The sequence below is a fragment of the Leeia aquatica genome (genome assembly GCF_012641365.1).
GTDB classification, from domain to species: Bacteria; Pseudomonadota; Gammaproteobacteria; order Burkholderiales; family Leeiaceae; genus Leeia; species Leeia aquatica.
On record NZ_JABAIM010000001.1, the window covers coordinates 345006 to 455954 of the forward strand.

The 110949-nt window shown below is 60.6% G+C and carries 118 protein-coding genes, 2 tRNA genes and 1 riboswitch (2 of these 121 running past the window's edge); of the genes, 55 read left to right on the forward strand and 65 right to left on the reverse strand.

What is annotated here, in order from left to right:
• From HF682_RS01495 to HF682_RS01505, 3 genes are all read right to left on the reverse strand, one after another.
• Positions 1 to 663 carry the 5' portion of an AAA family ATPase gene (locus HF682_RS01495; protein WP_168875489.1) on the reverse strand. It extends 147 nt beyond the left edge of the window, so only the first 663 of its 810 coding nucleotides appear in the window; the start codon lies at positions 661 to 663; its stop codon lies off the left edge, out of view.
• Positions 664 to 669: 6 nt separating this feature from the next.
• Positions 670 to 1008 (reverse strand): ferredoxin FdxA, encoded by a 339-nt coding sequence (gene fdxA, locus HF682_RS01500; protein WP_168875490.1) that lies wholly within the window; start codon positions 1006 to 1008, stop codon positions 670 to 672.
• Positions 1009 to 1140: 132 nt separating this feature from the next.
• Positions 1141 to 2550, reverse strand: a complete 1410-nt coding sequence (locus HF682_RS01505) for a coniferyl aldehyde dehydrogenase (RefSeq protein WP_168875491.1) — start codon at positions 2548 to 2550, stop codon at positions 1141 to 1143.
• Between the two features lie 273 nt (positions 2551 to 2823).
• Here HF682_RS01505 and HF682_RS01510 point away from each other — a divergent pair, with 273 nt between their 5' ends.
• Positions 2824 to 3906 (forward strand): TRAP transporter substrate-binding protein, encoded by a 1083-nt coding sequence (locus HF682_RS01510; protein ID WP_168875492.1) that lies wholly within the window; start codon positions 2824 to 2826, stop codon positions 3904 to 3906.
• A gap of 65 nt (positions 3907 to 3971) precedes the next feature.
• Here HF682_RS01510 and HF682_RS01515 read toward each other — a convergent pair whose 3' ends face one another.
• The 6 genes from HF682_RS01515 to ribH form a co-directional block, all read right to left on the reverse strand.
• Positions 3972 to 5165 (reverse strand): GGDEF domain-containing protein, encoded by a 1194-nt coding sequence (locus tag HF682_RS01515; protein ID WP_168875493.1) that lies wholly within the window; start codon positions 5163 to 5165, stop codon positions 3972 to 3974.
• Positions 5166 to 5244: 79 nt separating this feature from the next.
• A complete protein-coding gene (zapE, locus tag HF682_RS01520) occupies positions 5245 to 6357 on the reverse strand; it encodes a cell division protein ZapE (protein ID WP_168875494.1) in 1113 nt (370 codons plus the stop codon).
• Between the two features lie 11 nt (positions 6358 to 6368).
• Entirely contained in the window at positions 6369 to 6893 is a 525-nt protein-coding gene (locus HF682_RS01525) for a phosphatidylglycerophosphatase A family protein (protein WP_240947033.1), read from the reverse strand.
• The gene (thiL, locus tag HF682_RS01530) at positions 6886 to 7839 is read right to left on the reverse strand and encodes a thiamine-phosphate kinase (RefSeq protein ID WP_168875495.1); all 954 of its coding nucleotides are present in this window, start codon (positions 7837 to 7839) and stop codon (positions 6886 to 6888) included. Before thiL ends, HF682_RS01525 begins: the two co-directional genes overlap by 8 nt.
• Positions 7840 to 7873: 34 nt before the next feature.
• Complete coding sequence (gene nusB / locus HF682_RS01535) at positions 7874 to 8344, reverse strand: transcription antitermination factor NusB (protein ID WP_168875496.1); 471 nt, start codon at positions 8342 to 8344, stop codon at positions 7874 to 7876.
• An 80-nt stretch (positions 8345 to 8424) separates the two neighbouring features.
• Positions 8425 to 8895, reverse strand: coding sequence for a 6,7-dimethyl-8-ribityllumazine synthase (ribH, locus tag HF682_RS01540; RefSeq protein ID WP_168875497.1), 471 nt, complete (start codon positions 8893 to 8895; stop codon positions 8425 to 8427).
• 128 nt (positions 8896 to 9023) lie between these two features.
• Here ribH and HF682_RS01545 point away from each other — a divergent pair, with 128 nt between their 5' ends.
• The 4 genes from HF682_RS01545 (at position 9024) to HF682_RS01560 (ending at position 12287) form a co-directional block, all read left to right on the forward strand.
• The gene (locus HF682_RS01545; RefSeq protein ID WP_168876864.1) at positions 9024 to 9818 is read left to right on the forward strand and encodes a thymidylate synthase; all 795 of its coding nucleotides are present in this window, start codon (positions 9024 to 9026) and stop codon (positions 9816 to 9818) included.
• Positions 9819 to 9916: 98 nt separating this feature from the next.
• A complete protein-coding gene (locus HF682_RS01550) occupies positions 9917 to 10129 on the forward strand; it encodes a bacterioferritin-associated ferredoxin (protein WP_168875498.1) in 213 nt (70 codons plus the stop codon).
• Between the two features lie 105 nt (positions 10130 to 10234).
• The gene (gene bfr, locus HF682_RS01555; RefSeq protein WP_168875499.1) at positions 10235 to 10699 is read left to right on the forward strand and encodes a bacterioferritin; all 465 of its coding nucleotides are present in this window, start codon (positions 10235 to 10237) and stop codon (positions 10697 to 10699) included.
• A gap of 103 nt (positions 10700 to 10802) precedes the next feature.
• Positions 10803 to 12287: a multicopper oxidase family protein gene (locus HF682_RS01560; protein WP_168875500.1), complete on the forward strand. Its 1485-nt coding sequence runs from the start codon at positions 10803 to 10805 to the stop codon at positions 12285 to 12287.
• A gap of 48 nt (positions 12288 to 12335) precedes the next feature.
• Here HF682_RS01560 and HF682_RS01565 read toward each other — a convergent pair whose 3' ends face one another.
• From HF682_RS01565 to HF682_RS01630, 14 genes are all read right to left on the reverse strand, one after another.
• Positions 12336 to 13277 carry a choline ABC transporter substrate-binding protein gene (locus HF682_RS01565; RefSeq protein ID WP_168875501.1) on the reverse strand — a complete coding sequence of 314 codons (942 nt, stop codon included), beginning with the start codon at positions 13275 to 13277 and terminating at the stop codon, positions 12336 to 12338.
• 242 nt (positions 13278 to 13519) lie between these two features.
• The gene (gene choX / locus HF682_RS01570) at positions 13520 to 14479 is read right to left on the reverse strand and encodes a choline ABC transporter substrate-binding protein (protein ID WP_168875502.1); all 960 of its coding nucleotides are present in this window, start codon (positions 14477 to 14479) and stop codon (positions 13520 to 13522) included.
• Positions 14480 to 14545: 66 nt separating this feature from the next.
• A complete protein-coding gene (locus HF682_RS01575) occupies positions 14546 to 15526 on the reverse strand; it encodes a GlxA family transcriptional regulator (RefSeq protein WP_168875503.1) in 981 nt (326 codons plus the stop codon).
• Between the two features lie 85 nt (positions 15527 to 15611).
• On the reverse strand, positions 15612 to 16493 hold the full coding sequence (locus HF682_RS01580; RefSeq protein WP_168875504.1) for an ABC transporter permease: 882 nt from the start codon (positions 16491 to 16493) through the stop codon (positions 15612 to 15614).
• Positions 16486 to 17664, reverse strand: a complete 1179-nt coding sequence (locus tag HF682_RS01585; RefSeq protein WP_168875505.1) for a quaternary amine ABC transporter ATP-binding protein — start codon at positions 17662 to 17664, stop codon at positions 16486 to 16488. Before HF682_RS01585 ends, HF682_RS01580 begins: the two co-directional genes overlap by 8 nt.
• A gap of 262 nt (positions 17665 to 17926) precedes the next feature.
• Complete coding sequence (locus HF682_RS01590) at positions 17927 to 19018, reverse strand: FAD-binding oxidoreductase (RefSeq protein ID WP_168875506.1); 1092 nt, start codon at positions 19016 to 19018, stop codon at positions 17927 to 17929.
• Between the two features lie 13 nt (positions 19019 to 19031).
• The gene (locus tag HF682_RS01595) at positions 19032 to 20297 is read right to left on the reverse strand and encodes an aromatic ring-hydroxylating oxygenase subunit alpha (protein WP_168875507.1); all 1266 of its coding nucleotides are present in this window, start codon (positions 20295 to 20297) and stop codon (positions 19032 to 19034) included.
• Between the two features lie 30 nt (positions 20298 to 20327).
• A complete protein-coding gene (locus HF682_RS01600) occupies positions 20328 to 21092 on the reverse strand; it encodes an electron transfer flavoprotein subunit beta (protein WP_168875508.1) in 765 nt (254 codons plus the stop codon).
• Entirely contained in the window at positions 21089 to 22201 is a 1113-nt protein-coding gene (locus HF682_RS01605; RefSeq protein WP_168875509.1) for an electron transfer flavoprotein subunit alpha/FixB family protein, read from the reverse strand. Before HF682_RS01605 ends, HF682_RS01600 begins: the two co-directional genes overlap by 4 nt.
• Positions 22202 to 22211: 10 nt before the next feature.
• A complete protein-coding gene (locus HF682_RS01610) occupies positions 22212 to 24092 on the reverse strand; it encodes a (Fe-S)-binding protein (protein ID WP_168875510.1) in 1881 nt (626 codons plus the stop codon).
• A 1-nt stretch (position 24093) separates the two neighbouring features.
• Entirely contained in the window at positions 24094 to 26154 is a 2061-nt protein-coding gene (locus HF682_RS01615) for an NADH:flavin oxidoreductase (protein WP_168875511.1), read from the reverse strand.
• A gap of 12 nt (positions 26155 to 26166) precedes the next feature.
• On the reverse strand, positions 26167 to 26700 hold the full coding sequence (locus HF682_RS01620; protein WP_168875512.1) for a 4-vinyl reductase: 534 nt from the start codon (positions 26698 to 26700) through the stop codon (positions 26167 to 26169).
• 176 nt (positions 26701 to 26876) lie between these two features.
• Complete coding sequence (locus tag HF682_RS01625; RefSeq protein ID WP_168875513.1) at positions 26877 to 27431, reverse strand: TetR/AcrR family transcriptional regulator; 555 nt, start codon at positions 27429 to 27431, stop codon at positions 26877 to 26879.
• An 11-nt stretch (positions 27432 to 27442) separates the two neighbouring features.
• The gene (locus tag HF682_RS01630) at positions 27443 to 28180 is read right to left on the reverse strand and encodes an alpha/beta fold hydrolase (RefSeq protein WP_168875514.1); all 738 of its coding nucleotides are present in this window, start codon (positions 28178 to 28180) and stop codon (positions 27443 to 27445) included.
• Between the two features lie 94 nt (positions 28181 to 28274).
• Between HF682_RS01630 and HF682_RS01635 the strand changes: the two genes are divergently transcribed.
• The 9 genes from HF682_RS01635 (at position 28275) to msrA (ending at position 36251) form a co-directional block, all read left to right on the forward strand.
• Complete coding sequence (locus HF682_RS01635; protein WP_168875515.1) at positions 28275 to 28685, forward strand: hypothetical protein; 411 nt, start codon at positions 28275 to 28277, stop codon at positions 28683 to 28685.
• Positions 28682 to 29158 carry a hypothetical protein gene (locus HF682_RS01640; protein ID WP_168875516.1) on the forward strand — a complete coding sequence of 159 codons (477 nt, stop codon included), beginning with the start codon at positions 28682 to 28684 and terminating at the stop codon, positions 29156 to 29158. The genes HF682_RS01635 and HF682_RS01640 overlap by 4 nt, the downstream gene beginning before the upstream one ends.
• Positions 29155 to 29577 carry a hypothetical protein gene (locus HF682_RS01645; RefSeq protein ID WP_168875517.1) on the forward strand — a complete coding sequence of 141 codons (423 nt, stop codon included), beginning with the start codon at positions 29155 to 29157 and terminating at the stop codon, positions 29575 to 29577. The genes HF682_RS01640 and HF682_RS01645 overlap by 4 nt, the downstream gene beginning before the upstream one ends.
• Positions 29578 to 29648: 71 nt before the next feature.
• Positions 29649 to 30245: a TetR/AcrR family transcriptional regulator gene (locus HF682_RS01650; protein ID WP_168875518.1), complete on the forward strand. Its 597-nt coding sequence runs from the start codon at positions 29649 to 29651 to the stop codon at positions 30243 to 30245.
• Entirely contained in the window at positions 30239 to 32782 is a 2544-nt protein-coding gene (locus HF682_RS01655; protein WP_168875519.1) for a PEP/pyruvate-binding domain-containing protein, read from the forward strand. Before HF682_RS01650 ends, HF682_RS01655 begins: the two co-directional genes overlap by 7 nt.
• A gap of 400 nt (positions 32783 to 33182) precedes the next feature.
• Entirely contained in the window at positions 33183 to 33752 is a 570-nt protein-coding gene (locus HF682_RS01660; protein ID WP_168875520.1) for an aminodeoxychorismate/anthranilate synthase component II, read from the forward strand.
• A gap of 38 nt (positions 33753 to 33790) precedes the next feature.
• Complete coding sequence (gene trpD / locus HF682_RS01665) at positions 33791 to 34819, forward strand: anthranilate phosphoribosyltransferase (RefSeq protein WP_168876865.1); 1029 nt, start codon at positions 33791 to 33793, stop codon at positions 34817 to 34819.
• Between the two features lie 44 nt (positions 34820 to 34863).
• Positions 34864 to 35664, forward strand: a complete 801-nt coding sequence (gene trpC, locus HF682_RS01670) for an indole-3-glycerol phosphate synthase TrpC (protein ID WP_168875521.1) — start codon at positions 34864 to 34866, stop codon at positions 35662 to 35664.
• 53 nt (positions 35665 to 35717) lie between these two features.
• The gene (gene msrA / locus HF682_RS01675; protein ID WP_205881862.1) at positions 35718 to 36251 is read left to right on the forward strand and encodes a peptide-methionine (S)-S-oxide reductase MsrA; all 534 of its coding nucleotides are present in this window, start codon (positions 35718 to 35720) and stop codon (positions 36249 to 36251) included.
• Here msrA and HF682_RS01680 read toward each other — a convergent pair.
• The 3 genes from HF682_RS01680 to HF682_RS01690 are packed head-to-tail and all read right to left on the reverse strand — an operon-like array spanning position 36248 to position 39778.
• Complete coding sequence (locus HF682_RS01680) at positions 36248 to 37201, reverse strand: ABC transporter ATP-binding protein (RefSeq protein WP_168875522.1); 954 nt, start codon at positions 37199 to 37201, stop codon at positions 36248 to 36250. The two genes, msrA and HF682_RS01680, sit on opposite strands and share 4 nt — an antisense overlap.
• A complete protein-coding gene (locus HF682_RS01685; protein WP_168875523.1) occupies positions 37194 to 38738 on the reverse strand; it encodes an ABC transporter permease in 1545 nt (514 codons plus the stop codon). Before HF682_RS01685 ends, HF682_RS01680 begins: the two co-directional genes overlap by 8 nt.
• A 17-nt stretch (positions 38739 to 38755) precedes the next feature.
• The gene (locus HF682_RS01690) at positions 38756 to 39778 is read right to left on the reverse strand and encodes a thiamine ABC transporter substrate-binding protein (protein WP_168875524.1); all 1023 of its coding nucleotides are present in this window, start codon (positions 39776 to 39778) and stop codon (positions 38756 to 38758) included.
• A gap of 28 nt (positions 39779 to 39806) precedes the next feature.
• Positions 39807 to 39900: riboswitch (TPP riboswitch) on the reverse strand.
• 141 nt (positions 39901 to 40041) lie between these two features.
• Here HF682_RS01690 and bufA2 point away from each other — a divergent pair.
• Positions 40042 to 40302: a BufA2 family periplasmic bufferin-type metallophore gene (gene bufA2 / locus HF682_RS01695; RefSeq protein ID WP_168875525.1), complete on the forward strand. Its 261-nt coding sequence runs from the start codon at positions 40042 to 40044 to the stop codon at positions 40300 to 40302.
• 285 nt (positions 40303 to 40587) lie between these two features.
• Here bufA2 and HF682_RS01700 read toward each other — a convergent pair whose 3' ends face one another.
• On the reverse strand, positions 40588 to 41796 hold the full coding sequence (locus HF682_RS01700) for an RtcB family protein (protein ID WP_168875526.1): 1209 nt from the start codon (positions 41794 to 41796) through the stop codon (positions 40588 to 40590).
• Here HF682_RS01700 and HF682_RS01705 point away from each other — a divergent pair.
• From HF682_RS01705 to HF682_RS01720, 4 genes are all read left to right on the forward strand, one after another.
• The gene (locus HF682_RS01705; RefSeq protein WP_168875527.1) at positions 41795 to 42109 is read left to right on the forward strand and encodes a hypothetical protein; all 315 of its coding nucleotides are present in this window, start codon (positions 41795 to 41797) and stop codon (positions 42107 to 42109) included. The genes HF682_RS01700 and HF682_RS01705 overlap by 2 nt on opposite strands.
• A gap of 147 nt (positions 42110 to 42256) precedes the next feature.
• The gene (gene nadA, locus HF682_RS01710; RefSeq protein ID WP_168875528.1) at positions 42257 to 43177 is read left to right on the forward strand and encodes a quinolinate synthase NadA; all 921 of its coding nucleotides are present in this window, start codon (positions 42257 to 42259) and stop codon (positions 43175 to 43177) included.
• Between the two features lie 11 nt (positions 43178 to 43188).
• Positions 43189 to 44244: a bifunctional nicotinamide-nucleotide adenylyltransferase/Nudix hydroxylase gene (locus HF682_RS01715; protein WP_168875529.1), complete on the forward strand. Its 1056-nt coding sequence runs from the start codon at positions 43189 to 43191 to the stop codon at positions 44242 to 44244.
• Positions 44245 to 44451: 207 nt separating this feature from the next.
• Complete coding sequence (locus HF682_RS01720) at positions 44452 to 45207, forward strand: substrate-binding periplasmic protein (protein WP_168875530.1); 756 nt, start codon at positions 44452 to 44454, stop codon at positions 45205 to 45207.
• 35 nt (positions 45208 to 45242) lie between these two features.
• Here the strand turns inward: HF682_RS01720 and HF682_RS01725 are convergent.
• Positions 45243 to 45318: transfer RNA gene (locus HF682_RS01725), tRNA-Glu, on the reverse strand.
• Positions 45319 to 45567: 249 nt separating this feature from the next.
• Here HF682_RS01725 and HF682_RS01730 point away from each other — a divergent pair.
• Positions 45568 to 46092, forward strand: a complete 525-nt coding sequence (locus HF682_RS01730) for a GNAT family N-acetyltransferase (RefSeq protein WP_205881864.1) — start codon at positions 45568 to 45570, stop codon at positions 46090 to 46092.
• A 31-nt stretch (positions 46093 to 46123) separates the two neighbouring features.
• On the opposite strand, the gene mltB is transcribed toward HF682_RS01730, so the two are convergent.
• Together mltB and HF682_RS01740 are read right to left on the reverse strand one after the other, a co-directional pair.
• Positions 46124 to 47107, reverse strand: a complete 984-nt coding sequence (gene mltB / locus HF682_RS01735) for a lytic murein transglycosylase B (protein WP_168875531.1) — start codon at positions 47105 to 47107, stop codon at positions 46124 to 46126.
• A gap of 53 nt (positions 47108 to 47160) precedes the next feature.
• Positions 47161 to 47739, reverse strand: a complete 579-nt coding sequence (locus HF682_RS01740) for a helix-turn-helix domain-containing protein (protein WP_308418685.1) — start codon at positions 47737 to 47739, stop codon at positions 47161 to 47163.
• A 167-nt stretch (positions 47740 to 47906) separates the two neighbouring features.
• Between HF682_RS01740 and HF682_RS01745 the strand changes: the two genes are divergently transcribed.
• The 3 genes from HF682_RS01745 to HF682_RS01755 all read left to right on the forward strand — a co-directional run bounded on the left by HF682_RS01745 (position 47907) and on the right by HF682_RS01755 (position 51217).
• Complete coding sequence (locus HF682_RS01745) at positions 47907 to 49106, forward strand: glycine C-acetyltransferase (RefSeq protein ID WP_168875532.1); 1200 nt, start codon at positions 47907 to 47909, stop codon at positions 49104 to 49106.
• An 11-nt stretch (positions 49107 to 49117) separates the two neighbouring features.
• Positions 49118 to 50146, forward strand: coding sequence for an L-threonine 3-dehydrogenase (gene tdh, locus HF682_RS01750; protein WP_168875533.1), 1029 nt, complete (start codon positions 49118 to 49120; stop codon positions 50144 to 50146).
• Positions 50147 to 50467: 321 nt separating this feature from the next.
• Positions 50468 to 51217, forward strand: a complete 750-nt coding sequence (locus tag HF682_RS01755) for a helix-turn-helix transcriptional regulator (RefSeq protein ID WP_168875534.1) — start codon at positions 50468 to 50470, stop codon at positions 51215 to 51217.
• Here HF682_RS01755 and HF682_RS01760 read toward each other — a convergent pair.
• Together HF682_RS01760 and HF682_RS01765 are read right to left on the reverse strand one after the other, a co-directional pair.
• Positions 51129 to 51791 carry an acyl-homoserine-lactone synthase gene (locus HF682_RS01760; RefSeq protein ID WP_168875535.1) on the reverse strand — a complete coding sequence of 221 codons (663 nt, stop codon included), beginning with the start codon at positions 51789 to 51791 and terminating at the stop codon, positions 51129 to 51131. The genes HF682_RS01755 and HF682_RS01760 overlap by 89 nt on opposite strands.
• 168 nt (positions 51792 to 51959) lie before the next feature.
• Positions 51960 to 52631: a putative metalloprotease CJM1_0395 family protein gene (locus HF682_RS01765; RefSeq protein WP_168875536.1), complete on the reverse strand. Its 672-nt coding sequence runs from the start codon at positions 52629 to 52631 to the stop codon at positions 51960 to 51962.
• A gap of 134 nt (positions 52632 to 52765) precedes the next feature.
• On the opposite strand from HF682_RS01765, the gene HF682_RS01770 reads away from it, so the two are divergent.
• From HF682_RS01770 to HF682_RS01780, 3 genes are all read left to right on the forward strand, one after another.
• Complete coding sequence (locus HF682_RS01770) at positions 52766 to 53857, forward strand: PLP-dependent cysteine synthase family protein (RefSeq protein ID WP_168875537.1); 1092 nt, start codon at positions 52766 to 52768, stop codon at positions 53855 to 53857.
• 146 nt (positions 53858 to 54003) lie between these two features.
• Positions 54004 to 54213 (forward strand): YgaP family membrane protein, encoded by a 210-nt coding sequence (locus tag HF682_RS01775; protein ID WP_168875538.1) that lies wholly within the window; start codon positions 54004 to 54006, stop codon positions 54211 to 54213.
• A 3-nt stretch (positions 54214 to 54216) separates the two neighbouring features.
• Complete coding sequence (locus tag HF682_RS01780; protein ID WP_168875539.1) at positions 54217 to 54759, forward strand: RNA polymerase sigma factor; 543 nt, start codon at positions 54217 to 54219, stop codon at positions 54757 to 54759.
• Between the two features lie 31 nt (positions 54760 to 54790).
• Here HF682_RS01780 and HF682_RS01785 read toward each other — a convergent pair whose 3' ends face one another.
• Genes HF682_RS01785 through HF682_RS01805 form a run of 5 tightly spaced genes read right to left on the reverse strand, consistent with a single transcriptional unit; the run spans position 54791 to position 58016 of the window.
• Positions 54791 to 55618, reverse strand: a complete 828-nt coding sequence (locus tag HF682_RS01785) for an SDR family oxidoreductase (protein ID WP_168875540.1) — start codon at positions 55616 to 55618, stop codon at positions 54791 to 54793.
• 34 nt (positions 55619 to 55652) lie between these two features.
• A complete protein-coding gene (locus HF682_RS01790; protein ID WP_168875541.1) occupies positions 55653 to 56225 on the reverse strand; it encodes a TetR/AcrR family transcriptional regulator in 573 nt (190 codons plus the stop codon).
• 59 nt (positions 56226 to 56284) lie between these two features.
• Positions 56285 to 56653, reverse strand: coding sequence for a M15 family metallopeptidase domain-containing protein (locus HF682_RS01795; RefSeq protein WP_168875542.1), 369 nt, complete (start codon positions 56651 to 56653; stop codon positions 56285 to 56287).
• A gap of 44 nt (positions 56654 to 56697) precedes the next feature.
• Positions 56698 to 57708 carry a cation diffusion facilitator family transporter gene (locus HF682_RS01800; RefSeq protein ID WP_168875543.1) on the reverse strand — a complete coding sequence of 337 codons (1011 nt, stop codon included), beginning with the start codon at positions 57706 to 57708 and terminating at the stop codon, positions 56698 to 56700.
• Positions 57705 to 58016, reverse strand: coding sequence for an ArsR/SmtB family transcription factor (locus HF682_RS01805; protein ID WP_168875544.1), 312 nt, complete (start codon positions 58014 to 58016; stop codon positions 57705 to 57707). Before HF682_RS01805 ends, HF682_RS01800 begins: the two co-directional genes overlap by 4 nt.
• Positions 58017 to 58149: 133 nt before the next feature.
• Between HF682_RS01805 and HF682_RS01810 the strand changes: the two genes are divergently transcribed.
• Positions 58150 to 58608, forward strand: coding sequence for a hypothetical protein (locus HF682_RS01810; RefSeq protein WP_168875545.1), 459 nt, complete (start codon positions 58150 to 58152; stop codon positions 58606 to 58608).
• 2 nt (positions 58609 to 58610) lie between these two features.
• Here the strand turns inward: HF682_RS01810 and HF682_RS01815 are convergent, their stop codons facing one another.
• Positions 58611 to 59549: a LysR family transcriptional regulator gene (locus HF682_RS01815; protein WP_168875546.1), complete on the reverse strand. Its 939-nt coding sequence runs from the start codon at positions 59547 to 59549 to the stop codon at positions 58611 to 58613.
• Positions 59550 to 59714: 165 nt separating this feature from the next.
• Here HF682_RS01815 and HF682_RS01820 point away from each other — a divergent pair, with 165 nt between their 5' ends.
• The 5 genes from HF682_RS01820 to HF682_RS01840 all read left to right on the forward strand — a co-directional run bounded on the left by HF682_RS01820 (position 59715) and on the right by HF682_RS01840 (position 63643).
• Positions 59715 to 60002, forward strand: a complete 288-nt coding sequence (locus HF682_RS01820; RefSeq protein ID WP_168875547.1) for a putative quinol monooxygenase — start codon at positions 59715 to 59717, stop codon at positions 60000 to 60002.
• 24 nt (positions 60003 to 60026) lie between these two features.
• Entirely contained in the window at positions 60027 to 61043 is a 1017-nt protein-coding gene (locus tag HF682_RS01825; protein WP_168875548.1) for a zinc-binding alcohol dehydrogenase family protein, read from the forward strand.
• Between the two features lie 26 nt (positions 61044 to 61069).
• A complete protein-coding gene (locus tag HF682_RS01830) occupies positions 61070 to 61606 on the forward strand; it encodes a YbhB/YbcL family Raf kinase inhibitor-like protein (protein WP_168875549.1) in 537 nt (178 codons plus the stop codon).
• 215 nt (positions 61607 to 61821) lie between these two features.
• Positions 61822 to 62307, forward strand: a complete 486-nt coding sequence (locus tag HF682_RS01835) for a YajQ family cyclic di-GMP-binding protein (protein ID WP_168875550.1) — start codon at positions 61822 to 61824, stop codon at positions 62305 to 62307.
• A gap of 4 nt (positions 62308 to 62311) precedes the next feature.
• Entirely contained in the window at positions 62312 to 63643 is a 1332-nt protein-coding gene (locus HF682_RS01840; protein ID WP_168875551.1) for a sigma-54-dependent transcriptional regulator, read from the forward strand.
• 30 nt (positions 63644 to 63673) lie between these two features.
• On the opposite strand, the gene prmB is transcribed toward HF682_RS01840, so the two are convergent.
• From prmB to HF682_RS01865, 5 genes are all read right to left on the reverse strand, one after another.
• Complete coding sequence (prmB, locus tag HF682_RS01845; protein WP_205881968.1) at positions 63674 to 64579, reverse strand: 50S ribosomal protein L3 N(5)-glutamine methyltransferase; 906 nt, start codon at positions 64577 to 64579, stop codon at positions 63674 to 63676.
• Between the two features lie 32 nt (positions 64580 to 64611).
• Positions 64612 to 65271: a MarC family protein gene (locus HF682_RS01850; RefSeq protein WP_168875553.1), complete on the reverse strand. Its 660-nt coding sequence runs from the start codon at positions 65269 to 65271 to the stop codon at positions 64612 to 64614.
• Positions 65272 to 65279: 8 nt separating this feature from the next.
• Complete coding sequence (gene dapE / locus HF682_RS01855) at positions 65280 to 66407, reverse strand: succinyl-diaminopimelate desuccinylase (RefSeq protein ID WP_168875554.1); 1128 nt, start codon at positions 66405 to 66407, stop codon at positions 65280 to 65282.
• 31 nt (positions 66408 to 66438) lie between these two features.
• A complete protein-coding gene (locus HF682_RS01860) occupies positions 66439 to 66783 on the reverse strand; it encodes an ArsC family reductase (protein WP_168875555.1) in 345 nt (114 codons plus the stop codon).
• Between the two features lie 102 nt (positions 66784 to 66885).
• Positions 66886 to 68061, reverse strand: a complete 1176-nt coding sequence (locus tag HF682_RS01865) for a PilT/PilU family type 4a pilus ATPase (RefSeq protein WP_168875556.1) — start codon at positions 68059 to 68061, stop codon at positions 66886 to 66888.
• 165 nt (positions 68062 to 68226) lie between these two features.
• Here HF682_RS01865 and HF682_RS01870 point away from each other — a divergent pair, with 165 nt between their 5' ends.
• From HF682_RS01870 to HF682_RS01915, 10 genes are read left to right on the forward strand one after another with little or no spacing between them, the layout of a single operon-like run.
• A complete protein-coding gene (locus HF682_RS01870) occupies positions 68227 to 68796 on the forward strand; it encodes a GNAT family N-acetyltransferase (RefSeq protein ID WP_168875557.1) in 570 nt (189 codons plus the stop codon).
• Between the two features lie 56 nt (positions 68797 to 68852).
• Positions 68853 to 69416 (forward strand): cob(I)yrinic acid a,c-diamide adenosyltransferase, encoded by a 564-nt coding sequence (locus HF682_RS01875; RefSeq protein ID WP_168875558.1) that lies wholly within the window; start codon positions 68853 to 68855, stop codon positions 69414 to 69416.
• Positions 69416 to 70282 (forward strand): 3',5'-nucleoside bisphosphate phosphatase, encoded by an 867-nt coding sequence (locus HF682_RS01880; RefSeq protein WP_168875559.1) that lies wholly within the window; start codon positions 69416 to 69418, stop codon positions 70280 to 70282. The genes HF682_RS01875 and HF682_RS01880 overlap by 1 nt, the downstream gene beginning before the upstream one ends.
• Before the next feature lie 18 nt (positions 70283 to 70300).
• The gene (locus HF682_RS01885; RefSeq protein WP_168875560.1) at positions 70301 to 70930 is read left to right on the forward strand and encodes an L-threonylcarbamoyladenylate synthase; all 630 of its coding nucleotides are present in this window, start codon (positions 70301 to 70303) and stop codon (positions 70928 to 70930) included.
• Positions 70931 to 70934: 4 nt separating this feature from the next.
• Positions 70935 to 71564 (forward strand): site-2 protease family protein, encoded by a 630-nt coding sequence (locus HF682_RS01890; protein ID WP_168875561.1) that lies wholly within the window; start codon positions 70935 to 70937, stop codon positions 71562 to 71564.
• A gap of 43 nt (positions 71565 to 71607) precedes the next feature.
• Positions 71608 to 72810: a tryptophan--tRNA ligase gene (locus tag HF682_RS01895; RefSeq protein ID WP_168875562.1), complete on the forward strand. Its 1203-nt coding sequence runs from the start codon at positions 71608 to 71610 to the stop codon at positions 72808 to 72810.
• Between the two features lie 9 nt (positions 72811 to 72819).
• A complete protein-coding gene (locus tag HF682_RS01900) occupies positions 72820 to 73620 on the forward strand; it encodes a segregation and condensation protein A (protein WP_168875563.1) in 801 nt (266 codons plus the stop codon).
• A gap of 10 nt (positions 73621 to 73630) precedes the next feature.
• Entirely contained in the window at positions 73631 to 74182 is a 552-nt protein-coding gene (scpB, locus tag HF682_RS01905) for an SMC-Scp complex subunit ScpB (RefSeq protein WP_168875564.1), read from the forward strand.
• Positions 74175 to 75389, forward strand: coding sequence for a 23S rRNA pseudouridine(2605) synthase RluB (gene rluB, locus HF682_RS01910; RefSeq protein ID WP_168875565.1), 1215 nt, complete (start codon positions 74175 to 74177; stop codon positions 75387 to 75389). The genes scpB and rluB overlap by 8 nt, the downstream gene beginning before the upstream one ends.
• 4 nt (positions 75390 to 75393) lie before the next feature.
• Positions 75394 to 76548 carry a sensor histidine kinase gene (locus HF682_RS01915; RefSeq protein WP_168875566.1) on the forward strand — a complete coding sequence of 385 codons (1155 nt, stop codon included), beginning with the start codon at positions 75394 to 75396 and terminating at the stop codon, positions 76546 to 76548.
• Between the two features lie 21 nt (positions 76549 to 76569).
• Here the strand turns inward: HF682_RS01915 and HF682_RS01920 are convergent, their stop codons facing one another.
• The 5 genes from HF682_RS01920 to HF682_RS01940 form a co-directional block, all read right to left on the reverse strand.
• Positions 76570 to 77190 carry a LysE family translocator gene (locus HF682_RS01920; protein WP_168875567.1) on the reverse strand — a complete coding sequence of 207 codons (621 nt, stop codon included), beginning with the start codon at positions 77188 to 77190 and terminating at the stop codon, positions 76570 to 76572.
• Positions 77191 to 77271: 81 nt separating this feature from the next.
• Positions 77272 to 77574: an antibiotic biosynthesis monooxygenase family protein gene (locus HF682_RS01925; protein WP_168875568.1), complete on the reverse strand. Its 303-nt coding sequence runs from the start codon at positions 77572 to 77574 to the stop codon at positions 77272 to 77274.
• A 12-nt stretch (positions 77575 to 77586) separates the two neighbouring features.
• The gene (locus HF682_RS01930) at positions 77587 to 78387 is read right to left on the reverse strand and encodes an AraC family transcriptional regulator (RefSeq protein ID WP_168875569.1); all 801 of its coding nucleotides are present in this window, start codon (positions 78385 to 78387) and stop codon (positions 77587 to 77589) included.
• A gap of 5 nt (positions 78388 to 78392) precedes the next feature.
• Positions 78393 to 78764, reverse strand: coding sequence for a DUF4087 domain-containing protein (locus tag HF682_RS01935; protein WP_168875570.1), 372 nt, complete (start codon positions 78762 to 78764; stop codon positions 78393 to 78395).
• Between the two features lie 47 nt (positions 78765 to 78811).
• Complete coding sequence (locus HF682_RS01940; protein WP_168875571.1) at positions 78812 to 80896, reverse strand: molybdopterin-containing oxidoreductase family protein; 2085 nt, start codon at positions 80894 to 80896, stop codon at positions 78812 to 78814.
• Between the two features lie 132 nt (positions 80897 to 81028).
• Here HF682_RS01940 and HF682_RS01945 point away from each other — a divergent pair, with 132 nt between their 5' ends.
• Positions 81029 to 81430 carry a hypothetical protein gene (locus HF682_RS01945; RefSeq protein WP_168875572.1) on the forward strand — a complete coding sequence of 134 codons (402 nt, stop codon included), beginning with the start codon at positions 81029 to 81031 and terminating at the stop codon, positions 81428 to 81430.
• A gap of 9 nt (positions 81431 to 81439) precedes the next feature.
• Here HF682_RS01945 and HF682_RS01950 read toward each other — a convergent pair whose 3' ends face one another.
• From HF682_RS01950 to pdxR, 3 genes are read right to left on the reverse strand one after another with little or no spacing between them, the layout of a single operon-like run.
• Complete coding sequence (locus HF682_RS01950) at positions 81440 to 81781, reverse strand: nuclear transport factor 2 family protein (RefSeq protein WP_168875573.1); 342 nt, start codon at positions 81779 to 81781, stop codon at positions 81440 to 81442.
• Positions 81778 to 82929: a bifunctional 3,4-dihydroxy-2-butanone-4-phosphate synthase/GTP cyclohydrolase II gene (gene ribBA, locus HF682_RS01955; protein ID WP_168876869.1), complete on the reverse strand. Its 1152-nt coding sequence runs from the start codon at positions 82927 to 82929 to the stop codon at positions 81778 to 81780. The genes HF682_RS01950 and ribBA overlap by 4 nt, the downstream gene beginning before the upstream one ends.
• Before the next feature lie 42 nt (positions 82930 to 82971).
• Positions 82972 to 84420, reverse strand: a complete 1449-nt coding sequence (gene pdxR, locus HF682_RS01960) for a MocR-like pyridoxine biosynthesis transcription factor PdxR (RefSeq protein WP_168875574.1) — start codon at positions 84418 to 84420, stop codon at positions 82972 to 82974.
• A gap of 96 nt (positions 84421 to 84516) precedes the next feature.
• Here pdxR and HF682_RS01965 point away from each other — a divergent pair, with 96 nt between their 5' ends.
• Both HF682_RS01965 and serS read left to right on the forward strand, forming a co-directional pair.
• Complete coding sequence (locus tag HF682_RS01965; protein ID WP_168875575.1) at positions 84517 to 85179, forward strand: pyridoxamine 5'-phosphate oxidase family protein; 663 nt, start codon at positions 84517 to 84519, stop codon at positions 85177 to 85179.
• Between the two features lie 122 nt (positions 85180 to 85301).
• Positions 85302 to 86588 (forward strand): serine--tRNA ligase, encoded by a 1287-nt coding sequence (gene serS, locus HF682_RS01970; protein ID WP_168875576.1) that lies wholly within the window; start codon positions 85302 to 85304, stop codon positions 86586 to 86588.
• Positions 86589 to 86635: 47 nt separating this feature from the next.
• Here the strand turns inward: serS and mltF are convergent, their stop codons facing one another.
• On the reverse strand, positions 86636 to 87958 hold the full coding sequence (gene mltF / locus HF682_RS01975; protein ID WP_308418686.1) for a membrane-bound lytic murein transglycosylase MltF: 1323 nt from the start codon (positions 87956 to 87958) through the stop codon (positions 86636 to 86638).
• 139 nt (positions 87959 to 88097) lie between these two features.
• Between mltF and HF682_RS01980 the strand changes: the two genes are divergently transcribed.
• The 5 genes from HF682_RS01980 to HF682_RS02000 all read left to right on the forward strand — a co-directional run bounded on the left by HF682_RS01980 (position 88098) and on the right by HF682_RS02000 (position 91941).
• Positions 88098 to 88188: transfer RNA gene (locus HF682_RS01980), tRNA-Ser, on the forward strand.
• Between the two features lie 223 nt (positions 88189 to 88411).
• Positions 88412 to 88852, forward strand: a complete 441-nt coding sequence (locus tag HF682_RS01985) for a VOC family protein (protein ID WP_168875578.1) — start codon at positions 88412 to 88414, stop codon at positions 88850 to 88852.
• Positions 88853 to 89014: 162 nt separating this feature from the next.
• The gene (fabI, locus tag HF682_RS01990; protein WP_205881865.1) at positions 89015 to 89776 is read left to right on the forward strand and encodes an enoyl-ACP reductase FabI; all 762 of its coding nucleotides are present in this window, start codon (positions 89015 to 89017) and stop codon (positions 89774 to 89776) included.
• Positions 89777 to 89779: 3 nt separating this feature from the next.
• Entirely contained in the window at positions 89780 to 90784 is a 1005-nt protein-coding gene (locus HF682_RS01995; RefSeq protein ID WP_168875579.1) for a bifunctional enoyl-CoA hydratase/phosphate acetyltransferase, read from the forward strand.
• Positions 90784 to 91941: an acetate/propionate family kinase gene (locus tag HF682_RS02000; RefSeq protein ID WP_168875580.1), complete on the forward strand. Its 1158-nt coding sequence runs from the start codon at positions 90784 to 90786 to the stop codon at positions 91939 to 91941. Before HF682_RS01995 ends, HF682_RS02000 begins: the two co-directional genes overlap by 1 nt.
• Positions 91942 to 91968: 27 nt before the next feature.
• Here HF682_RS02000 and fumC read toward each other — a convergent pair whose 3' ends face one another.
• On the reverse strand, positions 91969 to 93360 hold the full coding sequence (gene fumC, locus HF682_RS02005) for a class II fumarate hydratase (RefSeq protein ID WP_168875581.1): 1392 nt from the start codon (positions 93358 to 93360) through the stop codon (positions 91969 to 91971).
• A gap of 110 nt (positions 93361 to 93470) precedes the next feature.
• Here fumC and HF682_RS02010 point away from each other — a divergent pair, with 110 nt between their 5' ends.
• Together HF682_RS02010 and HF682_RS02015 are read left to right on the forward strand one after the other, a co-directional pair.
• Positions 93471 to 94988: a fumarate hydratase gene (locus HF682_RS02010; RefSeq protein WP_168875582.1), complete on the forward strand. Its 1518-nt coding sequence runs from the start codon at positions 93471 to 93473 to the stop codon at positions 94986 to 94988.
• A 110-nt stretch (positions 94989 to 95098) separates the two neighbouring features.
• Positions 95099 to 95494 carry a response regulator gene (locus HF682_RS02015; RefSeq protein ID WP_168875583.1) on the forward strand — a complete coding sequence of 132 codons (396 nt, stop codon included), beginning with the start codon at positions 95099 to 95101 and terminating at the stop codon, positions 95492 to 95494.
• Here HF682_RS02015 and HF682_RS02020 read toward each other — a convergent pair whose 3' ends face one another.
• The 5 genes from HF682_RS02020 to HF682_RS02040 form a co-directional block, all read right to left on the reverse strand.
• Positions 95495 to 95848 (reverse strand): EscU/YscU/HrcU family type III secretion system export apparatus switch protein, encoded by a 354-nt coding sequence (locus HF682_RS02020; RefSeq protein WP_168875584.1) that lies wholly within the window; start codon positions 95846 to 95848, stop codon positions 95495 to 95497.
• A complete protein-coding gene (gene fliK, locus HF682_RS02025; protein WP_168875585.1) occupies positions 95838 to 96884 on the reverse strand; it encodes a flagellar hook-length control protein FliK in 1047 nt (348 codons plus the stop codon). Before fliK ends, HF682_RS02020 begins: the two co-directional genes overlap by 11 nt.
• Positions 96885 to 96904: 20 nt before the next feature.
• The gene (locus HF682_RS02030; protein WP_168875586.1) at positions 96905 to 97237 is read right to left on the reverse strand and encodes a DUF2802 domain-containing protein; all 333 of its coding nucleotides are present in this window, start codon (positions 97235 to 97237) and stop codon (positions 96905 to 96907) included.
• Between the two features lie 100 nt (positions 97238 to 97337).
• The gene (locus tag HF682_RS02035; protein WP_205881866.1) at positions 97338 to 97616 is read right to left on the reverse strand and encodes a Dabb family protein; all 279 of its coding nucleotides are present in this window, start codon (positions 97614 to 97616) and stop codon (positions 97338 to 97340) included.
• A gap of 25 nt (positions 97617 to 97641) precedes the next feature.
• On the reverse strand, positions 97642 to 98652 hold the full coding sequence (locus HF682_RS02040) for a proline racemase family protein (RefSeq protein WP_168875588.1): 1011 nt from the start codon (positions 98650 to 98652) through the stop codon (positions 97642 to 97644).
• Between the two features lie 128 nt (positions 98653 to 98780).
• Between HF682_RS02040 and lhpI the strand changes: the two genes are divergently transcribed.
• On the forward strand, positions 98781 to 99734 hold the full coding sequence (lhpI, locus tag HF682_RS02045) for a bifunctional Delta(1)-pyrroline-2-carboxylate/Delta(1)-piperideine-2-carboxylate reductase (protein ID WP_168875589.1): 954 nt from the start codon (positions 98781 to 98783) through the stop codon (positions 99732 to 99734).
• A gap of 163 nt (positions 99735 to 99897) precedes the next feature.
• Here lhpI and HF682_RS02050 read toward each other — a convergent pair whose 3' ends face one another.
• From HF682_RS02050 to HF682_RS02070, 5 genes are all read right to left on the reverse strand, one after another.
• Complete coding sequence (locus tag HF682_RS02050; RefSeq protein ID WP_168875590.1) at positions 99898 to 101898, reverse strand: acetyl/propionyl/methylcrotonyl-CoA carboxylase subunit alpha; 2001 nt, start codon at positions 101896 to 101898, stop codon at positions 99898 to 99900.
• Positions 101899 to 101925: 27 nt separating this feature from the next.
• On the reverse strand, positions 101926 to 102717 hold the full coding sequence (locus HF682_RS02055; RefSeq protein ID WP_168875591.1) for an enoyl-CoA hydratase/isomerase family protein: 792 nt from the start codon (positions 102715 to 102717) through the stop codon (positions 101926 to 101928).
• A gap of 20 nt (positions 102718 to 102737) precedes the next feature.
• Positions 102738 to 104345 (reverse strand): carboxyl transferase domain-containing protein, encoded by a 1608-nt coding sequence (locus tag HF682_RS02060; RefSeq protein ID WP_168875592.1) that lies wholly within the window; start codon positions 104343 to 104345, stop codon positions 102738 to 102740.
• A 108-nt stretch (positions 104346 to 104453) separates the two neighbouring features.
• Positions 104454 to 105611, reverse strand: coding sequence for an isovaleryl-CoA dehydrogenase (locus HF682_RS02065; RefSeq protein WP_168875593.1), 1158 nt, complete (start codon positions 105609 to 105611; stop codon positions 104454 to 104456).
• A gap of 36 nt (positions 105612 to 105647) precedes the next feature.
• Positions 105648 to 106055 (reverse strand): MerR family transcriptional regulator, encoded by a 408-nt coding sequence (locus HF682_RS02070; RefSeq protein ID WP_168875594.1) that lies wholly within the window; start codon positions 106053 to 106055, stop codon positions 105648 to 105650.
• A gap of 192 nt (positions 106056 to 106247) precedes the next feature.
• Between HF682_RS02070 and HF682_RS02075 the strand changes: the two genes are divergently transcribed.
• Positions 106248 to 106901 carry a TetR/AcrR family transcriptional regulator gene (locus tag HF682_RS02075; protein WP_168875595.1) on the forward strand — a complete coding sequence of 218 codons (654 nt, stop codon included), beginning with the start codon at positions 106248 to 106250 and terminating at the stop codon, positions 106899 to 106901.
• Between the two features lie 18 nt (positions 106902 to 106919).
• Here the strand turns inward: HF682_RS02075 and HF682_RS02080 are convergent, their stop codons facing one another.
• Together HF682_RS02080 and rlmB are read right to left on the reverse strand one after the other, a co-directional pair.
• Complete coding sequence (locus tag HF682_RS02080; RefSeq protein ID WP_168875596.1) at positions 106920 to 108788, reverse strand: LysM peptidoglycan-binding domain-containing protein; 1869 nt, start codon at positions 108786 to 108788, stop codon at positions 106920 to 106922.
• Positions 108789 to 108870: 82 nt separating this feature from the next.
• On the reverse strand, positions 108871 to 109626 hold the full coding sequence (gene rlmB / locus HF682_RS02085) for a 23S rRNA (guanosine(2251)-2'-O)-methyltransferase RlmB (RefSeq protein WP_168875597.1): 756 nt from the start codon (positions 109624 to 109626) through the stop codon (positions 108871 to 108873).
• 133 nt (positions 109627 to 109759) lie between these two features.
• Between rlmB and HF682_RS02090 the strand changes: the two genes are divergently transcribed.
• On the forward strand, positions 109760 to 110949 hold the start of the coding sequence (locus HF682_RS02090) for a sensor domain-containing protein (RefSeq protein ID WP_168875598.1). It continues 1567 nt past the right edge of the window; the window shows 1190 of its 2757 coding nt (coding positions 1-1190); its start codon is at positions 109760 to 109762; its stop codon lies off the right edge, out of view.

The window sequence follows — 110949 nt, forward strand, 5'->3', positions numbered from 1 at the left end:
CCGCTGATGATCCTGCTGATAGGCAATATCGGTTTCCAGCAACAGGTAGCAGTCGGCTTTCTCTTGCTGCGCCAAAGCCAGCATGTCGGCCGGTGCGGGACCATGGTAGTGCTCGTACCACATGACAGACGCCAGTGCGTCGGTATCCAGGAACAGCGGCCGCCCCGCTGCCAGCTTGGCCAGTGCCCGGTTGCTGGCCGCTTGTAGCCAGGCCATCCGCTTGGCATCCGCTGCACTGCACTGATTGTCATAGGCATCAAACCAGGTGCGTACCGCCTCGACGCCCGCTACGCCCCCCACGGCATCTGCCAGCGCGCGTGTGAGTGTGGATTTGCCAGTGCAGTCCGCACCAAACAGCACCACCGTCGGTGCCTTGCCCTGCCAGGGCGGCAACCCGGTCGGACCATGATCCAGCGGCAAGAATGGCAGGCGACCAGCCCGCGCACGATCCTGCCAATGGGCAGACAGCCATGCTTCACAGTTTTCTGCGCGGCCCTGATGTACACGATCCGGCCACGCGCCCTGCCCCATCTGCGCATCCGGAAGCATGACCTCATGGGCCAGCTGCCGTGCTACCTCCAGCTGATAGCGATGCTCGGGCCGCTCCAGCGCAAAACAGCCCGCCAGGGCAACCCGCCGATACAGCCTGAGCGCATTCGCCACGGTGGATCAACTGTCGTTACGGTCCAGATACTGCAGCTTGTCTTTGACATTGGCCCAGTCAGCATGGTCTGGCAGCGGATCCTTCTTCTCAATGATCGGGATCCAGTTGGGGTGCTTGGACAGCTCGGCATTCAGCTCGATATATGCTTCCTGGCCGGGTGGCACGTCATCCTCGGCATAGATGGCTTCCACCGGACATTCCGCCACACACAAGGTACAGTCGATGCACTCTTCCGGGTCGATCACCAGAAAATTCGGTCCTTCCCGGAAACAGTCCACCGGACAGACGTCTACACAGTCGGTGTACTTGCAACGGACACAGGCTTCGGTCACTACGTAGGTCATGGCTTCCTCAGATCAACAAACCGCCACTTGGCGCTATGAGCCAATTTTAACAGAGGCCCCGCCCCCACGCCCTGCCGTTTGCTTATGAGAAAAAACCGCCACGCTATATAGCAAGCATGATCAAGTCGCCTGTCAGGCGCGCAACATCCACCGCATGATGCGTGCAAAGCGTGGACCATACGGCGGTTTCATCAGCGCCAGGCCATTCCACCGGCGCTGGGTGTAAACCGGCTTGAGCTTGCTGAAGGTCAGGAAACCTTCATGACCGTGATAATGCCCCATGCCGGAAGGCCCCACACCACCAAAGGGCAGGTCATGCTGGCCGACATGGAGCATGGTGTCATTGAATGTCACGCCCCCGGAACAGGTTTCGACGAGGATGCGCTGCCGGTCTGCAGCGCGATTGCCCAGGAAATACAGGGCCAGCGGTCGTGGCCGGGCGTTCACGAAGGCAATGGCCTCACTCAGATCATCGTAGGGGATCACCGGCAGGATGGGACCAAAAATTTCTTCCTGCATCACCCGCATCTCGTCCGTGACCCCCAGCAGCACGGTCGGTACCAGTTGCCCTGGCGTCAGGCCGTCTTCGTCATGCAAAGGCACGGCACGCGCGCCTTTGGCGAGCGCATCGTCCAGATAGCCTTGCAAACGCTGGTGATGGGCAGCGTTGATGATATGGCTGTAATCCGTATTGCTTGCCAGCACCGGGTACAGGCTGCGCACCGCTTGCTCGGCGGCCTGAGGGAAGCTCGCCAGCCACTTGCGGGGCAGCAGCAGATAGTCCGGTGCCACACAGGTCTGCCCTGCGTTGGCGCACTTGCCAAACATCAACTGCCGGGCCACCGTTTCAACATCGAGATCGTCGCCCGCGATGACCGGTGACTTTCCACCCAGCTCCAGCGTTACGGGCGTGAGGTTGGCGGCGGCCGCCGCCATCACCTTGCGGCCAACGGCGGTCGAGCCGGTAAACAGCAGGTGGTCAAACGGCAGCGATGCAAACGCTGCAGCCAGTCCGGCATCGCCCTCCACCACCCGGACCTGGTCTTCAGGAAAACAATCGGCCAGCACCGTCCGCAGACAGGCATTAAAGGCAGGGGTGAATTCGGAGAGCTTGAGCATCACCCGGTTGCCCGCCGCCAGTGCCGCAGTCAAGGGCCCCACCGAAAGAAACAAGGGGTAATTCCACGGCACGATGATGCCTACCAGCCCCAAAGGCTGTTTATAGACATGGTTGCTGCCCGGCAGGTGCCATAGTCCGGTTGAGCGACGCTCTGGTTGCATCCAGCGCTTGAGGTGTTTCATGGTGTGGCGAATGCCATCCAGCGTGGGGAACAGCTCCAGCAGCTGGGTTTCATGGGGCGAACGCCCGCCAAAATCCTGTGAAATCGCATACTGCAGCCCTTGCTGATGTGCCAGCAAGGCTGCTTCCAGTCGCTTCAGTCCCTGCCGCCGCGCCATCAAATCCGGGGTGGGCTGGCTACGGCTCAATGCGTGCATGTGCTGGAATGGTGCGTGTACATCCAGCAATGGTGCTCCTGACATGCTGTCCACTCTACCTCCTGCACGATGCGGTTGTCCGTTAGACTGCCCTGCGCATACTGCGCAAAATCATTGTTGCGCCTTTATGACTGCCAGTCAATTATTTAGTGAATGTCCATTCTCGGCAGAAACTGGGGAAATCCCCAATGCACGACTGTCCTTTGGATCGGCATACAATGCCGCACCAGACCCTACAATGAGCACGCTGCCGCATAGGCTATGCCTTTACTGGTATCCATCGCACCTGATACAACAAAATTCATCGAGGAGAGCACTGTGGAAAGACGGTCATTTCTGAAGAAAGCAGGCGTTGGCGTTGCAGCAGCGGGCGTTGGCAGCGCCGCAGTTGCAGCAGACGGCCCCAGCATCAAATGGCGGCTGGCTTCCAGCTTCCCCAAGGGACTGGATACCATCTACGGCGGCGCAGAAACCCTGGCTGCCCGTGTCAAGCAATTGACCGGTGGCAAGTTTGAGATCCGCTGTTTTGCCAGCGGCGAGATTGCACCCGGCAATCAGGTGCTGGATGTGGTGCAGCAAGGCACCGTCGAGTGCGGCCATACCTGCAGCTATTACTATCTGGGCAAGAACAAGGCGTTTGCTTTTGATACGGCCATCCCCTTCGGCTTGACCGCGCGCCAGCAAAATGCCTGGATGTACTTTGGCAATGGCCTCTCCTTGATGCGCGAACTGTTCAAGGAATACAACATCATCAACTTCCCGGGCGGCAATACCGGGGTGCAGATGGGCGGCTGGTTCCGCAGTGAGCTGAAAGGGCTGGACAGCCTCAAAGGCCTGAAGATGCGTATTCCGGGCCTGGGTGGCGAGATCATGGGACGACTGGGCGCCGTACCTCAGGCCATTCCGGGGAGCGATATTTACCCGGCGCTGGAGAAAGGCACCATTGATGCCGCCGAATGGGTGGGGCCTTATGATGATGAAAAGCTGGGCTTCTACAAGGTCGCCAAGAACTACTACTACCCGGGCTGGTGGGAGCCGGGCCCGCAGGTGTCGTTCTATGTGAACATCAACGAATGGAACAAACTGCCCAAGGATTATCAGGCAGCCTTTGAAGCAGCCGCTGCAGAGGCCAATGTGTTGATGATGGCAGAATACGATGCCAAAAACCCGCAAGCCTTGGTGCGCCTGATCCAGAACGACGTCAAGGTGCGAGCCTACCCGCACGACATTCTGTCCGCCGCCCAGAAGGAAGCCTTCCAGCTGTATGAGGAAGAAGCCGCCAAAAATCCGAAGTTCAAGAAAATCTACGATGACTGGAAGAAATTCCGCACCCTGCAGCACGGCTGGTTCCGCCTGGCTGAAGGGACGATGGAAGATGTCATGTACAGCAGCAAGAAGTAAGCGGTCACAACCCACAAAAAACCCCGCCAGCGCGGGGTTTTTTGTGGGTCAGCAGGCGAAGGGCTTTACGACTCTCCCAGCTGCTCCCGCAGGGAATCCATCGACCAGTCCAGCTGGAAGTAGGCACTGCCGAGCTCCAGCAGCGGCAGCAGCTCCTTCATCAGCGCCGGCAGAACCACCAGCACCTCGGTGTGGCGGCCATCCCGGATCAATTCCAGCGCCTGCTCCACGTTGTACTGCGCCGGCATGTCCAGCACATCCATGCTGCTGTCTTCCAGGACAGCAGAGGCCGTCGGCGCAGGCATGTTCTCCGGAATGGCCTGCCCTTCGATCCAGTTCCCGCCCTGATCCTGTGCCATGCCCAGCCGGGCTGAGGCCAGCGCCAGCAGGCCTTCAAAATCATGCTCCACCGCCTGGGAACTGCACGCCAGGCCAATGCTGCACGACAGCTTGATCACATCACCCCGGTAGGTGATTTTGGCACCGGCAGTGGCCTGGCAAACCCGCTCAGCGGCAATGATGGCCTGATTCAGGCTGGTGTTTGGCAGTGCAATGGCAAAGTACTGGTCTTCACAGCGTGCCACCACATCCTCGCCACGGAGTTTGGCGGAGAGCATCTTGCCAAACATCTGCAGGATCTTGTTGCAGACCACATCCGGGTAGCGCTGGGTCAACTCGTCAAAACGATCCAGCCCGATGGCCAGCACCGCCACGGGCTCGTCATGCCGACGGGCATAGGCCATGAACTTCTGCCCTTGGCGGATCACATAGTTCTGGGTAAACAGGCCGGTCACCGGATCCGTGGTCGCTGCAAACTCGATGGTTTGCTGGGCCGTGCGCAGCTGTTTCTCGGCTTCGATACGGGACAGGTTCCCCTTGATCCGCGCTAGCAACTCCACCTGATCGGTAGACTTGGTGATGAAGTCATTCGCCCCCAGATCCGCCGCATGTTGCTTGGCGGCATCATCCTCATCACCGGAGATGATGATGATCGGCAAGCTGCGCAAGGCTGGCAGGTCACACGCCCGGATCCGCTGCAGCAAACCGTGACCATCCAGCTTGGGCATGGACACATCGCTGATCATCAGGCGGATGGAGGCATCCTGCTGCAGGCGGGTCCAGGCGGCTTCGCCATCCGCCTCTTCAACCAGATCATAGTGCCCTGTCAGATGCTTGCGCAGCGAAGCGCGCACCATCCGTGAATCGTCCACGATCAGGATGCGTGGCAACTCCGAGGCCAGATTGTCTTCATTCAGCATGAGTAAGGCACCCGTTCCGGTTTAGTACAATGTAATTTTCATTATAGTCCCCCCGCAAAGCCAGCCACAAGGCATCCGCTTACGCCAGATGCTGCAAAGCCAGATATTCGCTGCTTTGCATCTCCTGCAGACGGCTGACAGTACGGACAAACTCGTTGGCAAAACGCCCTTCAGGATAGAGTTGCTCAGCAGGTACCGCCGCCGACATGAACAGCTTTACCCGTTGGTCATAACAGATATCCACCAGCCAGGTAAACCGCCGCGCCGCATTATGCATGTTCTCGCCCATTTGCGGCACACCGGACAGCAGCACGGTATGATAACTGCGCGCCAATTGCAGGTAATCGACCTGTGAGCGATCGGTCTGGCAAAGGGCCGCAAAGTCAAACCACACGACGCCGGGCGCTGCACGTCGGGCCGTCACGGTACGCCCTTCAATGCTCAGCGCCGGTTTGTCATCACGCCCGGTGGCCACATCGTCAAACACCCGGCCCAGCTCGGCATCTGCCGATTCACCCGCCGGGGTCAGGTAGGTGGCAACGCGGGTCAGGCTGCGCATCCGGTAATCCCGGCCACTGTCCACATTGAGGATATCCAGCTGCTGTTTCAGCAGTGCGATGGTGGGCAGGAAATTCTCCCGCTGCAAGCCATTTGGATACAGGCCATCGGGTGGGTAGTTGGAGGTCATCACAAACACCAGCCCGCGCTCGAACAGCGCCTCCAGCAAACGCCCCAACAGCATGGCATCCGCAATATCCGAGACATGGAACTCGTCAAAGCAGATCACCCGGTACTTGCGGGCGATCCGGTCTGCCACCTGCAACAGTACGTCGTCGCTGCCGCGCAGTTCACGCAGCTCAGCATGCAGGTCGAACATGAAGTGATGAAAATGAATGCGTTGCTTGCGCTTGTAGGGCAGGCAGCTGAAGAACGCATCCATCAGGAAACTCTTGCCCCGCCCCACCCCGCCCCACAGATATACACCGCGTGGCACCGCGGGGTCAGGCAGCAGCATGGCCAAGGGCCGGTGCCGTTTTTTCTTGAACACCAGCAAAGCCTGATACAGCTGCTCCAGCCGGTCGATGGCTGCAGCCTGGGCATCATCCGCCTGAAAACCCCGCATCTGCAAGGCTTGCTGGTACCACTCGCGGGGCGACTGATAGGGAGAAGGGGTAAAGGCGTGCTGAGACATACCGGATTTCGTCAGTGGGGCAACAAGGGAAGCAAACGAGGCCAAAGCAGGATATGCACAACCCAGGCAAACAGCATGGCCAGCAGGTCATCCAGCATCACGCCAAAGCCGTTCTTCATGCGCGCGTCCAGCCAGCGGATCGGCCATGGCTTGCTGATGTCAAACAGGCGAAACAGCAGCAAGGCCAGTAGCTGGCTCCACAGGGCAGCGGGCGTCAATGCAAACAGCAGCCAGCAGGCCACCATCTCGTCCCATACGATGGCGCCGTGATCCACTACCCCCAGTGCTTTGCCGGTACGGGCGCAGCAAAACACGCCCAGCACAAACAGCGGCAAGCAGGCCCAGACAATCTGCATGGGCGTCAGCCAGTGTGCCATCAGCAGGTATAAGGGCCAGGACGCCAATGACCCCCAGGTACCCGGCGCAGGTCGCATCAGGCCACTACCCAAGCCCAGGGAGAGAAAATGAGCGGGATGGGATAGCAGCAAGCGCCAGTCCGGTACGCGGCGCAGGGAGGGCTGGACGGACTCAGGCAAAATGGTCAAATCCTTGCAGCTCCCAGTCTACCGGTTGGCCGCCCTCCTGCCATTGCACACCGTTACCGGCCTGCATGTGACCGATCCGGGTCAACGGCAAACCCAGCTGACGGGACAACGCCGACAACGCCTCCCGGTGCTGCGGGGCGGCTGTAAAGCACAACTCATAGTCATCGCCACCCGCCAGCACGCACTGCCAGTACAGCGGGTGGGGGGACAAGACCTGCACCACCTCGGATACCGGCACCGTCGTCACCTCCACCACCGCCTGCAGGCCCGAGCAATGAGCCAGATGGCGCAAGTCACCCGCCAGCCCGTCCGAGACGTCCAGCGCGGCACTGGCCAGCCCGCGCAAAGCGGTACCGAGCGCCAGCCGGGGTTGCGGCTGCTCCAGCCGGAGGCAAAGCATGCTGGCTTCAACCGGGGTCAACCGCACTTTGCCCAGCAGCGATTGCAAGGCAAACGCGGCGTCGCCCAGCGTGCCACTCACCCACAGGTCATCCCCCGCTTGCGCACCATCACGCCGCAGGGCCTGCCCCGGTGGCACCTCTCCCATGATCTGAATGGACAGGTTGAGCGGCCCGCAGGTGGTATCCCCGCCAATGAGGCTGACCGCATGCTGCTCTGCCAGTGCGCGAAACCCTTGGGAGAAGCCACCTAACCAGCCTTCATCCACCTCAGGCAAAGCCAACGACAGCATGGCCCAGCGCGGGGTCGCACCCATGGCGGCCATATCCGACAGATTGACTGCCAGCGCCTTGTGGCCCAAGCGAACCGGGTCAGTATCCGCAAAGAAATGACGCCCCGCCACCAGCATGTCAGCCGACACCACCAGTTGCTGGCCCGGCGAGGGCTGCAGCAAGGCTGCATCATCGCCAACACCCAGCACCGCATTGTGGGCGGGCCAGGTGAAATAACGCCGGATCAGGTCAAACTCACCGCTCATGGCTGGGGGTGCCCACGGTAGGGGTCTCGTCGTATCAGGCGGGGTCGGTCTTGCGCGGCGCGCGGCCAGCGGCAACTTCCGGCGCGCGCAGTTCTGCGGCCAGCTTGTCCAGCACACCGTTGACATATTTGTGACCATCGGTACCGCCAAACGTCTTGGCCAGTTCAATGGCTTCGTTGATCACCACCCGGTAGGGAATTTCTGCCTGATGGCAAAACTCATAGGTTGCCAGCAGCAATACCGCCTTTTCAACCGGGCTGATGTCTTCGTAGGGACGATCCAGATAGCGGGTCACCTGCTGTTGCAGGGTTTCCACCTGATCAATCACCCCGCTCAGCAGGGATTTGAACAGCGGAATGTCGCAACGGTTGAACTCGTCGGTTTCATCGCGCAGGTTCAGCTCGATGTGCATGGCATCGTGCTGGGTCATTTGCCATTGGTAGAGGCCCTGCACCACCAGCTCGCGACTGCGGCGGCGTGCACTTTTCTTTTGGGGTTGGCTCATGGTATCCGCTTTCTTGCCAGCACCCACGGCTGTGGGTGCCACCACCCGCCCGGACGAGCGGGTTCAGGTTATCAGAAGGCTCAGGCGAGTCGCTTGAGCAGGTTCGCCATTTCCACCGCAACGCGAGCGGCATCGCTGCCCTTCTCGGCCATGCGGACTTCGGCTTGTTCATCGGTTTCCGTGGTCAGGATGGCATTGGCCACCGGAATATCGTAGTCCAGCGCCACGCGTGTCACGCCCTGGCCCGACTCGTTGGCCACCAGCTCGAAATGATAGGTTTCACCCCGAATGACCGCACCAAGCGCGATCAGGGCATCAAAGCGAGCGCTTTGTGCCATGCGCTGCAAGACGAGTGGCACTTCCAGCGCGCCCGGTACCGTCGCCAGGGTAATGTGTTCACTGGCCACACCCAGGCGGGTCAGCTCATGGGTACATGCCGACAACAGGCCTTCGCAGACCTCGGTGTTGAAACGGCTCATGACGATGCCGATGCGCAAACCCGCGCCATTCAGCTGCGGCTCCAGTTCCTGGATGGCTGCATTGCGTGCCATGACCATTGCCTCATTTCGTGACGATAATTGGGCATTATACCATGAACCCCACCTCACTCGGCGGCGTCTGGCAGTTTCACCCGCAGGCTGAGGTATACTGGGCAGCTGTTATAGATGAGGGTGACTTCATGCAGACTTACCATGACCTGCTTCGTCATGTCCTGGCCCACGGCCACCGCAAGACCGACCGCACCGGTACCGGCACCTTGTCGGTATTCGGTCACCAGAGTCGCTATGATCTGGCCGCAGGTTTCCCGCTGCTGACCACCAAGAAAGTGCACCTGAAGTCCATCATTCATGAGCTGCTCTGGTTCCTGCAAGGCAGCACCAATGTGCGCTACCTGCAAGAGAACGGCGTCTCCATCTGGGATGAATGGGCGCGTGAAGATGGCGAGCTGGGGCCGGTATATGGCTATCAATGGCGAAGCTGGCCCACCCCGGATGGCCAGCATATTGATCAGATCAGCCAGTTGCTGCAGCAACTGCGCAGCAACCCGGATTCACGCCGCATGATCGTATCCGCCTGGAATGTGGGCCAGATTGATCAGATGGCACTGCCGCCCTGCCATGCCTTCTTCCAGTTCTACGTAGCAGAGGGCCGCCTTTCCTGCCAGCTCTATCAGCGCAGTGCCGATCTGTTCCTGGGGGTGCCTTTCAATATTGCCTCTTACGCCTTGCTGACCCTGATGGTGGCACAGGTGTGCGGGCTGCAAGCCGGTGAGTTCATCCATACCCTGGGCGACGCCCATATTTACCTGAACCACCTGTCGCAGGTGGAGGAACAGCTGGCACGCAGTCCAAAGGCTTTACCGGTGATGCGGCTCAATCCGGAGGTCAACGACCTGTTCGCCTTCCGCTTTGAGGACTTCACGCTCGAGAACTACGACCCGTGGCCCGCCATCAAGGCCCCGGTCGCGGTATAAGCCATCATCCCGCCTGACTGGCGGGATTTTTTCGCTTGCAGTATTAACGAGATTTGTTATCATTACGTCATTGATTCTCAATCAGGCCAGCAATCGCCATGTACGTTTGCATTTGCAAAGCGGTTACCGATCGTCAGATCAGCCAGGCTGTCGCTGACGGTGTCAGCAGCATGCGGGAGCTGCGCATGACATTGGGCGTAGCGTCTTGCTGTGGAAAATGCGCACCTGATGCGCGCGCCTTGCTGCTGGAAGGTCTGGCACGCCGTAAAGAAAGTGAACGACAGGTCATCTGGCTGACGACTGCTGCCTGACGCCTCCTCCCCGCGACCTTGCTTTCAGCAAAGCAAGCGTCTATCCTTTTGCTGATACCTTCCTCAAGGCGTAATCACGCCGTTCAGACAGCAAAGGACACCATCATGAAGGGCGATGCCAAAGTCATCCAGTTTCTCAATCAGGCGCTGAAAAATGAGCTGACCGCCATCAATCAGTATTTCCTGCATGCCCGCATGTGTCGCAACTGGGGCCTGAAAAAACTGGATGAGCACGAGTATCACGAGTCTATCGACGAAATGAAGCACGCCGACAAACTGATCGAGCGCATCCTGTTTCTCGAAGGCCTGCCCAATCTGCAGGAGCTGGGCAAGCTCTATATTGGTGAAAACGTGCCTGAGCTGCTGCAGTGTGACCTCAAGCTGGAGCTGGATGCCATTCCGACGCTGAAGGAAGGCATCGCCTACTGTGAAACGGTGAAAGACTACGTCACCCGGGAATTGTTCGAAGACATCCTCGAAAGCGAAGAAGAGCATGTCGACTGGATCGAAACCCAACTGGAACTGATCAATCAGGTTGGTCTGCCCAACTACCTGCAGTCCCAGATGTAAAAGCCTTGCCGTAGCGGACTGCGGCAAGGGAACCTTTGCACGGCTGGATACCCTAACAGGGTATTCAGCCGTTTTCAATTGCAGATCACGTCATGGGGGGTACATGGATCGTCGTCAATTCCTGCTCGGGGCCAGCGCCAGTTGGGCCACACTGGCCTATGCTGAGGAAATGGCCATTGCTCATCATGGCCGCCCCATGGTTGGCGATGTTGCGCAGTTTGTCGCCCCCGACCTCCCGCTTCCAGCCGGCCAACCATTACAGTCCTTGCCGCGTCTGCCACTGACTACCGCACCGGATGGCACGCTGCAAGGCCAATTGATCGCTGCCCCTCACACCCGGCAGTTACTAGCCGGAAAGGACACCCTCTTCTGGGCTTACAATGGTCAGCTACCGGGGCCATTGATTGACGTTGCCGCAGGCAGCACCCTAGATCTGCACTTTGAAAACCGCTTGCCGCAGCCCAGCACCATTCACTGGCATGGCCTGCCGGTACCAGCCGATCAGGATGGCTTGCCACAGGATGCTGTTGCTCCCGGTGGTCAGCGTCGTTATCGCTTTACCTTGCCCGCCGATTTCAGCGGCACATGCTGGTACCACCCCCATCCGCATCATCATACCGCCGAGCAGGTGTTTCGCGGCCTGGCTGGCGCCTTCATCATACGCCAACCCAACGACCCACTGGCCCACCTGCCAGAGCATCACTTGTTGATCAGCGACCTGCGGCTGGATGCGGATGCCCGTATCCCGGCCAATACCGCTGCTGACTGGCTGGATGGCCGCGAGGGCCAGTTCGTTCTGGTCAATGGTCAGTTGCGCCCCCAGCTCCATGTTGCACCCGGCAGCCTGCTTCGACTGCGCATCTGGAATGCCACCAGTGCCCGTCAGCTCCGTCTGGCCTTGCCCGGAGCGAGCTGGTATCAAGTCGGCACCGACGGCGGCCTGATTGAGCGCCCGCAGTCGTTGCAGCAGCTACATCTGGCCCCGGCAGAGCGGGCCGAGGTGGTCGTTCGCCTTCCCGCCACCCCCAGTTCTCCTTATACTCTGCAAGCGCTGCCGTATGCCCGCGGCAAGATGGTCGGCCGTGAACAGACCCAATCCTTGCCGCTGATGCAGCTGGTTCCACATGGCCAGGCAGTTGTTACGCCCGCACTGCCCGAGCTGCTACGCCAGATCTCCCCCCTGCCCGCACCGGTACGGGAACAGCGCGTATTGATGGCAGAAAAGGCCGCAGATGGCCCTGTTCCGGTCCAGTTTCTGATCAATGGGCGCAGCCATGACCCCGAGCGCATAGACCTCTACAGCGTGCAGGGTGAAACCGAGCAGTGGGAAATCATCAATGGCAGTGACATGGACCACCCCTTCCATATCCACGGCGCACAGTTTCAGCTGGTTTCCAGAATCCGTGATGGTGAGGAAACGCCGGAGCCCTGGCTGGCTTGGCGCGATACCGTTAACCTGACCCACGCAGAACGGGTCAAGCTACGCATTCGTCAGGACTTGCCTGGCCTGCGCATGTTCCACTGCCACATTCTGGAGCATGAAACCCTGGGCATGATGGGCAACCTGATGGTCAAAGCCGCCGGGTAAATGAAAAACAGGCTGCCCAGGCAGCCTGTTTTTCCGGAAAACGCCGCTTTACAGACCCAGCGACTTTTTCACCGCAGGCAAGCCTTCCTTGCCATCCAGTGTGGTCACACCGGCCAGCCACTTGTCCAGTACCGACGGGTTCTTGCGCAACCATTCCTTGGCGGCTGCATTTGGCTTGGTTTTGTTCATGATGGAACCCATCACCATGTTTTCCATCGGCAGCGTGAACTGCAGGTTGCTCAGCAGCTTGCCGACATTCGGGCAGCGGGTACTGTAATCGTTGGCAGTCACCGTGTAGACCTTGGCTTCGCCCAGGTTAGGGCCAAAATACTTGTCGCCGCCGGTCAGGTAGGTCATCTTGAACTTGACGTTCATCGGATGCGGTTCCCAACCCAGGAACACAACCCACTTGTTCTGCGCCACCGCGCGCTCCACTTCAGCCAGCATGCCGGCCTCACTGGATTCAACGACCTTGAAATCCTTCATGCCGAACTCGTTGGCCTTGATCATGTCCATGACCAGCTTGTTGCCATCGTTGCCCGGCTCAATACCGTAAATCTTGCCACCCAGTTTGTCCTTGAATTTGCCGATATCGGCAAAACTCTTCAGACCACCCGCGGCTACATAGCTGGGCACGGCCAGCGTGTACTTGGCCCCCACCAGATTCGGTGCAGGCAGAACCACCAGCTGCTTACCCTTGATGAACGGCTCGATCATCGGGGTCTGGCTTGGATTCCAGTAGCCCAGGTACACATCGAGTTGCTTGTGCTGCAAACCCGCAAACGTCACCGGCACAGAAGAAATGGTAGTAGAGGTTTTGTAGCCCAGGCCTTCCAGCACCGTCGAGGCCAGCCCGGTCGTCGCGGCAATGTCGGTCCAGCCCACATCGGCAAACCGGACTTTCTCACAGCTCGCAGGATCGGCGGCCATGACCATGGGACTACATGCTGCAAGACTGAGAACCACAAACATCTGACGTGCTTTGCTCATCTTCCACTCTCCTGTGAGGTGCTTAACCTGAATTCAGCAAGATATTGTTGTCGTGCATGGCGTTCCACCCAACCGTCTGGAGACGGCGCAGGCTGGATCAGTACAACCGCACCGAACTGCGGTCGGTTACGGCCATCTGCGAGGGATAGCGTGACATGCCGGTGCACCTTGACTTGTATCAAGGCGACCGTGATTTGCCCACAGTCGCCGATGCAGCTACACCGGCGCCCGGCCTGCGGGGACTACTGCCCCAGCGAGGCCGTGACCGCAGCCAGCCCGTCCTTGCCGTCCAGGGTGGTCACACCATTGAGCCAGGTTTTCAGCACATCCGGATTTTTGGCCAGCCAGGCCTTGGCCGCAGCATCAGGCTTGACCTTGTCCATCAAGGCCCCCATGACTTCGTTTTCCATCTTCAGGCTAAATTGCAGGTTATTCAGCAGCTTGGCCACATTGCTGCAGCGCTGCATGTAGTCGGGAGCCACCACAGTGTAGACCTTGGCCTCGCCAAAGTTGGGGCCGAATACCTTGTCACCACCCGACAGATAAGTGAGCTTGTAGTTGACGTTCATCGGGTGGGGTTCCCATGCCAGGAACACGATCCAGCGCTTCTGGCCGACGGCACGCTGCACTTCAGACAACATGCCCTTCTCCCCCCATTCCACCAGCAGGAAATCCTTGAGGTTGAAAGTATTCTTGTCGATCATGTCCCTGATCAGGCGGTTACCGTCATTACCCGGCTCAATGCCATAAATGTTGTAACCCAGCTTTTCCTTGAACTTGACCAGATCGGCAAAGGCTTTCAGGCCGCCTTCTGCAGCATAGCTCGGCACCGCCAGGGTGTACTTGGCACCCGTCAGGTTAGGCGTTGGCAAGACCTTGACATCCCCGCTCTTCACAAAGGGTGCGATATCCGCATCCATGCTGGGCTTCCAGTAGCCCAGAAAGAAGTCATACTTCTTGCTCTTGAGGCCATTGAACGTGGCTTGCACCGTTCCGACCACCGGCAGCACCTTGTATCCCAGCCCGCGAAGTACCGTTGTCGTCAATGCGGTCGTCGCTGTGATGTCCGTCCAGTCCACCTCGGCAATACGCACCGAGGCGCATTGCTCCGACTCAGCCGCGCCAGCGGGCAAAGTGACCAACACACTGGCTGCAGACAGCAAGCTCAGACCAAGGGGTTTTGCACGTAAAGCAAACTGCATCGACACTCTCCAGTTCAATTGGAACAACGATGGCAGCCAGCCTGAATCACCGGCATGACAAACAGATTACATCACAGAATGGTGGGTTTCTGGCTGCCTTTCCTTGCTGGGCGGATAGCCGAACACCCCCCGGTAAGACTTGCTGAAATGCGAAGAGGACTGGAAGCCACAGGCGACCGTCACCTCCATCACCGACATACTGGTTTGCAGTAACAGCTCACGCGCCCGCCGCAAGCGTAAATCGAGGTAATACTGTGCCGGGGTGGTACCCAGGTAGCGTTTGAACAAACGTTCCAGATGTCGTAATGACAAACCCAGGTCCTCCGCCAGCTTTTCCAGCGAGACCGGATTCTCGATATTGTTTTCCATGGCAATGGCGGCTTCGAGCAGGGACTCGTGACCCGACCCAATACGCGCCACCAGCGGAATATGCTGCAGGTCCTTCTCATCGCGAATGCGCTCGACAATGAATTGCTCGGACACATCCGCCGCCAGACTCTTGCCGCCTTTCTGGCGAATGATGTTCAGCATGAGATCGAGCGGCGCAGTGCCGCCACTACAGGTAAAGCGGTCACGGTCCATCACAAACAGCTCACTGCTGAAATGAATGGCCGGGAACTCCTCGCGAATGGCAGACAGGTTCTCCCAGTGGATGGAGCAGCGATAACCGTTCAGCACCCCCGCCTTGGCCAGCGCAAAGGTACCCGTGCACAAGGCACCCAACGGCACCCCAGCTTGCGCATAACGGCGCAGCGTGCTGATCACCCGCTCGTCCACCACCTCACGGATGCCGGTACCACCACAGACAAACAACACATCAGGCTGCGGTACCTCTTCCGGCTTACAGGTAGGGGCCAGGGTCAAACCATTGCTGGCGGCCACCGGCGCATCGTGACAGCTGATCACCGACCAGCGGTACAACTTCTTGCGGCTCAGGTAATTGGCCATCCGCAAGGGCTCCACCGCATTGGTGAACGCGATCATGGAAAAATTCGGCAACACCAGAAACCCGATATGGGCAATGTTGGCGATCTGTTGCGGTGACATGGCTTACTCCTTGTTGCGCGGTACGCGGAAACGACGGAGGGGCATCGTGCGATGCCCCGTTTCCGGACCCAATGCCTGTTGGACCTCAGCTCATGGCTTGCTGCTTGCCACGGCCATTGCCAAAGGTCTCGGTAATACGATCCAGTATCACCGCCAACAAGACCACTGACAAGCCCCCCTCTGCGCCTGGGCCGATCTGGACATTCGCCATCCCGCGCATGACAGGCTCCCCCAAACCACCCGCCCCCACAAATGAAGCAATAATGATCATGGAGAGTACAAGCATAATGGTCTGATTCACCCCGGCCATGATGGAAGGCAATGCCGCGGGGATTTGTACCTTCAGCAGCAACTGCGTGCTCGTACAGCCAAAAGCATGACCTGCCTCCACCAATTCTTTGTTCACTTGGCGTAATCCCAGTGAGGTCATGCGCACAGAAGCGGGCATTGCAAAAATCATGGCCGCCAGCAGCGCAGGCACCAGTCCCAGCCCAAACAAGCTCACCGCAGGAATCAGGTACACAAAAGCCGGCATGGTCTGCATAAAATCCATTACAGGTCGCAACAAGGCTTCAACCGTCTTGTTGCGGGCGGCCCAGATGCCTAGCGGAATACCGCAAGCCAGACTGAGAATGCTGCTACTTAGCACCAAGGCCAAGGTCTTCATTGTGTCTTCCCACATGCCGATCACAATGATAAAGCTCAAAGAGGCCAACACGAACAGCGCAAATCGCCATCCTCGCCGCCAATACCCCAAAGCGATAAAAATCAGAATTATCAGCCAACTTGGAGCATTGACTAGAACACTCTCAAAGGCAGTGGCCATAGACAGCACCTTCCCGCCGATGACATCCAGCACCTTCCCAAAGTGTTCAATGACATATTTGACCCCTGTTTCCGCCCCATCACCAACCGGCAAATTCTCATGGTGCCGTTCAAGCAGTTGACGCAATGCATCTTCAGACATGGAGGCCTCGCTGTGCAATTTTGGAAAGGACGCTACCCGCCGTGATCACACCCAGGTAGTGGCCGTGATCATCCATCACCGGTACCGGCAAGCTTTGCCCGGTGACACGGGGCAGGATGGCCTGCAGCGCAGCCTGATGGCTGATGGGCTCGACCTTGATCAAATCATCCTGCGACAGAGAATTCCCTGCCTGCAAGCGGAGGCGCTCAGCGCTGACCAGCCCGAGGCAACGCTGGTCAGCGGAGAGACAGGCGCACCATGGGTGGCCGTTGACGCGCTGAATGTCCGGGGTTTGCCCCAGCTGCACCTGATGGGCCGCATGCTCGTCCAGCAGATCCTTGGCCAGCAGATAGCGCGAGGTATCTACGCTCTTGAAGAATTCACGCACATACTCATCCGCCGGGTTCTCGATGATGTCTTGCGGGGTGCCCACCTGTACCAGACGACCGCCCTCCATGATGGCGATGCGGGTACCGATGCGAAGCGCCTCTTCCAGATCGTGTGACACAAAGAAAATGGTGCGTTGATGCTCGCGCTGCAGGTTGAGCAGCACATCCTGCATTTCGTGCCGCTTGAGCGGGTCCAGCGCCGAGAATGCTTCGTCCATCAGCATCAGGGACGGATTGACCGTCAGCGCACGGGCGAGACCCACCCGCTGCTGCATGCCACCGGAGAGCTGATGCGGATACTTGTCCGTGACCTGCCCCAGCCCCACCTGCTGCAATACCTCAAAGGCCTTTTTCTCGCGCTCCTTGCGCCCGACCCCAGCCACTTCCAGACCAAATGCGGCATTGGCCAGTACCGTACGGTGCGGCATCAGGGCAAAGCTCTGAAACACCATGCTCATGTCGGTGCGACGCAGTTTGACCAACTGCTTTGGTGACATTTTGGCGACGTCCTGACCATCGATGATGATCTTGCCATCGGTGGGCTCGACCAGCCGGTTGATCAGACGGATCAAGGTGGATTTGCCGGAGCCGGACAGGCCCATCAGCACGAAGATTTCCCCCGGATTCACCTTGAACGAAACATTATTGACACCAATCACTTGCCCGGTCTGCGAAAGAATATCCTCTTTCTTCTTACCTTGACGGAGCAGGTCGAGTGCCACTTTGGGCTGGTCGCCAAACACCTTGACCAGATTTTCGACAACGATCTTTGCTTCTGGCATATCTCCCCCGTTGTCGATAGTGCGCGCACGGTCGCCCTATCGTTTCCTGATGTGAGGTCTCTTTTCTTGCCAGCCTTGGGACGTCGGCCTCATGCCATCGTCGGCTGTTTTTTGATCTGGATCAAGTACTACGATATAAGGCTGGGCGCTGCATGGGTAACGGGATGGCGACAGGAACATGACGCGATCCGACATGCCATCAACATGGTGAAACCGCATGAAAAAAGCGGATGTTCATCACAAACATCCGCTTCCTCTGCTGTTACCGATCCAGCACCACGTCTGACAATGGCACGCTGCAACAGGGTAAGATGAAGCCCTGATCAATTTCCCGCTGTCGAATTCCCCCTGCATGCTTCATGTCTACCTGCCCGGACAGCATTTTGGTCTTGCAGGTACCGCACAACCCTTGGGTACAGGACGAGGCCAAGCGCATGCCTGTGGCCTTGGCGGCCGCCAGAATGGTTTGCGGCGGTGCGCAGCGCACTTCATCGCCACTCTTGGCAAAACGGATGGTGTAACCCTCTCCCGCAGCCGCAGCAGGCGGCTGCGCCTCTTCCGCCCCGCCCATCAGGGTTTCAAAGGCAAAACTTTCCTCATGGTACTGCTGCATGTTGAAACCAGCCGCTTCCAGTATCTTGCGCACCGCTGCCATATAAGGCGCGGGACCACAGGTAAACACTTCCCGTTCACGGAAATCCGGTGCGATGTTGCTCAGCGTCGCCAGCGACAGGAAGCCTTGATAACCCGCATAGTCACGGTCTGCACCAGCACGCTCGCAGATGACCGCGTGACGGAAGCTCGGGTTATTGCGGGCCAGTGCCTGCTGCTCACGGGCAAAGATCACGTCAGCCGGAGAGCGGGCACTGTGGACAAACACCACGTCCCGATCCAGCACCAGATCGGTCAATGCGCGAGACATCGACATCAGCGGCGTAATCCCGCTACCGGCAGACAGAAACAGATACTTCGGCCGGTCATGCAAAAAGCAGCTGAATTCGCCAGAAGGCCCCAGCACCTTGACCGTCTGGCCGACCTGCATATGGTCATGCAGCCAGTTGGACACCGGCCCATTCGGTACCCGCTTCACCGTAATCGAGACGGTATCCGGCCGGGTGGGTGTGCTGGAGAGCGTATAGCAGCGGTTGATGGCTGCCCCGTTGATCTCCAGCTCCAGGGTAATGAATTGCCCCGGCAGATAGCGAAAGCGCCGTGGCTGCTGGCTGCGAAACACAAAGGTTTTCACATCATGGGTTTCGTCCCGCACCAGCACGCACTCCAGCGTGTCGTCCGTGCCGGGCTGCCACAGGGCAGGCTCCGCCATGTTGAAGTCGGGCAAAGGTGCAGCAGCCATGCACGGAACTCCCTTACTTGATGTAGGCCGACAGGCGGTTGATGTACCAGTTGCTGAACTTTTCGACCAGCGTCTCAGTATAGGGGGAGTACGGGCCAGGGCGATAGGCCGGGCTCTTCACCCCCAGATGAGACTCTTCAACCAGACGGCGGTCCTGTGCATTGGTGGCGTCCCAAACAGCCGTCATGTTGTCGATCTGGTAATCCACGCCTTCCACGGCATCCTTGTGCACGAGCCACTTGGTGCGCACCAGTGTACGGTCTTGATCCAGCGGCATCACCATGAAGGTCACAATATGATCCCCCATGAAATGGTGCCAGCTATTCGGCTGGGTCCAGAACGACAGGCCTCCGATTGCGCCATCTTCAAAATTCGCCAGCAAGCGATTACAGGCGCGGCGGGTATTGAGGGTCTGTGATTCGCCAGTCTTGTCCAGCGGCATGCGCTGGGTGCGGAAGCCAGAGATCATGCTGTCCAGACGGTCTACCTCCGCCGACGGCAAGCCCATGGACTCCCACTTGGCGTGGCGTTCTGCCACCATGGCATCATAGCGACGCACACCTTCATCGGTTTCCGGCGTAGGCGCGAAACCATAGCTGTAGGCATACAGGGAAATGGTCAGCTCGGGATGGTTGCCGGTGCAGTGGTAGCACTCCCGGTTGTTTTCCATCGTCAGCTTCCAGTTGCCCTGCTCGATGATGTCGATCTGCTTGGCAATCTTGGTATTCGCCACCTGGTGCGGGGCGATATACGGCGTCATGGTGGCGGCCAGTTCTTCGAAATCTGCAGGCGGCTCATCCGCCAGACAGATGAACAGCAGGCCTGCCACATTCTTCAGGTGCACCGTACCAAGGCGGTGTTTGGACGGATCAAAATCCGCGCCCATATGCTCAGCAAACAGCAACTGGCCTTGCAGGTTATACGTCCACTGGTGATAAGGACAGACCAGATTGCCCACCGCACCACGCTCATCGGCGCACAGACGCGAGCCCCGGTGACGGCACACATTGTGGAAAGCGCGAATTTCACCGTCATCATCACGGACAATCAGGATCGGTTTTTCACCGACCTGAACGGTCACATAGTCGCCCGGCTCAGGCACATCCGGCTCCACACCGACATAAATCCAGTGCTTGCCGAAGATATGCTCCATGTCGGCGTCAAAGACTTCGCGGCTGGTATAGAACGGCGCTTCCAGACTGTAGCCTTGCTGACGACGGGCCAGCATGTCAGCGAGGTTCAGCGGTTTGCCATGCAGGTGAATCGGGCTGGACGACATGTGTTCTGCACTCCCCTGTTAGATGTGTGCTCAGAAGTCGATGAGGCGATGTTCGCGCAGGTAGTCCAGAACAACTTGCGCTTTTTCGACCACCGTACCCTGTTTCACGACTTGACCAGCACGTCCGCCTTCATCGCTGGCGATGGCGCCTTGCATGCGGGCATGGCCTGAGAGCTTGAGTTGCGCCTTCAGTGGCCGGGCCCGACGGTTCGCAGGCTCCACCTGCCAGCACTGTTCTGAAACCGACACGACAAAACCATGGCACTGCACCACGCGCCCGGCACGTGCCAAGGCGTAGGCATAGCGGGTCGTGCCATGTGCACGGGGATGCAGGGTGATCAGTGCCGGCAAATCCACCTCCAGCTCACGTCGCAAGCCTTTGGGCAGAAACTGCACCACGCGGGCGGTACGCCCTCGCAAACTGACCTGCAAGACATCCTGAATCACCGGCATGCCAAGCGCTGCAGCCAGCTGAAACGGCAACATGCCGCTCGACAGCCCCCCATCCGCGCGACTGCCCATCAGCACCAGCTCCTGCCCCGCCAGCGCAGCCTGCAAGGTTTCGGCAACACGTTCGTCTGCTGTGGGAATCCACTCCAGCTCTGCCACCCCCAGACCCAGATAAGCGTCCAGATCAGCCGTTTTCCCCTGGCCCGCACTCATGACCCGTAGCTGCGTACCGGGCAGTTCACGCGCCTGACACAGGGCCGCAGCGTCAGCAGGCGAGACACGCGCCCGCCCGCTTACCGGGTGTCTGCCTGGCGAAACCAGCACCGTCAGTTTGACCCCACTCATGCTGCTTTCTCCTGTTTGGCCCGTGCAGCCTTGAGCAAGTCCGCCAACGCGGCCATGAAGTCGGTGCTGTCAGCAATCACCGACAGACTGGCGCGCTTCACGATCGGCGCACTCTCATCCAGGTTGATGGCCACCACATGGCGACATTCCTTGATCCCCTGCAGATGCTGTACCGCGCCGGAAATACCGATCGCCATGTACAAGCTGGACTGCACGGTCTTGCCAGTGGCACCCACCTGTTTGCTGCGGGGGAAGCGTCCATCATCAACGGCCACACGAGATGCACCGGTTGCCGCTCCCAGCAGGCTGGCCAGTTGCTGGAACCCCGCCATGTCACGCATGCCGTTGCCTGCGGAAAGGATGGCGTCCGCCTCCTCCAGGTCAAGGTTCTCGGGTGCGCTGCTGCTCACGCCCAGGTCACGAATCCGTTCTGGCGGGCTCGTGAATGCGGGCAGCGATTGCACCTCGCCTTGTCCACGCCACGGCAACCGGGTTTCCACTGCGTTGCGCGCCAGCATCAGGACAAACGGCATGGCGGCCACTGCAAAGCGCGCACCCGGCAACAGGCGACGAACCAGCCCTTCGGCCACCTCGACCACATCGGTGGCGACCGACCAGCGCTGTCGCGTTGCCAGCAGTCGGCCCAGTTCTGCATCTGCCCCCCGGTCCGGCATCACCAGTTGCACCGGCGCATACTGCGTCACCACCGCTTGAATCAAGGCCAAACGCCCTTCCGGCGCAAAGTGTTGCGGATCAAACGCTGGTGCACTCAACACCACATCGGCGCCTACGACAGAGAGTTCATCCTGGCAACTGCCCAGCACCAGAACAAGCACAGCAGTCTTGCTGTCCGCCAGCAGGGCTGCTGCGGCAATGGCTTGCCGCCCGGCTTCATCGACTGCTCCGCGATCACTGTGCAAGACCACCAGGCTATAGCGCTCGGCAGCACCCTGCAGGCGCAGTGGCAATACCTGCGCACCATGGCTTGTCTCTGGTGCCAGCTGCCCCCGCTCTCCGGTTTCCGCCCCCAGCACAATGCGCTTGAGGCCAGATGGTCCGACTACCCAAGGCCGCCGTGGATCAATCCGCGGGATGGTTCCATGACTCATGTTTGCCCCCTCAATCTGCCAGCCGGGCCGCGACCAGCTCGGCCAGTTCGATGACCTCGGGGCGATCCCCCACCACGCCTTCCAGCATTGCCGTGCAATTCGGGCAGGCTACCGCCACTTGCGAGCTACCACTCTCGCGGACATCCTGCATGCGCATGTCCGGAATACGCCGCTCGCCGGGGATATCGGTAAAGGATGCTCCGCCACCCCAGCCACAACAGCGGGAAGTCATGCCAGAGCGGCCCATCTCGACCACCTTGATGCCGATGCCCTTGAGCACAGCACGCGGCGCCGTGGTTTCACCGTTGTAGCGCCCCAGATAGCAGGGGTCGTGGAAGGTGAGGCTGGCGTCTGGCAAAACTTCCTTCAGGCGCAAGCGCTGCTGCTGCAACAGCTCGGCAATCAGCTGGCTGTGATGCAGTACCTGAAACTCGCCACCGAAAGCCGGGTATTCATTCTTCACACAGTGGAACACATGTGGGTCCGGTGTGATGATGTGGCGGAACTGCAGCGTCTTCCATTGCGCAATATTCTCCTTGGCCAGACGCTGGAACGTCGCCTCGTCACCCAACCGTCGTGCCAGGTCACCACAGTCACGTTCTTCACTGCCCAGCACGGCAAAGGAGAGGCCGGCGTGCTTGAGGATCAAGACCAGCGCTCGCAGTGCGCGCTGATAACGCATGTCAAACGCACCCTCACCCGCCAGCAGCAGGTAATCCACCTGCTGCCCGGCTTGCAGCACCGGCACATTCAGGTCGATCGCCCAGTTGTAACGCACAGCAACCGGAAAACCACCCACCGTATCGGTCTGCTGCAGGTTGTCCAGCGCCTCGCCCCCTTTATTGGGCACCTCGCCACGAGTGAGGGTGACATGACGGCGCAGGTCGACCACCGCATCCACATGCTCGATCAGCATCGGACATTCCTGTACACAGGCACGGCACGTGGTACAGGACCACAGCGTATCTGCGTCGATCAACTGACCCACGATCGGCTGATCCGGTGCGCCATGATGCTGGCCCAGTGGCTTGCCCGGGTAAGGACTACCGGCAAACTGCGCGTCCGAGCCGCCAGCCATGCCCACCACCATGTCCTGAATCAGTTTCTTCGGATTCAGCGGCTGGCCCGCAGCAAACGCCGGGCAGGCGGCCTCACACTTGCCGCATTGCACGCAGGCATCGAAGGACAGCAGGCGGTTCCAGGCAAAGTCGGCCGGCTTGCCGACACCGTAGTCCCCGGCATCCAGATCCAGTGGCCGCAATCCCGTGGAACGCTCGCCGGAGAAACGCTCGGCACGCGGGTGAAACGCCAGATGCAGCAACCCGGCCACCGCATGCTTCATCGGCCCGCCCAGGCCAATGCCCAGCACCAGCTCAGCGGTACCCACCACCAGCAGCAGCAAGGCCAGGGCGGCGATCAATTGCGCCACCGGCTGGGCTGGCAGCAGCATCAGCAGCAACATGGCGGCCGCAAACGCCAGCAGGCTATACGGCAAGCGGTTCCACGCCCCTTGTGACAAGCGTGCAGGTGGGTTTTGCCGCCGCTGGCGAATCAGCAAGGCACCTGCAAACATCAACGCGGCAAACAGCACGATACCCCAGTCCAGCCAGCGCCAGTACAACGTCAGCCCGTAGTTGAGCGCCACCAGCAGCAGCACGGCCACCGCACCGCCCGCCACCGCCACGTGGGCGCGGGCAATAAAGGGATCACGCGCCACCACATGGTGCAGGTCGACAAAATAGCGCTTGGGTATCGCCAGCAGGCTGGGCCAATCCACCGCAGCCGGACGGCCCTGCCGCCACAGCACACTGCGCCGCAGCAGCCCGGCGACCAGCAGCAAGGCGGCCAGCCAGAACAGCCCGGTCAAGGCATGGGCAATCGAGGCAGTCATGTCAGAAATCCTTGCTCAGCCGCAGGGCATCGTAAATCGCACCGTGGATGTTGTGCATGGAGACACAGTCACCCACCCGATACAGCAGGAACTGGCCCGCAGCCAGATTCTCTGCCAGTGCCGGTTGTGGCTGCGACGCGAACAGCGCGTGAATATCGGTCTGACCCCGGTTATGCGATCTGTCCTTCAAGGTCCAGTACAGCTCGTCATTTGGTGTGATGCCGTTTTCGATCACCACCTGGTCTACCGCACGCTCTTCCTGCGCCTCGGTATACTCATTGCGCAGCACGGCAATCAGCTTGTCGCCCTCCTGGTAGACCTTATCCAGCCAGTAGTTCGGCGTCGGGATCACCCCTTGCGCATACAGGCGACGGTAGAAGATCGGGAAAGTGGTTCCCCCCACGTCGTCTGACACCTTGACGTCCGGCGTCACCACTTCCACCGTACAGCCACGACTGGCAAGAAAGTCTGCTGCGCCAAAACCCGCATGGGTACTCACCGCGTCATACACCAGCACATTGGTCTTGGGGGCCACCTTGCCGGAAAGGATGTCCCAACTGCTGACGGCCAATCCTTCCGCCACACCCCAGTCCAGTACCTGGTCGGTAAACGAACGCCCGCCGGTGGCCAGCACCACGATATCCGGCTGTTCGGCCAGAATCATCTCTGGCGTCGCTGCGACACCCAGGCGACGGTCCACGCCCAGTCGGCGGGTTTCCATGTCGAACCAGCGCACAATGCCAGCCATCTGCTCGCGCTGTGGGGCCTTGGCCGCCAGATTGATCTGACCGCCAACCTGCTCCTGCTTCTCGAACAGCACGACATCGTGACCACGCTCACGCGACACCCGCGCGGCCTCCAGACCGGCAGGCCCGGCACCAACCACCACCACCTTGCGCTTGCGAGCAGCTTTTTCGATGATGTGCGGCATGGTGGCTTCACGGCTGGTGGCGGCGTTCTGCACGCACAGCACATCCTGACCATGGTACTGCCGGTCGATACAGTAATTGGCACCCACGCATTGCTTGATCTGGTCTTCGCGACCATCACGGATCTTCATCACCAGATAGGGGTCGGCAATATGGGCGCGGGTCATGCCCACCATGTCCACCAGACCGCTGGCCAGAATCCGCTCGGCCTGTACAGGGTCACGAATGCTTTGCGCGTGCATCACCGGCACCTTGGAGACCGACTTGATGCCTGCAGCAAGATGCACAAACGGCTCCGGCGGCAATGCCATCGGCGGCATGCAGTTGGCCAGCGTATTGTGGGTGTCCGCCCCGGAGCCGACCACCGAGAGATAATCAATCAAGCCGGTTTCCGACATCGCCTGTGCAATGTCCTTCAGCATGTCGTGGCTGAGGCCATCCTCATGGAACTCATCGCCACACATGCGCAGGCCGACACAGAAGTCCGGCCCGACCGCTTCTCGCACCGCCATCAGCACTTCCTTGCCAAAGCGCATGCGGTTTTCCAGGCTGCCGCCCCATTCATCCGTGCGGAAATTGGTGCGTGGGCTCCAGAATTGGTCGATCAGGTGCTGGTGGGCCGCCGAAATCTCGATGCCATCCATCCCTGCTGCCTTGACCCGTTTGGCGGCCGCCGCAAAATCCGCGATGATGCGGCGGATCTCTTCCACCTCGATGATCTTGGCGTTACCCCGGTGTACCGGTTCGCGAATACCGGACGGGCTGACCAGGTGCGGCCAGTGCTCACCATAGTAACTGGAGCGGCGACCCATATGGGTGGCCTGGATCATGATTTTGGCACCGTGGCGATGCATGGCCTCGGCCAGACGGTTCAGGGGCTCGATCACCTTGTCGGTGGTCAGATTGACCGATTTCCACCAGCTTTGCGGACTGTCGATCGACACCGGGCTGGAGCCCCCGCAGATCGCCAGGCCAAGGCCACCCTTGGCCTTTTCTTCGTAGTAGCGGATATAGCGGTCACCCGGCAAACCACCCGGCTCGGCATACACTTCGGCGTGGGCGGTGCTGACCACACGGTTGCGCAGGGTCAGCTGGTTGAGGGTAATCGGGGCAAACAGGTTCGGATAACGCATGGAGAAACCTCGTTATTTCGGCTCAACCGTGAAGATGCAGTGATCGTGGCCTTCACCGGCGCACTGGGTTTCATCGCTGGTGGTGCGGTACTGGTAGCCACAATTCTCACCCACCCAGTCCATGGCACCGGCAAACCAGCCTGCAAACATGTAACAGGCCTTGCCTTCACTCTGCGGCACCCCAGCCACCCCTTGTGCCAGCACAAAGGCAGAGTTATCCAGACGGATGCGGGCATGGCCGGTTTCGGCGTTGGCTTCCACCACCGAAAATTGCCCCCAGCCACGTTGCGACAGGCGCATAAGATAGTGGTTGAACACATCCATGCCCTTCATCTGATGCGTTCTGGCTTCGCTGTCGCACCAGAAGTAGGCGGAACGATAGCCTGCATCGTAGAGAATGGAGCTGTACTCCGGCTTGCCCATCACCAGTTCGACCGCGCGGTGGTTGTTGACGAAAAAATGGCGCGGCACATACAGCATCGGCAGACCGTTGGTCGACCAGACGCCGGTTTGCGGATCCACATCAATCGGTACTTGGGGTTGCATGGCGCTCTCCAGTAGGCACTGCACAACGGGGGATCACGGCCCGGATGGCACCGTATCCAGCATGCAGGCATACTGCCGCAGCCACTGTGGGTGGAATACCGCGTGACCGACAAGTTTTTGCAGGGAGCCGACCAGCGCAGGTCGGAAAACCGCGGACGCGGTGAAATACGGCGGCTTTAGCAGACAGGCTGCAGCAATTGCCCGGGCAAATCATCCATCAATTGCTCATACATCTGCCAATCGTCCAGGCAGCGGCACAGCAAGCGGGTGCCCTCGATCCGGCTGATCGCATCCACCGCCCGCTGCCGGGCGCATTCAGCGCTGAAGCCCTCATCTTGCAGCACGGTTTGCAAGGCAGCGATCCAGCGTCTGCTTGCCTCTCCCATGTGATGACCAAACCGTTCGCGAGCCTCGCCCATGGTATAGACATCAAGCGTACTGGCTTCCTGCCGACGCGCAGGATCCAGTCGCAACCGCTGAATGAAGCCTTGCAGGCGCTCCAGCGGGGTTCCGGCCTCCTGCAAGGCCTGCAGGCCATGATAGAAGTAATCTCCTTCAGCGGAGAGCACCACTGCGGCCATCTCGTCTTTTCCACCCGGGAATTGAAGGTAGAGGCTGCCCTTCCCCAAACCGGTTTCAGCACTGATACGACTCAGCGTGGTGCCGTCATAGCCGTAGGTATGAAATACCCTTCGCAATTGCGCGATCAGGGCGGCACGATCAACAGCCACGCGATAACCTCTTAGCCGGAAGAAGTGAGCAGTGTAGCGCAGTCGTCCTGCTTCTGCCCGCCAGACGGCAGCTGACCCAGAAAGTGCTGTATCGCTACCGCAGCCGCCTCCGGGCAGGTCTGCAGCAAAAAGTGTGGCCCGGCGATCTGCACATGTATCGCCTGTGGCAGGCTTGCACGCAAGCACTGTGTCGTCTTGCGCGGCAGCAGTCGATCAGCGGCAGGATGCAGGCATAGTATGGGTAGCGTCGGTGGCACAGGCGCCGCGCCTTCCCGCTCAACACTGATTGCCCGCAAGCGCTGCAAAATGTGCGCTCTCGGCTGCACGGACCAAGCCGCCTGCAGCCTTTGCCAATACACGCTGGGCAAGCGCCAGGGTGTCGTCAGGAAAAAACGCCCCCAGCGCAAAGGCACACGCTGCAGCGGCAGGCGTGACAGCAAGGGCAGCAGATAGCGCAGGAGTGGCCGGGGTGAGCGGACAAAGGTGGCGCACAGCACCAGTCCCTGCATCCCTGGTGGCGGTTGGCGTGCAATACGCAAGGCCACCGGGCCGGAGAACGATTCCGCCAGCAGCACAAAGGCTTGATCGGGTAGCTGCGTCCGAACCCATGCCGCCAGGGTGTCATAGTCCCCGGCCAGCTGGGCCGGGTAAGCCAGCACCTGCACAGACAGCGATCCGCCCAGCGCACGCAGCAAGGGCTCAAACAGCAAACCGCTGCCATCCAGACCCGGCAATAACACCAATACCACGCCGCCCCCTTCCGCTGCGGAGGAAACCCTCCCTTGACACCCTCTTGCCATGCAAGGACGATGTCATGATCAATATGCCCGAATGTCATACAGCATGAGCCTGATTTCCCGCCTGTTCAAGCGCACGCCCCCAGACTTTGCCGTCGGCCAGGTCTGGACTTACCGACACCGTGCCGGAGAGCCCGGCTCGACCCTGCAAATCTGCCAGATCGACCAGGATGCACGGTTGGGGCGTATTTTCCATATCGGGGTACAGCGCGTACGCATCCCCACACCGGGTGGTGGTCTATGCGAAAACATGCCTCACCTGCCCGTATCGCTGGAAACCCTGCAACAGAGTGTCACAGCCTGGCAGCGGGATGCCCCAGTGCCGGATGACTACCGTGAAGGCTATCAAATCTGGCGCGACGCCTTTGATCGGGGTGAGGCGGGCATTTTCACGATTCCGGTCGCTGACATTCTGGATGTTACGGCCCGCATGGCTGAGCAAGGTCAACCCGCGTGAAGCCGATCCTGCTGCTGGCCCTGCTGACGCTGGCCGGTACGGCAGCACGAGCCCATCCACAGTTCGGTCTGGCTGCGCTGTCCCCGGATGGCAGCTGCGCCGCCTTTGCCACGCCCTTGCCGCCGCAGGTCAAGCGCTTGCGCATGACACAATTGGATACAGCACATCGCCGCCAGTCGCAATGGGTCAGGCTGGGGCCCATGACAGATCAGCCCTGCCCTGCTGCGCAGGCGGCCATGCTGGAAGGTGCGGCTTATTATCCGCTGCAGCTGCCCAAGGCCGTACAGGCACTGAACTATCAGGTGGTCTATACCGATACGCCGTCTTCCATGCCCCACGTACGCGTTTGCAGCAGCCAGGAAGGCCTCTGGTTCTCGGCTTGGTCGGCAAAAGGCCGTAACCGGCTCTGGCATGCCTATGCCTATTTGGGCTATGACGTACAGCCGAACTGCACGGTTGAGGAAACCGAATGATGCGCCGCTCGTTGCTGGCCGCCTTGCTGTTGCTCACCAGCCTGGGCAGTCTGGCGCATAGCCCATGCCCGCCCCCCACCCTCTTTCAACCACAGGTCAAGCAACACTTTGAGCAGGGGCAGCTCACTGCCCTGCTGGATCGTGCACAGCCGGTCACCGTTGTGCTGGACAATGAATATGATGAGCAGACACCCCGTCGTCGCCTGCACTTTTCCCCTGCCGAGGCACGCCGCTGGCTGGATGCGCAACTGAGCGGCAGTGAAACCCGACTTGTCCCTGAGCCGGTGCATTGCAATCAGCGCGGGTGCCGCTATACCGCGCCCGAACTGACGGTACACCACGCGGTGTATCTACTGGGCTGGCAATACACGGCAGGGCGTTGTCCCCGCCTGAATCTGGTGCACCTTATGCTGGGATGAACAAAAATTGCGCTTGCAATTTATTGAACGTCGTATAAAAATGCACACCGTTCAATTTAAAGGTGTGCAGCATGGATGCGCCAGGTCGTCGGGAACGCAAGCAGCAAGAATCCGCTCAGCATATTGCGGAAGTCGCCATGACCCTCTTCGGGCAACATGGCTATGACGCGGTCAGCATGGAGGATATTGCCCGTGAAGCGGATGTCGCCAAAGGCACCTTGTACAAGCGCTTTCCGGTCAAGGAGGCCATCCTGGCCCATCATTTCCAGCAAGACCTGCAACAGCTGCAACCCCTGATTCAGCAGAGCCTGCGAAACGAGCCGGACTGCCCAAGCCGCCTTCGCGCCTATTTCCGCCAGGCAGCCCTGTGGAGCCAGCGCCACCGCGCTTACCTGCGCCCCTGGCTGGCCTATCGCTATGCACGTGCGTTTGATCCCGACGTCCCCAGAAGCGGCGCCGGTCAGGCTCTGGCGGCCTTGCTGGCCGAAGGCGTACGCTGTGGCGAGATCCGTAACGATATTCCGCTGGAAGAGTTGCTGCTGGGTCTGGAGTATCTGCACTCCAGCGCCCTAATGCGCTGGCTGTCCAATGAGCAGGTGGACCTGGGCCAAAGCCTGGACCATATGCTGACCCTGTTTCTGCAAGGCTCGGAGCACCCATCATGCTGATCGACTGGCCCGAGACGTTCACACGTGGTCCTGCCGAAACCGGCGGTAAGGCCTGGCAACTTTCGCGCCTGCACCGCTACGGCTTTCCGGTGACCGAAGGTCGGGTCCTCCCCGCCCAAGCCTATCGTGACTGGGTTGCCGCAGGCCGCCCCGCCTTGCGCGACCACCCCGCTGCGTGGGACTGGCTATGGCAGCTGCCTGCCCACTGGCGGCAGCGCTCCCTGGCTATCCGCTCATCCGCGCTGGCTGAAGATGGGCCGGAGCATTCTTTTGCCGGCATTCACCACACCACGCTGGGCGCGGTCGGCATTGAGGCGATCCTGAGCGGCATCGAGGCGGTCTTCCGTTCGGTGGATAGTCCGCAGGCCGTAGCCTACCGTGAGCACTTCCAGATTGATGCCGCATCGGTCGCCATGGCTGTGGTCATCATGCCTTTGCTGACGGCTAACAGCGCAGGGGTCTGCTTTACCTGCAACCCACAGCAGGGGCGCCGCGATCAGGTGCTGATCCAGGCCACGCTGGGCCTCGGTGAAGCACTGGTATCGGGTGCAACGGAACCAGACGAAGCCTTGCTGACCTATGACAGTAACCAGCAGCTGCAGCAGGATTACTACCGCATTGGTCGCAAGCAAGTGCAAACCCACAGCTCGCTGCATGGCCCGGTAGAGACCCGCAGCAGCGAGCAGGCTGCCTCCATGCGTGCGCTATCAGAGCAACAGGTGCAGCAGCTGGCGGCTTGCTGCATTGAAGCGGCTTATGCGCTGGACGATACCCAGACCGCCTGGGACATTGAGTGGGCCTGGCAAGCCAACCAGCTCTACCTGCTGCAGGCACGGCCCGTCACCCGTTTGGGCGAAGCGCTACCGGCCGCGCTGGCTAATCAGACGGGATTCTGGTCCAACGCCAATACCAAGGATGTCATCCCGCACCAGCTGAGCCCGCTCGATAGCAGTGTCATGGGCATCATGGTCAATCGCATGCTCACCGTAACCGGCAAACTGTTGCAATACCCCTTCCACCCGGGAGCGGTGCGTACTCGCCTGCTTAATGGCCGTGCCTATCTGCACCTCAGCCTGCTGCAATGGGAGTTCCACGATGGCTTTGGCTTTGCGCCAGCCTCCACCAATCAGCTGGCCGGTGGGACCCAGCCTGAAATTACGGTGCCGCCACTCAGTAAGCAGCACAAGCGACTCGTGCTACGCCGCATGCTGCGCATTACGCCTTCGATGATGCGCTTGCGTCGCAAGGCCAACAAACTGCATGCCGATGCGCTGGAAGAAGCACGCAACTGGCTCCCCGCTGGATGGGCGCAATGGGAAAACCAGCAACTCGCGCAGGAGATTGACCGACTATACCGCCATGTCTGGCAGCAGGAGGAGCTGCAGCGACTACAGACCGGCAGCGGCGTGACCTATACCCTGCTGCTGGGCAAGCTGTCCCAACGCATGCCGAGGGCTGAAGCACAGCAACTGTTGAGTGGTTTGCTGGCGGACCAGCCTTCCAGCATCACCATGCAGCAGAACCTGCAACTGATGGACGTTGCCCGGCTGGCCCGACAGCACGCTGACGTTGTGAGCTGGCTGCGTAGCCCGGAGCGGGATCAGCAGCCATGGGACACCACCTGGGCAGCTGACCATCCTTTCCGCATGGCCTTTGCCGATTTCCTCAAGACCTATGGCCATCGCGCCATCTATGAGTCGGACAGCACCCAGCCGCGCTGGGCAGAAAACCCGGCTTATTTGCTGGACTGTCTGGCGGGCTGGCTGGATGTGGACTTTGACACCCTCGCGGTCCATCGCAAACAGCGGGCTGAAGCGGCCCGGCGCGCCCTGCGCAGCAAGCTGCCCTGGTATCGCCGCCTGCTGCTGCCGGGCATGCTCAAGCAAAGCGCGCTCGAATTCTCACAGCGCGAGCAAGCCCGCAGCTCACTGGTCAGCTATATCCTGCCGCAACGGCGCATGCTGCTCGAAGCGGGGCGTCGCCTGCAGCAGGCGGGCGAGCTGGCTGCGCCAGAGCACATTTTCTGGCTGGTGCGAGAAGAGATCCCGCTCGCCTTATCTGGCGCACGCGCAGGACGCTGGGCAGCACTGGTGGCCGACCGGCAATTGCAACGCCAGCACTGGGAGCATAATCCGGCGCCGGATGTGGTGTTCTATGGCACCACGCAGCCGGTCAGCACGCCAGCAGCGACTGAGGTGGCACCTTCGGACGTTCTCAAGGGGCTGCCCGTCTCCAATGGCCGGGTGCAAGGCAAGGTGCGACGCTTGCGCCACCCCAGCGAAGGCACCCGCCTGGCCACGGGTGAAATCCTGCTCGCGCCCTCGACAGACCCTGGCTGGACACCGCTGTTCCTCAAGGCAGCCGGGCTGATTCTGGAAACCGGTGGCTATCTGTCGCACGGTGCCATCGTGGCGCGCGAGTTTGGCCTGCCCGCTGTGGTCAACATCACCCACGCCATGACCTTGCTGCAGGACGGGGATGAGGTCGAGCTTTGTGGTGATACCGGGGAGGTGCGCCGCCTCGCTCCGCAAGCCTGACCGCTGCCCATGCACCGCCCACCGAGGGTCGCCACCTGCGGCTTGCCCTCGGCGCGGCTTTCGGTCAGAATAGCTGCTGTCCCAATGTTGAGCTTCTGAACGCTCCATCATGACTTTCAATACCCTGAAACCGGATTGGCGATGGCGTCGCGCGTAAGCGCCCGCCCGGCTTTTTGCAGCTTCCGTTTTCAGGAGTTCCGGCATGTTTGCCCTCCCCGCTTCGCCCCGTATCATCGTGTTTCACCCTGTCCCCGCTGTGGGGGCATGGCCCTGGCGCCCCGCGCCTTAACGACCCTCTTCCCCTTTGCCGCCGGGCCTTCCTGCAGGAATTGGCCCGCCCCCGGATACCCCGTGGCGCCCGGATTGCGCCATGCTGAAATGACTAAGGATACCTTCCAACATGCTGGTCCTGATTGATAACTACGACAGCTTTACCTATAACCTGGCGCAGTACTTTGGCGAGTTGAACCAAGAGGTCAGGGTCTACCGCAACGATGAAATCAGCGTTGCCGACATTGAGGCCATGAAGCCAGATCATCTGGTGGTCTCCCCCGGCCCGTGCACCCCAAACGAAGCCGGTATCTCGGTGGCAGCCATTCTGCACTTTGCGGGCAAGCTGCCGATCCTCGGCGTCTGCCTCGGGCACCAGTCCATCGGGCAGGCATTTGGCGGCAAGATCGTCCACGCCCAACAACTGATGCACGGCAAGACCTCACCGGTACACCATCGCGGCACCAGCTGCTTTACCGGCCTGCCCAATCCGGTCACCTGCACCCGTTACCACTCACTGGTGATTGAGCGTGCCAGCCTGCCGGATTGCCTGGAGGTCACCGCCTGGACCGAGGATCAGGAAATCATGGGGGTACGCCACCGCAGCCTGCCGATCCACGGCGTGCAGTTCCATCCGGAATCCATCCTCACCGAGCATGGCCACGCCATGCTGCAAAACTTCCTGACGGGGGCCGCATGAACGCCCCGCTGACCCCATCGCTTACTGGAGATACCGGCATGATTACCCCGCAAGAAGCCCTGGTGCGTGTCATCGAGCACCGCGAAATCTTCCATGACGAAATGCTGCACCTGATGCGCATGATCATGCGCGGTGAAATGAGCCCGGTACAAATGGCCGGGCTCATCATTGGCCTGCGCGTGAAAAAAGAGACCGTGGGTGAGATCACCGCCGCGGCCCAGGTGATGCGCGAGTTTGCCACCAAGGTGGAGCTGGATGACCACACCCATCTGGTCGACATCGTCGGCACCGGTGGTGACGCCTCGCATACCTTCAACATCTCCACCACCAGCATGTTTGTCGCCGCCGCCGCTGGCGCGCGCGTCGCCAAGCATGGTGGCCGCTCGGTATCCAGCAGTTCAGGCAGCGCCGATGTGCTGGAATCGCTGGGTGCCAACATCAATCTCCCCCCTGCCAAGGTGGCCGAGTGCATCCGTGAAACCGGCATCGGCTTCATGTTCGCCCCCAACCACCACAGCGCCATGAAACACGCAGCGCCGGTGCGCAAGGAACTGGGCGTGCGTACCCTGTTCAACATCCTCGGGCCACTCACCAACCCGGCTGGTGCCAAGAACCAGCTGATGGGCGTGTTCCATCCGGACCTGGTCGGCATCCAGGTTCGCGTGTTGCAGCGGCTGGGCAGCGAGCATGTGCTGGTGGTGTACGGCATGAACGGCATGGATGAGCTCTCGCTCTCCGGCGAAAGCATGGTGGGCGAACTGGTGAATGGCCAGATTCGCGAGTATGTGGTCCACCCGGCGGATTTCGGCATGCCGGTCTATGACAGCCGCGTGCTACGGGTGGCCGACGTGGATGCCTCCAAGGCCAAGGTATACGAGGCGCTGGACAATGCAGAAGGCCCGGTACGCGATATCGTGCTGCTCAATGCCGGCGCCGCCCTCTACGCGGCGCAAGTATGCGGCAACATCAGCGAAGGCGTAACGCTCGCCCGTGTGGCGGTTGCCAGCGGTGCCGCCCGCGCCAAGCTGGAGCAATTCGTCCGCGTCACCCAGCAGCTAGCCCAATAACCCCCCGCCCCTGCGGGGGCGCTTGACCCTGCGAGCCGTACACCATGTCTGACATTCTGCAACGCATCCTCAGCGTGAAGGCGGAGGAAGTCGCCGCTGCCCGCCAGCACACCAGCCAGGCCATGCTGGAAGCCCAGATCGCCCAACAAGGCCCAACGCGGGATTTTGTCGGCGCCATCCGCGCCCGGCATGCCCGGCAGCACCCGGCCATCATCGCCGAGATCAAAAAGGCCAGCCCCAGCAAAGGCGTGATCCGCGAGGATTTCGAGCCCGCCAGCATCGCCGCTTCTTATGCCAGCGCAGGCGCAGCCTGCCTGTCGGTGCTCACCGATGCCCCCTTCTTCCAGGGCTCACCGGACTACCTGAAAGCCGCCCGTCAGGCGTGCGATCTGCCCGTCTTGCGCAAAGACTTCCTGGTCGATGCTTACCAAGTCTACGAAGCACGGGCGATGGGTGCAGACTGCATCCTGCTGATCGCCGCCGCGCTGAGCCTGGCACAGATGCAGGACATGGAGCGTCTGGCCCATCAACTGGGCATGGCGGTGCTAGTGGAAGTGCACAATGGCGACGAACTGACCGCCGCCCTGCAACTGAGCACCCCGCTGATCGGCATCAACAACCGTAACCTGCGCACCTTTGAGGTCAGCCTCGATACTACGCTGGACCTGCTGGCCCGCATCCCCGCCGACCGTATCGTGGTCACCGAAAGCGGCATCCTGCAAGCGGCGGATGTCGCGCTGATGCAGCAACATCAGGTACACACCTATCTGGTGGGCGAAGCCTTCATGCGCCAGCCCGATCCCGGCGTAGCCTTGCAGGCATTGTTCGGCAACTTCAACGCCTGACAGATTCACCCGCCACCACCGACTGATGATCAGGACTCAGCACGGAGAACATCATGACACAGGAAATCGCAACCCTCGGTGGTGGCTGCTTTTGGTGCCTGGAAGCCATTTTCCAGCAACTGCGTGGCGTGGAGAAGGTGGTATCCGGCTACAGTGGCGGGCATGTGCTCAATCCGGATTACAAGCAGGTGTGCCAGGGCACCACGGGCCATGCTGAAGTGGTGCAGGTCACATTTGATCCAGCGCAGATCGGCTATACGGACCTGCTGACGGTGTTCTTTACCATGCACGACCCGACCACGCTCAACCGGCAAGGGCATGATGTGGGCACCCAGTACCGCTCGGTGATTTTCAGCCATGATGACCATCAGGCGCGTATCGCCCGCGAGCTGATGCAGCAGCTGGCTCCCGAGTTTGACCAGCCTATCGTCACCGAGATCCGCCCGCTGGAGGTCTTCTACCCGGCGGAAGACTACCATCAGGACTACTACCAGCAACACCGCCAGCAGCCCTACTGCATGGCGGTGATCAGCCCCAAGCTCAGCGCGCTGCGCCGCAAGTTCGCGGCTCAAACCAAGCCAAGTTAATCCTCTGGCAGTGGCACCCGTAGCGCCAGGTCACGGTGGCAGGGCATGCTGTCGCCCACGCCGGGGCAGCCGAGCTGGTGCCATTCCCGCTGCGACAGCAGCAAGACCCAGTGTTGCCCGCTCTCTTCGACCTGAAGCTCGATCTGGCCGCCCAGCCGCTGTAATTGCCGAATGCAGGCATTGGCCGGGCCGTTGAAGCTGAACGCGTGCTCCGGCCACAGTCCGTCTGCATCCAGATTGCGGTGACCGAGGAAACGGGCTGCCCAGCGGCTGCCCGGCTGGTGGTAAAGCTGGTGCGCCGGGGCGCAGTGAATCAGCCGGCCTTGCCGGATCAATGCAATGCGGTCGCCCAGCTGGAAGGCTTCGCGCTGATCGTGGGTGACCAGCAGGCAGGGGATCGCCGCCTCACACAGCACCTCGCGCAGCATGGCTTGCAGCTCGCCACGCAGCGATTCGTCCAGGTTGGAGAAGGGTTCATCCAGCAGCAGCAGCCGGGGGGCGGCTGCCAGTGCACGTGCCACCGCCACCCGTTGCTGCTGCCCGCCAGACAAGGTCCACACCGGTCTGCCTGCCAGCGCTTCGAGCTGCAGGCGCTGCATCCAGTGATCAACCCGCTCAGTACGCTGGCGGGCATCGGTTTTCTGCACGGTAGGCGCAAAGGCGACGTTGTTCACCACGCTCAGGTGCGGGAACAGTGCGTAGTCCTGAAACACCATGGCGAACTGCCGCTGCTCGGCAGGCACTTCGGCCAGATCCTGCCCTTGCCAGCACACCCGCCCCTGATCCGGGCGCTCCAGCCCGGCCACCAGCTTCAGCAAGGTGCTTTTGCCGCAGCCAGACGGCCCCAGCAGGACCAGTGTTTCGGTGCCCTGCAGTTGCAGGCTGATCTGGTTCACCGCCAGTTGTGCGGCGCCGGGGTAGTGTCGGCACACCCCTTGCAGTTCAAGCACGCTGCCGCCCTCCCATGATCAAGGCAAAGACACCGCTGGCCAGCAACAGCAACTGGCAGGCCGCGGCTTGCGCCTGTAGCAAGTTGGTCCTGCCCGGGCGGCCCAGATGTTCATAAATCAGGGTGGTCACCGTGGCCCATTCCGGACGTTGCAGAAACAGGGTCACGGCAAACTCGCCCAGCATGCTGGCGGCAGCAAAGGCCAGCCCCACCCGCAGGCCGGGCAGCAATTGGGGCCAGACCACACGCCAGCCCGTCTGCCAGATGTTTGCCCCCAGGTTGCGCGCCGCCTGCGCCTGCTGCGGCGGTAGTTGCCGCCAGGCCAGCGTGAGGTTGCGGGTGACAAAGGGATACGCCAGCAGCACGTAGCCCGCGATCAACAAAGCCAGGCTGCCTGCCCACGCCGGATAGCTGATCAGCAAACCCAGCGACAATACGGAGGCGGACACCAGATACGGCGCGTAGCCCGCCAGTGCCCCCAGGCGCGGCCAACGCAACAGCACGCGGGCGAGCACCGCCCCCAGTACCGCCGCCAGCGGCAACGTCAACAAGGCAAAGCGCAGGGTATTGCCCACCGCAGGCCACCAGCTTTCGTCCTGCCACAGCAGACGGTAGCCCGCCCCGCCCTGTGCCAGGCTTTGCCACAGCAAAGCCAGTAAGGGTGCCAGTACCAGCGCACTGACCAGCAGCATCAGCAGGCTGGCCAGCAGTTTATGCAGGCGGGTCAAAGGCCAGTGCATCGGGAGGCCGCTTTGCGGCAGGGGCAGCACGCGCTCCTGCCGTGCATACAAGCCCACCAGCAGCGCACACCAGAGACATTGCAGCAGGGCCAGCACGCTGGCGGTGCCGAGGTCCAGCTGCATGGTGGTGAGACTGTAGATTTCCACTTCCAGCGTGGACCAGAAACGCCCGCCCAGCATCAGGGCTACGCCAAAGCTGGTGGAGCAGAACAGGAAGGTCAGCAGCAAGGCGGCCAGCACGCCGGGGCGAATCACCGGCCACACCACGCGGCGCAAAATCTGCGCGGGTGATGCGCCCAGCGTGCGGGCGGCCATGATGCTGGAAGCCGGTACTCGCCCCAGCGCGGTGTAACTCATCCACACCACCAGACCGAGGTTATAGAACAGATAACCCCACATCAGCAGCGGGAAGCCCTCCTCCAGCGACCACGGCAACACGCCGGTATGGCCTACCAGCGACAGCACCGCAAGCGCAGCAACTACCGTAGGTACCAGAAAGGGCAACAGCAAGGCCCGCAACCACCAGCGATGCCCAGGAAAGCGCCAGGTAAAACAATACCAGGCCACTGGCACGCCCAGCACACCACATAGCAGGGCTGCCAACGCCCCTTGCAGTACCGTGAGTCCGATCCGCTTCCAGTAATACCCGTCACCAAGTACCAGCACGCTGGACGCCCCGCCGCTCGCCAGCATGTGGCAGAAGGGCCAGACCACCACCACAAGCAGGTAGGCCAGCGTCAGCCCCCCCAGCGCGCCCAGTAACAGGCGTGGCAAACGGTCAGCGTGCCGGGTGGTCATGATGTGCGTACGTCAGCTCAAGGCCGCATGATGCGGGTCCAGCGCGCCACCCAGTCTTGCAACTGCTGTGCATTCTGGCTGACCACCGGTTGCTCATTCTTGTTGCTGCCCTGCGGCGCCTGGGCGAAACGATAGCTGTCATCCAGCTTCACCGTTTGCAGCACCGGGAACATCCACATGGAGGTGGGCAGCTCCTGCTGCACGCCTTCCGATTGCAGGAAAGCAATGAAAGCCTTGCCCAGTGCGGCTTCCTTGCCCCCCTTGACCAAGGCGACGCCTTCTACCTGCATGAAGCGGCTGCCCGGCAGATACAGATTATCGGTGGGCGGCTCTTTCAGCTTGCCTTCGCTGTAGAACAGCTCCGCAGCGGGTGAGGTCTGGTAGCTGACCACAAAGGGGCGCTTGCCGCCATTGCGGGAGAATTCCTTCTCATAGGCTTCGGTCCAGCCCTGAGTGATCTTCAGGTCGTTGTCACGCAGTTTTTCCCAGAACGCCCAGGCTTTCTGCTCGCCAAAGTGGTTGACGGTGGCCGCCAGAAACGCAAGGCCGGTACTGCTGGTTGCCGGGTTTTCCACCACCAGCATGCCTTTGTAAGCAGGCTGGGTGAGGTCTTCCAGCGTCTTGGGCAGCGCCAGCTTGTGTTGCGCGACATAGGCTTTGTCGACATTCAGCATCACCCAGCCGTAGTCCACCGGGGTCAAGGCATCACCCAGCTTGAAGCTCCGCACGTTGGCGCTGGTCGGGGCCGTGTAACGCTCCAGCACGCCAGCGGATTGCGCTTTGGCCAGCAGCAGGTTGTCAATGCCGTACACCACATCGGCAATCGGTGCCGACTTGGTGAGGATCAGCTTGTTCAGCATCTCTCCCGCATCGCCCGCCTTGATGATGCTGACCTTGACGCCATTCTTCTGCTCGAATTCGGCCAGTTTTTGTTTATTCACCGAGAATGAGCTGTGTGACAGTACACGCAACTCGGCAGCTTGCAGGGCAGACGCAGCCAGAACGGCCACAGCGGAAACAACCAGACGACGCAACAACATGAACATCCCCTTTTACGGACGAAAAGGAGAAAGCGCTAGAACACGCTCCCTCCGCTGGCATGACCCAGATCAGGTGTTAGGGTATCTCTCAGCCCGGCACGCGGGCACCCCTGGTGTGCAAGGCCGCGATTATACACAGCCCACCCGGGCTCGCCCAGTGACGTTCATCGCCCTGTAATGAATGCAGCCTTTGTCCGACTGAAGATTACCGGCCACCATTCGGCTGGCTCTGGTGAACTCACCCAACACTCAGGAGACACAACATGAATCTACCCCTTCGTAACTCGGGCGCCGTACTGGCTTTGGCGGCAGCCGCATTGCTGGCCGGTTGCAGCAGCATGGGCAATGCAGACAAGATGAGCAGTGCCGACAAGGTGATGTGCAGCGGCGTCAACAGCTGCAAGGGTACGTCGGAATGCAAGACCGCCAGCAGCGCCTGCAAGGGTCAGAACAGCTGCAAGGGGCAAGGCTGGCTGTCAATGAGCGCCGCAGAATGCAGCAAGGCCGGTGGCAAGGCGATGTAATTCCGCCCGCGCCAAAAGCAACAGGGCGGGAAATCCCGCCCTGTGTCCTCTTCATCCTCCCACCGGCCTTTCGGCCCTTCACGCAGTTCACGCTGTAATTGTTGCCGCGCTTGCTGCCGCTTGGCTTTCTCGCTGTTGCCATGCGCCCCGGCATGACGCTGCCGGGCTGCCAGTGCCAGCGCATTGCGTGGCACCAGGGTTTTTCCTCTTTGCTTCATGATGACGGCTCCTTGATTCAAATCTTGATTTGAGATTGGGGGGAGCCTCCGCTCCCCCGCAGGCGGTTCAGCCCTTGATGCACAGCACTTGTTTCAGGGTATGGACCACTTCCACCAGATCGGTCTGGTGTGACATCACCTGGTCGATATCCTTGTACGCACCGGGAATCTCGTCCAGCACGCCACGGTCCTTGCGGCACTCCACACCGGCGGTTTGCAGCTCCAGGTCATGCCGGGTAAAACGTCGCCGCGCGTCCGTCCGGCTCATCACGCGGCCCGCGCCATGCGAGCAGGAGCAGAATGATTGCGCATTGCCCAGCCCACGCACGATGAAACTGCGCGCCCCCATGCTGCCGGGGATAATGCCCAGCTCTCCCTGCCCGGCGCGAATAGCACCTTTGCGGGTGATGTACAGCGATTGCCCGAAGTGTGTTTCTTCCTGCACATAGTTGTGGTGGCAGTTGATGGCCTCGCCATCCAGCCCAAAGGCGGGCAGCAAGGGCCGTATGGCGGACACCACCAGCTCCATCATGGTGCGCCGGTTGAGCAAGGCGTAATCCTGTGCCCAGTTCAGCGCCTCCACATAGTCATCAAACCACTCACTGCCTTCTTGCAGATAGGCGAGGTCGATGTCTGGCAGATGAATCTGATGGCGACGCATTTCCTTGCGGGCCGCGTCGATGAAATAGCGCCCCATGACATTACCGATGCCCCGGCTGCCTGAGTGCAGCATCACCCACACCCGTTGTTCTTCGTCCAGGCACAGCTCGATGAAGTGGTTGCCACCGCCCAGCGTGCCCATCTGGCAACGCCAGGTCTGGGCAAACTTGCGCTGCATCTTCATCAGCCCCGGATGCTTGCCGACAATGACATCCAGCCGCGCATCCAGCGGACGGCTGATACGGGCAAACGCGCTGCCGCGTACTTTGCTGGCTTCGTGCTGGTTGAACCCCACCGGCACACTGGCTTCGATACTGCTGCGCAAGCGGAGCAGATTGTCAGGCAGGTCTGACGCCGTCAGCGTGGTACGAATGGCGTTCATGCCGCAACCGATATCCACCCCGACAGCCGCCGGAATGATGGCGCCCTTGGTGGGAATCACACTGCCCACGGTGGCGCCGATACCAGCATGGACATCCGGCATGGCCGCGATATGGCCATGTACGATGGGGAGTTGTGCCACATTGACCAGCTGCTGCATGGCCTGTGGCTCGATCTGGTCCGTCCAGATCTTGACCGGAACCCGGCCTTTATTGAGGGTAAGCAAAATGCCCATGTTGAATCTTCCAATGCAAAACGCCCCGGGTAAGCCGGGGCGTGCAAGGAAGCGCGTCGTCTACCTGGCCTCGGCGGATCATGAACAAACCGATCCAACCCGGGGCGAAGACTGGGAGATCGGTTACTGGGTCAAGCCTTTCTGCGTCGTCATCGATACTCTCCTTTCTGGGTTGACGTACTACACATCCAACAATGCGGCGCAGTCTGCCGCAGTCGACTGGGCAGCGTCAATGGTGTGCGCTAAGCAAAGTGCAACCATTACGCAACAGTGTATCTTTATGGCAACAAATCATTCCTTGACCCCGGCTTGATACCCTCGTCAAAAAGGCGGAGAATGCGCTGCAAGTCGGCTTGCATGTGGGGAATCCACAGCATGGTGCAAGCCGATGACGCCAACCCGTTTTTTGCCGTACGCCACAGAGCTGCGTACCGCCCTCATGCCTGCTGGAGGAATTCCCATGGCCAAGTCTGTCGTTACCCTCGCCCACTATTACACCACCCCGGAAATCCAGCAGATGGCCGACAAGGTCGGTGATAGCCTGGAGCTTTCGCTGTTTGCGCGCGACGCCCAGGCCGACATCATCGTGTTTGCCGGTGTGCGTTTCATGGCGGAAACCGCCAAGATCCTGAATCCGAACGCAACGGTCGTCCTGCCGGATCGCGGGTCGACCTGTTCGCTGGTCGAACAGACCGATGTGGCTGCGCTGAAAGCATGGCGCGAAGCCCACCCGGACCATGTGCATGTGTCCTACATCAATTCGTCCGCCCAGCACAAAGCCTTGTCGGACTGGATCGTGACCAGCCGCAATGTGGACGACATCATTGCCCACCTGTATGCCGAGGGCAAGAAAGTGATCTTCTCGCCCGACCGCAATATGGGTGCCTATCTGAATTTCCAGTATGGCTACGACATGCCCTTGTGGTCCGCCGTCTGTGAAGTGCATGACAAATTCAACCAGGCGGCCCTGGATGAAGCGTTTGCCAGTGTTGGCGGACTGCCGCATGCCCTGATCGCCCACCCTGAGAGCCCGTTGCCGGTGTTGCAGCAGGCCGATTACGTGGGATCGACCAGCGGCATGCTGAACTGGGTCAAGCAGTATCAGGGCGCGGCCAATGGCGTGATCTTTGTCGCAACCGAGGATGGCATTCTCTACAACATGAAGCTGGCCCGTCCGGAACTGGACATCCGCCAGGCGCCGATTTATGCCGGTTGCCAGTGCAACCAGTGTCCATACATGAAGCTGAATACCATTGAGGCCGTCAAACGCGCGCAACAAGGCGAAGGTATCGTGATTGATTACCTGAGTGAGGCCGATATGGATGCGGCCCGTTTGCCGATTGAGCGCATGCTGGAATTTTCCAGTCAGTATTATCGTTGAGGGGCGGCGCGGTGAAACTGGACTACCTGATCTACATTGGCCGCTTCCAGCCGCTGCACCATGGCCATCTGGCCACGGTACAAAAGGCGCTGGAGCTGGCGGAAAAAGTCATCATCATCTGCGGCTCCGCCCGCCGTGCCAAGAGCTATGAGTTGCCCTGGTCGGTCGAAGAGCGTGAGCAGATGCTGCGTGCCTGCCTGAGTCCGGAGCAGCAAAACCGGGTGTACTGCGTCGGGGTATCTGATCGCATGTACAACGACCAGCAGTGGGTCACCGAGGTGCAGAATGCGGTGGACAAGGTGATCGCGGTGGATACCGTCAATCTGGCCAGCCGCCCGGCCAGCTATCGCATCGGCACCATTGGCTCCAAGCTGGGCTTTGATACCTACTATCTGGACTTTTTCCCACAATGGCAGCGTATCGAAGTCGAAGAGGTACCGGGGCCTAACGCCAGCGCCATCCGCCACGCCTACTTTGAGAGCCCGGAAGCATTTGAGCCGTTTGAAGCCCTGCTGCCGGAACCCGTACGTACCTGTCTGCTGGAATTCCGCCGCAGCAGCGAGTACGCCAATCTGGCATCCGAATATCGCTTTGTGCAGCAATACAAGGCGGCCTGGCGCGCTGCCCCCTACCCGCCCACCTTTGTGACCGTAGACGCGGTGGTCATTCACTCTGGCCACATCCTGCTGGTGCGCCGCCGCGCCCAACCGGGCAAAGGACAATGGGCTTTGCCGGGAGGGTTTGTGGAGCAGAACGAGCGGCTGAAGGATGCCGCCATCCGCGAGCTGCGTGAAGAAACCCGTCTGAAAGTACCGGTGCCGGTGCTGGCGGGCTCGATTCGGGGCAGCAAGGTGTTTGACCATCCTGGTCGCAGCCTGCGCGGCCGCACCATCAGCCATGCCTTCCTGTTCGAACTGGTCCCCACCCAGGAAGGCTTGCCGCGGGTGAAGGCCGCAGATGATGCCGACAAGGTACGCTGGGTACCGCTCTCACAGTTTTCCCGCATGGAGAGCGAGTTGTTCGAGGACCACTTCTATATGGTGAACTGGTTCCTCGGCCAGATTTGATCCGTATCATTGCAGTGCGCATTCCGGGTTAACCCTGATGGAGAGGACGCCGGATTGGTGTAGACTGAAACCCGGATGTCACATTTGATTGGAATAGCGCGAGTCCGTATGGGGACCAGGAAAACCCTCCGCTTACGAAGCCTCTGCTGCAAGCAGCAGCTCAGGTCCGTGATGTGCAGCCTGAGCATCCTGCTTGCCGGAAGCGCCATGGCAGACCATCACTGTACCCGGCTTCGGGTGTCCGGCAATGCCGAGTACCCCCCTTTCCTGTGGGTAGATCCCGTGCATGCCGAGCAGCTGGTCGGTGCCAATGCCGAGCTGATGTCCATGCTGTCCAAAGAAATCGGCATTCCGGTACAGATGGTATATAGCGGCCCATGGGGGCGCACTCAAGCCATGACGAAAGCCGGTCTGGTTGACATGATCGCGGGGGCATTTGATACCCATGAACGCCGCGGCTACATGAGCTACATCAGCACGCCGATCTATCTGACACGCAGCGTGATCTGGATCCGGGATGACAAGCCCATTGCCCCGAAGAATTGGGAAGAACTGGCGAATTTCTCAGGCATCACGGTCATCAACAACAGCTTTGGCAATAATTTCGACATGTTTGCCGAGCGCATGCTTCATATTCAGAAAGTCGGCAGCCTTGAGGTTGCCTTGCGCATGCTGCAAGCGGGCCGTGCCGACTATCTGGTCTATGAAGATCAGCCTGCCCAGGCCTACATCCAGAAGCTGGGACTCAAGCGACTCAGCATCCTGCCCCTGCCCATCAGCCAGGAAGCACTGTATCTGACACTGTCGCTCAAATCACCTTGCTATAGTCCGGAGCTGGTCAGTCGGCTGGAAGCCGCGATGAAAAAGCTGAACAGCCAGGGCGTCATGTCGGGTCTTTTGGAAAAGTATCAGCAGGCATGGGGCGCACCAGCAATCAATACACCGCGTGCACCCTTATTCTGACGGCGACGGGAAAAGCAGAGCTGGAGGAATGATACTGGCGTCCCCACGGGGATTCGAACCCCGGTTATCGCCGTGAAAGGGCGGTGTCCTAGGCCTCTAGACGATGGGGACATCGGGACTACTGGAGCAGCTTGTCCAGCAGCGAGGCATTGCGAGGGCTGAACTATAGAGAAAGCCGCCACACCTGTCAAGTCCGCACACTTTCTGTGCAGCAATACAGCCACATGCCTTCTGGCAGTGCATACATCACGCCAAACATGGCAAAGGCTGGCATTTTTTACATGGCATGAGCCTTGCTGATCAAGTCATGCCCCGGGCGATCCCTGGGGCTTCTGATTATTTGCCTCACAAGGAAAGACCATGCCTGACCATAGCATGATGCAACTGACGACCCCGGACGCCATTAAAAGCCGTCTGCCCGAACTCTGTCATTTACTGCGGGATGCAGTAGAGGGCGGTGCCTCAGTGGGTTTTACCCTGCCCCTGAGTGAAGAAGCGCTGCAAGCCTACTGGCACGCCGTAGCATCGCAACTGGATGATGGCTTGCTGCTCTGGGTATTGTACGAAGACGATACGCTGGCGGGCAGTGTCCAGCTCAGCCTGTGCGGCAAGAGCAACGGCCGCCACCGTGCGGAGGTACAAAAGCTGTTTGTTCTGCAGGCCTGCCGTCGCCGCGGTTACGCCCAGCAATTGATGGCAGTGGTAGAAGAAGCTGCACAGGCGCATGGACGCCACCTGCTGGTGCTGGATACCGAATCGGGCAAACCTGCTGTACAACTCTATCGTAGTCTGGGTTATCAGTTCGGGGGCAGCATTCCGGACTATGCCTATAGCCCGGATGGCGAGCTGCACCCGACCGAGTACTACTACAAGTTACTGGCCTGAGCCCACCCCGCCCTGCCCCAGGGCGGGTAAATCACGCAGCGCCAGCCGCAATGGCATTGGCAAGGCGCACCACACTCATGGCGTACAGCGTGCTCTTGTTATAGCGGGTAATCACAAAGAAATTGGGCAGACCCAGCCAGTGCTCTACCACACCAGGCGAGGTTTCCAGCGGGAACAGAATGGCTTTATCCTGCAGGTTGACCTCGCCCATCGGCTTGACGCCGAACTTGGCCATCTCGGCCACCGTCCAGTTCAGGTTGAAACGCTCGGCCACCAGGGTCGGGTAGCTTTCACCGCTGACCATGGCCTGTACCGTCAGGTCGCCACCTTTCTGCCAGCCATAGGACTGCAAATAGTTGGCAATGCTGTAGATGGCATCGGTCTGATTGTTCCAGATGTCCTTGTGGCCATCACCATCGCCATCCACTGCATACTTGTTAAAGGTAGAGGGCATGAATTGTGGCAAGCCCATCGCACCAGCGTAGGAGCCCTTGTAAGTGAGCGGGTCGCCCCCTTCTGCCCGCGCCAGGAGCAGGAAGGCTTCCAGTTCTCCCTGGAAGTACTCGGCACGACGCGGATAATCAAAGCCGATGGTGCTGAGCACGTCGACCAGCCGGAAGCTGCCCGCATTACGACCGTAATCGGTTTCAACGCCGAGGATGGCCACGATGATCTCTGCCGGCACGCCATATTTGGCGCTGGCGGCTTCCAGCGTCGCCCGGTTCTGCTTGTAGTACGCCACGCCCCGGGCAATGCGGGTGCTGTTGACAAAGTTGGGCTGGTACTTGTACCAGGGTTGCGCCGTACCCGGGCGATCGAGAATCTCCAGCACCCTGGGCTTTTCCACCACCTGGTCAAACAGACGATAGAGCGATTCTTTCTCAAACTGGTGCTGTTTCACCATCTTGTCGATGAAGGCGGCCACCTCTGGCTTGGCAGCCAGATCCGAGGCCTGTGCCGATATACCCAGCATGATGCTGCTTGCCACTACGGCAAGTTGTCGTAAAACAGCCATGAGTCAAACAATCCCTGTGTAGGTTGATGTTGTATCGTTCATGTGCACGCCGCTCAGGGGTGGATCACTACCAGCACGGCTCGTGCGGGTAGTGCATGGCGGTTGTGGATGGCGTGCTCGCAATCCGCACCATAGCGGGCGGTTTCGCCGGATTGCAAGACATGCCGCTCATCCTGCACACACACTTCCAGCTCTCCCTCGAGCACCGTCAGGTGTTCACGTGCGCCCGGGTCATGTCCGGCAGACACCAGCTCACCATGCGGCGCCAGTGTCAGCTCATACCACTCAAAGCGCCCTGCCAGCTCCATCGGCCCCAGAATGCGAAGCTGATAGCGTTGTTCCGGGCCACTCAACGCCGGTGTCTCGTGCCGACGTACGACATGAATATGATTGGGTTGTTCCCGCTCAGTCGTAAAAAGCTGTGCCAGCTCCAGCCCGAAAGCATTGGCCAGTCGCCAGGTCACGGCGATGGTCGGGTTGGCCTTGTCCCGCTCAATCTCGGACAGCATGGACTTGGACACCCCGGCAATGCGGGACAGGTCGTCCAGCGTCATGCCACGCTCAGCGCGCAATGCCTGTATCAGGCTGCCGATGCGTGGCGGGGACTGGGGAATATTGGGGACATCAGACACGTGGTTTCCAATCAGGGGTCGAAACACAGTTCGATATATCGAACTTTAATCTTTTATTTCGATCATGTTCAGGATAGACTGAAGACATACTAACAAAATACCCGGCGACGGGCTGCTAAACTGAATGCAGCAATCGCCCTTCCCCACCCTCCCCCAAGGACGGACCCATGCGTGACGCTTTCTTGCAGCACCTGCAAACTACCCTGCAGCAGATTCGTGATGATGGCTTCTACAAACAGGAACGCCTGATCCAGAGCCCGCAACATGCTGGCATTACCCTAAAAGGTGGTCAGCAGGTACTGAATTTCTGCGCCAACAATTACCTGGGGCTGGCGGACGATGCCCGCCTGATCGCAGCCGCCAAGCAAGGTCTGGACGAGTTTGGCTTCGGCATGGCCTCGGTTCGCTTTATCTGTGGCACGCAGACCTTGCACACCCGGCTGGAAGCGGCGCTGTCAGCCTTTCTGGGCACCGACGACACCATCCTGTACGGCAGCTGCTTTGATGCCAATGGTGGCCTGTTTGAAACCCTGCTGTCCGAGGACGATGCCATCATCAGCGATGAGCTGAACCACGCATCCATCATTGATGGTGTGCGCCTGTGCAAAGCCAAGCGCTTCCGCTACAAAAACAACGACATGGCTGATCTGGAAGCCCAGTTACAAGCCGCCGATGCCGCAGGGGCCCGCTTCAAGCTGATCGCCACCGATGGTGTGTTCTCGATGGATGGCATCATTGCTGATCTGAAGTCGGTGTGTGATCTGGCCGACCGTTATGGTGCACTGGTGATGGTGGATGATTCCCACGCGGTCGGTTTCATTGGTGAACACGGTCGCGGCACTCCGGAGCTGTGTGGGGTGGAAAGCCGCATCGACATTTATACCGGCACGCTGGGCAAGGCACTAGGTGGCGCATCCGGCGGCTACACCTCAGGTCGCAAGGCCATCATTGACCTGCTGCGCCAGCGCTCACGTCCCTACCTGTTCTCCAATAGCCTGGCCCCGACCATCGCCGCCGCCTCGCTGACAGTACTGGAATTGCTGCAAAGTGAGGAAGGCGCGCAGTTGCGCCGGCAGGTACGTGCCAATGGCGAACTCTTCCGTCGTGAAATGAGTGCGCTGGGCTTCAATCTGGTTCCCGGCCAACATCCGATCATCCCGGTGATGCTGGGCGATGCGGCCTTGGCCAGCCGGTTGGCGGATGCCTTGCTGCAGGAAGGCGTGTATGTGATCGGCTTCTCTTACCCGGTGGTACCGAAAGGCAAGGCACGCATCCGTACCCAGATGAGTGCGGCCCACACAACAGCGCAGATTGAGCAAGCGGTAGCCGCCTTTGCCAAGGCCGGTAAAGCCGTCGGTGCCATCTGAGGAGCATGACCATGAAAGCACTGGCCAAACTGAGCCCGGAACCGGGCCTGACGCTGACCCGGGTAAAAAAACCCGAGGTCGGGCATAACGATGTCCTGATCAAGATCCGCAAAACCGCCATTTGTGGCACCGACATTCACATCTGGAAGTGGGACGAGTGGGCGCAAAAGACCATCCCGGTACCGATGCATGTCGGCCACGAGTATGTGGGGGAGATCGTCGAGATGGGACAGGAAGTGCGCGGCTTCCAGATTGGGGATCGCGTCTCGGGAGAGGGCCACATCACCTGTGGCTTCTGCCGCAACTGTCGCGCCGGTCGCCGTCACCTGTGCCGCAATACCACCGGCGTGGGGGTGAATCGCGAAGGCGCGTTTGCCGAGTATCTGGTGATTCCCGCCTTCAATGCCTTCAAGATTCCGGATGATATTTCCGACGATCTGGCCGCCATCTTCGACCCCTTTGGCAATGCCACCCATACCGCGCTGAGCTTCAATCTGGTGGGTGAGGATGTACTGATCACCGGCGCCGGGCCGATTGGCATCATGGCCGTCGCCATTGCACGCCATGTCGGCGCACGCCACATCGTGATCACCGATGTGAATGACTACCGGCTGGAACTCGCCCGCAAAATGGGTGCGACCCGCGCGGTCAATGTCAGTCGGGAAAACCTGCAGGACGTGATGGACGAACTGCGGATGACGGAAGGCTTTGACGTTGGTCTGGAAATGTCCGGCGTACCTTCGGCCTTCTCCAGCATGCTCACGCACATGAACCACGGCGGCAAGATCGCCCTGCTCGGCATCCCGCCCAGCAATACTGCCATTGACTGGAATCAGGTGATCTTCAAGGGGCTGGAGATCAAGGGGATTTATGGCCGGGAAATGTTCGAGACCTGGTACAAGATGGTCTCCATGCTGCAAAGCGGCCTGGACCTGAGCCCCATCATTACCCACCACTACACGGTGGATGACTACCAGGCTGGCTTTGAGGCCATGCTCTCCGGCCAGAGCGGCAAGGTCATCCTCGACTGGACCCGTTAGCCCCTACTGAGTTGTGGCTGAATTGCCAACCTGTACAAAAGGACAGGTTGGCAGCACTCTCAAGTGCCACAATCCGCACGGCATGCCACAGATGGGGTAAAGTGAAGCCAGACTCAGCGCACAGATGGGCAAGCGACACCCCGTCTGGAGTTGGAACCATTCAGAAGATGGGGTGAATGCGTGTCATGCAGCGTACATGATAAGCATTTACGATCCGCACTACTGCACCATGCTTCATGAATGGATGGTCGGGTCAGACTTCTAGCGGGGAAAATGATGAACACTTCTGGACTGGAATCCATTCAACCCATGCTGTCCAGCATGTCGTCCCAACAAATGCAAAAGGTGCTCTCCTGGCTGCTGGAAATCAGCCAGATTCAGGATCAAGCCCACTTGATCCGCTTCTGCCAGAATTTGCATGATGATTTGCCCATCCGCAGCATGGCCATCGCATTCGGCAAGATCAACCAGCGGCAGGAAGTCAGCGAGATTGATCAGCTGATCAATATCAGCTACGCCCAACAATGGTTCAACTGCTATCAGGAGAATGGCCTGGCCAAGAGCGACCCCGTGCTGAACACTTTGCCCAAGTCGCCACAAGCCAAGGTCTGGTCTGACATTTATGCACAGGTCAGCACGCCGGAGCAGAAGACGTTTGTCACCGCGGCGCGTGATTTTGGACTGGAACAAGGCATGAGTTTTGGCCACTTTGCGCCGCGCGAAGGCCAAGCCAGTTTTCTGTCGATCGCCACCACCCCCAAACTGACGCCTGACATTGCCGCAATCTTGATGAGCCTGGCCCCTCACCTCAATCTGGCGGCCTTGCGCTCGCGTGAACCGAATGACCCCGTTCAGGCCGGTGCGCTCAGCAGCCGGGAAAGCGACATCCTGCAATGGATGAAGTTCGGCAAAACCAATTGGGAAATCGCCATGATCCTGGGCATTTCCGAGCGCACCGTGAAGTTTCATGTCAGCAACGTGATCAAGAAACTGTCGGCAAACAATCGCGCTCACGCGATTGCATTATCAATGCGTCAGGTGCGATCCGGGCATGGCGTAGCCAGCGCCTGAAACGCTCCCCCATATTGGGCCAATCCAGAAACCCGGCGATGGACAGCACGCCGCCGTCCATCACTCGGGGCTCGCCTGCCGCCGTACCCGGCAAGCCCGCCTGGCAGGCCCGCAGAAAGTAGTTGTACTCCGTCACAAAGTAGGTTCGCTCTACGCCGCGTTGCCGGGCCCAGCAGTACATGCCGATATACAGCAACTTGCTGACTTCCGGCAGGCGGTTGCCTTGCGCATTGCGCACTACACCCATGCGGGTGACTTCAGCAGTCCGGGCTGTTTTCTCTATATCGCGGGCGCTCGGCATCAGGCACAGGAATTCATGCTCCAACATGAAAGGCTCGTCGCTAGGGGTAAGCCGCATGCACCCAACTGGGCGTTCCGCACCATCCAGAACCAGAAAATTATCTGACCACAGGTCGTAACGGTCATCATCCAGCCCATCCTCACGAGCAGGCAGCCAGCCCAGCTCATCATGGAAAATCTGGTGGCGCAACTCATACTGCGTGCGCAAGTCACGTGCATTGTCGATCTGAATCAGCCGGTACTCACCCAGTTGCAGCGGGAAATCCTGAAACATTGCCATTCTCCAGTTGTGGTGCGGATCCGGACGGATGCGCAGGGCCACTGTAAGGCGAACCGGAAAACGGCGGAGCTGCTCTTTGTAGCAGTTGTGAAATGTTGAATCGTGGCTATGATTGAATATTACGCTCAGTAAAAATGAACAAGTACTCACCCATCAGCGGGATCAAGCCTGTACTTGCACCCGGTTTCCACGCGGGTTTGGCTCCGGCAGATAAAAGCGGTTGATCTCTTCGGCGGTCAGTACCCTGCCATTGCCGGATACCGGGGGTGAGCTGGCGGCCTGATACTGCTCACGCCGGGCCTCGGCCTCCAGCTGGCTCGCCGCGGCTGCGACGGCACGATCCTGCGGTGAGGGATCGGCAGGCGCCAGTGCGGCAGCACGGGCGGCCCGTGCAATCGACAAGGTTTCTTCCGGTGAACGCCCTTTACTCAGGCGGATGGATACTTCACCGCTAACGGCGTAGCTCTGCCCATCTGGCCCACGGGTAAAGCCATAGCTGGCACCACCGATGGCCAGACCGCCGCTGGCCGCAATATGGGCTTGCTCATGACGGCGCACCGCCTGATCCTGCTGCTTCAGGTCTGCCACCTCAGCCTGTTCTGATTCCGTGAGTGCGGTGGCTTGCCCACTCGCCTCTTCGGCCGCTGGCGCCCCCTCTTCCGGGGAGGTGGCTGACCTGGCCAAGCCTTCCGACGACAGCGTCACCTTGCTGCCCAGGCAGCCTTCGCAGCCACATCCTGATGAGCACGTCGCGGTGGTGCCGTTAGTTGCGATCTGCCTTGCTGGGGTCGACACCTGCAAGGCAAGCGCAGTGGTAATGGAGCCCAGTTCCATGGGCAATCACCTTCGCCAGGATGATGATGACAGTATGCGCTTTTCACATGCTGAAACAAAGTCTTGCGGCCAGACGGTCGTCCTGCGGCGCCGTTTCAGGCATACTTGTGGCATAAGCTTATTCCGGAGTTGCCATGAGTCACCGCCGTTGGGTTCAGGATGCCATCCGCAAGATTGAAGCGGACTTTAATCGCTCCGCCGACACCCACCTGATCACCCTGCCCCTGCCGGGTTTTCCGGGCATTGATGTCTACCTGAAGGACGAATCCAGCCATCCTACCGGCAGTCTGAAGCACCGTCTGGCCCGCTCACTGTTCCTGTATTCGCTGTGTAATGGCTGGCTGCATGCCGGTAGTACGGTGGTAGAAGCCTCCAGTGGCTCGACGGCCATTTCGGAAGCCTATTTTGCACGTTTGCTGGGCCTGCCATTCATTGCCGTGATGCCGGCCACCACGTCGCCCGACAAGATTGCCGCCATCGAATTCCAGGGGGGCCGTTGCCATCTGGTGCAGGACCCGACCGCCATCTACAGTGAATCCGAGCGCTTGGCCCGCGAGAACAATGGCCACTTCATGGACCAGTTCACCTACGCCGAGCGCGCGACGGACTGGCGCGCCAACAACAATATTGCGGAGTCCATGTTCCAGCAGATGAAGAAGGAACCACATCCGGTTCCGCAGTGGATCGTCACCAGCCCGGGGACTGGCGGTACCACGGCGACGGTCGGGCGCTATGTCCGCTATCAGCAGCTGAATACCCGCGTGCTGTGTGCCGATGCGGAGCAGTCGGTGTTCTTTGACCACTATGTCAGTCGCGATCCGGACCTGAAACTGGAGTGCGGCTCACGCATTGAAGGTATTGGCCGCCCACGGGTGGAAGCCTCATTCATTCCGGACGTGATCGACGCCATGGTGAAAGTACCCGATACCGCCTCACTGGCTGCGATGCACTACCTCGCCAAGCGTCTGGGGCGCAGGGTCGGCGGGTCGACTGGCACCAACTTCATCGGCGTGCTGCTGGCTGCACAGGCCATGCGCCAGGCAGGTGAGACCGGCTCGATCGCCACCATTCTGTGTGATGGCGGTGAGCGTTACTCCTGCAGCTACTACAATCCGGAATGGCTGCAGCAGCGCGGCTGGGACCTCAGCGATGCGCAGTCCACCATCCAGGCCTGTGCAGAACAGGGTACCACTCTGCCGTGGGACATCCGCAGCAGCGGTTTGTAAGCAGAGTTTGATCCGCCCGCGCCGATGGTCGTGCCATGAGGCGGGCGAGTCTGAAAAAAATGTCATCCGGCGCGCACCGTTTTGCGATCAAGCAGCCTCTTTGCAGATGAGGATGTCCTCTCCCCATCATGTTCAAGGAGGTTGCCATGTTTTATGCAAAGAATTTACCCCATTGGGAGCGCGTACTTCGCGTGCTGGTAGCGGTCGCCGCCACCGGTTATACCGTTGTGAACTGGAGCCACTCGGTATGGGCGGTTGCAGCAGGCTTGAGCGCCATCACACTGGCCTTGACTGGACTGGTCGGCTTTTGCCCGATGTGTGCCGTGGCCGGGCGTAAACCCGTCCACAAGGGATAAGCCATGATCACAGGCGTGATGGAGCGTGACCTGCTGGTTCGGGCCGCACAAACGGGTGACCCGGCCGCGATTTCACAGCTGCTGGCACAATGCCAGCCCGATGTGAGGCGTTATGCCCGGCGCCATTGTCACGCCAGCGATGTGGATGATGCGGTACAGGAATCACTGCTGACCCTGTCCCGCAAGCTGGGTGGGCTGAAGGCAGCGATTGCCTTCACCGCCTGGCTGTCTACGATCATCAAGCGCCATTGCATGAAGTTGGCGCGCATCACGCTCCGGCTGGATCCGCTGGATGAAGAGGCCATAGCGCAACAACTGACCAGCCGCACGGACATTTCACTGCGCATCGACCTGACACACGCGCTGGAGTCCCTGCCCGAGCATTATCGAGAAGTCATCCTGCTGCGGGACTTTGAAGCATTGACCATTGCGGAAATGGCCGCGCAACTGCGCGAATCGCCTGGCGCCATCAAAAGCCGCTTGCACCGCGCCCGCGAACTGATTCGCGAGTACCTGCTCAGCGAGAGCACATCGCACGCGGGCTGACCATCCGCATGCGCCATGTATCAAAGTGCACTTATGCTTGCTCGGCCGGCTGCGGTGCAAAGCGCTGTTGCATCATGTGCAGGTAACCCGCTTCACCAAGTTGCTCGCGCGCAGCCAGCAGCGCTAGCGCATCTGCCCCCACCACATAGCGGACCCGCTGTCGTTCACCATCCGTCACCGCCGTGTAGATCACATCCGCCACCGCCTCTGGCGTGGAATAGTACCCTTGCCGCTGTGAAAATGCCTGCCGCACCTGAGTGACATATTCATGATAGGGGTGATCGTCCCCCTGATAGGTCAAACTCAGCGAGCGACCTGCAAAGTCGGTTGCCACCCCGCCCGGCGCCACGAATTTGCTCTGGATGCCCCAGGGCGCCAGCTCATAGTGCAGGGCCTCACTCAAGCCCACCACGGCATATTTGGTAGCATGGTAGACGGCATTGAGCGGCATGGTCACCAAACCGCCGATGGAGGCGATGTTGACGATCACCCCTTGTTGCTGGGCACGCATGGCAGGCAACACGGCACGGATGGTCGCCATGACACCCTGTACGTTGGTTTGCCACTGCCTTTCCAGCAAGGTTTCACTGGCGGTTTCCAAGGGGCCGAATGCACCAAATCCGGCATTGTTGACCAGCGCATCAATGCGACCAAAGCGCTGCAGGGTTTCCGCCATTACAGCAGCAATCTGCGTGGGCTGAGTCACATCCATTGCCATGACGGCAATCGTGTCCGGCAGAGGATGCGCTTCTGGCTGTCTCATGGTCGCCACCACCTGCCAGCCTTTGCTGGCAAACAATACTGCTGCAGCCCGGCCAATCCCGCTGGAACAACCGGTTATCACAATCACAGGTTTCATTATCGAATTTCCATTCGTTTAAAAGGCAAAAAAATCAGGCGCAGAGTGCATCCCAGCAAAGGGAAAACGCCGCCTGACGGAGGTCGGGTCCATCTGACAGTACACCATCCTGAATCAAACGGCTGAGGTCGCGTACCGAAGACTGCACAGACGCCATCAACAAAGGCAGCGGCAGTGGCTTCAGTTGTTCGCTTTGCTGACCCGCCAGCAGCAGCTCGGCAAAGAAATGCTGCATATTGCTGCTTAGCTCACGACTGCTCGCACTGAGGAAGGCCGAGCTGTGGTACTGCTCCATGAACACCAGCTCCTGCGGGTACTGCAAGCGGTTGTCCACCATATTGTGCCAGATGGTGCGGATGCGCGCTTTCAGCGGCTTGCCAGGGTCATCCTGTGCAATCAAGCGCTGAAAACTGCGGCTTTTGGCCTGCTGGTAGAGGCTGTCCAGCAGGTCTTGCTTGGAGGGGTAATACACATACAGGGTGCTGGCAGCCAGGCCTGCGGCACGGGCGATATCCGCCATTTTCAGCCGCAGCAGCCCCTGCTCCTGTACCAGCTGGTAGGTGGCCTGTTCGATGGCGGTTTGCTTGAGATCGTCCTTGGGTCGCATGAACGGCACTATAACCGAATTTAAATTCGCTTTAAATACCGTTCATCCTTTTACATGCCTTAGCCTTGCAGCAGGGACCATGCGTACTCGTCACCCCGGTTCGCCGCCAAACCGACCAACAGCGTGAAAATCCGTTGTGGATCATCCTTGATCCATTGCTGCAGTTCGCCCATGCGCTGCTGCGCAGGATGCTCCGGGCTCACCGCGCCCACAGCTGCGGCTTGCTGCTCCAGCTGGTTGATGTCACGCAGCGGCAGCTCTGGATAATGCTTGAGGATGGCCTCAAAGATAACCAGGCGATACGCCGGGGGCAACAGCTGCGCGTCCAGCAGCATGGCGGTACGAATGATCTCGCCCACCACCGCCGACTTGACGGAGAGGACTGGCTGCTGCTTCTTGCTGACTTTCTTTTGCCGGAAAATGGCCATGATTGCTGTCTTTCAGTGATTGCTGGCGCGATGATACCTGAAGCTCAGCGCACCTGGGCTTCATGCAGGCTGCAATGATGCTGCACCGCCCCCTGCTCCACCTGCAAGGTGCAATGCTGGATGCGATAGCGGCTACGCAACATTTCGGCCATCTGCTCCAGCATGGCATCGCTGGCCCCCTGAGGCATGACCAAGTGCGCGGTCAACGCCGTCTCCGACGTACTCATCCCCCAGATATGCACATCGTGCACCCCGGTCACCCCCGGTAGCGCACCCAGGGTGTCGATCACCTCTTGCGGCTGGATGTGCTCTGGCACGGCATTAAGGGCCAGCCGCACCGAATCCCGCAGCAATCCCCAGGTACCCCACACAATCACCCCCATGATTACGAGACTGATCACCGGATCGATCCAGTACCAGCCGGTCCACCACATCAGCACCCCGGCCACCACCACACCCGCCGACACCGCCGCATCGGCCGTCAGATGCAGGTAGGCGCCCCGCTGGTTCAGGTCACCCTTGCTGCCCTTGATGAACAGCATGGCCGACAGGCCATTGATGACGATACCGATCAAGGCCACCACCGTCACGGTCATGCCGGCGACCTGCGGTGGCTCACCCAAGCGGCGCATGGCCTCCCAGGCAATCCCGCCACACGCCAGCAGCAGCATCAATGCATTGGCCAGCGCCGCCAGAATGGAACTGCTACGTAAGCCATAGGTGAAACGGCTGGACGGAGTACGCCGCCCCATCCAGGCGGCAGCCCACGCCAGCAGCAAGCCCATCACGTCCGACAGGTTATGCCCGGCATCTGCCAGCAAGGCGGTGGAATTGGCAAGCACCCCATAGACAAACTCTACGGTCACGAACACGGCATTCAGGCCCACGGCCAGTGCAAACAGGCGGTTCACTTCTGCGGGCTGTGGCAAACCATGGTGATGACCATGGTGCCCATGCCCATGCCCGTGGTCGTGGTCGTGGTCGTGGTCGTGCGGATGAGCATGCCCATGCTGGCAGCCCGCGTGGGAAGCGGTTTCATGGCGACGGTAGCTCATGCCAACTCCCCTTCCCCATCCGGCTCGGCCAGATGCTCCAGCAGATCGCTGATCATGCCGCTGATGTGCTGGTCAGCCGCCATGTAAAACACCTGCTTGCCTTGCCGCTCAGCGCGCACAATGCGCGCGGCCTTCAGCAAGCGCAAATGGTGGGACACCAGCGAGCTGCTCAAGCCCAAGCGCTCGGCCATGGCCGTCACCGGCACCGGCTCCTCCAGGCAGCTCATGACCACGCGCAAGCGGGTGGGGTCTCCCAGCAAGCGAAACAGATCGGCCAGTTCGGCTACATCGACATCATGGATTGGCATGCGCTCACCGCAAACAATTAAACATATATTCAAATGTTACATGTTATTCATCCCTCCATCAAGCCCGCCCGCATGGCCATCCGGACAGGGCACGACTGGTGGATCAGGCCAACATCCTTTATCGTTCCGGGGCATGGATGATTTTGAACTGTCACGCTATCTGCAAGCGTCGCCGGATGCCACCCAGCGCGGCCCGCTGGAGACGGTGCTGGCCTATATTGCGGCATTCCAGGCCTGGTCACGTGACTGTCATCACTGGGCGCGCCACCATCGAGAACGGGTTGCCGAGCTGCAAAGCGGCCCCGCCCGTGACGCTTTGCGCCAGATTCAGCAGGTGTACTGCACACTAAAGCATCGCCCCTTCCAGCGGGACAGCAGCGGCTATTACTTCTATGGGGGAACAGCAGATGCCAATCCGGATGGGGCACAGTTGACGCAACAGGACAAGCGCTCCGCCACAGTCCAGACCCTGCGCCGTCCCCCGCATGCACCGGCGTTCCGCTTCAGCCTGAAAAAGCAAGGTCAAGTCTGGCGTATCTGCAGCCTGGAGCGCCTGAACGGATGCGGAACATGGGAAGCGGATCGACTGTAGCCCTAGCCTCGGCGGGCAGGCAGCAACCCCGCAGTGGACAGTCGGGACAGCACGTCTGCACAGCGCTCCGTCAGAAATTGCCGCAAGGTCTGCACCAGCGGGCTTACTTGCCTGCGCCCGGCACAGAGCAGATTCAGCGGCACCGGCTCCCCAGCCCAGTCAGGGCATAGGGCAACCAGGCGGCCTGCCAGCAGGTCTTCGGCCACATCCAGCGCCGACTTGTAGGCGATACCCTGCCCATCCAGCGCCCAGCGGCGTACCGCATCGCCATCATCCGTACTGCGATTGCCGGTGACCTGGAACGACACTTCACGGCCCTGCGGGAAAAACCGCCAACGGTCATAGACCACATCGCCGTGCTGGTACGTCAAACAGTTATGCGCGACCAGCGCAGCCGGTGTGGCAGGTTGACCATGCCGTGCAATATAAGTGGGCGCTGCACACAGCACCCGTCGATTATCAGATGCCACGGGCAAGGCCACCAGCGAGGAGTCCGGCAAAGTGCCATAGCGCAGGGCCAGGTCTACCGGCTGCCGGTAGACATCCGCCAGCCGGTCTGTCACCAGCAGCCGTAACTGCAGCTCCGGATGCTGCTCTTGAAACTGGTCCAGCCAGGGCAACACCACATTACGCCCCAGATCGGACGGCAGGGAGAGCTGCAATAACCCTCGCAATGCCCGGATGCCGGTCAACGCGGCCTCACGCCCGTCGGCCAGCAACTGCAATGCCTGTCTGCAGTGATCCAGGTATATCCGGCCCTCGGTGGTCAGGCGCAGGCTGCGGGTCGACCGCAAGAACACCGCCACCCCCAGCTCAGCTTCCAGTCGCTTGATCGCCATGCTGACAGCAGCGGGCGTCATGTTCAGTCGTCGTGCCGCGGATGAGAGGCTGCCCAGGTCCGCAGCCAGTTGAAAGATTTCCAGATCGCGCAAGGTTTGCATGCCGGGATGATAAGCCCGCCCCACGTCATTTTCAAATAGTGATTACAAGTCAATCAATCATCAGTGTGTTTTTTTAAAAATTAACTTGCCGCATGATGCTCCCGAAACGTGACCCGCCCAACCGACTACCCGGCAAGTGGGGTCCGCATCAGCCAAAGGATCATCATGCCCCTGAGTATCATCGCCACAATTGTGGCTCATCCAGAACACCGTGAAGCCGTCGGCACCGCGCTGCGTGACATGCTGGCGCCCACCCGGGTCGAACCCGGCTGTCAGCAATATGACCTGCATGTGGATCAAGCCGACCCACTGTGCTGGGTCATGATTGAACGCTGGGCAGATGCCGCTGAGCTGGAAGCACACCTGCACAGCCCGCACATGGCTCGTTTGCAATCCGCCATTGCAGGCAAGGCCGCTGGCATCGACATCCAGCGCCTTGACCTTATTGCCTGAACCTACCTTTAAAGGAGTATCACCATGAAAGCCATTGCTTACCAGAAGAACCTGCCCATTACCGACCCTGCCTCGCTGCAGGACATTCAACTGCCCGAACCGGTGGTCACCGGCAGCGACCTGCTGGTCGAAGTCAAAGCCATTTCCGTCAACCCCGTGGATTACAAAATCCGGGTCGGACGCCCGGTAGGGGAAGGACAATGGGGCGTACTGGGCTGGGACGCGGCCGGTATTGTCCGTGCAGCAGGGCCTGATGCCGTGCTGTTCAAGCCGGGTGACCGGGTCTGGTACGCGGGCGACATCGCCCGCCCCGGCAGCAATGCCGAGTTGCAGCTGGTGGATGAGCGCATAGTCGGCCACATGCCGGAGCGTCTTGGCTTTGCCGAAGCGGCGGCCCTGCCGTTGACGGCCATCACTGCCTGGGAACTGTTGTTTGACCGCCTGGGCGTCGTACCCGGCAAAAGCCCGTCCCAGCAATCGCTGTTGATTGTGGGTGCTGCAGGCGGGGTGGGCTCCATCCTGACGCAGCTGGCACGTCGTCTGACCTCGCTGAATGTCATTGGCACTGCTTCACGCCCGGAAACCCAGGCCTGGGTTCGTGAACTGGGCGCGCACCATGTCATTGACCATCAACGTCCTTTTGCCGAAGAGCTGCAACGTATTGGCCTGAAAAACGTCACCATGGTGGCCAGCCTCAACCACAGCGACGATCACTTCGCCCAAATCGCCGACATCATCGCTCCGCAAGGCCGCTTTGCACTCATTGACGATCCCAAGTCCCCTTTGGACATCATGAAGCTCAAAGCCAAGAGTATTTCCCTGCACTGGGAGCTGATGTTTACCCGCTCGCTGTTCAAGACAGAAGATATGATTACCCAGCACCGCCTGCTGGATGAAGTGGCCGCACTGGTCGACGCCGGCGTGATCCAGACCACGGTCGCCGAGCACTTTGGCACCATCAATGCCACCAACCTGAAGCGCGCCCACACCATGCTGGAAAGTGGCAAGGCTCGCGGCAAGATTGTGCTTGAAGGCTTCTGAACCCACCCGCTTCTTTGGAGGACTTGATGAAATTACTGTTTGCCACACTGACCATGAGCTTTTCCCTGTCTGCCCATGCCGCTGACTTCACCCTGAGCAGCACGCAAATTGCACCGGGCGCGGCCATCCCTGCAGCGCAGTACGCCAACGCTTTCGGCTGCACCGGTAACAGTGTCATGCCGGACCTGCAGTGGCGCAATGCCCCGGCAGGCACCAAGAGCTTTGCCGTGACCTTCTACGATCAGGACGCCCCCACGGGCAGTGGCTTCTGGCACTGGGTAGCCTATGACATCCCGGCCACGACACAGTCTCTGCCCGGTGGGGTCAACGCGGGCCCTCTGCCTGCAGGGACCATTGAAGGCAATACGGATGTGGGCCAACCAGGCTTCTTTGGCCCCTGCCCGCCCGCAGGCCGCCTCCATCATTACACCTACACGGTACACGCGCTGAAGGTCGACAAATTGCCCGTCGGCAAAGGGGCCACCGCAGCGCTCGTGGGTTTCTTCCTCTGGCAGCACAGCCTCGGCAAAGCCAGCTTCACCGTAACCGCCGGTCCGCGCTGAGCGCCACCAGCAGGGCCACATGCCGTGGCCCTGCCCCCTCCCCAAGCCCTGCCTCCTCACTGCAAACTACCACCCCGTCCCACCAGCATCACACGCCTTGCCCTGTCTGACGGGTGAAGCCCGCACAGACATCAGGTAAACTGCATGCCGCGCACCGTCTGTCGTGGCGGGCGTCTATAGTACATATTGCATACCCGTTTTCCCCAGGAGTACACATGCCCTCTTTTGACGTTGTTTCGGAAGTCAATCTGGTTGAAGTCCGCAATGCGGTTGACCAAACCCAGAAAGAAGTCGGCACCCGATACGACTTCAAGGGCACCGACGCCCGCGTGGAGCAAAGCGAGAAGGTGCTGACCCTCTATGCCGATGCAGAATTTCAGCTCGATCAGGTGAAAGACATCCTGCTGCAGAAACTGGCCAAGCGTCAGGTAGATGTGCGCTGCCTCGACCACGGCAAGATCGAGAAAGTCAGTGGTAACAAGGTCAAGCAGAGCATTACCGTCAAGGAAGGCATCGACAGTGAGCTGGCGAAAAAGATCGTTCGCCTGATCAAGGATTCCAAGATGAAGGTGCAAGCCGCCATCCAGGGCGATGCGGTGCGCGTGACCGGCGCCAAGCGGGACAATCTGCAGGAGGCTATCGCGCTGATCCGCAAGGAAGTCACCGATTTCCCGCTGCAGTATCAGAATTTCCGCGATTGATGCCATGAGTGCGCTGCCCATTCTGGTGGTGGAGGACGATGCGGCCTTGCGCGAGGCCATTGTCGATACGCTGGAGCTGGCGGGCTTTGGCACCGTTACCGCCAGCGATGGCCGCGCGGCGCTGCAACTGCTGGCACAGCAGCCCGTCGGCATGGTTGTGTCCGATGTTGCCATGCAGCCGATGGATGGCAACCAGCTGCTGCGTGAGGTCAAGGTGCAGTGGCCGCACCTGCCAGTGTTGCTGATGACGGCTTATGGGGTGATTGAACATGCCGTTGCCTCGCTGCAGGCCGGCGCTTGTCACTATCTGCCCAAGCCGTTTGCGCCGGATGCGCTGGTCAGCCAGGTCACCCGCTTTGCCCTGGCCCAGTCGCCGGGTGAAGGCAGCGACATGCTGGCGCACGACCCTGCCACCCTGCAGCTGCGGCAATTGGCCGAGCGGGTGGCTCAGAGTGATGCCACCGTGCTGATCAGCGGCGAATCCGGCACCGGCAAGGAAGTGCTGGCCCGCTTCATCCACCAGCACAGCGCGCGTCGCAACAAGCCGTTTATCGCCATCAACTGCGCCGCCATTCCGGAAAGCCTGCTGGAATCGACCCTGTTTGGTCACGAAAAAGGGGCGTTTACCGGCGCAGCGCAAAGCCATGCCGGCAAGTTTGAGCAGGCCCAGGGCGGCACCCTGCTGCTGGATGAAGTCTCAGAAATGCCGCTACCTTTGCAGGCCAAGCTGCTGCGCGTCCTGCAGGAGCGTGAAGTCGAGCGAGTGGGCGGCAGCAAGCCGATTGCGCTGGACATCCGGGTGTTGGCGACCAGCAACCGGGATATGGCGAGCTGGGTCAAGGAGGGCAAGTTCCGTGAGGACTTATTCTACCGTCTGAACGTATTCCCCTTGCCCTTACCCAGCCTGCGCGAGCGGCCGGGCGACATCGTGCCGCTGGCGAAGCAAACCCTGCAACGGCTGGCGAGTGGTCAGGGCCGCCGGTTTACTGCAGCTGCGGAGGCGGCCTTGCGGGCTTATGCCTTCCCCGGCAATGTGCGCGAACTGGAAAACGTGGTGCAACGGGCGCTGATTCTGGCGCCGAATCCGGATATTGATGCCGCCGACTTGATGCTGCCGGGCGGTGTAGCCGCTGTGTTGACCGAACCTGCCGCAGAGGGCAACAAAGGCGAGATACCCAGCAATATGCGGGATCTGGAGCGCCAGCACATTCTAGACACGCTGGCCGCTTGCCATGGCGTACGGCGACTGGCGGCCGAGAAGCTGGGCATGAGTGAGCGCACGCTGCGCTACAAGCTGGCGCAGTTTCGTGATGAGGGCTGGGTCGAGGCAGAATGAGGGCGGAGCCCCGCCCTCACCTGTCGACCCTCAGTAGCCCGCCTCTACCAGCTCTTCCCGCGTCAGCAGAAAGACAAACTGGTCCCCGCTGGCGGTATCCAGCCAGGTGAACGGCAGCTCCGGGTAATCGCCCTCCAGCACGTCGCGGTTATGCCCAATCTCCACCACCAGCACACCACCGGGGATGAGGAAGCGGCTGGCTTCGGCAATGATCTTGCGCGTCGCATCCAGTCCGTCGTCCCCACTGCCCAAGGCGAGCTCAGGCTCGTGCAGGTATTCCTGCGGAAGCTCAGCCACCGATTCGGCATTAACATAGGGGGGGTTGCTGATGATCAGGTCGTACTGCTTTTCCGGCAGATTGCTGAACAGGTCAGAACACATCAGGTTGATGCGCTCGCCCAGGTCATAGTCGCTGACATTGTGCTCCGCCACCGCCAGCGCATCCGGCGACAGATCAACGGCATCAACCTCCGCATTCGGGAAAGCCTCTGCCAGCAAAATGGCGAGGCAGCCCGAGCCCGTACACATGTCCAGCGCGCTGACCACTTCTTCAGGCTCATTCACCCACGGGGCCAGTTGCTCACGCAGCAGCTCGGCGATGAAAGAGCGCGGCACAATCACCCGCTCATCCACATAGAAGCGGTACTCACCCAGCCAGGCCTCGCGGGTCAGGTAGGCTGCCGGCACCCGTTCATCCACCCGACGATACAGCAGGTGCAGCACCGATTGCAGCTCCCCCGGTGTCAGCCGGGCATCCAGAAACGGCTCCAGCTGGTCGAGCGGCAGATGCAGGCTGTGCAGAATCAGATACGCCGCTTCGTCATGTGCATTGGTCGAGCCATGACCAAACACCAGCCCGGCTTCATGAAAGCGGCTGATGGCAAAGCGCAAGACATCGCGCACGGTATGCAGGCTTTGCCTAGCTTCGTTGAACAGGGAAACACTCATGATGAACTCTTCAGATGAAATCAGCCACGCAGGCCCGGCAACAGGGTCAGCAAGCCTTCGGCAATAAATTCGACCGCCAGCGCGGCCAGGATCAGGCCCATCAGGCGCGTGGCCACGTTGATGCCCGTACGGCCTACCACACGGGTAATCGGGGTAGCCAGCTTGAAGGCCACCCAGGTCAATATCCCGATGGCCACACCCGAGCCGATCAAGCCCAGGTACTCGTACCAGTGGTCTGCCTTCTGGGCATAGACGATCACCGTCGAAATCGTTCCCGGACCGGTCAGCAAGGGAATCGCCAGCGGTACCACGGCAATACTGTGCCGTAATTCAGCCTCCGAGGTTTCCTCGGGCGTGGTCCGGCTACCGCCCATTTGCGCATTGAGCATGCTGATCGACATCAGCAGCATGATCAGGCCACCCCCCACCTGGAAGCTGGCGACCGAGATGCCAAAGAACGCAATAATGCTGCGCCCAAGCAAGGCCGACACGATGATCACCATCGCCACCGTCACGGCGGCAATCTTGATGGTCCGGCGCTTTTCGCGTTCATTTTGCTGCGTGGTCAGGCTGACAAAAAACGGAATCGCGCCAAAGGGATTGACCAGTGCCAGCAGGGCAACAAAAGTCTTCAGGCTATCGAGCACAAAGACATAAGCATGCGGGTTGAATCGGTTCATGCTGGCTTTCAGCCGAGCAAACGGCACAGGGTTTGATAATAAATCCCGGAGAGGCGTGGCAAATCGTCCACCGCCACACACTCATTCACCTTATGAATGGTAGCGTTGATCGGCCCGAATTCCACCACTTGTTTGCAGATACGGGCAATGAAGCGGCCATCCGAGGTACCACCAGTGGTGGACAGTTGCGCCTGTACCCCGGTTTCGGTTTCAATCGCCGCCTGCAGGGCACGGGAAAGCTCGCCCGGTGCGGTAAAGAACGGATTACCCGAGAGGTTCCATTGCAGATCGTATTCCAGCCCATGCTGGTCCAGCACGGCATGCACCCGCTGCTTGAGGCCATCCGCCGTTTGCTCGGTGGAGAAACGGAAATTGAACTGCACGTTCACCGAGCCCGGAATGATGTTGGTCGCCCCTGCTCCGCCGTGGATGTTGGACACCTGCCAGCTGGTCGGCGGGAAGTAGTCGTTGCCACGATCCCACTCCATCCCGGCCAGCTCTGCCAGCGCCGGGGCCAACTGATGGATCGGGTTACGCGCCAGGTGCGGGTACGCGATATGCCCCTGGATACCCTTGACGGTCAGGTTGCCGGAGAGCGACCCACGCCGGCCATTCTTGATGGTGTCGCCAAAGCGGCGGTCCGACGTCGGCTCACCAACAATGCAGTAGTCAATCGACTCACCCCGCGCCTGCAGCAGGTCCACTACCTTGACCGTGCCATCGGTGGCCACCCCCTCTTCGTCCGAGGTAATCAGCAGGGCAATTGACCCCTTATGATCCGGGCACTCCGCCACAAAGCGCTCAATGGCGGTCACAAACGCCGCGAGCGAGGCTTTCATGTCTGCCGCGCCGCGACCATGCAGCATGCCCTCTTGTACCGTCGGCACAAAGGGATCGGTGGTCCAGTCATGCAAGGGGCCGGTCGGCACCACATCCGTATGCCCGGCAAAACACAACACCGGGCCATCCGTACCACGACGCGCCCAGAAGTTATCCACCCCATTGCTGTGCAACTTCTCCACCACAAAGCCCAGCGGCAACAGGCGGCTCAGCATCAGGTCCTGACAGCCGCCATCCACGGGGGTCACCGAGTGACAAGCAATCAATTGTTCGGTCAGGGCCTGCGTCGGGTTCATGGTGGTTTTCCAGATCAAAATAAGGGAAGGCTCAGGCAAACAGGCTGGTGTAGGTATCCGGGTCAAACCCCAGCGTCACGCGGCCGTCTTTGACCAAAACCGGTCGCTTGATCACAGAGGGCTTATCCAGCATCAGGGCTATCGCCTGCTCGGCGCCCGTGATGGCGGCCTTGGCTTCATCCGGCAGCTGCCGCCAGGTGGTCCCGGCACGGTTGACTAGTTTTTCCCAGGGTTGCTGCTGCAGCCATTCGCGCAGCAGGGCTTCTGTCACGCCCTGCTTCTTGAAATCATGAAACGGTACCGCATGACCTTGTGCCGACAGCCAGTCGCGGGCCTTTTTGACCGTGTTACAGTTGGGAATACCGTAGAGCATCATGGGATATCGTCCAGATCATACAGGGTTGCAGGATGGCAAGCGGGCGGCCACTGGCCGCCCGCAATGAAACCCGCCCTCCGGCTTCATGTCAACCGGAAAAGCTCATTCATCCACTTTCAGGTCGAAATCAAAGCTGACATCGCCCTCATCCTTGGGGGCTGCAACCGGGCGAGCAGGCGCACCCGCAATCTGTTGTGCCTCTTCCACCTTGGCATGGGCCTTGCCGTCGTTATTGATCTTCCAGGCCAGGTTGGTCGGGCTGTCGGCGTTGGCCAATGCTTCCTGCAAGGTGATCCGGCCTTCCTTGTAAAGAATGAACAGCGACTGCTCAAAGGTTTGCGAACCCTCAGACACGCTGTTTTCCATCGCCTCACGGATCAGGTCGATCTGACCGGTGCGGATCAACTCTGCCACGCGCTGCGAGTTGAGTAGCACTTCCACGGCAGGCACCAGTTTACCGTCCACCCCCTTGACCAGCCGCTGCGAAATCACCGCCTTCAACGACACCGACAAGTCCAGCAGCAAGCTGGGGCGCGCCTCGTGCGGGAAGAAGTTGATGATGCGGTTCATCACATGGTAGCTGTTGTTGGCATGCAGGGTGGAGAGGATCAAATGCCCGGCCTGGGCATAGGTCAGCGCGTGCTGCATCGCCTCCCGGTCGCGGATTTCACCAATCATCAGCACATCCGGCGCCTCCCGCATGGCGTTCTTCAGCGCATGGGAGTAGGTCTGGGTATCAATGCCGACTTCGCGCTGGTTGACGATGGACTTGCGGTGTTCAAACACGAATTCGATCGGATCTTCCACCGTCAAAATGTGGCCGCTCTTGCTGCGGTTACGGTGCTCCAGCATGGCGCTGAGCGAGGTGGACTTGCCGCTGCCGGTCGAGCCCACCACCAGGATCAGGCCCAGCTTGCCCATGATCAGCTCTTCCAGTACCGGCGGCAGGTTCAGCTCGGCAATGGTCGGCGCGTGGGAGCGGATGTAGCGGATCACAATGCCGATTTCACCGCGCTGTTTGAAGATGTTGACCCGAAAATTACCGACATCCAGTACCGGGTAGCCGAAATTCATCTCCCATTCGCTCTCAAAGCGGGCAATCTGGGTGGAATCCATCAGCTGATAGGCGATACGCTTGATCTGGTCGCCATTGAACACTTGCTGATTGACGGGATGAATCACCCCTTCAATCTTGATCTGGGCTGCCGCGCCTGCCGTAAAGAACAGGTCGGATGCACGGCGGTCAGCCATCAGTTTCAGCAGTGGCGTAATGTCCATGATGCTCCCTAACACGCACTAAAGCACGGTTTTATACATTGGCTGAGACTTTACCACAGTATAACGTCATGTGGAGGGCAGCCCGCTCCAGACTGAATCATCATGTTTTGCTGGACTAAAAATCATGGCATGATCGCGGCATCCCACAACCCGCCAGCCCCCGCCATGACCAACCCGCTTTTATTCAACATCCCGACAAGCCTCCATACCGAGCGGCTCACCCTGCGCTGCCCGCAGGCGGGGGACGGACCGCTGCATCTGGATGCCGTACAGACCTCACTCGCCGAGCTGCGATCCTTGCCGACTTCCTTTCCCTGGAGCCTAGCAGAACCCAGTCTGGACAACTCCGAGCTGTATTGCCGTGAACACCACGCCAAATTCATCCGGCGTGAACGGCTGCTGATGCTGATGATTGAGCGGGATTCGGGGTTATGTGTCGGCTGTTGCGGCCTGCAGAACATGGACTGGGAGCATCCACAGTTCGAGCTGGGCATCTGGTGCCGCAGTAGCCATCACGGCAAGGGATTGGCGCGGGAAGCGCTGCAGGCGGCCATCCAGCTGGCAACATCAACCTTGCATGCTCGCCGTCTGCACGGCCTGATCGAAGCCAATAATCTTTCCAGCCGCAAGCTGATGGACCGCCTGGGTTTTCAGCTGGAAGGTATGCATCCAGAGTTTGCCAAAGCACCGGATGGCACCCTGGTGGACTACTGCAGCTATGCAAAGCGCTACTGAAAGCGCGGCGCCCGTCCCATCAGGTATAATCAGGTTTTATCTGTCTGGACATCCTCATGGGCCATCGGCTTTCCCGCATTACCACCCGCACCGGCGATGACGGCAGCACCGGGCTGGGCGATGGCAGCCGGGTGGCCAAGACGCACCCGCGCATTGCTGCACTCGGCGATACCGACGAGCTGAACAGCCAGCTTGGCGTGCTGCTGTGTGAAGACCTGCCACCCCGCATTCGAGACTTGCTGTCCGCCATTCAGCACGACCTGTTTGACCTGGGTGGCGAGCTGGCGGTGCCCGGCTGGCATTCCTTGCAGGAATCTCACCTGCTGCAGCTGGATCAGGCGCTGGCGGACTTCAATGCTGAGCTGCCTCCGCTCAAGGAATTCATCCTGCCGGGTGGCAGCAAGGCAGCCGCACAATGCCATGTGGCACGCGCTGTCAGCCGCCGTGCCGAGCGCCAGTTGCTGGCCATCGAAGAGGCAGGCATGGCTGGTTCGCTCGCGGCCCGTTACCTGAACCGCCTGTCCGACCTGCTGTTTGTGCTGGCGCGGGTACTCAATCGCCATCATCAGGTACCGGATGTGCTGTGGCAGCCGGGTCGGCATGATGCAGGCAAGGCCTGATGTCCCCTTACGACTTTCACTGCCACTCCACCGTCTCGGACGGCATGCTGAGCCCCACGGCCGTGGTGGAGCGAGCGGCTGCGCGCGGTGTACGGGTGCTGGCGCTCACGGATCACGATGAACTGAGCGGCCTGGCAGAAGCCGCCACTGCTGCCCGACAGTGTGGCATTCACCTCGTCAACGGTGTGGAAATCTCGGTCAACTGGGGCAAGCACACCCTGCACATCGTCGGCTTGGGCATCGACCCCGAGCATGCGGTTTTACGCGATGGCTTGCAGCGCATTCGCAGTGGCCGTACCGAACGGGCCCAGCAGATGGCCGCCGGGCTGGCCAAAGTGGGCATCGAGGGCGCCTTTGAGGGCGCCATGCGCTTTGCTGACAACCCGGACATGATCGGTCGCGCCCATTTTGCCCGCTTTCTGGTCGAGCAAGGACGTGCTCGCAATCTGCAAGCCGTCTTCAAGAAATACCTGACCCCCGGCAAACCCGGCTATGTGCCACATCTGTGGGCCACCCTGCCGGAAGCCATCGAATGGCTGCATGCTGCAGGCGGGCTGGCCATCCTCGCTCATCCCGGCCGTTACGACATGGGCAAAAAGACCATGAACGAACTGGTGGAGATTTTCACCCGTTTTGGCGGCGATGGCATCGAAGTCGGCACCGCCAACCATACGCCAGACTTGGTCGCCCGTTTTGCCCGGCTGGCGGAATCTTTCGACCTGTGGGCCTCGGTGGGCTCAGATTTCCACGGACAGGGCCACTATGGCGATCTGGGCCAGTTCCCGCCGCTCCCTGACTATTGCAAGCCGGTCTGGCAAGCGCTGGGGGTCACCCTGCCTGCCGAAGTACCGGCCACCCTGCCCTGATACGGACCCGCTACCCTCATGTCACAGTTCTTTCAGATTCACCCGGAAAACCCGCAGCCTCGCCTTATTCGCCAGGCAGCGCAGATCGTGCAGGAAGGCGGCGTCATCGTCTACCCGACCGACTCCTGTTATGCGCTCGGTTGCCATATGGGTGACAAGGCGGCACTGGAGCGCATCCGCCAGATTCGCCAGCTGGATGACAAGCACCACTTCACCCTGGTGTGCAATGACCTCTCCGCCATCGCCACCTACGCCAAGGTGGATAACCAGCAATACCGGCGGCTCAAGGCCATTACGCCAGGTAGTTACACGGTGATCCTGCAAGCCACCAAAGAAGTCCCCAAGCGGCTGCTGCACCCGAAGAAGAGCACCATTGGCCTGCGCATTCCTGATCATCCGGTCGCGCTGGCGCTGGTGGAAGAACTGGGCGAGCCCTTGCTCTCAGTGACCTTGCTGCTGCCGGGTGAAGAACAAGCGCCGTTTGACCCCTATGAGATTCGCTCGCAGCTGGAGCGGCAGGTGGATCTGGTGATCGACGGCGGTTACTGCGGCATGGAGCCCACCACGGTGGTCGACCTCACCGACGATGAGCCAGTGCTGATCCGGGCTGGCAAAGGTAGCCTGGCTGCCTTGGGTCTGGAGGAATAAGGTCATGGACTTTCAATTCAAGGACATTTTGCTGTACGCGGTACCTATCCTCTTGGCGATTACCCTGCATGAAGCCGCGCACGCCTATGCGGCATTACGGCTGGGCGACAAGACGGCCTGGATGCTGGGCCGGGTCTCCATGAACCCGATCAAGCATATTGACCCGATCGGCACCATCCTGCTGCCCATTCTGTGTCTGATCGCGGGGGGCTTCCTGTTTGGCTGGGCCAAGCCGGTGCCCGTCAACGCCAACAATCTGCGCAATCCCAAGCGGGACATGTTCTGGGTATCGCTGGCCGGGCCGGGCATCAACATCATCATGGCGGTGTTCTGGGGCTTGGTACTGAAGTATCTGGCACCGGACATGGGCGATCTGGCCCAGCCCATGCATCAAATGGCGTGGATGGGGCTCAGTATCAATGCCATGCTGGCGGCACTCAATCTGCTGCCGATCCCGCCGCTGGATGGTGGCAGAATGCTGATCAGCCTGCTGCCGCGCCCATGGGATCAGATGCTGGAGAAAGTTGTCCCTTACGGCATGTTCATTGTCATTGGCCTGATCCTTACCAAGACCCTGAACATCGCACTGGCCCCTATGCTGTATGTCATCGACCTGATATTGTCGGTGCTGTAATCCAAGCTGTCCGATTGAACTTCACGAAAGAAAGCCTGTTTTCATGTTTGCTGATCGCGTCCTCTCCGGCATGCGCCCCACTGGCGCCCTGCACCTCGGCCACTATCATGGTGTGCTGAAGAACTGGGCCAAGCTGCAGAGCGAGTACGACTGTTACTTTATGGTGGCGGACTGGCATGCGCTGACCACCAATTACGACAATGTGCAGATCATTGAAAACAGCGTCTGGGAAATGGTGATTGACTGGCTGGCGGCCGGTGTCGACCCGAACCAGGCCACCCTGTTCATCCAGAGCCGGGTGCCGGAGCACGCCGAGCTGCACCTGCTGCTGTCAATGGTTACCCCCAATGGCTGGCTGGAACGGATGCCCACCTACAAGGACCAGCAGCAGCAACTGAGCCAGAAAGACCTGAATACTTACGGCTTTCTTGGCTACCCGCTGCTGCAGGCGGCAGACATCCTGATCTACCGGGGCAATATGGTGCCAGTGGGTGAAGATCAGGTGCCGCACGTGGAATTCACCCGCGAGATTGCGCGCCGCTTCAATCACTTGTTTGGCAAGGAACCGGATTACCAGCAGAAAGCCGAAGCCGCCATCAAGAAACTGGGCGGCAAGAAGGGCAAGCTGTATGACGAGCTGCGTACCCGCTACCAGCAAGAAGGCGATGGTGAAGCGCTGGAAGCAGGCCGCGCCCTGCTGGAAGACGCGCAAAACCTGAGCCTGGGCGACCGTGAGCGGCTGTATGGCTACCTGGAAGGCGGCGGCAAGATGATCCTGCCGGAGTCACAACCGCTGCTGACCGCCGCCTCCAAGATGCCGGGGCTGGATGGCCGCAAGATGTCCAAGTCCTATCAGAATACCGTCACCCTGCGCGATACACCGGAGACGGTGGCGAAAAAGGTCAAGCAGATGCCGACCGATCCGTCACGCGTGCGCCGTACCGACCCCGGCAACCCGGAGAAATGCCCGGTGTGGCAGCTGCATCAGGTCTACAGCGACGATCAGGTGAAGAACTGGGTGCAGCAAGGCTGTACCAGCGCCGGTATCGGCTGTATCGAATGCAAGCAGCCGGTGATCGACAGCATGGTGGCGGAGCAGAAGCCGATGCAGGAACGGGCACAAATGTACCAGGATGACCCGACGCTGGTACGCAACATCATCGCCGATGGTTGCGAGCGCGCACGCAAGGTAGCACAGGAAACCATGCGTGACGTGCGCGAGGCGATGGGCCTGCTGTACAGCTAACGGTCCACCGTGAATCAGCTCGCCTTCCCGACGCCCGTGGCCGAGCCGCTGGCGCAAGTGCGCGGCGAGCCGTTTCACGACATACCGCTGGACCTGTTCATTCCGCCGGATGCCCTGCGGGTATTTCTGGAGGCCTTTGAAGGCCCGCTCGATTTGTTGCTGTACCTGATTCGTCGCCAGAATGTTGATGTACTCGACATTCCGATGGCCAGCCTCACGGCACAGTACATGGAATACGTCGAAGCGATGAAGGTGCAGCAGCTGGAGCTGGCGGCAGAATACCTGCTGATGGCGGCGGTACTGATCGAGATCAAGTCCCGCCTGCTGTTGCCGCGCCCCGCCGTGCTGACGGAAGATGGCATCGAGGAAGACCCGCGTGCGGCGCTGGTACGCCGCCTGCTGGAGTATGAGCAGATCAAGGCAGCAGCCTTTCGACTGGATCAATTGCCACAGGCCGAGCGGGATTTTCAGTGGGTGGAGGTGTGGCTGCAGCGTACCGCCGTGATCCAGCTGCCGGATGTTCACCCGGCAGACCTGCTGGAAGCCTGGCAGTATATTGCGCGCCGTGCCCGCCTGAACCGCCACCATCAGGTGTCGAAAGAGGGCCTGTCGGTACGGCAGCGGATGAGTGAACTGCTCAAACGCCTGCAGCGTGAACTGTACACCCCGTTTGTGGACCTGTTCGATACCGCAGCCGGGGTGGCCGATCTGGTGGTCAGTTTTCTGGCCTTGCTGGAGTTGTGCAAAGAGCGCCTAGTACAGATCGCACAAAGCGAGCCGTATCAACCAATCTACGCTAAGCTGGTATAGTGCCGCACCGATGGATAGTCTCAACCACGCCCGCCTGATTCTGGAGACTGTGCTGCTGTCCAGCGCACAGCCGCTGACGCTGGCACAACTGAAGCAGGTGCTGGGCGACGGTCTGGAGCAGGCGGTCATCCGCAGGTTGCTGACCGATTTGCAGCAGGCCTGGCAAGGCCGGGGCGTGGAGCTGGTACAACTGGCCGAGGGCTGGCGTTTTCGCACCCGGCCGGAGTTCCAGCCGTATCTGGACCGGCTGAACCCGGAAAAGCCGCCCCGCTACTCGCGGGCCGTGCTGGAGACGCTGGCGGTGATCGCCTATCGGCAACCGGTAACCCGTGGCGATATCGAAGCGATACGCGGGGTGTCGGTCGCCAGCACCATCATCCAGTCGCTGCAAGCGCGCGGCTGGATTGAAACCGTTGGACATCGTGATGTACCGGGGCGGCCTGCCTTGCTGGCGACCACCCCACAGTTTTTGAGTGATCTGAATTTACGCAGTTTGAGTGAGCTTCCCCCGCTGGATGACCTCGAGCAGCTCACCCATCAGGAAAGTTTGCCTCATGTCTAAGTCTTCGCGTCCGGCTGCGGCCCGACAACCCGTCCGTCAGGCTGGCAGCCGTCAGCAGCGTCGGCCAGCTGCCAACAGCGGTCAGGCCCCGGCCGACACGTCCACGCCACGCGCACGCGGCGGCCAAGCCGCTGCCAGCAAGGCCAGCTACGGCACCCCGACCGGCGGCTACGGCCAGCGCAGTGACCGCCGTAGCCAGCCCACCCCACGCCCCGCCACCACCGAGGAAGAGGGCCAGCGCCCACGCAAACCGGCAGTGGTGGAGGTGGGCGACGCACCGGCCCTCAAGCGGGGCGGTCGCCGCCCACCGCGCAGTGCCGACATCGAGATCATCGGCAAGCGCGCCCCGGCCCAATTACGCACCGGCAGCAGCAAGAGCAGCACCCCGGACAAGGCACGCCGGGTCACCCTGGTGCGGCGCAGTGAGAAAGACCTGCAACAGCCCAAGCAGAAAGTGCAGCTGGACCAGGAACCGGTACGCTTGCAAAAAGCGCTGGCGCAGGCGGGCCTTGGCTCACGCCGGGACATGGATGCCTTGGTCGAGGCTGGTCGGGTGACCGTCAACGGGCAGCCTGCCACGCCAGGCACCCGGGTCACGCCGGAAGACATGGTACGGGTGGATGGCAAAGCGGTTCGCCTACGAGCACAAAACCGCTTGCCGCGTATCCTGATGTACCACAAGCAGGAAGGCGAGCTGGTCACCCGCGATGACCCGGAAGGCCGCGTGACGGTGTTTTCGCGCCTGCCACGGGTACAGGGCAGTTTCTGGACCGTGGTCGGTCGGCTGGACTACAACACCAGCGGTCTGCTGCTGTTTACTACCTCGGGCGATCTGGCCAACCGCCTCACCCACCCGCGCTTTGAAGTCGAGCGCGAGTATGCGGTACGGGTGTTTGGTGAGCTCACCGACGAACAGAAAAAGGCGCTGACCACCGGCGTACAGCTGGAAGACGGCCCAGCCCGGTTTGATGTGCTGGTGGATCAGGGGGGCGAAGGGCTGAACCACTGGTACAAGGTGATTCTCAAGGAAGGCCGCAACCGCGAAGTGCGCCGCATGTTCGAGCATTTCGGCCTGACGGTCAGCCGCCTGATGCGGGTGCGCTTTGGCCCGCTGGGTCTGCCGCCACGGCTAAAGCGCGGTACCTGGGCCGAACTGGACGACGACCAGGTGCTGGCCATCATGCGCTGGGCCAAGCTGGTCGACTGAGCCCATGGATCAGCCGGCGCTGACCCCAGCCGAGCTGCAGCAGGCGTTCGCGCTCTTCAATGCAACGTCGGTACAGCTGACCCAGCAGTTTGAAACCTTGCAGCAGCAAGTCAGCCACCTGAGTGAAGAGCTGGCGGCCAGCAACCAGGCCTTGCAGCAGCAGCTGGTAGAAAAGGATGCGCTGGCCCGTCGCGTCTCCTCGCTGCTGGCGGCGCTGCCTGCCGGAGTGCTGGAGCTGGATGCCGAGGGCGTGATTACCGCGGCCAACTGGGCGGCCGAGCAATGGTTCGGGCCGAACCTGCCCAGCCAGCGCTGGCTGGATGTGGCGGTCAAGCACCTGCGCCCCACCCTCTCTCCCGAAGAATGGGAATTGCTGGATGGGCTGGGGCAGCACCGCGCCCGCCTCGCCATCCAGACCACCGCAGGCGCGAATGGTGAAGGGCAGATACTGCTGATCACCGACCTGACCGGCCACTACCTGCTGCAACAGCAACTGGAGCAGCACAAGAAGCTCGCCGCGATGGGGGAAATGGCGGCAGGCCTGGCCCACCAGCTGCGCACACCGCTGGCCACCGCCCTGCTCTATGTAAGCCACCTGGGTAATCCACAACTGCCGGATGCGCAGCGGCAGAAGTTTACCGAGAAAACCACCGCCCGCCTGCACGATCTGGAAGGCCTGATTGCCGACATGCTGTTGTTTGTGCGCGGCAGTAATCACGAGCAGGAGGCCTTTGATGCTGGCCCGGTGCTGCAGGATGCCCTCGCCACCGTGCTGCCTCACGCCCAGGCACGCCAATGCCAGCTCGACAGCCCGGCAGCCCTGCCACCGATACCCCTGACCGGCAGCCGCACCGCCTTGCAAGGTGCGGTCATCAACCTGCTGGAAAACGCCGTCAGCTTTGCGCAGCACGCCGTCACCCTGGAAGTCAGGTTACTCAATGGCTGGTTGTACCTGCACATCAGCGACGACGGCCCCGGCATCCCGCCCGAGCAACAATCCCGTGTCTTTGAACCCTTCTTTACCACCCGCAACGAAGGCACCGGCCTTGGGCTCGCCATCGTCAAACGGGTGGCGGAAGACCATGGTGGTGCCGTCAGCCTCCACAGCACACCGAATCAGGGTTGCCGCTTCGAAGTCGTATTGCCACTGCGAGCCTAGTCTCGCAATCGCGCAATAGACCTATGCCCAGAAGCCATACGCCATGGCCAGTGCCATGCCCAGAATGACCACCGCTGACAACTTATGCAGCACAGCCTGATAGCGGTTGAAACGTGCCACCACCCTTGGCCGGGTAAACAGCCAGACCACGCAGGCATCCCAAGCCAGCACCAGGCTGGGCATCCAGATGGCTGCCGTCAGCTGCACCGCATCACTGGCATGATGGGTGTGCAGGGCCGCGAACAGTGCGGCATAGAACAGGCCATTCTTCGGGTTGAGCATGCCGGAGCTGAAACCCAGCAGAAAGGCGCGGCGTTCCCCGCCAGACATCACCCCCTTCACCCCCACCACCACCGGCTGCAAACCGGCGGTCAGGAAAGCATGTGACAGCCATAGCAGGTAGACCACCCCACCCCAGTACAACAGCACATAGGCCACCGTGTGGCTCTCCAGCCCACGAACACCCAGCGCCGCCATCGCGACATACATCGCATTGGCGAGCGTGATGCCGAGCGTGGTCCATAACCCGGCACGGACACCCCGACTCGTCGCCGTGTTCAGCAGCAGGAAGAAATCTGGCCCCGGGCTGAGCAAGGCCAGGAAATGTGTCCCCACTGCCAGCAAAAACAATTGCCATTCCATACAGACCTCCTCGCAAGAAAGCCTGATGATAGAAAGGGCAGGCTGATGATTCTTGCAAAAAAGTCCGGCGCAGTCGCCTGCTCAGCAGGCGTTGGCGTAGACCTGCTGGTAATGCTCGACAGTCGGGAACGGGTTGTAGAAGTGATGCAGCAAGGCCCGCCACTGCTGGTACTGGGGCGAACCACGAAAACCGATCGTATGATCTTCCAGCGTATCCCACCCCACCAGCAAAATGTATTGCGAAGGCTGCTCCATACAGCGCTGCAATTGGTGGTGCCGATAGCCGGGCATGCTGGCGATCAGGGTGGAGGCTTGGGCAAAGGCTTGTTCAAATGCCGTCTCTTGACCGGGAATGACCTTGAGGATGGCGACTTCCAGAATCATGGTGGTCCTTGTCTAGCGATGCAGCAGCCGTGTGTACTGTTGCGGGGTGACGGCGACCCGCCCCTTGAAGGCGTTGCTGAAATGGCTTTGATCGGTAAACCCCGTTTCCAGTGCCACCGATACCACCGCCTGCTGCTGCGCCAGCAGCTGCTTGGCCTGATTCAGACGCAGGTCGATGATGGCCTGGTGCGGTGTGGAGCCGTAATGTTGCCCATAGGCGGCCAGCAGACTGCTGCGACTTTTGCCGCTCAGCGCAGCCAATTGCGCCAGGCTCAGCCCTTGTGGCATGGCGGACTGTAGCGTCAGATTGAGTGTTTGCAGCCAGAGCGGGATCGTCGCCCGCTCGGATGGCGCATGCGGCAGTTGTGCCAGCAGTGCAAGCAAGGTTGCCTGTTTCTGTGCTGCCGTGGTCACCGTACTGAGTTGGTCGAAAGCTTCATCCACCCGAGTAGCCAGACCTGGACGGTCGTGAGGCTGACACACCGAAAAGGGCAACTCAGCCTGCTCAAGCGATACCGGCCCGGCGACGGCCAACAAGGCGGGCACATCCAGATACAACATGCGGTAACCCCAGAACTGGTCTGGCCTGGGGTTGCACGAATGCAGCAGGTAGGCCGGGATCACCACCACATCACCTGCGCCAAGTGCAATCTCCCGCTGCCCCTTGACCCGCAGGCGGGATTGCCCGGCATCCACTTTGCCTATCGACAATACCGGATGCGAGTGCGCGCGATAGCAGGCCCGGCTGTTGATGGCCTGCCGCAATTCGTAACAGGGTAGCGCCGGATCGCGCCAGAAGCGGACAGACTCCATACCCGTCAACCTGGCTCTTTACCCCGCAGCGCCGGGTCTTTGCGACACTGTTGCAAGGGCTTGGCCTGGGTGCTGAGAATGCGCGCAATATCATGACTGCCGGGGATGGCGATCACGCGCATGCAGGCGCAGCCATGCCCATGGCTACCGTTGGTCGCCACCCATTGCCGCCCACTGAGAGACGGCCAGTCCCCCTCAGCCTGATGCCCCCCCTGCTCGCTGATCGTCCACTCACCATCGCGGTCGATCAGCCAGGCATTGTTTGGCGTCGGGTTATCAAACCAGCCGCAACGCAACACACCTTGACCGGCGGCTGATGCTGTCACTGTGAGCATGCCCAGCAGCATCGTCAACACCCATACTTTCTTACCCGGCATACCCTGCTCTCCTGATCACCCAACAGTCATCCTGCATCGGCGCTTCTTCACTCCACTGCTGCCGCGCGAACCTCGACCAGACAGTCATAGAAGGTGGGGGCCGCTCCCAGGTCGGTCAGGGCTTGGCTGGTGAGTTCGTTAGCATTCTTGCCATCCTTGGCATGCTTGCGCCACCAGATGGACGGAATCACCACCACGCCGGGCCGCACCCGCTCGCTCACTTCCAGCCGCAATTGCAGGCAGCCCCGGTCGTTGACCACTTCCACCCATTGCTCATGCTGCAATGCGCGGGCGGCAGCATCGTCCGGGTGCATTTCCACGCTGGGCTCACCTCGCTTGGGCCACAGTCCCGGCTGGTTGGCAAAGGTGGTGTTGAGGAAGTGGCGTGAGGGGGGGGAGATCATCTGCAAGGGGTAACGTGCAGCCAGCTCCGGCGTACGCTGCGGGGATTCGTGCGGTGGCTCAAAACCGGGCAGCGGATCCAGCCCTTCGGCAGCCAGCGCTTCCGCGTAGAACTGGCACTTGCCACTGCGGGTAGGAAACCCGCCCTGTGCAAAGGGTGCATCAGGCAGGTTCAGCTTTTGCCAGCCCTGCGCGCGCAGGCTGGACCACTGGATACCCTCGGTCCAGGCGTGCGGTTGCAGGGCCTGGGCTGCCAGGGCATCATCGGCGTCCTGAAAACAGGCGTCCTGCCAGCCGCAGTACTGCGCCAGCTGGCGGAAGATGTCGCTATTGCTGCGGGCTTCACCCGGCGGCGTGACTGCAGGCAGATTGGCCAGCAGCCAGCTGTGCCCATAAGACTTGTGCAGGTCAACATGCTCCATCTGCATGGTGGCGGGCAGCAGGATGTCGGCGTAATCCGCGGTATCGGTCTGGAAGTGCTCCAGCACCACGGTAAACAGGTCTTCCCGGGCGAAGCCAGCCACCACCTTGCCGGATTCCGGTGCCACCGCCACCGGGTTGCTGTTGTAGACCACCACCGCGTCCACCCGGGGGCCAAAGTCGCCCCCGCCCGGATGGGTCAAGGCGTCACCGATGGTGCTCATATTGATGGTGCGCGGTTGCGGATCCGGCATCAGGTCCGGGCGTTGCAGGGCGGCGTTGTCGATCGGGAAAAACCCCGAGGTGGACATCAGCATGCCCCCGGCGCGCTGCCGCCATGCCCCGACCAAACTGGGCAGACAGGCTACGGCACGGGTGGCCTGTCCACCGCCCCGGGTACGCTGCATGCCATAGTTGAGGCGAATGGCCACCGGCTGCTGCTGCCGCACTGCAAGCTCACCATACTCCCGTGCCAGCCGCTCCACTTGCGCCTGCGGGATGCCACACAGTGCGGCCACCCGCGCCGGCGGGTAGTCCAGAGCCCGCTCACGCAAGGCCTCAAAGCCCTCGGTGTACTGCCGGATATAGTCATGGTCCAGCAGGTCTTCACGGATCAGCACATGCATGATGCCGAGCGCCAGTGCGGCATCGGTGCCGGGCAGCAAGGCGACGTGCTCGTCACATTTGTCAGCCGTCAGCGTCCGGTAGGGATCAATCGCCACCACCCGTGCGCCGCGCCGCTTGGCTTCTTGCACCCGCGTCCAGTAATGCAGGTTGGACGTGATGGAGTTGGTGCCCCACAGCCAGATCAGCCGTGCCTCCTGCACAAAGCTCATGTCCATGCCGACACTGGCCCCGTAGGTATGCTTGAGGCCCGCAGCGCCTGCGGAGGCACAGATAGTGCGGTCCAGCTGGGAGGCACCCAGCTTGTGAAAGAAGCGGGCGGACATGCTGTTACCCTGCACCAGCCCCATGGTGCCGGCGTAACTGTAGGGTAGAATGCGCTGCGGGTTATCCGCCGCAATCGCCAGCAGGCGTTGGGAGATGGTGGTCAGTGCCTCGTCCCAGCTGATCCGCTCGAAGCGCCCTTCCCCTTTGCGCCCCACCCGCTTCATCGGGTAGAGCAGGCGATCCGGATGATACAAACGCTCGGCGTAGCGCGACACCTTGGTACACAGTGCACCCTGGGTCGGTGGATGGTCTGGGTCGCCCGCCACCCGCACCACCTTGCCTTCTTCCACCGTAATGCGCATGGCACAGGTATCGGGGCAATCATGCGGGCAGGCGGCTTGGACAATGGTCTGGCTCATGCAGCAACTCTCAAGGACGGCGAGGGCAACACCGCATTATTCCGCTTCGGACTACTCGCTGACAAGTCAACCGCTCGCCTTGCCGGCACTATGACGATAACATGGTTAATTGACTAGCATAAAGGAGCTCCCATGCGACACCTGCTGACTGCCTTGCTCACCCTGATGGCTTTGTCGAGCCAAGCTGCCCCGCTTGAAGTCACGCTCAAAGATGGCGAGCGCGTCCGGATCGGAGAACATGGCCCGCTGCTGCAAGCCATGGTATTGGAGGATTCACGCTGCCCGGTGGACGTGCAATGTATTCAGGCCGGGCAGGTATTGTTGATGCTGGCGGTCAGCCCTGCAGAAGGCACGCCACCCACCATGGTGGCAGTGAGCTGGCCAGACCACAGCCAGCCCAAATGGCGGGCGCGCTACACCCATCCGGACTATCGCTTTGAGCTGCTGTCACTGGAGCCGAGAGCCTGCACCTCCTGCAAGCTCATGCCCGGCCACACTATCCGCTTGCGCATCACGCCCAGAAAGAAACCGTAGCGCAGCGACTCAAGGTTTCTCGAAGGTGTAGGCGCGACGGATCACCCCGTCTTCCACTTCCCAGATCACCACCATAATGATCGGTTCGTCATTGATGCCGACAATACGCTCGTGATCAATCACCTTGCTGCCACAGACAATGCGTTGCAACAGCTCGGCGTGCAGCTCAGGCTTGTTGAAGCGCTGGCTGGCATAGAAGTCCGCCACCGCTTGCTTGCCGCTCAAGCGGACCGTGCCGGACGGCAGCAGGATCATTTCGATATCGTCGTGGAAATTGACGATGAAGGCTTGCAGGTCTTTGGCGTTATACGCCTCCAGCTGACGCTGGGCAGGCAGTTCGATGTGATTCAATGTTCTTCTCCATCCGGCAGCACATAGCCGGTAATTTCCAGACCAAAGCCGGTCATGCTGGCAATGCGCATCGGCTGCGCCATCACCTTCATTTTACCGACACCCAGGGCGCGCAAAATCTGCGCACCAATACCAAACGTCTTGGCATCCCATTTACCACTGCGTCGCTCACTCTCCGGTGCGACCCGCGCCAGCAGCTCGTCACCGCTTTCCGGACGATGCAGCAGCAGGGCCACACCACAGCCTTCTTGCTGGATGCGGCGCAAGGCCGGGTAGATGCCCCAGGAGTGGCCACTGGGCGCGCACTCCAGCAAATCCATGACAGACAGCGGCTCATGCACCCGCACCAGCACCTCCTGCTCGGGCGAGGGTTGTCCGGACACCAAGGCCAGATGGGTACGCGCAGCCAAGCGGTCACGGAACGCCACCAGGCGGAAGCGCCCGGCTGGCGTATCGATCTCACGGTCGGCCACCTGCTCCACCAGCGTTTCCGTCTGATGGCGGTAATGAATCAGATCGGCAATGGTACCTACCTTCAGATTGTGGGTGCGGGCAAAAGCCAGCAGCTCCGGCAGACGGGCCATGGTGCCATCGTCGTTCATGATCTCGCAGATCACCGCTGCCGGCGCGGCCCCAGCCAGCCGGGCCAGGTCACAGCCCGCTTCGGTATGACCGGCGCGAACCAGCACGCCACCAGGCTGAGCCTTGAGCGGGAACACATGGCCAGGCTGGACAATGTCGCTCGGTTTGCAGTCCCGCGACACTGCGGTCTTGATGGTATGCGCCCGGTCTGCGGCAGAGATGCCGGTGGTCACGCCCTCGGCGGCCTCAATGGACACGGTAAAGGCGGTGCCGAACTGGGTGCCATTGCGCTGTGCCATCATCGGCAGACCGAGGAACTGGCAGCGCTCTTCGGTCAGGGTCAGGCAGATCAGGCCACGGCCATGCTTGGCCATGAAATTGATGGCTTCCGGCGTCACAAACTCTGCCGCCAGCACCAGATCGCCTTCGTTTTCGCGGTCTTCTTCATCGACCAGGATCACCATGCGCCCAGCGCGCATATCGCTGATGATGTCCTGAATGGGGGCTATTTCACTCACGGTCGCTATCCATTTGTCTACGCGGCCAATGGCCAATCCGGCTACCATGCCAGAGACTGGCGACGCCAGCAAGCGTAAATCCGACCCGCTTCACCCCTTGGCAGACGCCTTGACCAGGCGCGCCAGCAGTGCCACATGCTCATCCATCCGCGTGACCGGCACCTGGGCATAGCCCAGAATGAAACCGTTGGTTTTTGGCCCTTCTGCCGTCATGGCATAGCTGCTCAAAGAGTGCAGCACCAAGCCCTGACTGATGGCTCGATCCGCAATCTGCTGATCTGGAAATGCATCCGGCAGGCGAATGGACAGATGCATGCCCGCCGCGCCACCGGTACGTTGCGCCAGCCCTCCAAGGTGTTGCTCCAGCGATGCATTCAGGGCATCACGACGTTCCCCGTACAAGCGGCGCATGCGTCGCAAGTGGCGGGCAAATTCCCCTTCGCGGATAAAGTGGGCCAGTGCCAGCTGCTCTACCTGCCGCCCCCAGGGACGACAACGGCTCAGCCAGTTCTGCACCCGGCCCAGCAATGCCAAGGGGACAATCATGTAAGCCAGCCGCAGTGCCGGAAACAGGGTTTTGCTGAAGGTGCCCAGATACACCACCGGTGCATCCGGTTGCAGGCCCTGCATGGCAGGCAAAGGCGGGCCATCTCGGCGAAACTCGCTGTCGTAATCATCCTCGATCAGCAGACTGCCGTGGCGCTTGGCCTGCTCCAGCAGCGCCAGCCGCCGCTGCAGGCTCATCACGTTGCCCAAGGGAAACTGGTGCGATGGCGTAACATAAATCAGCTGCGGCGGATGCTGCCAGTCCGTCGGTGTGGGGGCCAACCCTTCCGCATCCAGCGGGATGCCGCGTACCTGCAGGCCAGCATTCCCCATTGCCCAGCGCGCACCCGGATAGCCGGGATCCTCGATCCAGGCCAGACTGCCCGCATCGGCAAACCACTGCGCGCACAGGCTCAGGCTATGCTGTGTTCCTTCGGTAATGATCACCTGATGCGGGTCACAACGCACGCCACGGCTCATGCGCACATGCGCGGCCACCGCCTCACGTAACTGCGGCTCCCCGGCACTCTCCCCATAGTTCAGCTGTTCAACGCACGCCTGCTGCCACTGCCGGGTCAGCACCCGTTGCCAGCGCGCCATCGGAAACTCCCGCAGCGCAGGTACTCCCGGGGTAAACGCATCCAGGGTATCGGGTTCACTGCGTGATCCGGCAAAGGGCTGACTGCGTTGCGACAATGGCGACACGGCTTGTGGACGCATCACCGGCTGTTCCATAGACAGCACCGCGGCGACGCATGATCCTCTGCGGCTGGCGTGCAATAGCCCCTCGCCCCCCAACTGTTCATAGGCGAACAGCACAGAGTTGCGGGCCACCTGCAAGTCTGCCGCCAATTGCCGCGAGCCCGGCAGGCGACTGCCGGGGGCCAGCTCGCCCTGCAATATCATTTGCCGCAGTTGCTGATAGAGGCGCTGCTGTTGTGGTGCACGGTCGTCTTGCTGCTGCATGCGACTGACCAACAAGGCAAGGTCCATCACTGGCTCCAGAAAACAGGGTGTTTATGGCTCTAATAAAGGGCCACATCATGCGCTTATGCTGTGTACTGTTCAAGAACTGCTGGATCGCCCCTCATGCGCAAGACCGCCCCAACACCCCGTACCCGCATTCGCCGCTCGCCCGAATATGCCCACTACGACACTCGGCAGCTGTATGACATCATTGATGCTGCCCACCTCTGCCATATTGCCTTTCATGATGGCAATAGCGTGCACAGTCTGCCGATGGCCTGCTGGCGGGTGGGGGATCATCTGCACATTCATGGCTCCACTGGCAGCCGCCTGATGCAAAGCCTGTGCATTGGCATGGAAGTCTCCATCTCCATCTGCCATTTTGACGGGCTGGTCCTGGCACGCTCAGCCTTCAATCACAGCATGAACTACCGCTCGGCGGTCATTTATGGCTGTTTTACCCCCATTAATGATGAAACCGCCAAGCTTGAGGTGCTGGATCACTTCATGGAGCGGCTGGCCCCTGGCCGGGTCCGTGACATTCGAAATGGCAATCGCAAGGAGCTGGGCGCAACCATCGTACTGCGCCTGCCGCTGACCGAAGCTGCCGTCAAAATCCGGGCCGGCGGGCCCATCGACGATGAGAAAGACCTGGACCTACCGGTCTGGGCCGGGGTCTTGCCGGTCGCACTGGTCAAACTGCCCGCCATCGCCGAGCCCGGACAGCAGATTGCCACTCCGGACTATGTCAGCAGCTGGACGGCGGACGCTCATAAGCCTGTCTGACAACCGCAAGCCATCCCTGCCCTATCAATTCAGGTGACATCGGGCAGCAAATCACCGAAAATTGGCGGTCCTGCCCGTGCAGCCATGCCCGGCAGGACCGTTCAACTATTCGGACCCTAGTCATGCTTGATATCCAACACCTTCGCAATGATCTGGATGCCGTGGCCGCCCAATTGGCGCGCCGTGGGTTTACGCTGGATACCGCCAGCTTCCGCAAACTGGAAGACGAGCGCAAATCCGTGCAGGTACGCACGCAAGAGCTGCAATCCCAGCGCAACAGTGCATCCAAGCAGATCGGCATTGCCAAGAGCAAGGGTGAGGATGTCTCTGCCATCATGGCGCAAGTGGCCAATCTAGGCGACGAGCTGAAGGCGGCGGAGACCCGTCTTGCAGCTATTCAGGAAGAACTGCACGACCTGCTGGCCCAGGTGCCGAATGTGCCGCATGAGTCGGTACCTGATGGCAAGAACGAGCACGACAATGTCGAGCTGCACCGCGTCGGCACGCCACGCAGCTTTGATTTTCCGGTCAAGGACCATGTGGATGTCGGCACCCCGCTGGGGCTGGACTTTGAAACCGGCGCCAAGCTCTCCGGTGCCCGCTTCACCGTCCTGCGTGGCCAGATTGCCCAGCTGCACCGGGCACTGGCGCAGTTCATGCTCAACACCCATACCGAACGTCACGGTTACAGCGAAACCTACACCCCGTATGTGGTCAATGCTGAAGTGCTGTACGGTACCGGCCAGCTGCCCAAGTTTGCCGAGGACATGTTCCGGGTGGAGCGTGGTGGTGAAGCCACCGAGCAGGCCCAGTACCTGATTTCCACCTCGGAAATCTCGCTGACCAACACGGTGCGCGATACGCTGTTGAAAACCGAAGCGCTGCCGGTGAAGCTGACCGCCCATTCGCCCTGCTTCCGTTCGGAGGCGGGCTCGTATGGCCGTGACACTCGCGGCATGATCCGCCAGCATCAGTTCGACAAAGTGGAAATGGTGCAGATTGTTCACCCGGAGCAGTCGTTTGCCGCGCTGGAGGAGATGCGTGGTCACGCCGAGTACATCCTGCAGCAACTGGGCCTGCCCTACCGGGTGGTGACCCTGTGCGCCGGAGACATGGGCTTTACCGCTACCAAGACCTACGATCTGGAAGTATGGCTGCCGGCACAGAACACCTACCGGGAGATTTCCAGCGTCTCCAACTGTGTCGCCTTTCAGGCACGCCGCATGCAGACCCGTTTCAAGGGTGAAACGAAAAACAACGAGTTCGTACACACGCTGAACGGCTCTGGTCTGGCGGTGGGTCGCGCGCTGGTGGCCGTGCTGGAGAACTACCAGAACGCCGATGGCAGTGTCACGGTACCGGAAGTGCTGCGTCCCTATATGGGGGGGAAGGATCTGCTGAAGCCTTGAACGGTTCAGCAGTCAACCATAGCGGCCCCGCATCGCGGGGCCGTTCTTCATGGTGCAGCGGCAGGCGCAGTTGACGTGGCCAGCAAGGGTAACTCCAGCGCAGGCTCAAGGCGGCTGAGAATGTCGTAATAGGTACGCACATTCTCGACAAAAATCACTGTTTCTCCGCCCCGCGCATAGCCATAGCGGGTCTTGGGCACCCACTTGGGATTACGCAACTGCACCAGGGTGGTCTTCAGATCGGTCCATGCATTCTGGTCCAGCTTCTGCATGCGGGCCAGCATGCGCGCATCGGCCAGATGGCCAATGCCGATGTTGTAAGCCGCCAGCGCCATCCAGCTGCGGTCCGGCTCGCCAATCTGCGGGGGCAAATCGTCGTGCAGCATCTGCAAATAGCGTGCTCCGGCCATGATGTTCTGCTTGGAATCCGATCGGTCAGTGACCCCCATGCGGTCTGCTGTCTCCCCGGTCAGCATCATCAGGCCACGCACCCCCATCGGCGACACGGCAAACGGGTTCCAGTGCGACTCCTGATAGCCCAGTGAGGCCAGCAAGCGCCAGTCCACTCCGGTCAGCACCTGTGCATCCTGAAACCATTTGCGGTACTTGGGTAGCACTGTCAGCCGCTGCTGCAGGAAGGCCTCGACGTCCACCGGCTGCAAGCGATGCAAATGCCCGTAATAACGATCCAGCAGGCGCTTGAGCGTGCCATTTTGCTCAATGCGCTGAAAAAATTGCGCCACCTGCTTCTGAAACGCAGACGACGCATCCGGACGATAAGCCCAGGCCAGCTCAATCGGCTTGGGCAGCACCATGCCCTGCTGCAATTCCGGGTAAAAACGTCGCATCCCTGCCAGCAGGTGAGATTCCGTCACCACCGCTCCGGTGTGGCCATCCGCCAGCGATTCCAGCAGTTCCTCTGCGCTTTGTTCCTCAATGGCGGTCCAGGCCAGCTGCGGGTTGGCTTGCTTCAAAGACAGTAAGACCCCCTCTGCCGCACTTCCGGCAATCACCCGCGGTGGCTGGGTTTGCAAATCGCTGAGCGACTGCACGGGCGGCATCTCACCCGCATAGGCCACCACCGGCGTCACCCGCTGGTAGACCGGGCCAAAACGCAGCTGCTCCACCCCCGGCATCTGCCGTGCCATCCCCACCGCCAGCTGTGCCTTGCCTTTGAGCAAACCCTCCTGCACCTCGCTCATGCGTTGCACCACCTGCCAGCGAACCGCCACCCCGGTTTCCTCGGCAAACAGCGTGACCAGGTCGTACTCCAGCCCGGCAGGCTGGCCGTTGGTATCCAGGTAGTAGGTGGTCGCATCATTGCGGGTCAGCACCACCAACTCCTTTACCGGAGCAGGCGCCGATGCCACGGGTACTTTAGATGCCGGCTCGCAGCCTGTCAGTAGCAAGCCCAGCAGTATCGCCCCGGGAAAGGCTATCCAGCGTGTTGTTTTCAGCAATTAGGCTTGTCTCTTCAGCGTGGAGTCGCTTATAATAGCCGACTCCACTGGAAAGGTGGCAGAGAGGTCGAATGCGCCGGACTCGAAATCCGGTTTACAGTTATGCTGTAACGTGGGTTCGAATCCCACCCTTTCCGCCAGATTGCCGGGCCGGTATCGAAAGATACCGGCCCGTTTGCATTTCAGCCCTCCCATACCATGTTGTATGATCCATACAACACCTGCAGTGTAGGCTCGCATCAGCTTCTGCACATTTTGTGCAATGTTCTGCACAGGTCGTACCCGGTTCTTGCAGCGGGTCTTGCATAATTAACCGACTCAGAATGGCCCTGCCCCCGTACAGCCAACCCCAAAGGAGGCAACATGACGATCAGACGAATGGATAACGTGTCCATTGTGGTGGAAGACCTCGACCGCTGCATTGCGTTCTTTGTTGAGCTGGGTTTAAGTCTGGAAGGACGAATGCCCATTGAGGAGGAATGGGCTGGCCGAGTTACCGGCGTGAGGGGACAGCGCGTCGAGATCGCCATGTTGCGAACGCCCGACGGGCATAGCCGCATTGAGCTCTCACGCTTTGATGCCCCTGCCATTGCTTCAGACCACCGGATGGCACCGGTCAACGCGCTGGGGTATCTGCGCGTGATGTTTACCGTTGAAGATATTGACGACACCCTGCAGCGCCTCAGCCAGCTGGGGGCCCAGCTCGTGGATGAAGTGGTCAATTACCGCGATATCTACCGGCTCTGCTACATTCGCGGACCAGAGGGTATCCTCATCGGGCTGGCACAGCAGCTCACTCCTTAATGCACTGAATAAGCCAGCTTGCCACTTACCTCGCTACACGCTTAGCGGACCGCCGTGCGCCCATCCCCCACATGATAAAGTGAACTTGCATTTGATTTTCGTCATGTCAGCTTCACGTTGTTCCGCTATTATGCTGCAATGCAATATAACCGTGAGGGCAGCATGATGCAGTTACAAGGCAAGGCAGCGTTGGTGGTGGGTGTCGCCAATGAGCACAGTCTGGCGTGGGGGTGTGCGCAGGCATTTCATGAGGCAGGGGCACAACTGGTGTTGACCTACCTGAATGAAAAGGCGCTGCCCTTCGTCGGCCCGCTGGCAGACCGTATCGGTGCAGACTTGCTGCCGCTGAACGTGGAAACCCCGGGTGAACTGGAGGCTGTGTTTGGTCATATTGAGCGCCGCTGGGGCAAGCTGGATGTGCTGCTGCATTCAATCGCCTTCGCCAACAAGGAAGACCTGCATGGCCGCCTGGTCGATTGCTCTGCAGAAGGCTTTGCCCGCGCCATGGATGTCTCCTGCCACTCGCTGATCCGCATGAGCCGTCTGGCCGAGCCGCTGATGCGTGAGGGCGGCAGCATTTTGACCATGAGCTACTATGGCGCCGAAAAGGTGGTGCAGAATTACAATATGATGGGGCCAGTCAAAGCCGCGCTGGAGGCCTCGGTGCGTTACCTGGCCAGCAATTTGGGGGAGAAGCGGATCCGTGTCAATGCCATCTCTCCCGGCCCGGTGCGTACCCGTGCCGCCAGCGGCTTGCCACACTTTGACCAGCTGATCGAAGAGGCCTTGCAAGGTGCGCCGGAACACCGGCTGGTCACGCTGGAGGAAGTGGGTGCACTGGCAGCCTTCCTTGCCTCGGATGCCGCACGCGGCATCACTGGCAACACCGAGTACATCGACGCGGGTTATCACATCAAAGGCTGAGCCATGAACGCTGAAGATCAACACTATAGCGAAACCTCGCCACGCTACTTGGCCTTGATGAACAATGCCAAAGCACACCCCTCGCTGATTACCGCCGTGGTCCACCCCTGCGACGATGTGTCGCTGGGCGGCGCACTGGAGGCGATGCAGGCCGGGCTGATCGCCCCGATTCTGGTGGGGCCGGAAGCCCGCATTCGGGCCACCGCCAAGCAACACGGGCTGGATATCAGCCGCTTCACCCTCTACCGCGATGGCCTGCCGCAAGCCAATCTGCCGCATGCGGTGCCGCCTTTCAGCATCGTCAATACCACTCATAGCCATCAGTCGGCAGAAGTGGCTGTGCTGCTGGTCAGGCAAGGGCAGGCCCATGCGCTGATGAAGGGGAGCCTGCATACCGATGAGCTGCTGAAAGCCATCCTCGACAAGCACAATGGTTTGCGTACCGGCCGCCGCCTGTCGCATGTATTCGTGATGGACGTGCCCAACTACCACAAGCCACTGCTGCTGACCGATGGCGCGGTCAATATTGAGCCTGACTTGCTGGGCAAGGCCGACATCGTACAGAACGCCATTGAGCTGGCCCATGCGCTGGGCATTGCTGAGCCCAAGGTCGCCATCCTGTCCGCGGTGGAAACCATCAACCCGGCCCTGCCCTCCACGCTGGATGCGGCCGCGCTGTGCAAGATGGCCGACCGCAAGCAAATCAAGGGCGGCATTCTGGATGGTCCGCTGGCGTTCGACAATGCCATCTCTGCTGAGGCCGCCCACAACAAGGGCATTACCTCTGCAGTATCGGGCGATGCCGACATTCTGCTGGCACCCAATCTGGAAGCGGGCAATATGCTGGCTAAGCAACTCACCTATCTGGCCGGTGCCCACTCCGCTGGTATCGTGCTGGGTGCGCGGGTGCCGGTGATGCTGACCAGCCGCGCGGACAATGAGCTATCGCGCCTGGCCTCTGCAGCGGTTGCCGTACTGCTGGCCGCCCACCACGGAGCCTCTCGCTGATGCTGCTGGTACTGAATGCCGGGTCTTCCAGCCTCAAGTTTGCGCTCTACCCGCAGCAAGTCGCCGCAGCGCCCTTGGCCGATGGCCTGCTGGAGTGGCGGGATGGTCAGCTCAGCGGTGTTCTGCGGCAAGACGGCGAAGCCGACTGCCACTGGCAGGATGAGGCCGGAGCGCAGCCGCACGCTCGCATGCTGGGCTGGCTGCTGCACACCCTGACAGCGCGGCAACTGCCGGTTCAAGCCGCCGTACACCGCGTGGTACACGGCGGCAGCCATTTCACCCAGGCCCTGCGGCTGGATGCCCGCATCCTCGCCGAACTGGAGGCCCTGACGCCGCTGGCCCCGCTGCACCAGCCCCACAATCTGGCCGCCGTCGCACAGCTGGCGCAGCTGCAGCCGGATCTGCCACAGTTTGCCTGTTTTGATACCGCTTTCCATAGTAGTCAGCCGGAACTGGCGCAGTGGTTTGCCTTGCCGCGTAGCTGGTTTGAACAAGGCGTACGTCGCTATGGCTTTCACGGCTTGTCCTATGCCTGGGTTGCCCACCGCCTGCCCGAGCTTCACCCGCAAGCAGGGGACGCCAAAGTAGTTGCCCTGCATCTGGGGAACGGTGCCAGCGCCTGCGCCATGCAAGGCATGCGCAGTGTGGCGAGCAGCATGGGCTTTACCGCGCTGGATGGTCTGATGATGGGCAGTCGCTGCGGGCAGATTGACCCTGGCGTATTACTCTACGCGCAGCAGCATCTGGGCATGGATGTGGGTGCGGTCGAGAAGCTGCTGTATCGTCAATCCGGCCTGCTGGGGGTGTCTGGCCTCTCCTCCGACATGCGCACCCTGCTGGCGAGTGATGCTCCCGCTGCCCGCTTTGCGGTTGAACTGTTCTGCTACCGCGCTGCCTGCGAAGTGGGCGCGCTGGCAACTGCGCTGGGCGGGCTGGATGTACTGGTGTTTACCGGTGGCATTGGCGAACATGCAGCGCCAGTGCGGGCCATGATCTGCGAACGGCTGGCATGGCTGGGCCTGGCGCTGGATGACCGCGCCAACCGGGATCACGCCACCCGGCTCCATGCCACGGCCAGCCGGATCAGCGTCTACCGCATCGAGGCCGATGAAGCACGGCAGATGGTGCGGGAAGTACAGCCGCTGCTCAACCGCTAAGCCCGCCCCATCCACCCTGACCGGGCCTCAGCCACGTGGCCCGGTCATTTCTTCCGGCTTCACCCAGGCTTCGAACTGGGCTTCCGTCACATGACCTAGCTCCAGTGCAGCAGCTCTCAGCGTCAGCCCCTGCTTGTGAGCATGCTTGGCAATCTGGGCTGCCTTGTCATAGCCAATATGCGGGTTCAGTGCCGTCACCAGCATCAGCGATTCATTCAGCAACTGCGCAATCCGCTTGCGGTTGGGCTCAATACCACGTGCGCAGTGCTCCTCAAAGCTGCGCGCCCCATCGGCCAGCAGCCGCACACTTTGCAGGAAATTGTGAATGATCATCGGGCGATACACGTTCAGCTCAAAGTTGCCAGAGGCCCCACCGATATTGATCGCCACATCATTGCCCATCACCTGCGCGCAGGCCATGGTCAGCGCCTCGGCCTGAGTGGGGTTCACCTTGCCCGGCATGATCGAGCTGCCCGGTTCATTTTCCGGAATGGACAGCTCCCCCACGCCGCAGCGCGGACCGCTGGCCAGCCAGCGGATATCGTTGGCAATCTTCATCAGGCTGGCGGCCAGCGTTTTCAGCGCACCGTGGGCATGCACCAGCGCATCTGCCGCAGCCATCACCTCAAACTTGTTGCTGGCGGTCACAAACGGTTGACCGGTGCGCCCGGCCAGTGCCTGCGCCACCGCGACCGCATAGTCCGGGTGGGCATTCAGGCCGGTACCGACCGCCGTCCCCCCCAAGGCCAGCTCATACAGGTGCGGCAGGCTGGCCTGCACATGGCGCATGCCCTGCGCCAGTTGCGCCACATAGCCGGAAAACTCCTGCCCCAGCGTCAGCGGGGTAGCGTCCTGCAAATGGGTACGGCCAATCTTGACGATGTCGGCAAACGCGTCCGCCTTCGCCTGCAGGGTGGCTTGCAACTGTGCCACTGCAGGCAGCAGGCTCTCCTGCAAGGCCAGTACCGCTGCCACGTGCATGGCGGTGGGGAATACATCGTTGGAGGACTGGCCCTTGTTCACATCGTCATTCGGGTGAACCTGGCGCAGCTCACCGCGCACCCCGCCCAGCAGCTCGCTGGCGCGGTTGGCCAGCACCTCGTTCATGTTCATATTGGTCTGGGTACCAGAACCGGTCTGCCACACCGACAGCGGAAATTCATTCGCCAGCTTGCCCTGCAACACTTCATCGGCAGCACGCTGGATGGCAGCGGCTTTCTGTGCATCCAGCAAGCCCAGCTGCTGGTTCACCGTAGCGGAGGCGTGCTTGATCTGCGCCAGCGCCGCAATCAGCTCGCGCGGCATCTGTTCAGAGGAGATACGGAAGAAATGCAGCGAGCGCTGGGTCTGCGCCCCCCAGTAGTGTTCATTTGGCACACCGATTTCACCAAAGGTATCCCGCTCCATGCGCACAGTCATCGTCTCGCTCCAGCCAAGGGAAAACCGCATCTTATTGCAAAGCAGCAAGGGCTGCCATTTCAGCGTAAAATATGCGGCTGACCGTCAACACGATCACGCAGGGATTCCACATGACCACCATCCGCCAGCAGGATTTCATCGACAGCATCGCTGACAGCCTGCAATTCATCTCCTGTTATCACCCGCTCGATTACATCCAGTCGCTGGCTCGCGCCTGGGAGCTGGAGCAAAGCCCGGCCGCCAAGGATGCCATTGCGCAGATCCTGACCAACAGCCGCATGTGCGCCGAAGGACGCCGTCCCATCTGCCAGGATACCGGCATCGTCTGTGCCTTCATCAAGGTGGGCATGAATGTACGCTGGGACGACGCCACCATGAGCATTCAGGAGATGGTGAACGAAGGCGTTCGCCGCGCCTACAATGACCCGGAAAACAAGCTGCGCGCCTCAGTGCTGTCCGATCCGGCAGGCGCCCGCAAAAATACCCGTGACAATGCCCCGGCGGTGGTCCACTTCGAACTGGTGCCGGGTGACACGGTTGAGGTGAAGATTGCCGCCAAGGGTGGTGGCTCGGAGAACAAATCCAAGTTCGTGATGCTGAACCCGTCAGACTCCATTGTAGACTGGGTGCTGAAAACCGTGCCGCTGATGGGCGCGGGCTGGTGCCCGCCGGGCATGCTGGGTATCGGTATTGGCGGTACCGCAGAAAAAGCCATGCTGATGGCCAAGGAAGCCCTGATGGAGCATATCGACATTCAGGAACTGATCGCGCGAGGCCCGCAAAACCGTATTGAAGAACTGCGGCTGGAGTTGTATGAAAAAGTGAACGCGCTCGGCATTGGCGCGCAAGGTCTGGGCGGGCTGGCCACGGTGCTGGACGTGAAAATCCTGGACTACCCCACCCACGCTGCCAGCCTGCCGGTGGCGATGATCCCGAACTGCGCCGCCACTCGCCATACCCATTTCACGCTGGATGGCAGCGGCCCGGCCCTGCTGACCCCGCCGAGCCTGGAAGACTGGCCGGATGTCTCCTGGACCCCGTCTGCCGAAGCACGCCGCGTCAACCTGGACCAGATCACCCGCGAAGAAGTCGCCAGCTGGCAACCGGGTGACACCCTGCTGCTGAATGGCAAGTTGCTGACTGGCCGCGACGCCGCCCACAAGCGCATGGTGGATATGTTGAACAAGGGTGAAACCCTGCCGGTGGATTTCACTAACCGCTTCATCTACTACGTCGGCCCGGTGGATCCGGTGCGTGACGAAGTGGTCGGCCCGGCCGGCCCGACCACCGCCACCCGCATGGACAAATTCACCCGCCAGATGCTGGAACAGACGGGCCTGCTGGGCATGGTGGGCAAGGCCGAGCGTGGCCCGGTCGCCATCGACGCCATCCGCGATAATCAGGCGGTGTATCTGATGGCGGTCGGCGGCGCCGCCTATCTGGTGTCGAAAGCCATCAAGGGCTCGCAAGTGGTGGCGTTTGCCGATCTGGGCATGGAAGCCATCTACGAGTTTGAAGTGGTCGACATGCCGGTCACCGTGGCGGTAGACCATCTGGGTAGCTCGGTACATCAGAGCGGCCCGAAGGAATGGCAGGCGCGTATCGGCAAGATTCCGGTGGTCAGCTGACCTGCAAGTCAGGCGACGAAAGGGCGGCCTTGTGCCGCCCTTTTTGCTGGCAGGCGCGCTGTGTCCAGCCTAGGATGGAAACGTAAGCAGCACCAAAAAAGGATACGGCCATGGAAATCGTCATCGTCGATGATTCACGCATCAACCTGGTATTGATGGGCCATCACATGCAAACACTGGAAGGGGCAAATTGTCAGTTGTTTGACTACCCGAGCACTGCTTTACACTGGTGCGCAGAACACCCTTATGATTTGCTGATTCTGGATTACCACATGCCGGACCTGGATGGTCTTTCTTTCCTGCTTGCACTCAATCGGCACCACCCAAACGGCTTGCGTATCCCCACTTTGCTGTTGATACCTCACCGGGAGCTGTCAGTTCGCCAGCAAGCTCGACGTCAGGGTTTGATCGACTTTGTAGACAAACCCGTGAACAAGGATGATTTGTTGCACCGCGCACGCAATCTAATGCTGCTGCGCCAACATTCAGACACAACGGTGCACTGATCACTCAGTGCGGGGGAGCTCCGGCAGGACTGAAGCGGGCAAGGCATCCGGCATGCCGCCATGCTCCAGCATGTAGATGAAGGCCAGTACCTCAGCCACCGCACGATACAGCTCCGGGGGGATATCCCGGTCGAGGTCCACTTGCATCAGCAAGGACACCAGCTCCGGCGATTCGTGGACATACACCCCGGCTTCCTTGGCCTTCTCAATGATCGCCTGGGCCATCAGCCCTCTTCCTTTGGCAACCACTTGCGGGGTATTGCGCCCCCCGGCCAGGTAGGACAAAGCCACCGCCAGTTGTTTGCCATCCGGCAAGCTGCCCGCTTCAGGGTGGATCAGCGCGTCATCGGTCATGCGCAGCGACCCGTGCTTCGGTCAGGTTCAACCCGGCGGCGCCAAACTGCTCCTGCAAGCGGCTCTGTGCCGACTCGATCTGGCTGGCCGTCTCTTCACGATCCGTCAGGAACCGCAAACGCACACCTTGGGCATCCAGCCGGACATTGACTTGCAGCGGCCCCAGCTGTGGCAAGTTCAGGGTCAGGCGAGAAGACCAGCTGCGCCCTTCATCCTCGCCACCGCCGCCCCCCTGCCGCTCATCACGGATCAACCACTCCATCGGCTGCTGCGGCCATACCTGGCCTTGCCACAGCAGCTGCCGTTCGTCCAGCGCCCGCAGCTGCTGCTGCACCAGTTGCTGCAAGGCGGTCCCATCCTGTGCGCCCAGCGCATGGGTCTGGTTCAGCACGCTGCTGACCGGTGCCGGATTGTCGCCCCCTCCATTGGGCAACTGCTGGGTCATGCTGGCTTGCGGCTCCTGCCGCAAGGCGGTCAAGGATCGCTGCCCAGCCAGCCACTCTTTCTGGTGGGACTCATAGAACACGCCGCTTTTCTCGACGGATTGGTGCAGCTGCCGGCTCAGGTCACGGGTATCCAGCCGGGCGGCTTCCCCCTCCAGCAGACTGGGTTGTACCTGACGGTTGGCCAGCAGGGCCGGTTGGCTATCGGCATGGGGGTCCAGCAGGCTGCTGACCAGCTTGGCAGAGGCCGAGAGCTGCACCGAGGGTGCCTCTTCCGGCAGCGTCGCCGGTGGCGCGGCCGGGGTGGCCCGGTCACTGGCAAAGGTCAGCACCAGCTTGCCCTTGCTTTCCACCACCTGCAATTCCAGCTCATCACCTGGCTGGGTATTGCGCGGCAGGTTCAGGTCCAGCAACTGGTTCTGGATCGACACCTGAAAACGCCCATTGGGCAGCTGCGCCAGCACATGCGCCTGCACCAATTGCCCAGGCACCAGCTTGGCCGACTCCAGCGGAGCATCGTGAACTTCAATCAGTGGCTTGTTGTAGGTACGAACCAGCGCCTGCAGAGAAGCCACCGCATCATTGCCGATCATGAAGGCCCCCTTTCAGCAGCTCAGCGCGCACGGGTTCGGTACAAGGAAATGATCAGCTCGGCCTCGCCACGCGAGATGCCGCAGTGCAAAGCCAGCTCGTCCGGCGCATAGCCTTCGTGCGCCAGCTGGATGGCCAGCGCATAGGGAGATTGCTGGCTGACAGGCGTCGGCTCAGGTAAGGGCGTCTCGCTCTCCAGCGTGACCAGCCGCTGCCGATGGCGCTCCAGCTCATGCTCCAGCGCTTCCAGCCGCAACAGCATGCGCTGGCTACGCCGCCACAGCCAGACAGCTGTCCATGCCGACAATAACGCCAGCAGTGCAAGGCCGCCTGCAAGCCCTGTCAACCCGTCCATTACGCTCCGCCTCAGCCCACTGATACCATACCCTGATGGTAGGCAGAATGCGGGGGACAGTCAAACCTGCCGTGGGCCTGACTGACCAAAGGACACGTCCTCAGCCATCAACGGCCAGATCAAACACCAGCACTTGCTGCAGGGCAGGCTTGACCTGCTCCACAAAGGCCAGATGGGCCGGGTGAATCAGGTAAGCCGCCAGATCCTCCGCTTGATCAAACTGCAACAGAAAAGCATGGGTATAACCCTGCTCCAGTTGCTCGGTGCTGATACTGGTACCCGCCTCAAAACGGCGGATCAGTGCAATCTGCTGCGGTAAAGCCGCAAATGCTGCACACAGGGCCGACACCGGCGCATCATCTTGAAAAGCAAACAGCACGATATGGCGTATCATCCCATCCCTTTCAGCGCAGCAGGAAGCCGCGGCCAATGTCATCCCCTTCTTCCAGCCAGAAGGTCGCCTCTCCACTGTAGTATGCCCGACCGCTGACACGAACGGTGACCGCCGTACGATCACCACAGCGGGTCTCGCCACGGACCTCCGCATCAAAGCAGGCCCCGGTAATACTCTGAAAGCGAGCAGACTGGTTCAAGCCCACCTTGCCTTGCTGATACCAGGCCGCCATCCGGGCCGTCACCCCCGAGCCGGTCGGGCTGCGGTCCACCTCGGCATCCGCAAACACGCAGACGTTGCGGCTGGCACGCTCAGGATCCGGAGCCTGGCTATCGGTCAGGATGCTGCCATACAGGAAGCCAAGGTCAGGGTGTTCCGGATGCTGCGGCGGGCAGATGGCCTTCACCCTGTTAGACAAGGCTGTGGCCGCATCCACGATATCCCGCACCCGTGCGGTCTGCAGGTCCAGCCCAAACTGCCGCGCTTCGGCCAGCGCATAGAACGCGCCACCATAGCTCACATCACAACAGATCATGCCGTAGCCGGGTACCTCCACCTGCAGCTGAAGTTGAAACAGGAAGGCAGGCACACTGTCGAACGACACCCGCCCGCTCTGCCCGTTCTGCACCTCCACCCAGGCCGTCACCAGTCCGCACGGGCACTCAATATTGACCTGGGTCAGTGGCTCGGTGACCGGCACCAGCCCGTAATCCACCGCATAACGACCCAAGGCGATGACAGCATGGCCGCACATGGTGCTATAGCCTTCATTATGCAGGAACAGCACGGCCAGATCCGCCCCCGGCAGCGAGGGCTCAACCAGCAGGGCACCGTACATGTCGTAGTGACCACGCGGTTCAAACATCAGCAAGCGGCGCAGATGATCCTGCTCCGCCTGTACCTGGCGCCGTTTGTCGAGAATGCTGCCCCCTTTCGGCAGCGGGAAACCGGAACGGATGATGCGAACCGGCTCGCCACCGGTGTGCATGTCCAGCACCGAGATACGCGGGAAATCACTCATGTCAGGCCCGTTTCCATGCGCAAGCAAAGCACGCATGTCATCATGTCAGGCACATGTTGTGCAAGTTTAATAAAATTGTATACAATATACCCAATTGCTGCACCCGATCCGGAAAGCCTCTCCCCCATATGCTGCATCTGACCGCTGCCCAAGTCCGCCAGTCCTTGCCCATGCCTGCCCTGATTGAGGCGCTGGCCACGCGCTTTCGTGAAGGCTGTCAGGCGCCGTTACGTCACCATCATCACGTTTCGCTGCCGGATGGGCGCGAGAATGTGCTCCTGCTGATGCCCGCCTGGACCGAGCACTTCCTGGGGGTCAAGCAGGTGATGGTCAGCCCCGATAATGGCACGCGCGGTCTGCCCGCCATCCACGGACAATACCAGCTGAGCGATACCCTGACCGGCCAGCCCCTGGCGATGATGGATGGTGTGGAACTCACCGCCTTGCGGACGGTGGCCACCTCAGCCCTGGCGGCCCGCTATCTGGCGCGCCAGAATGCGGCCACCTTGCTGCTGGTCGGAACCGGCCGGCTGGCCCATGAGCTGGCCGCCGCCCATCGCAGCGTGCGCCCCATCCAGCGGGTGCTGGTGTGGGGGCGTGACACGCACAAGGCCAGCGAGCTGGCACGCGAACTGGCTGAGCAGGGTTTCACTGCCCACGCTGTCAGTGACTTGCCACGTGCCTGCGCCGAGGCGGACATCATCAGCTGTGCCACCTTGAGCCGCGAGCCTCTGCTGCGCGGCGAATGGCTGCAACCAGGCTGCCATCTGGACCTGATGGGGGCGTACACGCCGGACCGGCGCGAGGCCGATACCGCCTGCGTGCTGCGCAGCCAGCTGTTTGTTGATAGCCGTATCGGCGCATTGCATGAAGCCGGGGATTTGGCGATCCCGCTGGCGGAAGGGGTGATCCAGCCTGAACAGGTTCAGGCTGATCTGGCGGAGCTATGCCGGGGCGTGCACCCGGGCCGCAAGGGTGACCATGAGATCACCTTGTTCAAATCTGTGGGTCTGGCGCTGGAGGATCTGGCTGCTGCCATTCTGGTTTACCAGCAAGCCAGCGGCCATGCGCCCGCCCCCTAGAGCCTGTTGATCGTCTTGCCTACGCGTAAGGCAAGCGATGAACCAGCTCTGTACCGTGTTGCGGTTTTTGTCCCGTAGTGATCATACGGAACAGGAGCGGTGACTATCTCTCTTCACAGGGACTTGACCCGGCTTGTGCCGGGTCTTTTTTTGTCTGTAGCACCTAACTGGCTTCGCTCACCACGCACAGCAGTGCATCCGCTTCCACAATCGCGTCCGCCGCAAAACGAACCGACTCCAGCACACCATCACGTGGTGACACAATGGTGTGCTCCATCTTCATGGCTTCCAGAATCAGCAGCGGCTGCCCTTTCTTTACCGGGCTGCCCACCTCGGCCAGAATGCGTACCACCCTGCCCGGCATCGGCGCAGTCAGGCCCCCTTCCGCGCCTTCGTCGCTCAGCTTGACGGCATACGGATCAAACAGCTGGAACTCATACCCGCCCTCCGGCAGCATCACACACAGCTGCGAGCCATGCCGCAGTACCGTCAACCGGCATTGCCGATCCGCCAACTGCAGCGACAGCTGGTCACCCTCCAGCGCCATGCGCAACACCGCCATCACCTCACCGGATGGGGTGTGGCAGCTCCAGCCCTTCGCCACCGGCTTCAGGCGGGTCTGCACGATCGCTTCACCCTGCTGCCAGTGCTGGGTGCGGGCATGATCGGCATTCAGGCGCCAGCCATCGTGCTGATGCCACGGAGCATTGGGATCGTTGCTGGCACTGGCCTGCTGCTGGCGCGCCTGCTGTTCGTCCAGCCAGACGCGGGCGCTTGTAGCCAGCCAGGCCAGCGCCGGTACCGGTCGGGCGGCATGCAGCTGGGCCGCGTGGGTCGCTACAAAACCGGTGTCGGTATCGCCTGCCAGAAAAGCAGGGTGTGCAGCAACCTTGCCGAGGAAGTCCAGATTGGTCACCACCCCCAGGACACCCGTTTGCGCCAGCATCTGTTGCAGGCGCAGGATGGCTTGCGGTCTATCCTCACCCCAGACAATCAGCTTGGCCAGCATCGGGTCGTAAAACACCCCGACAGCGTCCCCCACCCGTACCCCGCTATCCACCCGCATATGCGCCTGTTCAACAGGAAAGGCCAGTGCTGTGAGGGTGCCAGTTTCCGGCAGGAACGCATTGTCCGGGTTTTCGGCGTACAGGCGCACTTCGATGGCATGCCCTCGCTGCTGCAGTTCCGCTTGCTGCCGTGGCAAGGGTAAGCCCGCTGCCACCTGCAACTGCCATGCCACCAGATCCTGCCCGCTGACCAGCTCGGTAACCGGGTGCTCCACCTGCAGGCGGGTGTTCATTTCCATGAAGTAGAACTGGCGGTCGTCACCAACGATGAACTCAATGGTCCCCGCGCCGACGTAGCCAATGGCCAGTGCCGCCTTCACCGCCGCCTCGCCCATCGCCGCCCGCAATTCTGGCGTCATCAAGGGCGAGGGGGACTCTTCGAGGATTTTCTGGTGGCGGCGCTGGATGGAGCACTCACGCTCGAACAGGTGTACCGCCTGCCCATGCTGATCGCCAAAGACCTGGAATTCGATATGGTGCGGGTTGAGCACATAACGCTCCAGCAGCACCGTGGCGTCGCCAAAGGCATTCTGCGCTTCACGCTGTGCGGCTTCCAGCTGGGACAGGAACTCGTCGGCGCTATCCACCCGACGCATGCCCTTGCCACCGCCACCGGCGATCGCCTTGATCAGCAGCGGAAACCCGATGCGCTGTGCCTCTGCCAGCAAGAAGGCACTGTCCTGCTGCTCGCCATGGTAGCCGGGGACAATCGGCACACCTGCGCGCTCCATGATGGCCTTGGCTGCACTTTTGGAGCCCATGGCATCAATCGCCTCGGGGGTCGGGCCGATGAACACCACTCCGGCCTCGCGGCAAGCACGGGCAAAGTCTGCATTTTCAGACAGAAAACCATAGCCTGGATGAATGGCCTCCGCCCCGGTTTGCCGTGCCACCTGCAAGATGACATCGCCCCGCAGATAGGAATCCACCGGGCGTGGCCCGCCAATACGCCAGGCTTCATCCGCCAGCTCGACATGCAGGCTGTTGGCATCCGCGTCCGAGTACACGGCAACGGTCTGCACCCCCAGCAGGCGGCAGGTCTGGATCACCCGACAGGCGATCTCACCGCGGTTGGCAATCAGGATCTTGCGGAACATGCTTTTCCTCGTCTAGCGATCAGGTAATTACAGCTGCCACTTCGGCTTGCGCTTCTCCAGAAAGGCCGACAGGCCTTCCTGCCCTTCTTCCGACACCCGCAACTGGGCAATCAGCTTGGTGGTATCGTCGATCAGGCGGCCATCGCGCAGCTGGCAGTCCGCACTGATACGTGCAATCAGCCGCTTGCTGGCACTCACCGCCTGCGGCCCGGCGCGCAGGATGGCGCGGATCCAGCCGTCCACTACATCGTCCAGCATGTCTTCAGCGGCCACCTCATGCACCAGCCCGATGCTTTCCGCCACACTGGCCGACATCGCTTCCGCAGTGAGGAACCAGCGCCGCGCCTGCCGCTCGCCAATGGCCGTAATCACATACGGCGAGATCACCGCCGGCACCAGCCCCAGTTTGACTTCTGTGAGCGCAAAGCTGGCACCCTCCAGCGCCACCGCCATGTCGCAACACGCCACCAGGCCGACACCACCGCCATAAGCCGCACCGTTGACGCGGGCAATGGTCGGCTTGGGGAGATTCGCCAGGGTATCCATCAGGGTCGCCAGCCGGGTTGCATCGGCATGGTTGGTGGCTTCATCGTAGCCCACCATCGCCCGCATCCAGTTGAGGTCCGCTCCAGCGCAGAAGCTGTGGCCTTCACCGGTCAACACCACTACCCGCACCGCAGGGTCTTGTCCCAGCTGCTCCAGGGTCTGGGTCAGCTGTTCAATCAGCACATCATTGAAGGCATTGTGGACTTCAGGCCGGTTCAGGATGATGCGGGCTACCCCTTGGGCGCTCTGTTCCAGCTTCAACAATCGGGTCATCGTGGTTCTCCTGCTGCGGTTTACATCCGGAACACCCCGTAACGGGTGTCCTCCGCGGGCGCGTTTTGCACTGCTGACAGGGCCAGACCCAGCACCATGCGGGTATCTTGCGGGTCGATGATGCCATCGTCCCACAGGCGCGCACTGGCATACCAGGCATGGCCCTTGGCCTCGTACTCATCACGGATCGGCTGCTTGAAGGCTTCTTCTTCCTCGGCGGACCAGTTCGTTCCGCGCGATTCATGCTGCTCGCGCTTGACGGTCGCCAACACCCCGGCGGCCTGCTCTCCCCCCATCACCGAGATACGTGCATTCGGCCACATCCACAGGAAACGCGGGTTGTAGGCGCGGCCGCACATGCCGTAGTTACCGGCACCAAACGAACCGCCAACAATCACCGTCAGTTTCGGCACTTTGGCGCAGGCCACTGCAGTCACCAGCTTGGCGCCATCCTTGGCAATGCCACCCTGCTCGTACTTCTTGCCCACCATGAAACCGGTAATGTTTTGCAGGAACAGCAAGGGAATACCCCGCTGGTTGCACAGCTCGACAAAGTGCGCACCCTTGAGCGCACTCTCTGAGAACAGGATGCCATTATTGGCGATGATGCCGACCGGATAACCGTGGATATGGGCAAAACCACACACCAGCGTGGTGCCATACAGTGGCTTGAATTCCTGCAGCTCGGAGTCATCCACCACCCGGGCGATGACCTCGCGGATGTCGAAGGGCTGGCGGGTATCGGTCGGGATGACGCCGTACAATTCTTCCTGGCTGTAACGCGGTGCACGCACCGGCTGGATGGCCGCACGGACCTGCTTTTGCCGATTGAGGAAACGCACCACATCGCGGGCAATCGCCAGCGCATGGTGGTCGTCCTGTGCCAAGTGATCGGTCACGCCCGAGATCTTGCTGTGCACCTCGCCGCCGCCCAGCTCTTCTGCAGTCACAATCTCGCCGGTAGCGGCACGCACCAGCGGCGGGCCACCAAGGAAAATGGTGCCTTGGTTACGGACGATGATGGATTCATCACACATGGCCGGCACATAAGCGCCACCGGCAGTACATGAGCCCATCACCACGGCGATCTGCGGAATACCCGCTGCCGACATATTGGCCTGATTGTAGAAAATGCGGCCGAAGTGCTCCTTGTCCGGAAACACTTCGTCCTGCAAGGGCAGGAATGCACCGCCCGAGTCGACCAGATACAGGCACGGCAGATGGTTCTGCGCAGCGATCTCCTGCGCGCGCAGGTGCTTCTTGACCGTCATCGGGTAGTAGGTGCCACCTTTGACGGTGGCATCATTGGCCACGATCATGCATTCCAGCCCCGCTACCCGGCCAATGCCGGTGACCACTCCGGCTCCCGGTGCCTGGCCATCGTACATGTCCCACGCAGCCAACTGGGATAGCTCCAGAAACGGTGAGCCCGGATCCAGCAACACCTCAATGCGCTCGCGTGGCAGCAGCTTGCCACGGGCCTTGTGCCGCCTGGCGGCCTCTTCCCCGCCACCCTGTGCCACCGCGGCCACATCCTGCTGCAGGCGCTCTACCAAGGCCTGCATCTGGGCCGCATTGCGCTGGAAAGCTTCGCTACGGGTATCAAGCTTGCTCTGGATGACCGGCATGCACGGTGTCCTTCAGTCCTGTTCCGCCCGGTGGCGGCTTACATCGGCTACCGCGGCCCGCCACCAACGTGACGGTGCCCGCGGTGAAGCCCCTCATCATCATTCGACTTACTTGTCTTCAAACAGCTCACGGCCAATCAGCATGCGGCGAATCTCATTGGTTCCCGCGCCGATGTCGTACAGCTTGGCATCACGCAACAGACGCCCGGTGGGGAACTCATTGATATAGCCGTTGCCGCCCAGTGCCTGAATCGCTTCCAGCGCCACCTTCACCGCCGACTCGGAGGCGTACAGGATGGCCGCCGCGGCATCCTTGCGTTGCGAGCGACCCGCATCGCATGCCGCAGCCACCCGGTAGACAAAGGCACGCGAGCTTTGCAGGGCCACATACATGTCGGCCACCTTGCCCTGCATCAGACCAAAAGTACCAATGGGCGCATCGAACTGCTTGCGTTCCCGCACGTAGGGCAGCGTGATGTCCATCGCGGCCTGCATGATGCCGATCGGACCTGCGGCCAGCACCACGCGCTCGTAGTCGAGGCCGCGCATCAGCACCTTGACGCCCTGGTTGACCTCACCCACCACATTGGCCTGCGGAATACGGCAGTTTTCAAACACCAGCTCGCAGGTGTTGGAGCCGCGCATGCCCAGTTTGTCCAGCTTCTGGGCCGAGCTGAAGCCTGCCATGCCTTTTTCGATGATGAACGCCGTCATGGTACGCGAGCCGTTTTCCTTGCCCGCCGTACGCATGTAGACCAGCAGCACATCGGCATCCGGCCCGTTGGTAATCCACATCTTGTTGCCATTGGCGATCCAGCTGTCACCCTCCTGCACGGCGCGGCAGCTCATCGAGCCGACCACATCCGAACCGGCACCCGGCTCAGACATCGCCAGCGCGCCCACATGCTCACCACTGATCAGCTTGGGCAGGTAGCGCTGGCGCTGCGCTTCATTACCGTTCAGGTAGATGTTGTTGACGCACAAATTGGAGTGCGCCCCGTACGAGAGCGCCACCGAGGCCGACGCACGCGACAGCTCTTCCATCACCACGCAGTGCGCCAGGTAGCCCATACCCATGCCGCCGTAGGCTTCCGGAATGGTCAGCCCCAGCAGCCCCATGTCGCCCATTTTGCGCCACAGGTCCATCGGGAAGGCGTTGTCGCGGTCGATTGCTTCTGCCCGAGGGGCAATTTCCACCTCGGCAAAACGCCGTACCGCATCACGCAATTCATCCAGTTCGGGGCTCAGTTGAACGTCGAAAGACATGCTGTTTTCCTTGTAGGCAGAGAGGAGACTAAGGGCTCAGTCGCCCTTTTCTTCCAGAATGCGCTGACACTGGCGCTCAAAGGTGTCGATTTCCTTCAGCACCGCTTCAATATCCTGCCGCTGTTGCTCCAGCAGTGCACGGCGCTGGTTCAGTATCTTCAGGTACTGCTGCAGTTGCGAGGTTTCATCACGCGAGGAGTCATAGATGTCAAACAGCTCCTTGACCTCGCCCAGCGAAAACCCCAGCCGCTTGCCACGCAGGATCAGCATCAGCCGCACCCGCTCCCGGCTGCCATACACCCGGTTGCGCCCTACCCGTTCGGGCAGCAGCAGGCCCTCATCTTCATAGAAGCGGATGGCTCGGGTAGTGACGTCAAATTCACGTGCCAGATCGGTAATGGTGTAACTGCGCTTGTTGGCAGAGGCGAGGTCGGCATGACTCATGACTGCACCTGTTTGAAAAGTTCGATTCACTATAAATTACGTTTACGTAAACGTCAATCAAGACCCGATCTTTGCAAACAATTGTCGCAACCGCCGAACGGCTGCTGCCAAATACCCGGACTACTGCTAAAACGAAGAAAAGCACGAAAAAATGAATCACCCGATACGATCTGGCATTAAAAATGGGGCACTATGGCTAGCAAACCTTTCAAACGCGCACGAGACGCCGAATCCAAGCATGAGCGTCGACGGTCCATTCTGGACGCTGCGTTGCAACTCTTTCAAGGTGGTAATCTGTTACCCAGAGTGGATGACATCGCCCTGGCTTCAAAACTGGCCAAAGGGACGGTCTATCTCTACTTTGAATCTCGTGAGGAAATTTACCTGACCTTGGTGGAGGAACACTTCACCGCACAGTTACAAGCGCTGGAAGCTTATCTGGCCCAAACCCAGCGAATCACCGCAGACGAGCTGTCCGAGTGGATCCTGGCCTATCAACTGGAACACCCGGCCTTCCTGCCGATGGCCTGTATCGTCTCCAGCGTACTGGAACAAAACGTTGGCTCACCCGCTGCCGCTCGTTTCAAGCGCATGCTGGCGGAAAAACTGGTGACCTGTGGACGCTTGCTGGATCAGCATCTGGCAGATTTACCCAAGGATGAGGGCTATCACCTGCTGATGGCCATCTATAGCCTGCTGATGGGCTTGTGGCAGAATGCACACCCACCCAAAGCGCTGCGCGACCTGCTGGAGTTGCTGGACCTGCAAGCCCTGCTACTGGACTTCCAAGCCGAAGCGCGCCGCAGCCTGCTGGCGCTGTGCCGCGGCTACACCCTGAGCCGGTAAACCAACCGGCCCCTCGACTCAGCCCTTGCTGGACAGCACCAGTTTGATCTGATCACCCGGCTGCAAGCGGCGCAGGTTGGCATTCCATTTTTTCAGGTCCACCTGCGCCACCTTGTATTGCCGGGCGATGCTGTACAAGGTGTCACCCTTTTTCACGGTATAAATCGTGGGGCGAGCCTCTTCGCTCCCCTTCTTGCCGTGACGGCTCTCCGGTTCAGCCTTGGCCTGCTTGCTACTTCCCTGCGGCTCCACCAGGTTCAGCACTTGGCCTGCATGCAAGGCCGGGCTTTTCAGCTGGTTGTAGCTCAGCAGCTGTTGGGTCGTCAGCCCATAGCGGCGGGCAATGCTGAACGCGGTATCACCGGTGACTACTTTGTGATGGGTCGCTGTCGCAGCCTTGCCTTCCGGCTGGCTCACGGTCTCGGCCAGCTTCAATGTCACCGGCTCCGGCTTGCTGCTGGAGGCAGGCGTTTCCACTGCCACCACTGGCGCCGGCCGTGGATTGGCCTGAACGGTAAACGATGCGGTTTGCAGTCCTGTCGTCACCGGTGCCGGGCTGACTGCAGCAGGAGTCTCTGCGGTCCGCTCCGGCACAACCGGCTCAGCAGGGGCCGTCGCCACGACTGTCACTGGAGCAGGCTTGCTGGCAGGCTTGCTCGCGCTGGCGATCTTGCTGCCACGCCGCACCACCACGGGTGCAGGCTCGGCCACCTTGGCCTCGCCAGCAGCCAGAATCGGGTGATCTTCCGAAGCCTTGAGCGGCACCAGCAGGATCTCGCCCGATGCGACACGGGCACGGGTATTCAGGCGGTTCAGCCGCTTCAACTCATCCAGCGATATGCCATAGCGGTCTGCCACGTCGCTCAGGCTCTCCCCCCGCTGCGAGGCATACGCCTGCCAGGTCAGTGTGGGCTTGTCGTAGCTGGAGAGGCGGGTGAGGAACGAGTCTGCCTTGTCCACCGGCAGCAAGATGCGGCGATTATCCTTGCTCGCCACCACCGGGCGGGTATAGGCCGGGTTCAGCTTGGCGAAATCCGCCACACTCATATCCGCCAGCTGCGCAGCCAGCGTGGTGTCAATGTGACGATTCGGCGCCACCGTGACAAAGTAGGGACGATTCGGAATCGGGGTCAGGCTGATGCCGTAAGCTTCCGGATTGCTGACAATATTCTTCAGTGCCATCAACTTCGGCACATAGGAGCGGGTTTCGTTAGGCATGTGCAGGCTGACGAAATCGGTCTCCAGCCCTTTGAGGCGGTTCTTCTGTACCGCCCGCTGTACGGAACCCTCGCCCCAGTTGTACGAAGCCAGCACCAGATTCCAGTCACCGAACATGCTGTAGAGGTAATCGAAATAATTGATGGCAGCATCCGTGGCCGCCACCACATCCCGGCGGCCGTCATACCACCAGGTCTGCTCCAGACCATAGGTCTTGCCGGTGGAGGGAATGAATTGCCACAAACCGGAGGCATGCGCGCGGGAATAGGCATCCGGCACAAACGCGCTCTCCACGATCGGCAGCAAGGCGAGCTCGGTGGGCATGCCACGCTTTTCCAGCTCGGTGACGATATGGTAGAGGTAGCGGCTGCCACGCTCGGTCACCCGGCGCAAATAGTCCGGGTGTTTGAGGATCCAGTTTTCCTGATCACGCACCATCTGGTGGTCCAGCGGCGTCATCTGGAAACCCGCACGAATGCGTGCCCACAGGTCATCCTGCAGGACATCGTTCAGCGGGTTGACAGGCGCACGGCTGGTCAGGGGGGAAGTACGGACTTCAACCGGGGCAGGTGGCTGCGAATCAGGGACTGACTGCTCTTCGGCCAGCACGAGCGGGCTGGAGGTTGCGGCACACAGGGTGAGCGAGGAAAGCAGGAGTCGTTTGATCATGCAGTGGCCTGCCCATTGGCATATTTCAGGAATGAGCGGATGGTACTGCCCCCTGTCTGCAGCGTCAAGGATGAACGGTCAATCAACCTGGACGGACGGATTCAGCCATCACCCGTTGCCGCCGGGATTCTGCCAGCACCATGCCGGTGGCGACCGAGACATTGAAGCTTTCCACTTGCCCGAACATCGGAATACTGACCAGTTCGTCGCACAGCTCACGCGTCAGGCGACGCAAGCCCTGCCCTTCATTGCCCAGCACCCAGGCCAGACCACCTTCATGATGGAACTGGAACAGATCGGTATCCGCTTCACCCGCAGTACCGGCCAGCCAGATGCCTTCCTGCTTGATCTCGCGCAAGGTGCGCGCCAGATTGGTCACCGTCAGGTACGGTACAGTTTCCGCCGCACCACAGGCCACTTTCGCTGCGGTCGCGTTCAGTCCCACCGCGCGGTCCTTGGGCGCAATCACAGCATGCACGCCCATGCCGTCCGCAGTACGCAGGCACGCCCCCAGGTTGTGCGGGTCTTGCACACCATCCAGCACCAGCAACAGCGGCGGCTCCTTCAACTCTGCCAGCACATCGTCCAGATGCTTGGCCAGCGCTGCGCGCTCCACGCGCGCCACCACCCCCTGATGACGCACATCGCCCACCTTGTCCTGCAATTGCGCCAGACTGACCCGCCGCAGCGGAATATTCTGCTGCTCGGCCAAGGCCAGCACCGTGGCCATGCGTGGGTCCGCCCGCCCTTCCAGGCAGTACAGCTCGAAAAACCGGTGACGGGACTGGCGCAGCGCAGCGGTGACCGCGTGCAAGCCGTAGAGATAGGATGAGGACATGCGAAATACCTGATGCACAGATTCAAGCCTGACAGGGTATCAGAGCCGGGCCCGCACGTCAGCCTGCCATGGCACGGCCACCCTCATCCAGCCTATAATGTCGTATGCCTGCGTCCTGCCCTCTCCTTCCTGCATGAAGCTCCACCGGCTTGCCCCGGCTTTGGCCCCTATCGGTCTGGGTCTGCTGCTGGCCATTGTGATCGGGCTGCACCCACTGGGAGAAGCCGCCTCACAATATCTGCTGCTGCTGTTGATTTTGCCGTGGTTACTGTGGGGAATTCGGCGCGGTGGCAAGCGGCAGATCCTCATCGCCACCAGCCTTGGCATGGCGGCCAGCCTGCTGGCCTTGATGCGCCAACCCCAGCAAAGCATTCAGGATGCCTTGCTGGCCTTGGTCACCTTGAGCTGCTGTGGCGCGCTGTCACTCCAGGCCCGTATCTGGCGACAGCGTCACCAGCGATCCGAGAAAGTGCGCCTGTCCCAGCAGGATTTGCTGGAGAACCTGATCCGTCACGCCCCTGCGCTGCTCTACATCAAGGACGTGAACAGCCGCTACCTGCTGGCCAGCGAGAGTTATAACCGGCTGCTGGGTCAGCCGGATGGTCTGGCCGGAAAAACCCTGGAGTCACTGTTTCCGCCGGATGAGGCCGCCCTGATTCGCCATAATGACCAGCTGGCCCTGAATCGGGGGGAGAGCCTCACTGTAGAAGAAACCATACACCTTGACGGCGAAGCCCGAACCTTTCTGGCGATCAAGGCCCCGTTCCAGGACGACAGCGGGCACTGGGCCGGGCTCGCGTGCAGCTCAGTCGACATCACCGAGCGCAAAGCGGCCGAGCAGGCACTGAAGGAAACCGAGAGCAAATTCCAGGCCTTGGCCAACCTGCCTTTGCTGGGCATCTTCATTGTGCAGGACGGACAGCTGGTCTACCTGAACGAGCAAATGGTCAGCATGACGGGTTACAGCGCTCCGGAGCTACTGGTTCCACTGGATCAATTACCCTTCCTGCCGGCCGAAGAGGGTCGCCGTCTGCAGCGGGTAATTGAAAGCCGCCTGCGCGGCGATGAGCCGGGATATACCCAGTTCCGCTGCCATGACAAACAAGGGCAAGTGCTGGATGCTCTGGCTCAGTCCGTTCATTTCAGCCATCGCGGTCGCCCAGCCGTGATCGGCATTCTGCTGGACATGACGGAAAAGAACCGGGCACTGGAGCAATTGCGCCTGACGGCCAAGGTATTTGAGAATGCCAGCGAGGGCATCGTCATCACCGATGCCGAAGGACGCATCACCGCCGTCAATGACGCTTTCAGTCGTGTGACCGG

What these genes read in the sequence shown, in the direction of transcription:
- HF682_RS01915 (WP_168875566.1), top strand. Translation starts at nt 75,394, where the DNA reads ATGGATCAGCCGGCGCTGACCCCAGCCGAGCTGCAGCAGGCGTTCGCG.
- nadA (WP_168875528.1), top strand. Translation starts at nt 42,257, where the DNA reads ATGGCCAAGTCTGTCGTTACCCTCGCCCACTATTACACCACCCCGGAA.
- HF682_RS01690 (WP_168875524.1), bottom strand. Translation starts at nt 39,778, where the DNA reads ATGTTGTTGCGTCGTCTGGTTGTTTCCGCTGTGGCCGTTCTGGCTGCG.
- HF682_RS01515 (WP_168875493.1), bottom strand. Translation starts at nt 5,165, where the DNA reads ATGCTGAATGAAGACAATCTGGCCTCGGAGTTGCCACGCATCCTGATC.
- HF682_RS01860 (WP_168875555.1), bottom strand. Translation starts at nt 66,783, where the DNA reads ATGATGCTCTACGGTATTCCCAACTGTAACACGGTCAAAAAGGCCCGC.
- HF682_RS01985 (WP_168875578.1), top strand. Translation starts at nt 88,412, where the DNA reads ATGACGATCAGACGAATGGATAACGTGTCCATTGTGGTGGAAGACCTC.
- bufA2 (WP_168875525.1), top strand. Translation starts at nt 40,042, where the DNA reads ATGAATCTACCCCTTCGTAACTCGGGCGCCGTACTGGCTTTGGCGGCA.
- zapE (WP_168875494.1), bottom strand. Translation starts at nt 6,357, where the DNA reads ATGTCTCAGCACGCCTTTACCCCTTCTCCCTATCAGTCGCCCCGCGAG.
- HF682_RS01925 (WP_168875568.1), bottom strand. Translation starts at nt 77,574, where the DNA reads ATGATTCTGGAAGTCGCCATCCTCAAGGTCATTCCCGGTCAAGAGACG.
- lhpI (WP_168875589.1), top strand. Translation starts at nt 98,781, where the DNA reads ATGCTGCATCTGACCGCTGCCCAAGTCCGCCAGTCCTTGCCCATGCCT.
- rluB (WP_168875565.1), top strand. Translation starts at nt 74,175, where the DNA reads ATGTCTAAGTCTTCGCGTCCGGCTGCGGCCCGACAACCCGTCCGTCAG.
- trpD (WP_168876865.1), top strand. Translation starts at nt 33,791, where the DNA reads ATGATTACCCCGCAAGAAGCCCTGGTGCGTGTCATCGAGCACCGCGAA.
- HF682_RS01575 (WP_168875503.1), bottom strand. Translation starts at nt 15,526, where the DNA reads ATGTCACCGCAACAGATCGCCAACATTGCCCATATCGGGTTTCTGGTG.
- HF682_RS01870 (WP_168875557.1), top strand. Translation starts at nt 68,227, where the DNA reads ATGACCAACCCGCTTTTATTCAACATCCCGACAAGCCTCCATACCGAG.
- HF682_RS02040 (WP_168875588.1), bottom strand. Translation starts at nt 98,652, where the DNA reads ATGAGTGATTTCCCGCGTATCTCGGTGCTGGACATGCACACCGGTGGC.
- HF682_RS01595 (WP_168875507.1), bottom strand. Translation starts at nt 20,297, where the DNA reads ATGTCGTCCAGCCCGATTCACCTGCATGGCAAACCGCTGAACCTCGCT.
- HF682_RS01795 (WP_168875542.1), bottom strand. Translation starts at nt 56,653, where the DNA reads ATGGCCATTTTCCGGCAAAAGAAAGTCAGCAAGAAGCAGCAGCCAGTC.
- HF682_RS01645 (WP_168875517.1), top strand. Translation starts at nt 29,155, where the DNA reads ATGATGCGCCGCTCGTTGCTGGCCGCCTTGCTGTTGCTCACCAGCCTG.
- choX (WP_168875502.1), bottom strand. Translation starts at nt 14,479, where the DNA reads ATGCAGTTTGCTTTACGTGCAAAACCCCTTGGTCTGAGCTTGCTGTCT.
- HF682_RS02075 (WP_168875595.1), top strand. Translation starts at nt 106,248, where the DNA reads ATGGCTAGCAAACCTTTCAAACGCGCACGAGACGCCGAATCCAAGCAT.
- HF682_RS02070 (WP_168875594.1), bottom strand. Translation starts at nt 106,055, where the DNA reads ATGAGTCATGCCGACCTCGCCTCTGCCAACAAGCGCAGTTACACCATT.
- fdxA (WP_168875490.1), bottom strand. Translation starts at nt 1,008, where the DNA reads ATGACCTACGTAGTGACCGAAGCCTGTGTCCGTTGCAAGTACACCGAC.
- HF682_RS01835 (WP_168875550.1), top strand. Translation starts at nt 61,822, where the DNA reads ATGCCCTCTTTTGACGTTGTTTCGGAAGTCAATCTGGTTGAAGTCCGC.
- ribBA (WP_168876869.1), bottom strand. Translation starts at nt 82,929, where the DNA reads ATGGTAGCCGGATTGGCCATTGGCCGCGTAGACAAATGGATAGCGACC.
- HF682_RS01830 (WP_168875549.1), top strand. Translation starts at nt 61,070, where the DNA reads ATGAAATTACTGTTTGCCACACTGACCATGAGCTTTTCCCTGTCTGCC.
- HF682_RS02015 (WP_168875583.1), top strand. Translation starts at nt 95,099, where the DNA reads ATGGAAATCGTCATCGTCGATGATTCACGCATCAACCTGGTATTGATG.
- HF682_RS01930 (WP_168875569.1), bottom strand. Translation starts at nt 78,387, where the DNA reads ATGGAGTCTGTCCGCTTCTGGCGCGATCCGGCGCTACCCTGTTACGAA.
- HF682_RS01880 (WP_168875559.1), top strand. Translation starts at nt 69,416, where the DNA reads ATGTCCCCTTACGACTTTCACTGCCACTCCACCGTCTCGGACGGCATG.
- HF682_RS01635 (WP_168875515.1), top strand. Translation starts at nt 28,275, where the DNA reads ATGAGCCTGATTTCCCGCCTGTTCAAGCGCACGCCCCCAGACTTTGCC.
- rlmB (WP_168875597.1), bottom strand. Translation starts at nt 109,626, where the DNA reads ATGTCCTCATCCTATCTCTACGGCTTGCACGCGGTCACCGCTGCGCTG.
- HF682_RS01895 (WP_168875562.1), top strand. Translation starts at nt 71,608, where the DNA reads ATGTTTGCTGATCGCGTCCTCTCCGGCATGCGCCCCACTGGCGCCCTG.
- trpC (WP_168875521.1), top strand. Translation starts at nt 34,864, where the DNA reads ATGTCTGACATTCTGCAACGCATCCTCAGCGTGAAGGCGGAGGAAGTC.
- HF682_RS01815 (WP_168875546.1), bottom strand. Translation starts at nt 59,549, where the DNA reads ATGCAAACCTTGCGCGATCTGGAAATCTTTCAACTGGCTGCGGACCTG.
- HF682_RS01560 (WP_168875500.1), top strand. Translation starts at nt 10,803, where the DNA reads ATGGATCGTCGTCAATTCCTGCTCGGGGCCAGCGCCAGTTGGGCCACA.
- HF682_RS02065 (WP_168875593.1), bottom strand. Translation starts at nt 105,611, where the DNA reads ATGTCTTTCGACGTTCAACTGAGCCCCGAACTGGATGAATTGCGTGAT.
- msrA (WP_205881862.1), top strand. Translation starts at nt 35,718, where the DNA reads ATGACACAGGAAATCGCAACCCTCGGTGGTGGCTGCTTTTGGTGCCTG.
- HF682_RS01875 (WP_168875558.1), top strand. Translation starts at nt 68,853, where the DNA reads ATGGGCCATCGGCTTTCCCGCATTACCACCCGCACCGGCGATGACGGC.
- HF682_RS01660 (WP_168875520.1), top strand. Translation starts at nt 33,183, where the DNA reads ATGCTGGTCCTGATTGATAACTACGACAGCTTTACCTATAACCTGGCG.
- thiL (WP_168875495.1), bottom strand. Translation starts at nt 7,839, where the DNA reads ATGAGCGGTGAGTTTGACCTGATCCGGCGTTATTTCACCTGGCCCGCC.
- HF682_RS01810 (WP_168875545.1), top strand. Translation starts at nt 58,150, where the DNA reads ATGGATGATTTTGAACTGTCACGCTATCTGCAAGCGTCGCCGGATGCC.
- HF682_RS01805 (WP_168875544.1), bottom strand. Translation starts at nt 58,016, where the DNA reads ATGCCAATCCATGATGTCGATGTAGCCGAACTGGCCGATCTGTTTCGC.
- HF682_RS02000 (WP_168875580.1), top strand. Translation starts at nt 90,784, where the DNA reads ATGCTGCTGGTACTGAATGCCGGGTCTTCCAGCCTCAAGTTTGCGCTC.
- HF682_RS02055 (WP_168875591.1), bottom strand. Translation starts at nt 102,717, where the DNA reads ATGACCCGATTGTTGAAGCTGGAACAGAGCGCCCAAGGGGTAGCCCGC.
- HF682_RS01995 (WP_168875579.1), top strand. Translation starts at nt 89,780, where the DNA reads ATGAACGCTGAAGATCAACACTATAGCGAAACCTCGCCACGCTACTTG.
- HF682_RS02060 (WP_168875592.1), bottom strand. Translation starts at nt 104,345, where the DNA reads ATGCCGGTCATCCAGAGCAAGCTTGATACCCGTAGCGAAGCTTTCCAG.
- nusB (WP_168875496.1), bottom strand. Translation starts at nt 8,344, where the DNA reads ATGAGCCAACCCCAAAAGAAAAGTGCACGCCGCCGCAGTCGCGAGCTG.
- fumC (WP_168875581.1), bottom strand. Translation starts at nt 93,360, where the DNA reads ATGACTGTGCGCATGGAGCGGGATACCTTTGGTGAAATCGGTGTGCCA.
- HF682_RS01615 (WP_168875511.1), bottom strand. Translation starts at nt 26,154, where the DNA reads ATGCGTTATCCGAACCTGTTTGCCCCGATTACCCTCAACCAGCTGACC.
- HF682_RS01755 (WP_168875534.1), top strand. Translation starts at nt 50,468, where the DNA reads ATGTCGTCCCAACAAATGCAAAAGGTGCTCTCCTGGCTGCTGGAAATC.
- HF682_RS01890 (WP_168875561.1), top strand. Translation starts at nt 70,935, where the DNA reads ATGGACTTTCAATTCAAGGACATTTTGCTGTACGCGGTACCTATCCTC.
- ribH (WP_168875497.1), bottom strand. Translation starts at nt 8,895, where the DNA reads ATGGCACGCAATGCAGCCATCCAGGAACTGGAGCCGCAGCTGAATGGC.
- HF682_RS01800 (WP_168875543.1), bottom strand. Translation starts at nt 57,708, where the DNA reads ATGAGCTACCGTCGCCATGAAACCGCTTCCCACGCGGGCTGCCAGCAT.
- scpB (WP_168875564.1), top strand. Translation starts at nt 73,631, where the DNA reads ATGGATAGTCTCAACCACGCCCGCCTGATTCTGGAGACTGTGCTGCTG.
- HF682_RS01935 (WP_168875570.1), bottom strand. Translation starts at nt 78,764, where the DNA reads ATGCCGGGTAAGAAAGTATGGGTGTTGACGATGCTGCTGGGCATGCTC.
- HF682_RS01620 (WP_168875512.1), bottom strand. Translation starts at nt 26,700, where the DNA reads ATGCAACCCCAAGTACCGATTGATGTGGATCCGCAAACCGGCGTCTGG.
- HF682_RS01600 (WP_168875508.1), bottom strand. Translation starts at nt 21,092, where the DNA reads ATGAGTGGGGTCAAACTGACGGTGCTGGTTTCGCCAGGCAGACACCCG.
- HF682_RS01770 (WP_168875537.1), top strand. Translation starts at nt 52,766, where the DNA reads ATGAGTCACCGCCGTTGGGTTCAGGATGCCATCCGCAAGATTGAAGCG.
- HF682_RS01775 (WP_168875538.1), top strand. Translation starts at nt 54,004, where the DNA reads ATGTTTTATGCAAAGAATTTACCCCATTGGGAGCGCGTACTTCGCGTG.
- HF682_RS01825 (WP_168875548.1), top strand. Translation starts at nt 60,027, where the DNA reads ATGAAAGCCATTGCTTACCAGAAGAACCTGCCCATTACCGACCCTGCC.
- serS (WP_168875576.1), top strand. Translation starts at nt 85,302, where the DNA reads ATGCTTGATATCCAACACCTTCGCAATGATCTGGATGCCGTGGCCGCC.
- HF682_RS01760 (WP_168875535.1), bottom strand. Translation starts at nt 51,791, where the DNA reads ATGTTTCAGGATTTCCCGCTGCAACTGGGTGAGTACCGGCTGATTCAG.
- HF682_RS01685 (WP_168875523.1), bottom strand. Translation starts at nt 38,738, where the DNA reads ATGACCACCCGGCACGCTGACCGTTTGCCACGCCTGTTACTGGGCGCG.
- HF682_RS01610 (WP_168875510.1), bottom strand. Translation starts at nt 24,092, where the DNA reads ATGACTGCCTCGATTGCCCATGCCTTGACCGGGCTGTTCTGGCTGGCC.
- HF682_RS02050 (WP_168875590.1), bottom strand. Translation starts at nt 101,898, where the DNA reads ATGTTCCGCAAGATCCTGATTGCCAACCGCGGTGAGATCGCCTGTCGG.
- HF682_RS01565 (WP_168875501.1), bottom strand. Translation starts at nt 13,277, where the DNA reads ATGAGCAAAGCACGTCAGATGTTTGTGGTTCTCAGTCTTGCAGCATGT.
- HF682_RS01790 (WP_168875541.1), bottom strand. Translation starts at nt 56,225, where the DNA reads ATGCGACCCAAGGACGATCTCAAGCAAACCGCCATCGAACAGGCCACC.
- HF682_RS01550 (WP_168875498.1), top strand. Translation starts at nt 9,917, where the DNA reads ATGTACGTTTGCATTTGCAAAGCGGTTACCGATCGTCAGATCAGCCAG.
- HF682_RS01655 (WP_168875519.1), top strand. Translation starts at nt 30,239, where the DNA reads ATGCTGATCGACTGGCCCGAGACGTTCACACGTGGTCCTGCCGAAACC.
- HF682_RS01940 (WP_168875571.1), bottom strand. Translation starts at nt 80,896, where the DNA reads ATGAGCCAGACCATTGTCCAAGCCGCCTGCCCGCATGATTGCCCCGAT.
- HF682_RS01745 (WP_168875532.1), top strand. Translation starts at nt 47,907, where the DNA reads ATGCGTGACGCTTTCTTGCAGCACCTGCAAACTACCCTGCAGCAGATT.
- HF682_RS01505 (WP_168875491.1), bottom strand. Translation starts at nt 2,550, where the DNA reads ATGTCAGGAGCACCATTGCTGGATGTACACGCACCATTCCAGCACATG.
- HF682_RS01840 (WP_168875551.1), top strand. Translation starts at nt 62,312, where the DNA reads ATGAGTGCGCTGCCCATTCTGGTGGTGGAGGACGATGCGGCCTTGCGC.
- HF682_RS01820 (WP_168875547.1), top strand. Translation starts at nt 59,715, where the DNA reads ATGCCCCTGAGTATCATCGCCACAATTGTGGCTCATCCAGAACACCGT.
- tdh (WP_168875533.1), top strand. Translation starts at nt 49,118, where the DNA reads ATGAAAGCACTGGCCAAACTGAGCCCGGAACCGGGCCTGACGCTGACC.
- HF682_RS01705 (WP_168875527.1), top strand. Translation starts at nt 41,795, where the DNA reads ATGTTGAATCTTCCAATGCAAAACGCCCCGGGTAAGCCGGGGCGTGCA.
- bfr (WP_168875499.1), top strand. Translation starts at nt 10,235, where the DNA reads ATGAAGGGCGATGCCAAAGTCATCCAGTTTCTCAATCAGGCGCTGAAA.
- HF682_RS01720 (WP_168875530.1), top strand. Translation starts at nt 44,452, where the DNA reads ATGGCAGACCATCACTGTACCCGGCTTCGGGTGTCCGGCAATGCCGAG.
- HF682_RS01885 (WP_168875560.1), top strand. Translation starts at nt 70,301, where the DNA reads ATGTCACAGTTCTTTCAGATTCACCCGGAAAACCCGCAGCCTCGCCTT.
- fliK (WP_168875585.1), bottom strand. Translation starts at nt 96,884, where the DNA reads ATGATCGGCAATGATGCGGTGGCTTCTCTGCAGGCGCTGGTTCGTACC.
- HF682_RS02020 (WP_168875584.1), bottom strand. Translation starts at nt 95,848, where the DNA reads ATGACCGATGACGCGCTGATCCACCCTGAAGCGGGCAGCTTGCCGGAT.
- HF682_RS01730 (WP_205881864.1), top strand. Translation starts at nt 45,568, where the DNA reads ATGCCTGACCATAGCATGATGCAACTGACGACCCCGGACGCCATTAAA.
- HF682_RS01965 (WP_168875575.1), top strand. Translation starts at nt 84,517, where the DNA reads ATGCGCAAGACCGCCCCAACACCCCGTACCCGCATTCGCCGCTCGCCC.
- HF682_RS01580 (WP_168875504.1), bottom strand. Translation starts at nt 16,493, where the DNA reads ATGTCTGAAGATGCATTGCGTCAACTGCTTGAACGGCACCATGAGAAT.
- HF682_RS01865 (WP_168875556.1), bottom strand. Translation starts at nt 68,061, where the DNA reads ATGGACATTACGCCACTGCTGAAACTGATGGCTGACCGCCGTGCATCC.
- HF682_RS01765 (WP_168875536.1), bottom strand. Translation starts at nt 52,631, where the DNA reads ATGGAACTGGGCTCCATTACCACTGCGCTTGCCTTGCAGGTGTCGACC.
- HF682_RS02030 (WP_168875586.1), bottom strand. Translation starts at nt 97,237, where the DNA reads ATGGACGGGTTGACAGGGCTTGCAGGCGGCCTTGCACTGCTGGCGTTA.
- HF682_RS02010 (WP_168875582.1), top strand. Translation starts at nt 93,471, where the DNA reads ATGACCACCATCCGCCAGCAGGATTTCATCGACAGCATCGCTGACAGC.
- HF682_RS01700 (WP_168875526.1), bottom strand. Translation starts at nt 41,796, where the DNA reads ATGGGCATTTTGCTTACCCTCAATAAAGGCCGGGTTCCGGTCAAGATC.
- fabI (WP_205881865.1), top strand. Translation starts at nt 89,015, where the DNA reads ATGATGCAGTTACAAGGCAAGGCAGCGTTGGTGGTGGGTGTCGCCAAT.
- mltB (WP_168875531.1), bottom strand. Translation starts at nt 47,107, where the DNA reads ATGGCTGTTTTACGACAACTTGCCGTAGTGGCAAGCAGCATCATGCTG.
- HF682_RS01785 (WP_168875540.1), bottom strand. Translation starts at nt 55,618, where the DNA reads ATGAAACCTGTGATTGTGATAACCGGTTGTTCCAGCGGGATTGGCCGG.
- HF682_RS01650 (WP_168875518.1), top strand. Translation starts at nt 29,649, where the DNA reads ATGGATGCGCCAGGTCGTCGGGAACGCAAGCAGCAAGAATCCGCTCAG.
- HF682_RS01545 (WP_168876864.1), top strand. Translation starts at nt 9,024, where the DNA reads ATGCAGACTTACCATGACCTGCTTCGTCATGTCCTGGCCCACGGCCAC.
- HF682_RS01780 (WP_168875539.1), top strand. Translation starts at nt 54,217, where the DNA reads ATGATCACAGGCGTGATGGAGCGTGACCTGCTGGTTCGGGCCGCACAA.
- HF682_RS01590 (WP_168875506.1), bottom strand. Translation starts at nt 19,018, where the DNA reads ATGGCTGCTGCACCTTTGCCCGACTTCAACATGGCGGAGCCTGCCCTG.
- dapE (WP_168875554.1), bottom strand. Translation starts at nt 66,407, where the DNA reads ATGAACCCGACGCAGGCCCTGACCGAACAATTGATTGCTTGTCACTCG.
- HF682_RS01920 (WP_168875567.1), bottom strand. Translation starts at nt 77,190, where the DNA reads ATGGAATGGCAATTGTTTTTGCTGGCAGTGGGGACACATTTCCTGGCC.
- HF682_RS01605 (WP_168875509.1), bottom strand. Translation starts at nt 22,201, where the DNA reads ATGAGTCATGGAACCATCCCGCGGATTGATCCACGGCGGCCTTGGGTA.
- pdxR (WP_168875574.1), bottom strand. Translation starts at nt 84,420, where the DNA reads ATGGACCTTGCCTTGTTGGTCAGTCGCATGCAGCAGCAAGACGACCGT.
- HF682_RS01850 (WP_168875553.1), bottom strand. Translation starts at nt 65,271, where the DNA reads ATGAACCGATTCAACCCGCATGCTTATGTCTTTGTGCTCGATAGCCTG.
- HF682_RS01945 (WP_168875572.1), top strand. Translation starts at nt 81,029, where the DNA reads ATGCGACACCTGCTGACTGCCTTGCTCACCCTGATGGCTTTGTCGAGC.
- HF682_RS01585 (WP_168875505.1), bottom strand. Translation starts at nt 17,664, where the DNA reads ATGCCAGAAGCAAAGATCGTTGTCGAAAATCTGGTCAAGGTGTTTGGC.
- HF682_RS02080 (WP_168875596.1), bottom strand. Translation starts at nt 108,788, where the DNA reads ATGATCAAACGACTCCTGCTTTCCTCGCTCACCCTGTGTGCCGCAACC.